This window comes from Sphaerisporangium album, assembly GCF_003323745.1.
Classification (GTDB): domain Bacteria; phylum Actinomycetota; class Actinomycetes; order Streptosporangiales; family Streptosporangiaceae; genus Sphaerisporangium; species Sphaerisporangium album.
In genome coordinates this window covers 1-113794 of the sequence record NZ_QOIL01000027.1, presented here as the reverse complement: position 1 = coordinate 113794, position 113794 = coordinate 1, and the positions used below count along the sequence as shown (strand labels likewise).

The window sequence follows — 113794 nt, the reverse complement described above, 5'->3', positions numbered from 1 at the left end:
CGGGGAAACGCCCAACAATTGCCGTGCACGCACGGCGGCGACCGACCGCCGTGTGCGGGCGCGGAGACACGATGACGGCGGCGAACATCGATCCACCCCTCACGACACGATCGCGGCGGCGGCCCGAACTGGACGCGATCCGCGCGCTGGTGGTCGTCGGGCTCGTGTTCTTCCACTCGGCGCTGGTGTTCGACACCCGCGACGACTACTACGTGAAGAACCCCGAGACGACCGACGCCACCATGATCGCCGCGGGCTTCGGCGTGGTCTGGGCGATGCCGATGCTGTTCCTCATCGCCGGCCTCGGCTCGTGGTACTCGCTGCGCCGCCGGGGCGCGGGCGGCTTCGCCGTGGAGCGGCTGCTGCGCCTCGGCGTGCCGCTGGTCTTCGCGACGCTCGCGCTCCTGCCCTTTCCCCAGTGGATCCGGCTGCGCGCCGACCCCGCCTACCACGAGTCCTACCCGCGGTTCCTGCCCCGGTTCTTCGACGTCCACCTCGACCTGACGGAGTTCCCGTTCATCGTGCGGGGCCGGTACTTCGAGTCCGGGCACCTGTGGTTCGTGGTGATGCTGCTCGCGTACGCGCTGCTCCTCGCGCTGGTGGTCGCCCGGCTGCCTCGCGAGCGCGGCCGCCGGATCCGCGAGCTCCTGGCCACGGCCGTGCGGCCGCGCGGGGCCGTGCTGCTCCTGCCCGCCGTCCCGGTCGCGCTGATCACGGCGCTCGCCGGCATGGAGGAGCCGTTCGCCGGCTGGAGCCGCTGGGCCTACCTGCTGTTCTTCCTGTACGGGTTCGTGCTGGCCTCCGACGACCGGTTCCGCGCGGTGATGCGCCGCGACGCGATTCCGGCGGTCGTGTGCGCCGTGATCCTTCTGGCGATCGGCATGCCCGGTTTCCTGGTCGCGGGCGACGCGCCGGGCGCGAACCCCTTCACGGACATGACCGCGCTCGCGATCGGCGTCCGCACGCTCTACGGCGCGGCGGGGTGGTGCTGCCTGGTCGCGATCCTCGGCGTCCTCGACCGCCGCCGCTCGGCCCGGACCCCCGTACCGGATCCCACCCCGGTCTCCTCCGCGGCCTTCATGTCCGGGACCGCCGCCGAACCCGTGCCGGCAGCCGTACCGGAGCCCGCGCCGGCCCGGCGGGGCGGCCTGGGGAAGCGGGTGTACGCCTACCTGGCCGCCGCCGTGCTGCCGCTGTACGTCCTCCACCAGCCGATCGTCGTCGGGGTCGCCTCCTGGGTGGTCCGCTGGAACGCCCCGATGCCGGTCAAGTACCTCGCGATCGTCGCGATCTCCCTCACGCTGACCGTCGCCGCGTACGACCTGCTGGTGCGCCGGACGGCTCCGACCCGGTTCCTGTTCGGCATGCGCGGGCCGGTCAGCGGGCGGCGGGCTGCTGCGGGGTGACGTGCGCGTTGTGCAGGGCGTCGGCGGTGGCGATCTTGTGGGCGCAGGCGACGCGTTCGATCTCGGCGGCGTCGGCGCCCATCGCGATCAGGTCCAGCATCTGATCGTGCTCGGCCACCGACCGGCGCGCCCGGCCCGGGACGTAGGTGAACGTCGAGCGCCGCATGTGGTCCAGCCGGGCCCACTGCGACTCCAGCAGCACGCACAGGTGCTCGTCCGGGCAGTGCTCGTAGATCGAGAAGTGGAACTTGCGGTTGAGCGCGGTGAAGGAAGCCGGGTCGAACTCCTCCAGCGCCTCGGCCATGCGCTGGTTGATCTCGCGCGAGGCCTCAAGGTGCCGGGGCTTCATCAGCGGCGCGGAGATCGCCGTCGCGTAGCCCTCCAGGCGGGCGAGGATGTTGAGCGCGTGCTCGACCTGCGTGGAGTCGAACGCGGCCACGCGGGCGCCGATGTTGCGCACGACCTCGACCAGGCCATCGGACTGGAGCCTGCGCACGGCCTCGCGCAACGGGATCGTGCTGACGCCGGTCTCGCGGGCGAGCTGGTCCATCACGAGCCGGTAGCCGGGCCCGTAGGTGCCGTCGAGGATGCGTGATCGCAGCAGCTCGTAGCTCAGCTCCGCCTTCGACTCCTTCGCGGCCGCTGGCTTCTTACCGGCTCTCACAGGCGTCCCCTCACTGGCCGACACGTGGTGTCCACGCCGGTGACCACGCCCCTGACGATCACTCACCCAGGACCCTCACGGATAGTGCTGCGGAACCCGGCTCCGGCGAGCGCCTGGAAATGGTCGCCGGGGACGCCGATCAGCTCTCCTCCGACCACATTGACGATACGCTCGATCCCCCGTGTCATCACGTCGTCTTGTCCTCGGCCGCGAGGGCGGTCAGCACGGCATCGACGTCTACACCGAGGCGCACATCATCCACGTGGCCACCGAGGACCTGCCCATCCCCCGCTTCGGCACCGCCTGACGGGGCCGGGCGCGAAGCGGGGTCGGTGGCGGGCGCGCGGGCGCGGGCCAGGAAGGCGGTCAGGCGGGGAAGGAGGCCGCCCCGCCCGGCTCGGCGACGAAGACCACGCCGGAGCCGGTGAGGGTCACCGTGGGGTCGGCGGCGGGGACGAAGACCGACTCGCCCGCACCCACCGGCAGGTCGTCCACCCGCACCTCGCCCTCCACGCACAGCAGGATGCGCGGCAGCCCGCCGTCCAGGCGCCGCTCGCCGTCCACCGCGACGCGACGCAGGCGGAACTCGGGCGACGGGGTGTCGAACGCGCCGTCCGTGCCCGCCTCCACCGCCAGCGGGCTCGCGTCCGGGCGGGTGATGCGCAGCAGCTCCTGGACGTCGATCGGCTTGGACGTCAGGCCGGCGCGCACGACGTTGTCGGAGCTGCCCATGATCTCGACGCCGAAGCCCTTGACGTAGCAGTGCAGCACCCCGGCGCCGAGGAACAGCGCCTGCCCGGGGACGAGCTCGTGCCGCCTCAGCAGCAGGGGCGCGACGCAGGCGGGGTCGCCGGGGTAGCAGCGGGCGAGCCGCACGATCAACGCGTAGTCGGGGTGGTGGACGGCCGAGGCGGCCCAGACGACCTGCTCGGCGATGTCGCGCCCGTCGAGCAGAGCCTCCAGGGCCTGGAGCGGGGAGCCCCCCGCGAGCAGCGCGACGACGTCCTTGAGCGCGGAGACGCCGAGCCGCTCGACGAGCATCGCCGCCTGGTCGGCCGGGCGGAAGCCGGCGAGCGCGGTGAACGGGGTCAGCGCGCACACCAGCTCGGGCTTGGGCCAGGGGTCGCCGTAGACGCCCCGGGCGTGCCCGTCCACGGCCTGCTCGGCGGACGGGTGGACCTGCAGGGACAGCGGGCGGGCGACCGCGATGAGCTTCAGCAGGAAGGGCAGGCGGGCGCCGTGCCGCTCCAGCGTCGCCGCGCCGAGCCCGGCGGCGGGGTCGTCGGCGATCAGGTCGGCGAGCGACCGTCCGTCCCCGGTGAGCATGGAGGGGCCCGCCGGGTGGGCGCCGAGCCACATTTCGGCCTCGGGGCCGGGAGACGGCGCGGGCCGGCCGGTGAGCTCGGCGATGTCCGTGCGCGACCCCCAGGCATAGTCCTTCAGGGGGTTGGTGAGCAGGTGCAACGTGGGCTCCTCGATCGGATACGGCCGGGGTCATGACCCGGAGTCCGAGGGGGACGGGTGAACATAACCGGATTTACTATGACAAAAGATCACAAACGACACGCCGAGAAAGAACCATGACGCCCCGCGATGGACATCGCGCTAGCGCCCCGCGGCGGACCCGGCGGCGAGGCCGGCGCGGTCGGGGATCGTCCGGGGAAGGCCGCGGAGCCAGCCCTCCAGGTCGGCGGGCCACCAGCGGCCCGCCGCCAGGCCGCCGAGCGTGTGGGTGACGGCGGCCGCCGAGGCCGGGGAGGGGACGACCCGGGCCGGCGCGGCGCCCGCGAGCACGCCGAGCCACCAGTGACGCCGGGTCTCGGGCAGGTCGTCGGGGTCGAGGACGACGTAGTAGTCCGGCAGGATGAGCCGCTCCGCGCGCAGGGCCGCCAGGGTCGACTCGATCGCGACCTCCAGGGCGCCGGCCGGGGCCGCCTCGTCGAAGAACGCCGTCCACGCCTCGCCGACCTCGGCCAGCGGGTCGGCGTCGTGCACGACGTACGTCGCCGACGCGCGCACCACCACGTCGGTGATCTCGGCGGGCGTCCGCTCGCCGCGCCGCACCGCGCGCACGTTGTGCAGACCGTCCAGGCCGGCGACCGTCTCGGCCGCCCGCTCCCCCGCCACCACGACCACCGTGCTCCTGAGCCGCCGCATACAGGCGAGTCTAGAGACCCTCGCCGCACCCCGGCCACGCCCCCTGACGGCTCCCCCTCCGTTCCGGTGGCGTGGGCACAGGTCAGGCCGGGGAGGAACAAGTCGAATCGGGCCGGCACGAGATCTCAGGCCATCAGGGGCAGGGACGCCGGGTCGACCGGGTGGCGGAGGGGCTCGCCGGCGAGCGCCCGGAAGACCTCGTCCAGGGCCTGCGACCCCATCCTGACCAGCTCGTTTCCCAGAGACCCCGCAATGTGCGGGGTCAGGACGACGTTCGGAAGGTCCCACAGCGGCGAGTCCGGCGGCGTGATCTCCGGCTCGGTGACGTCCAGCACGGCCGAGACGCGGCCGGTGACCAGCTCCGCGACCAGCGCGTCCTGGTCCACCAGCGACCCGCGCGCCGTGTTGATCAGCGTGGCGCCGTCGCGCATCGACGCCAGGTGCCGCGCGGTCACCATGCCGCGCGTCGCCTCGGTGGCGGGCGCGTGCAGCGACACGATGTCGCACGCGGCGAACAGCTCGTCCAGGCCCGCCTTGCGCACGCCGAGCGCCGCGGCCCCGGCCTCGTCCAGGTACGGGTCGCTGACCAGCACCTCCAGGTCGAACGGCCGCAGCAGTTCGACGACCCGCCGTCCGATCCTGGACGCGCCCACCAGGCCGACCGTCCGGCCGTGGTTGCCGATGCCGGGGTACTCGCCGATCAGGTCGATCGGCCCCCGGCGGGCGCGGTACTCGCGGACCAGCGCGGGCACGGCCTTGCCGGCGAGCAGGATCATCGCCACGGTGTACTCGGCGACCGGGACGGCGTTCGCCTCGACCGCCGAGCTCACCGGCACGCCCCGCGCGAACACCGCCGGGCCGACGTGGTGTTTCACGGTGCCGGCCGCGTGGACGACGGCGCGCAGGCGCGGCGCGCGGGCGAGCACGTCCGCGTCGATCAGGGGGCTGCCCCAGCCGGTCAGCAGGACGACGGCGCCGGCCAGCCGCTCGGCCGCCTCGGCGGAGGCGAACTCGGTGAGCGGCGGCCCCCAGTCGTCGCCGGCGAGCGCCCGCAGCCGGTCGGCCCGCTCCCCCTGGAACAGCCTGCCGGCCAGCCCGGGCGCCATGGCCAGGACCACCGTCCCCCCGGCCGGGGCGTCACCATGGGGTGGGACACCGCGATCGGCCGACACGCCCCGATCCGCCGGGTTCACCGGGACGCCCAGAGGAGGCCGCGCTCGGTGAGCGTGCGTACGGCCGGGTCGCACAGGTCGGCCATGCGATGGCCGATCGCCGAGAAGAACACCTTCCCGGCGCCCCACCTGCGGGTCCACACCACGGGCATCTGGACGGGTCCGCCTCCGTGGCCGCCGTGCTCGGGCGTGATCGTGGTGGTGGCGAGCACGGTGTTCAGGGGGTCGGTGAGCATCCAGTACTGCTCGCTCATCACGTCGAAGTCCGCGAGGCCCGCCACGATGGGGTGGTCGCCCTGCTCCGGCGCGATCGTGACCCGGTAGCGGAGGAAGTCCGGAGGGTGGAACAGGAACAGACCGCCGACCATCCGCAGGTAGTCGGGACTGTCCCCGAACGTGGCCACGACGCCGCCGTGCCACCCGGCGAAGCCCGTGCCGGCGTGGACGGCGCTCACCAGGCCCGCGCACTGCCCGGCGGTCAGCGTCCCCATGGACCAGCACTGGACGACCAGGTCGGTCGCGGCCAGCAGGTCGCGGTCGAGGTAGACGTCCAGGTCGTCGCTGACGGTCACGTCGAACCCGGCGGCGTCGAGCCGGGGCCGGAAGAGCTCGGTGGCCTCGACGGGCACGTGCCCCTCCCAACCTCCCCGCACGATGAGCGCCCGGCGCACGCGCCCACCGCCGGGCGCGCGCACCACCCGGTCCTGCGTTCGCGCCGCCACAGGCAGGTCCTGCCGGCGTTCGGTCAGGGGCGGGTCTTGGGGACGCTCCGTCACAGGCCGGTCCCCCACGGATCGCCCTGTACCGGCCCGCCCGATCTGAGCCCGGCCCGCCCCCGGCTCTCGTGACCGCCGCCCGGCGGCCGTGCTCCGTCGAAGGACGACCGATTACCGGCGGGGCGAGGACTCATGCGAACTCCGGGACTCGTCGGGACGCGCCGCCACGGACGGCGCTTTGATCACGACTTAAGTTAAGGTCGCAAGAACGCTGAGGTCAATGACCTTATCCGCCAGGCGGACGCGCGCGTATCCGTGACGTTCAGCCGACTCCCGGAACGCCCCCCGCCGCCAGTACCTGGACCACCGGGAGGGTCGCCGCGCCCAGTGCCGCCGCTTCGGGTCCCAGCTCGCCCAGCTCGATGCGTACATTCCCGTACATGTACGGAAGCGCGTGCGCGCGTACGGTCTCCCGCACGTCCCCGAGGATCGCCGGGCCCATGGTCGCGCCCGCCCATCCCGACAGCACCACGCGGTCGGGGCTGAGCAGGTTGATGAGGTTGGCGATGCCGATGCCGAGATAGCGGGCCGCGCGGTCCAGCGCCCGTGCCGCGGCCGACCCGGGCACTTCGGCGCGGGCGACCAGCTCCTCCAGCCGGGCCTCGGCGCCCTCGTGCCGGAACGGCATGGCGTCGGGAAGCGCGAGGTAGTCCGCCAGGACGGCCTCGGCCCCGACGTACGCCTCCAGGCAGCCGTTCGACCCGCACCGGCACCGCCGGCCGTCCACGGTGACGACGGTGTGACCCCACTCGCTCGCCGTGCTGGTGGTGCCGCCGATGTCGCGGAACGACTCCGACGCCGTGGCGACGGCGGCCCCCACCCCGACGCCGAGCAGCGCGACGACCACCCGCCCGGCCCCGCGGCCCGCGCCCCGCCACATCTCGGCCTGCCCGAGCGTGCGGGCGCAGTTGTCGAGCAGGACGGGAACGGGGATGTCGCGCCGCAGCATGTCGCCCAGCGGCACCGCCGACCAGCCCAGGGTGGGCGCGTGGACGAGCTCGCCACCACCCGCCTGGACGGCCCCCGGCACGCCCACCCCGACGCCGAGCAGCGCGTCCAGGCCGACGCCCGCCTTGCCCGCGACCTCGTTGACCCCGGCGACCACCAGGCGCGCGACCGCCCCCGGGTCGAGCCGCGTGCCGGCCACCGGGTACGTCGCGGTGGCGAGGGTGACGAGCGTGTAGTCGAACAGGCCGATCTCGATGTGCGTCTCGCCGATGTCGACCCCGACGACGTGGCCGTACTCGCTGCGGACCTGGATCAGCGTGCGCGGCCGCCCGCCGTCCGAGTCGACCGAGCCCGCCTCGCCCACGACGCCGTCGTTGATCAGGTCGGCGACGACGTTGCTCACGGTCGCGGAGCTGAGCCCGGACATCTGCGTGAGATCCTGCCGGCTGGTCGGACCTTGGAGGTAGAGCCGGGAGAGCAACACGGAACGGTTGTGGCGCCGCAGGTCGCGTGTCGTCTGCTGTACCGCGCGTTTCACGTTTCGGATTCTGCCAGATCACCAGTAGTGACGAGCCGCGGGATGATCTTCAGCCGACCAGGCCCGACCAGGCCAAAGTGTACGACCGGGCCGAGAGGTCGGAGGGGTCTGAGGGGTGACCGGGGTGGAAGGGGCCTGACCGCCGCAAGGAGTCCGGGGCTCGGTTCGAAGGGTCGGAGGGGTCGGACGGGGTGAGAGGCTCGGATCGGTTCCAGGGTTCGCGGCCCGAGTGGCCCGACCGGTCGCGGCGTACGCCGGTGCCGGTGGCGCGTGCGGGCGCGAAGCCCGTGCCAGGTGCATCCGTGGCCGGGGAGCGCCCGAATGCCCCATCGTGAGAGACGCCACCGGAGACACACGCCGCCTGCCGGGTGACGGCCCGCGGGTCGCGACGGGCGTTCGCGCGCCCGCGGCGTTCACCGTCGCCGGGACGGCGCTGCTGCTCGCGATGGTGGTCGTCCAGGTGATGTCCGGCCTTGATCCGAAACCCGTGCGGCTCACGAGCGTGGTCGTCCTGCTGCTGGCGGCGAGCGTCGTGGCCTTCACCTCGGCCGCCCACGGGCCGCGCCGGGCGGGGGCGGCGTTCGGGGCGGCGGTGGCGGCCGGGTACGCGGCGGAATGGGTCGGCATCCGCACAGGGGTGCCGTTCGGGACCTACCGGTACACCGACCTGCTGTGGCCCCGGCCCGGCGGGGTGCCGGTCGTCGTGGCGGTCGCGTGGGGCGGCATGGGGCTGGCGGCGCACGCGGTCGCGTCGATGGCCACCCGTACGCAGCGACGGGGCGCGTCCACGCCGCGGCGTGGACGGCTCGCCCGCCTCGCCGTGGGCGCGCTGGCGCTGACGGCGTGGGACCTGTTCCTCGACCCGCAGATGATCCGCCTCGGCCTGTGGACCTGGGCGGAGGAGGGCCCGTACCGCGGCGTGCCGCTGAGCGACTTCGCCGGATGGCTCGTGGTATCTCTGCTGGTCATGGCCTTGATCGACCCCGTGCTCACCGGGACGTCGACGGGCGCCGCCGCCGTCTACACGGTGATGGCGTTCATGGAGACCCTGGCCTTCGCCGCGGTGTTCGTCCCCCCCGACCCCCTGGTGGCCGCCACCGGAGGGACGGCCATGGGGTTGTTCGCCGCGCTGGCATGGACCCGCCGAATTCGAGGGCGGAAGTGGGAACGGAGGTGGCCGTGGCGGAGGTGATCGTGGTCGGTGGCGGGGTGGGCGGGATGGTGGCCGCCCTGCTCCTGGCGCGGGACGGGCATCAGGTCAGGCTGCATGAGAAGCTGCCCCGGCTCGGCGGGAAGCTCGCCGAGCACCGCCGCGACGGCTTCACCTTCTCCCTCGGCCCCTCCCTGCTGACCCTCCCGTCGATCTTCGAGGTCCTCGGCGTCAAGCTGGACCTCGTCGAGCCGAGCGAGCTGTGCCGGTACCGCTTCCCCGACGGGACGGTCCTGTCCGCCCGCCGCGACCCCGCGCGCATGGCCGCCGAGGTGGACCGGCTGGCACCGGGCGAGGGCCGGGCCTGGCTCGCCTTCCACCAGTGGGCGCGCGGCTGCTGGGAGGCGTCACAACGGACGTTCTTCACCGGCCCGCTCACCCGCCCGCCGTCCGGAGCCGCGCTCTCCGACCTGCTGGCCGTCGCCCCAGGCCGCACGCTGGACGGGCTCGCGCGCCGCTTCTTCCGCGACCCGCGCCTGCACCGGTACGTCGGCCGGTACGCCACCTACGCCGGCTCCAGCCCCTACCGGGCCCCCGCGGCACTGGGCTGTGTACCGGCGATCGAGCACGACCACGGCGGCTGGTACGTGCCCGGCGGCCTGCCGAGGCTCGCCGACGCGCTGGCCGGCCAGCTGGCGAGCGCGGGCGTGGAGGTCGCCGTCGGCAGCGAGGTCACCGCCGTCCTGGCGGACTCCGGACGCGTGCGCGGCGTCCGGCCGGCCGGCTCCGGACGCGTGCGCGGGGTCCGACTGGCGGACGGCGAGACCGTGTGCGCCGACGTCGTGGTCGTCAACGCCGACGCGGCCGAACTCTACGGGCGGCTGCTGCCCGACCGCCGCCGCCTTCGCCGCATCTCCAGGCTCGGCCTCTCGTCGTCGGTGTTCCTGCTGCTCGCCGGGGTCGAGGGGACGACGGAGGGGCTGCCCCACCATTCGATCGTCTTCTCCGGCGACTACGGCCGGGAGTTCGCCGACATCTTCGACCGCCGCAGGCCGCCCGAGGACCCGACCGTCTACATCGGCTGCTCCTCGGTGGACGACCCCTCGCAGGCGCCGCCGGGCGCCGAGAACCAGGTCCTGCTGGTGAACGTCCCGGCGCGGGATCCGGGCCGGTGGCCGATGTCCCCCGAGGCGTACCGCGACCTCGTCCTGGAGCGCCTCGCCGCCCGGGGTCACGACCTGGCGGGCCGGCTGAGGTTCGTCGAGATGTTCACCCCCGCCGACCTGCGGGACCGCTACGGCGCGTGGGGCGGGGCCGTCTACGGCACCCCGTACCGTGGCGCGCTGGCCCCGTTCCTGCGCCCCGGCAACCGGGGGCCGCGCCGGGGCCTGTACCTGGTGGGCGGCTCGGCCCATCCGGGAGGCGGCCTGCCGCTGGTCGCGATGGGCGGCCACATCGTCGCCTCCCTCGTGAAGGAGGACTTTCCCCGATGACCCCGCGTCGCCGGTGGATCGGCCGGTCTGTCACCGCCGCGCAGGCCGTCGCGGCCGTGGTCGCCGGCGCGCGTCTCGCGCGTGGCCGTGACCGGCGTCCCCCGCTCCAGCCCCCTGCACCACCCACGGGCGCCCGGCCCGCGATCGGCGAGCGGCGGACGATCTCCGTCGTCGTGCCCGCGCGGGACGAGGAGAAGCGGCTCGGCCCCTGCCTGAGGGCCGTGCTCGCCGACCCGGACGTCACCGAGGTGATCGTCGTGGACGACGAGTCGGCGGACGGGACGGCGCGGCTGGCGTCCGAGCTGGGGGCGAAGGTCGTCGCGGGCGCGCCGCCGCCCCCCGGGTGGGTGGGCAAGCAGTGGGCGCTCCACCAGGGGCTGGCCGCGGCGACCGGCCGGATCGTGGTCACGCTGGACGCCGACGCGCGGCCCCGCCCCGGCCTGTTCGGCGCGCTGTCCGCCGCCCTGGACGGCTGTGACCTTCTCACCGTCGGCCCGAGGTTCGCCTGCGACGGCCCGGCCGAGCAGGCCCTGCACGCGTCCTTCCTGGCCACGCTGGTGTACCGGTTCGGGCCGATCGGCGCGGCCACTCCCCCGCCGCAGCACCGCGTCGTCGCCAACGGGCAGTGCATGGCGTTTCGCCGCGAGGCGATGCGCGCCGCCGACGGTTTCACGCTGGTCCGGGGCCACATGACCGACGACGTGGCGCTGGCGCGCGCGCTGGCCGGGCGCGGCTGGGCGGTGCGGTTCCTGGACGCGGGCGGACTGCTGGAGGTCGACATGCACGACTCCGCCGCCGGGGTGTGGCGGGAGTGGGGCCGGTCGCTGCCGCTGCGCGACGTGACCGATCCGGCGCCGCTGGCGGGCGACCTGGCCGTGGTCTGGCTGACCACCGCGCTGCCCGTCCTGCGCCTGGCGGCGGGCCGGCCGACCCGCCTCGACCTGGCGCTCCTCGGGGTGCGGTTCCTGCTCACCGGGGCGCTGCGCGGCAGCTACACCCGCCCCGGGCCGGGCCTCGCGCTGTCCCCGCTGCTGGACCCGCTGACGGCGGCGCGGCTGACGTACGGGGCGCTGCGTCCGGTCCGCACCTGGCGGGGACGCACGTACCCACGGGCCGTGGACGCCGGGCGCACATCCTCGCAGGTCACGGACGTCGGGCACGCTTCCTCGCAGGTCACCGATGACGGGCGCACGTCCTCGCGGGTCATCAGGGGCGGACAGCCATATCCGCAGCTCAAGGACGGCGGGCGGCCCGCGCCGCCTGGCCGAAACGCAGCCCGATGAGGCACATCAACGCGCCCGTGGCCGCCACGTGCCCGATCGGCGCGAAGAACAGTTGCAGGACCGGGACGCCGAACACCCCGGCCCGCGCACCGACCGCGAACGAACGCGCCGCCAAGGCGGTCACGGCCAGCACGCCCAGCGCGAGCAGGAACGCGGGCGGGCAGATCACCGCGATTCCGCCCGCGAACGTGAGGATCGACCGGCCGCCGCGGAAGCCGGCGAACACCGGCCAGGCGTGGCCGATCATCGCGGCGGCCGTGGCCGCGTACACCGGCACGACGCTCGCCCCCGCCACGACGCCGAGCCCCGTGGTGTGGACGCCGCTCGCGACCAGGGCGGCCAGCGCCGCGAACGTCCCCTTCAGCGCGTCCCCGGCGAACACGGGCACGGCGGCACGGCGTCCGAGCCGCTCCTTGACGTTCCAGAACCCCGGGTTGCGGTCGCCCACCTCACGCGGGTCGACGCCGTGCGCGCGGCCGACCAGCACCGCGACCGGCACCGAGCCGAGCAGGTAGCCGCCGATGAGCGCGACGAGCAGGGGAACCATGGCTTCATTTCACCTCATCAGGTATCCGGACATCGGTGCCACGCGGTACATGGGGCTGGACCGGCCGGTGCTGCGCGCGACCGGCGGGCTGCTGTTCTGGCGCCTGCTCGGCACGGGCCGGGGCACGTCGATGAGCCTCGGCGCCGACCCGCGCCGATGGGCGCTGCTGGCGGTGTGGCGGGACGAGCCCGCGCTGGAGGCGTTCCTGGAGCACTCGCCGATCGCCGCCCGCTGGCGGGAGCGGGCGAGCGAGTACTGGCACGTACGCCTGACCCCGGTGACCTCGCGCGGCCACTGGGGCGGCGTCGCCCCGTTCGTCCCGTCCATCCCGCCGAGCCCGCCGATTCGGCCCGCCTCGTCCCTCCCGCTCGGTCTGCTCTCCGCACGCGAGCCGGACCTCCCGACGGACGCTCTCCCGCGGCCGGCCGCCAAGGGGCCTTCGACACCGGACGGACCTGTCGCGGTGCTCACCAGGGCCTCGGTCCGGGCCCTGCGCCTCGTGGCCTTCTACCGGTCGATCGCGGCGGTCGACCGCGAGCTTCGCGAGAGCGACGGCTGCCTGGCGTCCCTGGGGATCGGCGAGTGGCCGCTGGTCCGCCAGGCCACGTTCTCGCTGTGGCGCGACGCGACCGCGGCCGGCTCGTTCGCCTACCGCGGTGTCCACCACCGCCAGGTCATCAGCCGCGTGCGCGCCGAGAACTGGTACGCCGAAGAGCTGTTCGCCCGCTTCATCCCCTATGCCAGCACCGGCACCTGGGACGGCCGCGACCCACTCCGCTGACCGCGCACGTCCGGCGGCGACGGGGGTCACGACACGACCTCGCCGACGAAACGGCCCTCGACGCGGGGCACGACCCCCGTCGATGTCCGTCCACGAACGCTCCGGGTGACCCACCGTACGGCGGGACGGTGAGACGGCGACACGACTCAGGGCGTCTCGACGGTGACGCGCCGCTCGGCCCTGGCCGCCGCCGAGGCGATCGGCAGGTGGCGGGCGAAGATGGCCAGCCTGCGGCGGCGCGGCACCCGCGCGCGCATGGCCAGCACGTCGTAGTCCGCGGCCTCGATCTCGTCGAGGATCCCGCCGTACAGCTCGTAGGCGGCGCGGATGCAGGGCCGGGACGAGGGGACGAGCAGGTCGATGCCCGGCAGCGCCCGCCGGTAGTGCTCGCGCGCCCGTCCGGCCTCGAAGGCCAGCAGCTCGCGCACGGCCGGACCGGCCCGCCCGCGCCCGAGGTCGGACACCTCCACGCCGAACTTCTCCAGGTCCCGCGTCGGCAGGTAGACGCGGCCGCGCGCCAGGTCCTCCGCGACGTCCCGCAGGAAGTTGGTGAGCTGGAACGCCAGCCCGAGCTGGCGGGCGGGTTCGCGCGCGTCGCCGGCCGCCCCGGGTACGGCCTCCAGAACCGGCAGCATCATGGTGCCGATGACGGCGGCCGAGCCCTCCATGTAGCCGAGCAGGTCCTCGTAGGTCGCGTAGCGGGTGACGGTGAGGTCGGCGCGCATCGAGCGCAGGAACGCGTCGATGTCGCCGCGGTCTACGCCGAAGGAGCGGACGGTGTGCGCGAAGGCGGGCAGCACCGGGTCCTCCACCGGCTCGCCGCCGAGCGCCGCCGCCACCCGCCGGGCGAGGGCGTCCAGTGCGGCCTCCCGGTCGCCTGTCATGCCGAAGGAGTCCACGATCTCATCGGCATACCGGGCGAATCCATACAGAGCATGCACGTGCAGGCGCTTCCAGGAGGGCAGCAGCAGGGTCGCGAGGTAGTACGAACGGCCGTGGCGGGCGTTCAGCCTGCGGCAACGCTCGTAGCAGGCGGTCAGCGTCATCGGAGGCTCTCCAGGATCCGCTCGGCGGTCAGCCGGCCGGAGATCAGAACGGGGGGCACGCCCACACCCGGCGCGGTGAACATGCCGGCGAAGTGCAGCCCGGGGACGCGACGGGCGGCGGCCGCCGGCCGGAACCACGCCGTCTGCGTGAAGCGGTGGTCGAGCGCGAAGGGAGTGCCGGCCGAGTGGCCGCGCCGCTTCCAGGCGGGCGGGTCCAGCGTCAGCCTCGGCGCGGCCGACAGGTCGCCGTAGCCGAGATCGGCGAGCCGGGCCAGCAGGCGTTCCTCCAGGCGGGGCGTGAGCCGGTCCCAGTCGTGGCCGCCGAGCAGGTTGGCGGTCGGCTCCAGGGCCGACAGCGTGGCGTGGCCCTCGGGCGCGGCGCCGTCGTCCCCCTCGGGGTAGGTGACCAGCAGGCTCGGGTCGGGCTGCGGCCGTCCGGCGGCCAGGGCCTCGAAGGTGGAGTTCCACTGCTCGCCGAAGTGCAGGGTGTGGTGCGCCTGGGCGGGCAGGCGGCGGTCGAGCCCGAAGTGCAGCACCAGGCAGGACGGCGCGTGGCGGGGACGGCGCAGCCTCCAGTCCCCCGAGCCGGGCGGCAGCAGACCGGCGTGCGCCGCGGGAAGGTCGCAGGCGACGACGACGGACGCGGCGGCCAGACGCTCGCCGGTGCCGAGGCGCACGGCGGCGACTCCGGCCGTGTCGGTCTCGACCTCGACCGCGCGCACGCCGTAGCGGATCACGGCGCCCGCCTTCTCGGCGACGGCCGCCAGCGCGCGCGGGATGGCGTGCATGCCGCCCTCGCGGGGGAAGTACACGCCTCCGACGGTGTCCATGTGGGCGATCACGGCGTAGATGCCGAGCGCGCGGCGCGGCGGCATGCCCAGGTACAACGCCTGGAAGGTATGGGCCCTGATGAGCCTTTCGTCGGTGAGATGCCGCCTGACCAGGGCGTCCAGGCTGCGGAAGCCGCCGAGCGCCGCCAGCCGGGCCAGCGGGTACGGCCTGAGCAGGCTGCGGAGGCGGGTCATATCGGCGTCGATGAACGACGGCCACTCGATCGCGAACATCTCGCCCAGCAGCCGCCGGAACCGTACGTACCGCGCGGCCTCGGCGGGGCCACAGACCCTGCGCACCTCCTCGGCCATCGCCTCCTCCCCGGGGCGTACGTCCAGGCGGGAGCCGTCGTGGTAGGTCAGGCGGTAGTACGGGTCGAGCCGGCGCAGCGGCAGCCGGTCGTCGAGGTCCTCGCCCGCCACGCCGAAGAGGCCGGCGAGCACGCCGGGCATCGTGAGCACCGACGGCCCGGTGTCGAAGCGGTACGGGCCGAGCCGCGCGCTGCCGCAGCAGCCTCCCGGACCGTCCTCGGCCTCGACCACCGTCACGTCGCGCCCGGCCGCGGCGAGCCGTACGGCGGCCGCCAGGCCCGCGAGCCCCGCACCGATCACCACGACCGCGCCCCGCGTCGCCATTCCCATCGGCCAGCTCCTTCGATCACTGCCCGGACCTTCGCAGCGGCGCGGCGTCCGGATGCACCGGCGCGCGGATTGCCGCTCACGTCCGCTGTCGGCGACATGCCGGCAACCACCGACGCCCGTGCGTCCGAAGGAAGAAGCAGGGGGATGGCTCAGACCGGGCCTTCGCCGCATCGACCACGGCGCGCCGAGATGGGACACGAGATGGACGGCCAGTACCGCGAGCGGGCGTACGAGCGGATCTGGGAGCACGCGAGGCCGCGCGTCGCCGTGTCGAGCTGCCTGCTGGGCGAGCCGGTCCGCTTCAACGGCGGCCACAGCCGCGACCGATTCCTCACCGACCTACTGTCCGAGTTCGTGGACTGGGTACTGATTTGCCCAGAAATGGAAATCGGCCTCGGCGCCCCCAGGGAAACCCTTCACCTGGAGAGATCCTCAACGGGCGAGCACCGCCCAGGCGAACCAGCGGACGAATCCGAGCCGCGCCTGGTGACGCGCCGGACCCGCAGGGATCTCACCGAGCCCATGCGGGCGCTGGCCGCCGAGCGCGCCGCCGCCCTCGACGTGGACGGGTACGTCTTCAAGGCCAAGAGCCCCACGTGCGGCATCCACGGCGTCCCGGTGCACGACGGCGAGACGTCCGTCGCCGGACGAGGCCCCGGCCTGTTCGCCGGCCGGGTGATGAAGGCCCACCCGCTGCTGCCGGCCGAGGACGAGGGACGGCTGCGCGACGCCGTCCTCCGCGAGGCGTTCGTCGAGCGGATCTTCGCGCACGCCCGGCTCCGGGCGTTCCTCGCGTCCGGCTGGCGGCCTCGCGACCTGGTGGTGTTCCACAGCCGCCACAAGACGCAGCTGCTCGCCCACGACCCCGCCGCCTACAGGACCCTCGGCCACGTCGTGGCGACGGCGGGCACGTCCCCCCGCGACGACCTCGCCGCCGTCTACGACCGGGCCTTCCGCGCGGCTCTGACCGTCCGCGCGACCATCGGCCGCAACGTCAACGTCCTTCAGCACTGCCTGGGCATGATCAGCGACCGCCTCGACGCGGTCCGCCGCGCCGACCTGACCGAAGTGATCGACGCCTACCGGGCCCACCTGGTCCCCCTCAGCGTCCCCCTGACCCTGCTCAGCCACCACGCCAAGGGCGAACACGCCACCTACCTCCGTGACCAAACCCACTTCCACCCGTACCCGTCCCCCCTGGCCCTCCGCAACCACGTCCCCGCCTGAACCCGTCGCCACGCCGGAAACGGTCCTCACCTCCGCCTCTTGGGTGCGTCCTGGCGCGGTGCGTCACGGGCGGCTGCCTGCTCCGGTGGTGAGCTCGTGGAGGCGGCCCCTCAGGCCGGATTCGGGTTCCAGGGGCGGGGTGTCCATTCCGGCGCCGCCGGTCATGCCGGCCAGCATTTCTCGTAGGGCGTCCAGGGCGGTGCGGCGTGGTCGCCAGCCGAGTTCGGCGCGGGCGCGTGTGGTGTCCATCAACGGGATCCGCAGGGCCATCTCCACGAGGCCGGGTGAGGCGGGGACGAGGTGGAGGTGCCAGCCCGCCGCGACGGCGCCCCGGGCCAGCCACGGAGGGACGGGGACGAGGCGGGCGGACAGGAGCCTCGCCAGGGCCGCCGGGTCGACGACCGGGTCGGCGGCGAGGTTGAACGCGCCCGACACCGGGCGGGTGACGGCGAGGCGGTAGGCCTCGCCCGCGTCGTCGGAGTGCAGGGCCTGGATGCGCAGGCCGGGGATGTCGGGGACGAACGGCACCCGGCCGGGGCGTACCAGCCGCTGCGGGACGAACGGCCCGGCGAACAGGCGGCGCTGCTGGGTGGCCGCCTCGCGTTTGAAGATGAAGCCCGGACGCATGCGGACGACGCGGATGCCCGGGTGGTCGCGCTCGTAGATGTCGAGCACCCGTTCCAGGTAGGCCTTCTCGCGGGCGTAGGCGGCGCGCGGCCACCCGTGGGTCGGCCAGCTCTCGTCCACCGGGTGGTCCTTGGGGCCCGGCGAGTAGGCGCCGACCGAGGACGCGTGCACCAGCGTGGAGACCCCCGCCTCGGCGGCGGCGTGGAAGACCCGCATGCCGCCGAGCACGTTGGACCGCCAGGTCACCACGGGGTCGTGCGTCGGCTGGAACAGCCACGCGAGGTTCACCACGGCGTCCGCGCCGGAGAAGATCTCGGTGAGGTCGCCGGTGGCGATGTCGGCGGCTCGCCATTCGGTCTTCCCCGGCCGCCACCGGGGCATCCGCCGGGCCACCCCGACGATGGAGGTGATGCTCGGATCCTCCTCCAGGGCGGTTACCACGCTGGTTCCGACGTTTCCGGTCGCACCAACCACAATCACCCGCATAACCGGCTGCTCCCCGTTCACCCACGCCGTAAACAGACCTGCCCGGCGGGCGGGGTGATTGCGAACCGCTCCCAAGCCTGTTCTTGACCTCGGGCCTCGAACGCTTCGCTCACCCGATCATGCGGGCGTAGGGGTCAGGCTCTTCCGCGGCCTGAGAGCAGGTCGCGGACGCGGTCCACCAGGCCGGTGCCCGGGGCCAGGAGTTTGTTGGCCGGGGGGCTGTCCGGGGCGGCGGGGTGAGGCCGGGTGGGGCCGATCTTCTTGATGGCCAGGATCTTCCTGCCAATGCTGACCAGCTCTTCCGCCTCGACATACCGCACCAGCTCCGGGAACAGCGAATGCTCCTCCTCGCGCACGTGCTGCCGTACGGTGGCGATCAACCGGTCGAGCAGGTGGTCGAAGACCGGGTCCGCGGGATCCGCGCCTTCCAGGTCCTTCATCAGCCGCTCGGCCTCGGCGTGCTCGGACACCTCGCGGTCGGCCAGGGCGTCCCCTCCCGGGAGACGCTTGCGCGCGGCCGGGTACAGGTACGCCTCCTCGGCGACCGAGTGCCTGACCAGCTCGGTGATCACCTTCTCGGTCAGCTCTTTGCGGCGGTCGTCCTGTCCGGAGCCCCGCAGCATCTCCAACTCGGCGAACAGCCCCTCCACCTCGCGGTGATCGGTGGTCAGGACGGTGATGACGTCGCCGCTGTGCTCCATCGGAATTCTCGTCTCCTTCGCGCTAGACCCCCGGCGCCCGGCGCGGGCCGTGGGCCGGGCCTCGATCGGCGGCCCCGGTCCGCGTGGGTGCGCTCGCGCGTACCCCCGTTACGCTGCGAGAAACCTCACGGCGGCGACCGCGCGGGGAGCCGGCCGGGCCGACCTCGGCCGTCGCCGGGCCGGCCGTCCGACCAGACGCGGCCGGAGGCCGGCCAGGCGAGCCGGCGGAAGGAGGCCTGTCACGCCGAGCCGGCAGGGGGCCGGCTAGGAAGGCGATCCGGTGATGACGCCGCCGTAGCCCGCCTCGATGATCATCTGGGCGATGGGGACGTAGTCCTCCTCGTTCGGCAGGGCGGTGGTGCCGAGGCCGTCGACGTACCGGTTGAACATGCAGAACGCGGCGGCGATGAGCACCGTGTCGTGGATCTCCAGGTCACTGGCGCCCGCCTGGTGCGCGGCGGCGATGGCCTCGGCCGTGACGGCCCGCCCGCCCTCGCGTACCTGGGCGGCCACCGCGAGCAGGGCGCGCATCTTCGGCGACACGTCGGCGACGTGGGGGTTCACGCAGGCCTGGGCGACCTGCTCCTGTCCGCCGGGAAGCTGCTCGGCCGCCATCGCCCCGTGGATCGAGCCACAGAATTCGCAGTCGTTGAGCCGTGACACGTAGGCGGCGATCAGCTCGCGCTCGCCGCGGGACAGCGTGTTGTCGGCGCGCAGGAGTACGTCGACGAGGGCGTTGAGGGGTTTGGCCGTCTCGGGCCGGTACAGCATGGGCCCCACGATGCCGGGGGCGTCGTTTCCAAGCGAAATATGCGGCATGATCCGATTTAATGGGACGGGACGGCGCCGTCACCAGATCTCTCCCGGGCTCAAAGGGTCGCCTAGGGGGCACGGAAAACGCTTCCCACCGGCGGCGACGCCCTCGGGCACCGCCGCCGGGCGGGCGCGTCATACGAACGCGTAGCACTCGACCTCGGCGCGGCGCTCGGTGAGGCCCGCCTTCACCAGGTAGGCCACGCAGCGGCGCTCCCGCTTGTTCAGCTTGAGCGTGCCGCAGACGGTGATGCCGGAGTACGTCCGGCAGTCGAGATTCTCGTTGTACGCCCCGATGCGGTAGTTCGTCCGCACCGCCAGGCGGCACTGCCGGCGCGCCTTGCGGGTGTCGGCGTAGCGGCACTGGTTGTAGAGGATCTTGTACTGCGCCGCGCTCACGGTCGTCTCGGCCGCCCGCCTCTTGCCCACCGCCGGAGGAGGTGTCTCTCCACCCCCGCCTCCGCCCCCGGTCACGACGGACGTGACCGGGCCGGGTGCGGCGGCGACGGACGCCGACACGGCGCCCTGGGTCGCGACGGGAGCCGAGGCGGTGAAGACGAGCAGCGCGGTCACGGCGAGTATGCGGTTCATGTGTGCTCTCCCCTGTGCCAACGATCACGCGCCGCGTTCGCGGCCGGGCTACCGGCGGGGGACAACGTGTCGATACCCGGACGTGCCGGAAAAAACGCATACGAGACCCGCCGTCACCTGCGCGGATCCGGAGCCGACACGGCCGCCAGCACCGTCTCGGCGATGAGCCGGTGCCCCTCGGCGCCGGGATGGTCGCCGTCGGCGGCCAGTAGCCCGGTGTCGTCGCGCGTCCCTTCCTCCCCCTTGAACGCCGTGTGGAGGTCCGCGAACAGCGCGCCGGACGCGGCGGCCGAGGCGGCGAGCGCCGCGTTCACGGCCACGGTGAGCCGGTCGCTGCCCGCGACGTACTTCGGGCCCCGGGCGCGCCCGGCGGCGCCGTCCAGGAAGACGTTCCAGTAGCCGGTCACGACGACACGCCCGCCGGGCCCCCGCAGGGCGTGGATCCTGCTCAGAAGGGCGTCCATGTTGGCCCGCAGCCGCTCCAGCGCCGTCCCGTAGCAGGCGAGGTCCGCGCCGCACGCGTCGTCCTCGACGCCCTCCTCCTCGAAGTCGTTCGCCCCGATCGTGATGACGGTCAGATCGGCCCCCGCCACGCCCGCCCGCACGGCGTCGTCGTCCAGCATGTCCAGCAGGCCCTGGGTGGTCAGGCCCGCGGCGGCCAGGTTCGGCCCGGCGACCGGCGTGCCCTGGCGGGCCGACAGGCTCTCGGCGACGAGGGAGACGTAGGAGACGCACTCGCACGCCGACCCGGCGGGCACCGAGTCGCCGAGGCCGAGGACCGACTCCACCGCCCGACGCCCCTCACCCACCGCCGGACCCGCGGCCCCCGGGGAACCCGTACCTCCCGGCGAGCCCGCGACCAGTGGCGAGCCCGCGCGCCATGGCGCCGCGAGCGCCGTGTGCGTGCCCGGCACGCCCGACGCGGAGGCGACGTCCAGCGCCACCGCGGACGTCGCGGCCGTGGCGAGGATCGTCACGGCCGTCCCGAACCGGCGGGACCGGAACCTCTGATGCGCATACCCCGAGAACATGCTGAGAGAAGCTACTCCTGTCGACGGCCGCCGTTCGCGCTTTGCGTGCGATTCGCCACGTCGCGCCGGCATCGGCGAACGACGGGCGAAGAATCCGGCGGAAGGTTGCTGTGAAGGTCAGCCCGCCTGGCCGAGCAGGCGGGCGAGGACTGCGGCGTGGCTGATCCGCACGTCCCTCGTGGCGGTGAGGAGGGTCAGGGGCGGCTCATGGAGCAGTTCGCGCAGCCACTCCAGGGCGGGACGATGGCGTGGGTCCTCCAGTTCGGCGAGGTAGCGGCGCTCGAACTCCGGGAACCTGTCCGGAACGTGGCCGTACCAGGCCCGCAGCTCGTCGGACGGCGCGATGTCCTTGAGCCACAGGCCCACGTCCGCGGCTTCCTTGCTCAGGCCCCTCGGCCAGAGACGGTCCACCAGGACGCGCGTCCCGTCCTCCGGGGAGGGGTCGTCGTACACACGGCGCACTCGTACAGGCGAGGGCATCTCCTCCCCGTCCGACGCGGGCGCCCAGTCGTGGTCACCGGCGGGACGCCGCTCCGATGGCTGAGGTGAGTATGCCCGACTATGTGGGCTTTCATCCCATCCTGAGTCGTTCACGTGCCACGGACATGAGGCGTTCGGGGATCACCCACGCCCCGGGAATCACCCCGTCGAGGCGGGGCCGCGCCATCGGGGCGGGGTCAGGCCGTCGGGGCGGCCGCGGCCGCGTCCAGGGCGTTGTCGAGGCGGCCGTCGAAGGCGGCGAGCAGGAGGCGCGCCTCGTCGGCGTCGAGGCCGCGGGCGATCATTACTACGGCCGTCTTCACCTCGTGCCCGGCGGCGGCAAGGGCGCGGCGGGCCTCGGCGACGTCCGCGCCGCTGATGTCGGCGACGATGCGCGCCGCCCGGTCGACGAGCTTGGCGTTGCTCGCGGACACCTCGATCATGTAGTTCCCGAACGTGCGGCCGCACTTGATCATCGAGATCGTCGAGATCATGTTCAGGACGAGCTTCTGCGCCGTCCCGGCCTTGAGCCGGGTCGACCCGGTGACCACCTCGGGGCCGACGATGACCTCGATCGCGTGGTCGGCGGCCTCCGACAGCGGCACCCCGCCGTTGCAGGACAGCCCGACGGTGAGCGCGCCGAGCCGTCGGGCCTGCGCCACGGCGGCCACGACGAACGGCGCCCGCCCGCTCGCGGAGATGCCGACCACCGAGTCCAGGGGCCCCACCCGCTGCTCGCGGATCGAGGCGGCGCCCGCCTCGGCGTCGTCCTCGGCGCCCTCCACGGACCGGGTCAGCGCGCCCTCGCCCCCCGCGATGATGCCGCGCACGACCTCGGGGTCGGTGCCGAACGTGGGCGGGCACTCCGAGGCGTCCAGCACCGCGAGCCGCCCGGAGGTGCCCGCGCCGACGTACAGCAGTCGGCCGCCGTCACGCATGCGGGCGGCGATGTCCTCGATCGCGGCCGAGATCGCCGGGACGGCGCGGGCCACGGCCCCCGGGACGGTGGAGTCGGCGGCGTTCATCAGCCGGGCGATCTCCTCCGTGGGCAGCCGGTCGATCCGGCGGTAGCGCGGATCGCTCTGCTCGGTCGTGGCCAGAACTGCTGGCGGTCGGGTCATAAGTCCTCATGCCGAAATATCCCGAAATCGGGGGTCGCGAGGGGCTGTGCTTGTGGCCGCGCCTCCGGCGCGGCGGTCCGGGGCGCCTGAGAGCCGGTGTTCTTCCGCCGCGCCCCGAACAGGTCAGGGGATGGACCGGTTGTAGAGCCAGAATGCGCGCTCCACCCACGCCCCGGCGGTCTTGGCGTAGAAGGCCAGCGGTCCCACCCAGCCGATCTGGGCGGTGCGCTGCCCGGCCGCCGTCATCTCGCGCAGGCACCGCCGCAGCAGCACGCTGCCGACCCCGAGCCCGCGCGCGGACTCGGCCGTCCCCATCGGGCCGAACCACAGGGGGCGGGCGCCCCACGCCGCGAAACCGAGGATCTCCCCGCCCCGGACGGCGTAGTGGCAGCCGGTCGCGTGCTCGGCCTCCCACGCCCACGCGTCGTTCCAGTTCTCGCGGGCGAACGCGACCACCTCGTCCCGCCCGCCGGGGGGCGCCGCGCGCACGGTCGCCCCCGCCGCCGCGAGCCGGGCGAGGTCGTCCTCCTCCGAGGGCCCCCAGGCATAGCCGGTCCGGGCGGCGGGCGGCCCGGCGGACGCGTCCCGGGCGCCGTATTCGGCCAGATCGACGGTCATGTTCCAGGCGACGCGGTACCGCTCGTACCCCAGGCTCTCGGCCAGCAGGATCGCGGGCGTGTAGCGGACGTCGATGCCCGGCCAGGCGTAGCACGGCGGGTTGGCGGCGAGCCGCGCCTCCCGCACCCCGTGCTCGCGCAGCCAGCCCTCGGCCGCGACGACCAGGGCCCGGCCGAGGCCCCGGCACCGGGCCGGGGGACGCACGGCGAGCAGGTCCACGTGGCCGACGCCGGGGATGGACGAGGTGGACGCGAACACCACCCCTTCGAGGCCGGAGGTGACCAGCGCCGTCCACGCGCGGCCCTCGGGCGGGGCGGCCAGCCGGGCGACGAGCTGCGGCGCCTCCTCGGCGTCCAGCGCCAGCGCCTCCCGCGCCAGCTCGCCGATGGCCGGCATCTCGCCGGGGGCGGCGACCCGGATGCCGGTCACGCCGCCTCCGGGCGAACGGGACTCCTCATGCGGCCTCCTCGGGGATCACGCTCCGCCGCACCGGGTGGAAGCAGGCGTGCTCGTGCGGCGCCGCGCCCGGCGCCTCCGGCAAGGGGGCGAGCCCGCCGATCGGCGGCTCCTCGACCCGCATCAGCTCGGGCAGCTCGGCCGTGCACCGCTCGGTGCGGAACGGGCATCTGCGCGCGAACAGGCAGCCCGAGTCCGCGTGGCGCTCGTCCAGGGCCTCGGTCGGCACCACGCGCTCCCGCCCGGGACGCTCCAGCCCGTGCAGGACCGGGATCGCCGACAGCAGCGACTGCGTGTACGGGTGGACGGGACCCGAGATGACCGATTCGGTGAGCCCCCGCTCGACCACCTGCCCCCGGTACAGGACGTACAGCTCGCCCTCGTCGCCGATGTACCGCGCGGTGGCGATGTCGTGGGTGATGAACAGCACACTCACCCCGAGCCGCTCGCGCAGGTCCTTGAGCAGGGCGAGGACGCTGAGGCGCATCGACACGTCGATCATGGAGACCGACTCGTCGGCCACCAGCATCTCCGGGTCCACGGTCAGCGCGCGGGCGATGACCACGCGCTGGCGCATGCCGCCGGAGAGCTGGTGGGGGTAGCGGCCGAGCACGTACCCGGGGTCGATGCCGACCAGGGACAGCAGCTCCTCGGCGCGGTCGTCCACCCAGGACGACGGGCGCCCGGTGCGGCGGGCGCGCAGGGCGAGCGGCGCCTCCAGGGTCTGGTGGATCGTGCGGGTCGGGTTGAGCGCGGAGTACGGGTCCTGGTGGATGAGCTGGATCTTGCGGAACTCCGCCTCCCGCCGCTTGGGCCGCAGCGAGGACATCGGCGTGCCGTCGATGACGATCTCGCCGGACTCGTAGGTCTCCAGGCCGGCGATGATGCGCCCGAGCGTGGTCTTCCCGCAGCCGGACTCGCCGATGAACGAGACCGCGCCGCCCTTCGGGATGCTGAAGTCGACCCCGCGAAGCGCCCGCACGTCGCGGCCGCCGAGCACGTTGCCGCGCTGCCTGTAGGTCTTGGTGATTCCGGTGCCGCTGATCACGCGTGCTCCCCCCGTCCGGCGGCGGACGCGTACGGCTCCCGGGCGTGGCAGGCGACGGTCCGCTCCTCGCGTCGCACCGGCAGGGGCGCGGACGTCTCGCAGACCTCCATGCGCAGCGGGCAGCGCTCCCGGAACACGCACCCCTGCGTGGGCAGCGTGCCGAGCGTGGGCGGCCGTCCAGGCAGGGCGCGGGCCTCGGCCGGGTCGCCGGACAGCCGCGGGATGGCCCTGATCAGGCCCTGGGTGTACGGGTGGCTGGGCGCGCCGAGGACGTCCATGGTGGGCCCGTGCTCGACGACCCGCCCGCCGTACATCACGGCGAGCCGGTCGGTGACCTCGGCCGCCACGCCGATGTCGTGGGTCACCATCAGCGTGGTGAGCCCGCGCTCCTTGTGCACCTCGCGGACGATGCGCAGGATCGTGGCCTGCGTGATCATGTCCAGCGCGGTGGTGGGCTCGTCCAGGATCGCGAGCCGGGCGTTGAGCACGAGGGCGAGCATGATGCCGACCCGCTGCCGCATCCCGCCCGACAGCTCGTGCTGGTGGGAGTCCAGGACGCGGGCGCCGTCCAGGCCCATGCGCTCCAGCAGCGCCCGCGCGTCCCGGACCAGCGCGGCCAGGTCGTCCACGCCGTGCGAGCGGCCGAGGTCGAGCAGTTGCTTGCCGACCGTCTTGAGCGGGTTGAGGGAGTTCTGCGCGGCCTGGAAGACGTACCCGAGGTGACGCCCGCGCGCGCCGCGCAGCTCGTCCCCCTTGAGCTTGAGCACGTCGCCGAGGCCGTCGACCTCCACGCTGCCGCCGGCGATGCGGCCGGGTGGCTGGACGGCGTTGAGCAGCGACAGCGCCAGCGTCGACTTGCCCGAGCCGGACTCGCCGACGATGCCGGTGATCGTGCCCGGGTCGATCGTGAGGGAGACGCCGCCGAGGGCGGGCAGCTCACCGAGCGGGGTCTTGTAGACGACGGTGAGGTCGCGCACGCGGACGCCCGGCGGCGGCCCCGCGTCGGGACGCGGGGCGCCGCCTGGGACGGCGCCGCCCGAGACGGTCCCGGCGGGGCGGGAGCGCCTCAGGAGCCGTGGCGCGTTCATGGTCACCGGGTTACTCCTCACGCAGCCGTGGGTTGAAGATCTCGTCCATCGCGTCGACCACGAGCACGATGCCGAGGGTCAGCAGCAGGATGGCCAGCAGCGGCGCCAGCAGGTACGGAAGCGCCGCCGCGCTGGTCAGGGCGCCGCCGCCGAAGACGGCGAGGTTCAGCATCACGCCCCAGTTGTTGGAGTCGAAGGGCAGGACGCCGAGGAAGAACAGGCCGACCTGCGCGTAGATCGCGCCGGTCACCGCGATGAGCATGTTCATCGCGATGTACGGCGCCATGCCCGGCAGCAGCTCGCGCACGATGATGTGCCGGGTGGGCAGGCCGAGCCCCCGGGCCGCCTCGATGAAGCCGCGCTCGCGCAGCGACAGCGTCTGCGAGCGGACGGCCCGCGCGATGCCGCCCCAGCCGAGCAGGCCGAGGACCAGGCCCATCTCCAGCGGGCCCTCGAACTTCCAGACCGTCGAGAGCACCAGCAGCAGCGGAAGGCCGGGGATGGTGAGCTGAAGGTCCGTGATCCGCATGAGCACGGTGTCCCAGCGTCCCCGGTGGAACCCGGCGAGCAGCCCGAGCGCCGTGCCGACCGCTACCGTGATGATCGCGGTGGCCAGGCCGGTGAGGATGACGTACCGGGCTCCCGTCACGACCAGCGCGAGGACGTCGGTGCCCTCGAAGTCGGTGCCGAAGGGGTGGGCCAGGCTGGGCGCGGCGTAGAGGGCGTTGTCGTCGCGCGGGAGGTGGGCGGGGTACAGCATCGGCCCGAACACGGCCATCAGCGCGAACAGGGCGATGATGGCCACCCCGGCGATGCGGCTCGGCTTGCGGCGCAGCACGCGGCCCACGCCCCGCCAGAAGTTGCGGCGCAGGGTGGCGCGGGCGCCGCCCTGGCCTCCGGGGAGCATCGCGGTGACGGTCATGCCGCGCCTCCCGTCCGCACACGGGGGTCGATCACGGCGTACAGCAGGTCGGCCGCGATGTTGGCGACGATCACCGCGACCGTGGTCACCAGGAAGGTGCCGCCCATGAGCGCGTAGTCGCGGGCGCCGATGCTGTTGACGAGCAGCAGCCCGAGCCCGGGGTAGTTGAAGATCCGTTCGATGAAGATCGCGCCGCCGAAGAGCATGCCCAGCGACAGCGCGAGGATCGTGAACAGCGGCAGGATCGCGTTGCGGGCGATGTACCGGAACAGCACCCACCGCGACAGCCCGCGCAGCTCGGCGGCGAGGATGAAGTCGTCGCCGAGCACGGTCGCCACGCTGGACTTCATCGCCAGCACCCAGCCGCCGTAGCTGGCCAGGGCGTACGTCAGCACGGGCAGCGTGGCGTGCTGGATCAGCGAGGCCAGGTAGGGCCCGTTGAGCCCCGGCGTGAACTCGACGTCCACCGGGCCGCCCGCGGGGAGGATCGGCCACAACGTCGTGAAGATCGCGAGGACGAGCAGGCCGAGGACGTACTGCGGCACGCCGTGCAGCAGCGAGCCGGAGATCGCCAGCGCGTCGCCCAGCTTGCCCGAGCGCTTGATGCCCGCGTAGACGCCGAGCGTCACCCCGAGCAGGAAGCTCAGCAGCGTGCCGCCGAGGACGGGCAGGATCGTCCACGAGGCGGCGTGGGCGATCAGCGTGGTGACCTCGGTGCCGGGCGTGCTGAGCGACTGGCCGAGGTCGAGGTGCAGCAGCGCCTTCAGGTAGTCGACGTACTGCTGCCACAGCGAGCCCGTGGGCAGGAAGCCGTACAGGGCGGCGGTCGCGCGCTGCGCCTGGTCCGGGGACATGCCCCGCTCGATCAGCGCCTCGTACTGGCCGAGGACCGGATTGCCGGGGATGTTGCGGATGATCACGAAGCTGATCGTGGTGACCACCCAGATCATGGCGAGCCCGCGCACCAGATGGCCCGCGAGGCGCCGCCGGACCGCGCGGCCCGCGGCCCTCCTGCCCGCCGGGTCGGGGGCGATCGGCGCGTCGGCCGTGCCCACGTCGTCGGCCGAGCCTGTATGGCCCGTTCTGCCCCCCCGGCCTGCCGGGGAGGCGTCACGCGTCGCGAAAAGCTTCATAGGCTACTTCTTCTCGATCATCCCGAGCTGCATCCACACGCCCGCGGGAAGCCGCAGCGCCTCACTGCCGGCCGGAGGCCAGCCGGTGTAGCGGGTCGTGTTGACGAACTGGGTGTTGACGTAGTCGTAGAGCTGGATCACCGGGAGCTGCTGGTTCGTCAGCCCCGCGAGCGTGCCGACGATGCGCTTCTGCTCCTCCGGCGTGGCCAGGTTGAGGCGGTTGGTCAGCTCGCCGGGGTTCACCCCGCCGACGACCTCGGGGCCGCCCATCCAGTTGCCGTCCTTGCCGGGCGGCGAGTGGCGCAGCCGCCCCGCGAGCAACGACCAGCCGTTGGCCGAGCCGTAGAGGCGCTGGTAGATGTTGTACGGCGACGGGCCGAGCGCCATCAGCCAGAAGCCGATGTCGAGCTTGCCCGACGCGAGCTCGTCCAGGTAGAGCGTGTAGTCGGCCGAGGTGGTCACGGTCGCGTCGATGCCGTGGTCGTTGAGCTGGCTCGCGATCGACTTGGCCGCCGCCACCCAGTCGGAGAACTCGGCGGGCACGGTGAGGCGCACCTTCCAGGGCTTGCCGTCCGGCATCGCCCACAGGCCGTTCCTCTTGACCATGCCGGCCGCCTTCAGCTCCTTCGTGGCCTTGGCCGGGTCGACCTTGTACGGGTTCAGCTTCGCGAGCCCGTCGCCGAGCCACGCCTTGGCCGCGCTGGCGTGGATGCCGGTGGTGGTGACGGCCGGCGTGCCCGCCTCGGGCGAGGCGACCCTGGTGAGCTGGCCGCGGTCGATCAGGTAGGCCAGCGCGCGGCGGACGTGCACGTTGTCGTACGGCTTGTGCGCCTGGTTGAACGCCAGCGACGCCGCCACCGGGGAGTACCCCTTGCGGATCTCGTTGCCCTTGGTGGCCTTGATGCGGGCCATGACGGCGGCCGGCACCGCCGTGAACGGCGCGTTGTCGAGCTTGCCGGAGACCAGGTAGTTCCAGATCTGCTCGTTGCCGGTGTAGTTGAGCACCTTGACCTTGTCCGGCACGATCTTGGCGGCGTCGTAGAAGTAGGGGTTCTTCTTCAGCAGCGCGGCGCCGGGGTTGATCCGCTCCAGCACGAACGGGCCCGCCGAGACGTCCGCGGGCGGCGAGAAGCCGATGACCTTCTGCGCCAGGCCGGTGATCACGGCCTTGGCCTTGTCGGCGGCCGGGCCGGTGCCCTGGGCGGTCTTGAGCGTGGTCCAGAAGCCGGCGGGCAGCAGCGAGCCGTAGACGTGGGCGGGGACGACGACCGTCGACAGGACGTTCCTGAGGAACGCGTTGCTGCGGTTGGACCCCTGGGTGATCTTGACGGTCTTGGCGTCGACCACCGTGATGTCGGCCGCGGCCCCGGCCGCGCCGGAGTTGACGGTGTACGCGCTGCCGCCCTGCGTGTAGGCGAGGCCGATGGACGTGCGGACGTCCTCGCTGGTCACGGGCTTGCCGTCCGACCAGCGGGCCTGCGGGCGCAGGTGGATGACGACCTCGCCCTGACCGGGCGTGACCGACCAGCTCCCGGCCAGGCCGGGGTAGAAGAGGTCAGGGTTCATCAGGTCGTTCTTGGGCCAGCCCAGCGACATCGCGTCGTAGCCCATGAACGTGCTGCCCTGCGGGTTGAAGGGGTTGATCGGCGCGCTGGCGTCGATCTGCTTCGAACCGTCGATCGTGGTGTATATGCCTCCAGCCCCGCTGGAGGAGGTGTTCCCCGTGGTGCCGCAGGCGGTGGCTGTGGCGACCACCGCCAGGGCGGCGATCGCTGTGAGTCGCTTCATCAAAAGTGCTCCAGGTCCCCGATTGCCAGGACCATACGGGCGCCAGGACAGGGTGGTCAATTTTTTCGTTCACACAGCTTAGCATGAAGCTATCTTTTATCTAGCCCTCTACCTGCGACGATGTGCCCAACCGGCGGGCGGTGGCGGCCATGACGGGGCTCGGAGGGGGCCGCGCGTGAGATCGGCCACACCGGCGGCGCGGGGGCTCGGAAGGCGGCCCCATCGCGCGAAGGACCGCGCACGCGAAGGGGCGGCGCGCACCTGACCCGCGCACGCGAAGGGCCGGGTGGACGCTTACCCGTGCGCGCGAAAGGACCCCGGCCGGAGACCGGGGTCCTTCGAGATTCGCAGGTGCGGCGGGGCGGAGGCCCGAGCCGTCAGACCGCCCGTCCGAGGCCGCCGACCGCGCCCGCCTCGCCCGACCTGACCAGCGAGAGAGGCACGTCCGGACGCCAGTCCTGAAGCTCCACGACGCCGGGCTCGACCAGTTCCAGGCCGTCGAAGAAGGCGCGCACCTGCTCGACCGAACGGGACTTCGTCCCCGGCACGGTCGTGCGGCTGAACACCTGGTGGCCCTGGCGCTCCTGCTCGTCGCTCAGGGGCCGGAGCGAGCCGTGCGAAATCACCAAGTGGCCGCCGGGACCGAGGGCGTCCTTCATGGCGGTGACGACGCGCGCGGCCTCGTCGTCGTCCGGGACGAAGTGCAGCACGCCGACCAGCAGGATCGCCACCGGCCGGCTGAAGTCCAGGTGGGAGCGGATCTGCTTGTGGCCGAGCAGGGCCTCGGGGTCGCGCATGTCGGAGTCCACGGCGATCACGCGCTCGTTCTCGGCCAGCAGCGCGCGGGCGTGCGACAGGACGATGGGGTCGTTGTCGACGTAGGCGATCCGGGACTCGGGGGCGAGCTCCTGGGCGACCTGGTGGACGTTGCGCTGCGTCGGGAGCCCGGCGCCGACGTCCAGGAACTGGCGGATGCCCTGGCGGCTCAGGTAGGTCACCGCGCGGACCAGGAACTCGCGGTTCTCGCGGGCGATGTCGCGGATGTTCGGCAGGATCTCGATGATCTTCTCGGCCGCCTCGCGGTCGGACGCGAAGTTGTCCTTGCCACCGAGGTAGTAGTCGTACATCCTCGCGACGCTCGGCGTGAACGGATCGACTCCCGCTGGTGCCTTCGGCTCGTTCACGCCACTCCTCGCCCGGTACTTGGTACATCAAGGATCTTAGGGGATTCGGCGGTGGATGCGGATTTCTACGCCAATCCCGGGATATGTGGCGACCAATGCACGAGACCCGACAGACCGCCCAAGCCCGTAATTCCAGAGAAACGCGAACCGGGCGGCCGACACGCGCCAGGACGCCGCGAAGCCCATGCCGTCGGCCACACGGTCGCGAGAGAACCCGGAGAAAGGAGAAGGGCCGCCCCGGGAACATCCCGGAACGGCCCTCGTCGCAGAACTCAGCCGCCGAGGAGCTCGCGCACCCGGTCGGCGCCGGCCGCCAGCAGCAGCGTCGGCAGGCGCGGCCCGGTGTCCCGCCCCACGAGCAGCGTGTAGAGCAGCGCGAAGAACTCGCGCTGCGCGACCTTCAGCTCGGGCGTCGGCTTGGCGTCGGGGGTGAGCCCGGCCTGGACCTTCGGCACGCCGTACACCAGCTCGGTCAGCCCGTCCAGCGACCAGTGGTCGTCGAGCCCGTCCAGCAGCAGGCGCAGCGACTCGCGCTCGCGGTCGCCCAGGGACGCCAGCAGCGCGGCGTCCGGCTCCTCGCGCACGCGGGTGCGCTGCTCGGCCGGGACCTGCGTGGTGACCCAGCGCTCGGCGCGGTCGAGCCGGGGCCGGGTCTCGTCCAGGGACGTGATCGGGTGCTCCGGGTCGAGGTCGCGCAGGATGCGCAGCGTCTGCTCGGCGTGGCCGGTGGTGATATCCACGATCGAGGCCAGCGTGCGGTAGGGCAGCGGCCTCGGCGTGGTGGGCAGCGGACCCGCGGCGGTGGCGGCCGCCCGGCCGTACGCGGCCACGTCGGCCGGCAGGGCCGTGCCCTCGTGAACCTTGCGCCGCAGCGTGTCCCACTCGTCGTAGGTGCGCTGGATCTCCTGGTCGAAGGCGATCTTGAACGACTGGTTCGGCCTGCGCCGCGCGTACAGCCAGCGCAGCAGCGGCGCCTCCATGATGCCCAGCGCGTCGGCCGGGGTCGGCACGGCGCCCTTGGAGCTGCTCATCTTGGCCATGCCGCTGATGCCGACGAACGCGTACATCGGCCCGATCGGCTGCTCGGCGCCGAAGATCTCCTTGACGATGTGCCCGCCGACGACGAAGGACGACCCCGGCGAGCTGTGGTCGACGCCGGACGGCTCGAACACCACGCCCTCGTACGCCCAGCGCATCGGCCAGTCGACCTTCCACACCAGCTTGCCCCGGTCGAACTCCGAGAGCCGGACGGTCTCGGAGTGGCCGCAGACGCAGGTGTAGGACAGCTCGGTGGTCTCGTCGTCGTAGGCGGTGACCGTGGTCATGTCGCGGTCGCACACCGAGCAGTACGGCTTGTACGGGAAGTAGCCCGCCGCGGCCGTCCCGTCGTCCTCGCTCGCCGCGCCCGAGCCCTCGGCCGCCGCCTCGGCGGCGGCGGCCTCCGCCTCGTCCAGCCCCTGCTGCGGGGCCTTCTTGGCCGCCTTGCCCTTGGTGCGGTAGCGGTCGAGGATCTCGTCGATGCGCGCCCGCTCGCGCATGGCGAGCAAGATCTGCGAGCGGTAGGCGCCGGAGGTGTACTTGGCGGTCTGGCTGATGCCGTGGTACTCGACGCCGAGCTCGGCCAGCGCGGCGATCATCGGCGCCTTGAAGTGCTCGGCCCAGTTCGGGTACTCGCTGCCGGGCGGGGCGGGCACGGAGCTCAGCGGCTTGCCGATGTGCTCCGACCACGACGAGTCGACGCCCGCGGGCACCTTGCGGAACCGGTCGAAATCATCGAAGGAGATGATGTGGACGACCTCGTGGCCCCGGCGGCGGATCTCGTCGGCGACCAGGTGAGGCGTCATGACCTCACGCAGGTTGCCCAGGTGGATCGGGCCCGAAGGGCTGAGCCCCGACGCGCAGACGATCGGTTTGCCGGGAGCGCGGCGCTCCGCCTCGGCAATGACCTCGTCCGCGAATCGTGAGACCCAGTCGGCCTCAGCGCTCATAGCCACGATGGGCACATCCTTCCTAGAAAGCCTGACGCCTCCATTGTCCCGGACCGCCGCAGTGGACCGTGCACCCCGCGCCGGGCGCGCCGCCGTCCCCGCCATACCGAACGCGGCGAGCGCCGGATTTCTGTCGGACCGTCCTGGCAAGATCATGCCGCAGGGCCGAAACCGTCGAAGGGATCGCGCGATGGCCGACGCGACGGCAGCCGACTACGCCTGGTTCGAAGAGAAGTACGGCGACAGCTTATGGGCGTCCGGTTTCTGCCTGACGTTCGTCCGCGACCTGTCCCCCGAGGAGGCGTTCCGCCGCGTCGGCGTGGCGGGCCGGCCGGCGGACGACCCCGGCAAGACGTCCGACGCCCGGCCGATCGCCGCGTACGCCGCGATCGGCGGCGCCGTCCTGCTGGAGGACGAGGGTCGCGCGGGCACGCTGACCGAGGTCACCCGGCGTCTCTCGGCGGGCACGGTGACGGCGGCCGTGTGCCACGACGCCGAGGACGGGCCGCAGTTCCTCTTCGCCGCCGACGGCCACCTCGTCACAGGCTTCGAGCCGGGCGCCCCGGACGGCCGCTGGGGCGCGTCCCCCGACCGGCTCCTCCCCCAGATGCGCGCCCTGGACCTGCCCACCGATCACGACGACGCCGGCGAACCGGCCGAGGGCGTTGCCGACCACCATGCCGACCACCATGCCCACCACTATGCCGACGACATGGCCCCGGATACGGACGAGGACACGGCGGCCGACGCCCTCCTCGCCGCGATGGCCCTCGCCGAGCGCGTCACGGGCGTGCGCCTGACCTGGCGCCACCTCGCGCGGCCCGCCCTCGTGGGCTCGGCCGCGCACCTCTACTGAGCGACTACCGAGCGACGCCCCCGGCCACGGAACGTGGCCACCGAGCCACGGTCAAAGCCCCGTCAGACCTCTCCCCTCACCGTCAGGGCGTCTCGGAGCATCCGCCGGGGCGTCTCGGAGCACCCGTCAGGGCGTCTCGGCGATCTCGATCAGCTCGATGCCGGAGAAGGCCGCGGCCAGGACCTCGTTCCACGAACGTCCCGAGGCGGCGAGCAGGTCGGTGATCAGCAGCGGCGCGTGCCGGGCGACCTCCGCCCCGTCCAGGGTGAACCCCTCGGGCCCGGACTGGTGCAGGCCGAGCGCCCCGGCCACCAGGATCACCACGACATCGGCCTCGACGCCGGGGAACCACTCCGCCGCCGACCGCACGCAGTGCCCGACCAGGCCTCGCACGTCGTCCGCGGTCAGCCCGTCGGGGTGCAGCTCCTCGAGCAGGGACCGCACCACCGCGCCCAGCACGTTGCCGACCTGCTCGGAGTCGAGCGCGGCGAGCCGCGTCGCCTCGGTCTGGAACGCCTCGGCGTCACGGGACCGAGCGGCCCGCACCGCGCCGGTCGCCGCCTCGGCGATGGCCCGCGCGGGCTTGGGCAGGTGACGCCAGGTAACGCTCATGGCCTCGTTCTCCGGGTGGGGCGACGGGACGACGGACGCCAGCATGCCACGCCCGCGCCACCGCCACCCCCGGGGCGAAGCCGCGCCCGTCGGACCGGTGCGGCGCCCGGCCCACGCCGCCACCCACGGGGAACGCCTAGGCACCCGTACGCGTTGGTAATGTTCGTAGGCGCGGCGGTGTTCCGCGGCCGGTGATCGTCACGACGCGGGAGGGCTCAGCATGACGTCACAATCGGCCCAGACCACACCCCAGCTCGACCGGCCCCCGACCCGGGGCACCCGGGTCAGGGGAACCCGGCAGGCTGAGGCGCTGGTGTCGGTGCTGGGCAAGCTGTCCGGGTTCCACAGCGCGCAGGAGATCCACGCCGAGCTGCGCCGCCAGGGCGAGCAGGTCGGCCTGACCACCGTCTACCGGCACCTCCAGGTGCTCAGCGAGAACGAGATGGTCGACGCGATCCGCGACGAGAGCGGCGAGACGCTGTACCGCCGCTGCGCGACCGGCCGCCACCACCACCACGTGACCTGCCGCTCGTGCGGGCGCAGCGTCGAGGTCGAGGGCAAGGCCGTCGAGCGCTGGGCCGACCGCGTCGCGGCCGAGGCGGGGTTCGTCGAGGTCGACCACACGGTCGAGATCTTCGGCATCTGCCCCGAGTGCGCCCCCGCCCGCTGACCCTTACTCCCGCTCCCCCCGAATTGTCGTACCCGATGCCTAGGCTGCTCGGTGCCGGACAAGGGAGGTAGTCGTGGATCTCGATCTCGAGAATGCGGTGGTCAGGTTGTGCGCCGAGGGGATGCGCGCGGAGGCCGAGGGCAGGCCCGAGGACGCGAGGCGGCTGTTCGACCAGGCGTGGGCCGAGCGGTCCGACGACTTCGACGCCTGCGTCGCGGCCCACTACGTCGCCCGCCAGCAGGACTCCGCGGAGGAGGTCCTGCTGTGGAACGCCGTGTCGCTGCACCACGCCCACGCGGCCGGCGACGACCGCGTCACCGAGTTCTACCCGTCGTTGTACCTGAACATGGGGGCGTCGCACGAGCTTCTCGGCGACCCCTCCGAAGCCGAACGCTACTTCCGCCTGGCCGCCGACCACGCGGCCGCCTTGCCCGCCGGCCCGTACGGCGACATGCTCCGCCAGGGCATCACCGAGGGCCTGAACCGCGTGACCCCCTGACGGGCCGCCGGGTCACCGTCCCCCGGGGGCCGGGTCGTCGTTCGCCGTGCCGGGGGCGGGGACCGGGGCGTTTTCGGCCACGAAGGGGAGGCCTTCTCCACTAGCGTGATCCCTCCCGCCTTCGTGGAGGTCGAGAATGCCCGCTACGCGACGCGCCACCCTGGCCGCCGCCGCGCCCCTGATCGCCCTGGCCGCCCTGGCCCCCGCGGCGTCCGCCGCCGAGGACGGCGAGATCACGGTCGCCGCCTGCCCGCCGGGCACCATGGAACCCGCCGAGCTGGACGAGGACTGCGGGGGCGAGGCGCTCGGCGCGATGTTCACCGGGCTCGTCGAATACCTGCCCGGCGGGCCCGCCACCCGGTACGCCGTGGCGTCCTCGATCACCACCAGGGACAACAAGGTCTTCACCGTACGGCTGAAGAAGGGCTGGCGCTTCCACGACGGCACCGAGGTGAAGGCCCGCAACTTCGTCAGGGCCTGGAGCCACGGCGCCCGCGCGAGCGCGAACGGCTCCTACTACTTCGACCACATCGCCGGGTTCGGCAAGCCCACGCGCACGGGGGTGCTCTCCGGGCTGAAGGTGGTGGACGATCACACGTTCACGATCACGCTGAACGAGCCGTTCGGGGGGTTCGTCCCCATGCTCGGACGCCTGGCGTTCGCGCCCCTGCCCGATTCGTTCTTCGCGAGCCCCGCCGAGTACCACAAGGCCCCGGTGGGCAACGGGCCGTACCGCTTCGTCTCACGCACCGACCAGGACGTCACCGTCGAGCGGTACGACGACTACAGCGGCACCGCCCTGCCCGCGGCCACCCGGATCGTCTACCGGACCTACTCCGACTGGGACGCCGCGTACAAGGCGCTGCGGGACGGGCAGGTCGACTTCGCGCCAAACCTCCCGCGCACGACGGGGCTCGGCGGGCGCGTGGTGAACACGCCGTCGGGCGGCATCCACGTCCTGAACTTCCCCATGAAACAGCCCAGGATCTCGGGGAACGCCGACTTCCGCCGGGCCGTCTCCATGGCCATCCCACGCGAGGCCGTCGGCGAGGAGTTCGGCGCGAGCCGCGTTCCCGCCGACTCCTTCGTACCGCCGCCCACCCCGGGCGCGCGGCGGGGGACCTGCGGAGAGGCCTGCGCCTACGACCCGGCCGGGGCACGCGCCGCCCTCGCCAAGGCCCGCGCCGCCGGGTTCACCCCGCCCAGGACCTTCACCATCTACTACAACGCGGACGCGCGGAACACGCGGTGGGCCAGGCTCGCCGCCACCGCCGCCACCAAGGCGCTGGGCGGCCAGGTCAAGGTGGTGGCCAAGGGCGTGCCGACCTTCGCCGACCTGCTGAGCCGGGCGACGCGGGGCAGGCTCGCGGGCGCGTACCGCTGGGCGTGGCTCCTGGACACCCCTCACATGTCCGACGTCCTGGCGACCTACCGCACCGGGAACTCCAGCAACTTCACCGGCTACAGCGACAAGGGCTTCGACGCCCTGCTCGCCGCCGCCGACCGCACCCCGTCCCCGGCCAGGGCCGCGACCCTCTACCGCCGCGCCGAGAAGATCCTCGCCCGCGACCTGCCGGCCATCCCCCTCTTCTTCTACCGCAACGTGGCCGGCCACTCGGACAGGCTCTCCAACGTCCACACGACCCTCTTCGGATCGCTGGACGTGAGGTCCGTAGAACTCTGACGCCCCCGCCGTCTCGGAGCGGACGCTACAGGCTGACCCGCACCCGGTAGCGTTCGAGCCAGGCGTTGAACTGCAGGAAGCCCTCCAGCGCGGCGCGGACGTCGTGGCGGCTCACCGAGTCCTGCGGCAGGTCCAGCAGGGCGCGCACCTTGGCGACGTCCACCAGCGGCTCCGCCGCGACATGCCCCGACAGGACGCGGGCGGCCCGCTCGCGCAGCGCCTTCTCGTACGCGGGGTCCTGCGTCGAGGGGTACGGGCTCTTGCGCCGTTCCAGCACCGACCTGGGCAGCAGGTCGGTGACCGCCGCGCGCAGGAGGCTCTTCTCACGCCCGTCGAAGGTCTTCAGCGCCCACGGCGCGTTGAAGACGTACTCCACGAGCCGGTGGTCGCAGAACGGGACGCGGACCTCCAGTCCGACGGCCATGCTCATGCGGTCCTTGCGGTCCAGCAGGATCTGCACGAACCGGGTGAGGTGCAGGTAGCTGATCTCGCGCATGCGCGCCTCCAGCCCGGTCTCCCCGGGCAGACGCGGCACCTCGTCCAGCGCCTGGCGGTAGCGGGCCGCGCGGTAGCCGGGGATGTCGAGCTTGCGGGCGAGGTCCTCGTTCAGCACCTCCTCCAGGGCGGTGAACCGCTGCCCGCCCTGCGCGGCCAGCCAGGGGAAGGTGCCGGAGTTGACGGCCTCGGGGTCGTGGAACCACTTGTACCCGCCGAACACCTCGTCGGCCGACTCTCCGGACAGCGCGACCGTCGAGTGGGCGCGGATGGCCTTGAACAGCAGGTACAACGAGGTGTCCATGTCGCCGATGCCGGTGGGCATGTCGCGGGCCCGCAGGACGGCGGAGCGCACGACGGGGTCCATGAGGTCGCCGGAGTCCAGGACGATGTCGGTGTGCTCGACGCCGAGGCTCTTCAGGTGGCGGACCAGGTCGTGGACGTACGGGGTGTCGGGGGTGTCGCGCATCTCGTCGGGGCTGAAGTGCTCGGTGTAGCCGACGAAGTCGACCGAGAACGAGCGCAGCTTGCCCTGTCCGTGCTCGTGCAGGGCCCGGGCGGCGAGGGCGGTGACCGCGCTGGAGTCCAGGCCGCCGGACAGCAGCGTGCACAGCGGCACGTCCGAGATCAGCTGGCGTTCGACGATGTCGTCGAGCAGTCCTCGGACGGTGCGGACGGTCGCGTGCACGTCGTCGGTGTGCTCGTGCGATTCGAGCTGCCAGTAGCGCTCCTTGGCGACGCCGTGGCGGTTCACGACGACGACGGAGCCGGGGCGCACCTCGTACATGCCCTGGTAGATCGCGCATTCCGGGGTCTTGACGAAGGAGAGCAGCTCGCGCAGGCCCTCGGCGTCGACGACGGGCCGGCAGAGCGGGTTCGCCAGGATGGCCTTGGGCTCGGAGCCGAACAGCACGCCGTCCGGGGTCGGGTAGTAGTACAGGGGTTTGATGCCCAGGCGGTCGCGGACGAGCAGGAGTTCCTCGGTGCGGGCGTCCCAGATGCCGAAGGCGTACATGCCGTTGAGGCGGGTGGGGAAGCCGATGCCCCACTCCAGGTAGGCGCGGAGGACGACCTCGGTGTCGCTGCGGGTGCGGAATCGATGGCCCTTCGCGGCCAGCTCGGCGCGTAGTTCGAGGAAGTTGTAGACCTCGCCGCTGTAGGTGAGGACGGCCTGGACCTCCTCGTCCTCCTCGGCGGTCATCGGCTGGCGGCCGCCCTCGAGGTCGATGATCGCCAGGCGGCGGTGGCCCACGGCGCCGTGGGGGGAGATCCACATGCCCTCGTCGTCGGGCCCCCGGCACGCCATTTGCTCGGTCATGTCGTGAAGCGTGTTCCTCGACTCCCGGAGATCCCTGCCGTAGTCGACCCATCCGGTGATTCCGCACATCTCGACGACCCCACGTCCCGTCGGAAGAAAAGCGTCTTACCAGGTCAAACAGCCACGAAGGACACAGATATGCCCGCATACACGCCAAGAGCATCCCCTGCGAAGCCCTCGGCTCGTTGAACTCCTCTCCGGCCTGAAGGCCGGAGATTCTCCCGTCGCGTCGCGCTTAAGCGGCGCGCGGGGGTTGACGCTTCACAGACCGGGCAGCCCCGAGGTCTCCACGTCCTGACACCACAGTTCCTGCGGCGTTGCGAATGTTGATCGCGGCGTTGGTGTCGGCGTGGCCGGTCCATCCGCACGCGGGGCTGGCGCACGAGAACCGGGTGCCGTCACGCGAGGCCGCGTCGCGGTGCCCGCACCGATGGCAGGTCTGCGAGGTGCCCGGGGCGGGGACCTTCACCACCAGCCCGCCGCGATCACGGGTCTTGTACTCCAGAAAGGTGACCGTGCGGCCCCACGCCTCGCCGGTGATGGCGCGGTTCAGCCCCGCCTTCTGCATCACGTTGCGGCCGGGATGTTCGATCGTGCCCTTGGCAGAGCGAACCATGTTCGTGATCTTCAGATCCTCCACCACGACCACGCTGAAGGTGCCGGCGAGTTCGGTGGTGGTCTGGTGCTGCCAGTCGACGGCTCGGCGCTTGGCTTTCGCACGGAGCCTGGCCATCTGGTCATAGGTGCGGATCAGCCGATGAGAGGTCCGCTGCCCGGGGGTACGGGCAGCGCGCCGGCGGGCGGATTTCTTCTCCAGGCGGCGCAGGTGCTCGCGCTCACCGCCGGTGAGCCAGGGGCCGTGCTCACGCATGGTCTGGTCCGACAACGCCAAGGCGACGGTGATCCCCCGGTCGATCCCCACGGCTGGACCGGGATGGGGGCCGGTGACCGGAGCGGCCATGGTCTGGGTCCGGAACACGATCTGCCAGCCGAAGGCGTTTTTGACCAGCCGAGCTCCGGTGATCCGTCCGGCCGGGCCGCCCCTGGTGACGCCGGGCAGGTGTCTGGTCCACCGGAACCGCACCCGCCCGGCCTTGGGCAGGCTGACCGCACCCCACCGCCGGTTGACCCGCTTGATCTGCAGGTCGCGGGCCTGGGGCACATCGACTGCCGCCCGGGATCGCAACCGGGCCTTGAACGCCGGGCGCTTGGCGGGGTGATCGGGGTCGAAGTGGTTCACCCACGCCTGCCGGTAGGTCTTCAACACCGCCTGAGCCGCCTGGGCGGGCAGTTGGCCCATCCAGTCGATCTCGCGACGGGCCGCTCGGATCGCCTCGTCGCACTGTTTCAGCGTCGCGAACCGGCCCTGCCGGAAGGTGAAGTACTCGTGCAGCAGGTTCCACAGCGTGCGGGCGGTGTGCGCTTGTGCGTCCAGCACCGCCGCCTGGGCCGCGCTCAACTCCAGGCGGGCCACATGCGCCCGGGTCTGCTTCATCTGCTCCACACGCTGACCGTACCGTTTGGTTTATGTCACCGAGATGGGAACCGAACCGTGATGTGCGCACGGGAAGGCATGTCGTTCACGACCTTCATGCCCATTTGGTGTTCGTCACCAAGTACCGGCGTGGGGCCTTCACCGACCCGATGCTGGTCCGTTGCGAACAGATCATGCGGGAGGTCTGTGCCGACTTCGAGGTCGAACTTCGCGAGTTCAACGGCGAGGACGACCACGTCCACCTGCTGGTCCACTATCCGCCCAAGGTGGCCTTGTCCAAGTTGGTCAACTCGCTGAAGGGGGTCTCGGCTCGGATGCTGCGCAAGGAGTTCGGCGGCCACGTCCGCAAGTACCTGCAGGACGACCACTTCTGGTCCGGCTCCTATTTCGCCGGGTCGGTCGGCGGGGCCCCGCTGACCGTGCTCAAGCAGTACATCGAGCAGCAGAAACGACCGCTCTGATCGAGATGGACGCCGGTTCGCCTGGCGGCGAATCGGCTGTTCCTGCCCCGCTACGCGGGACAGTCCGCTTCACCCCCGGCCTGAAGGCCGGAGCACTACGGACGAACCCGGTAGGGACGGGCGGGCGGGGGCACCGTCAGCGGTCGATGACCGCCGGGTGCTGGGGGTCGTCGACCCGGACGACCACGTCGGCGAGATCCCTCGGCGCGGCCTCGTCCTCGTACCGGGCGTAGGCCGGCAGGGTCCAGCGCTGGTCCTCGGGCGTGCGCCGGGCCAGCGCGCCCGGCGAGAGCCACAGGTGCACGGTGAGGTCGAACGCCAGCCAGCGGCCGAGCATGAGCGCGCCGTCCATGATCAGCACCCCGCCCGGCGGGACGGTGACGTACGGGGCGCGCGTGGCGCGGTCGATCACGCTGTCCCACAGCGTGGGGATGACCTTGCCCGAGCCGCCCGGCTCCAGCGGGTCGAGGACCTCGCGGGCCAGCGCGCCGACGTCGAGCCAGTCGTCGTAGAAGGCGTCGGGCTCGGTACGGCCGAACTCGAAGCGCAGCGAGGCCGGGCGCAGGAAGTCGGACGCGGAGACGCGCATGACCTCGCGCCCGCGCACGCGCAGCGGGTCGATGAGCGCGTCCGCGAGGTCCCCCGGACGCGCCGGCGGCGCGCCGTCCAGGGCGACCCGCACCCGGGCAGGGGCGGGCGTCGCGGCGATGCGGTCGGCGAGCTCCTCGACCAGCGCGGCGGGCGAGATGGGGCGTACGTGCACATCCCCATCCTCGCCGATCATCCGGCCGCTCCCCGCCGCCGTCAGGCCCGCCGCGACGAGATCACCAGGACCCGGCGCAAGGCCGTGAAAGATCGCCCGACCCGAACTCCAAGGCCCATAATGCGAAACTTTCACGACATTTCACGAAACTATCACCGTGCACAAACCCGCCGCGCGCCTCTCACCTGCGGCGGAACCCTGGCCCTCGCCCCCGCCCCCGTCCCTCGCCCGCCGCGCCGATTCACACCGGAAGGGCGGCGACCTAGAGTTCATGACGCGTGAGCGCTTTCGCATGACGGCTCCTGCCCCACGGCGGCGACCGGTTACCTCAGCAGGCCCCCGGTGACTCATTGACGTGCTAGGCGTCCGTGCTCGGAAACGTGCCGGACGCGGTGCCGCCATGCGTCCCCGCGTCCCCGGGGTCCTGCGTCGTGACCCCCGAAAGGTGTTCCATGAGAAAGCGACGAAAGATCGGCTTCACGGGCGCGGCGACCCTGCTCGCCACCCTGCTCCTCGTCGTGCTGCTGCCCGGCCAGGCGTCGGCGCACGGCGCCATGATGATCCCCGGCAGCCGTACCTATCTGTGCTGGAAGGACGGCCTCACCCAGTCGGGCTCGATCCAGCCCAACAACCCGGCCTGCGCGGCGGCGGTCGCGCAGAGCGGCCCGAACTCCCTCTACAACTGGTTCGCCGTCCTGCGCTCGGACGGCGGCGGCCGGATGAGCGGTTTCATCCCGGACGGGAAACTGTGCAGCGGCGGCGCGGTCGTGTACGACTTCAGCGGCTTCGACCTCGCCCGCAACGACTGGCCGGTGACCCACCTGACCGCCGGGCGTAACATCCAGTTCCGGTACAACAAGTGGGCGGCGCACCCGGGCTCGTGGCGCACCTACATCACCAAGGACAGCTGGAGCCCGACCCGCCCGCTGGCCTGGAGCGACCTGGAGAGCACCCCGTTCTACACCGCCCAGGACCCGCCGAGCGTCGGATCGCCCGGCAGCGCGGACTCCTACTACTACTGGAACGCGACCCTGCCCTCCGGCAAGAGCGGCCGGCACATCATCTACTCGGTGTGGCAGCGCTCCGACAGCCAGGAGACCTTCTACAACTGCTCGGACGTCGTCTTCGACGGCGGCAACGGCGAGGTGACGGGGGTCGGCCCCGGCGGCGGCGGCCCCAGCCCGACGCCCACACCCACGCCCACCCCGACGCCGACCGTGACCCCCACGCCGACGCCGACCCCCACCAGCGGCCCCGGCGGGTGCTCGGCGACGTTCAAGGCGACCAGCACCTGGTCGGGCGGCTACCAGGCCGAGGTGACGGTCAAGAACAACGGCACGTCGGCCCTCAACGGCTGGACGACCGCCTGGACGCTGCCCTCCGGCACCACGATCAACAGCCTGTGGAACGGCGTCCATACCGTGAGCGGCAGCGGTATCACCGTCAAGAACGCCGACTACAACCGGACCATCGCGGGCGGCGGCACGACGACCTTCGGGTACGTGGCCTCCGGAACCCCCGGAACGCCCACCCTCACCTGCACCAGCCCCTGACAGCACGCTGAGACGGCGCCGCCCGCGCGGGCGGCGCCGTCGTCGCGGCCGGACGCGCGGGCCGCCCGCCGAGGGTGAACAACCGGTTAATGCCCATCCGGACCACGCGCGCCGCGCCTGCGCGTCGTGTTGGCTTCTTCCCATGAGCCCCGCCAACGCCGCGCGCGCCTCAAGATCCTGGCCCGACGCCGACGTCGTGGGAACGGCGGTCGGCAGACCCGTCACCGTGTACAAATCGGTCGACACCTCCGCCGGGGGCGAGCTGGCGCACGAGGGGAACCGCGTCCCCGACATCGTGGCGCTCGACGCGCGCACTCTGGTCGTCGGCTGGCGCGCGGGCGTCCGCGACGACCGCGACCCCTCCCCGACCGACCAGGGCTCCATCCTGTTCGCGCGCTCCACGGACGGCGGCGCGACCTGGACGTCCGGCACGCTGGCCGCGGCGACGTCCACGCACCGCTATCACTTCGTGATCTTCCTGAACGACGCCGGGACGCTGTACGCGCTCCTCGGCCGCATCACCGTCGCCACCGACCGCGACGCGCAGGGAGAGGTCGACGGCTTCCCGGTGGCGATGGTCGCCAAGCGCAGCACCGACGCCGGCCGGACGTGGGCGGACTTCCCCATCACGGTCCAGGTGCCGGGAAACCGGCGGGGCGTCGTGGTGGCGGGCAAGCCTCTGAAGCACGAAGGGGTGTGGCTGCTGCCGTTCTGGCGCGAATCGGGCGGCGCGACCCGCGCGGGCGTGCTGCGCTCCACGGACCTGGTGACCTGGACGCCGGGAGGGCTGGCGGCGAACCCGCCGGACATCGGCATCGAGGAGCCCCAGCTCGTCGAGTCGCACGACGAGCCGGGCACGCTGATCATGATGGCGCGCACCCTCGACAAGCGGGGCGGCACGTCGCCCGCGCAGCGGGACGCGTACTACCGCACCCACGCGGTCCACGCGGCCACGTGCACGAGCAGGGACGGCGGCCTGACCTGGTCCCCCATGGTGCTGGACCCGAACATCCCGAACTACTACGTCAAGGGGTTCCTCACCCGGGACGCCGACGGCCGCTACCTGACGATCTACAACACCCTCGCCGGCCCGTTCACCGGCTCGGGCGCGAGCAAGCCGGACCAGTACCGCGAGGTCCTGTGCTACAAGATCAAGCGCCCGGCCGCCCCGTGGGGCCCCGGCCGGCTCTTCGCCGACGGCGCCCGGCTGACCACCGGCGCCGCCCGCGGCTGGGACGTGTACGCGAGTGCCGACGAGTACGCCCCGGGCCGCTTCTTCGTGGTGTGGGAGCACAACCAGACGGACATCAGGGTCGCGCCGCTCGACATCAGCACGTCGTTCACCGGCGTCGGCGGCGGCTTCGGCGACCTGTCGGCGTGGACGGTGGCCACGGGCGGCGGCACGGCCGGGCTCGACGGCTCGGGCCGCCTCCACCTGGCCAACGCCGAGCCCGGGGCCACGACCGGCTTCTCGGGCGTGACCCAGATGTACGGCCCGGCGAGCGGGTTCGTCGCGTCGATCCGGGGACGCGTCGTCTCGCACTCGCGGCTGAACCCCGCCACGGGCGCGGGGGCGGGGCTCGCGCTGAAGGTCGCCACGGGGGCCAGGCGGCTGATGCTCGCCCTCCAGGCCGACGGGGTGTACTCGTTCGTCCAGGGCACGACCGGGTGGAGCCGCGTGCACGCCGTCCAGGTGGACACCTTGGCGCCCCACCTGTGGCAGGTCGCGGTCGGCGCGGGTGGCGACGCCGTCCTGTACCTCGACGGCGCCGAGACCGCGGCGCGGTGGGTCGTGGCCGACTCCCGGGAGACGCCCCGCGTGTCGGTGTGGTGCTCGGGCACGGCGTCCGCGCCGTCGGAGGCGCTGGTGGACGCGGTGGAGGTCGTGGACGACGTCGCGAGCAGCGCCTGGGACGCGTTCGGCGACTGGACGCTGGACGGGGCGGGGGGCTCGGCCGAGGTGGCGGACGGCATGCTGCGCCTGCGCAGCACCGGGCGGAGGTCCTCCAGCGCGTCCATCGGGCTCGACGTCGCCGACGGCTGCGACTTCACCCTGGAGTTCCGCGGCCGGGTGGACGACGACAGCGCGCTGAACCCCGCGAGCGGGGAGGGCGTCAGCCTGGGCGCCAAGGTCGCCAACGGCCACCGGCGCCTCATGCTGACGATCCAGAAGGGCGGGGTCTGGACCATGCGCAAGGGGTCGGACGTGTGGGAGAGGGTCCACGCCACGAACACGGCCGCCGCGCCGTCCACCTGGAGGGTCACGGTCGGGTCCTCGGGCGTGGCCCGGCTCTACCGCGACGGCGCGGACACCGGCGCCACGTGGGTGGTGCAGGACAGCCGCGAGAGCCCGCAGGTGACGCACTGGGTCACGGGGACGGCGGGCGGCAACGCGGCGCGGGCCCGCGTCGAGTGGACGCGGGTCACCGCGACCCCGCCCGGCGCCTGAGCCGGGAACCCGGCGGGCCGGCACCTTGTGGGTGGCCCGGCCCGTCCGGGTCGGCCAAGGCCTCAGCGGCAGGAAGGGTCCGCGTCGAGGTCGTGGGTCAGCCGGATGGTGATGAACTCGTTGTCGTCCGCCTTGCCCGGGGTACGGCCGCTGGAGAACGGGAAGTTGTTGTCGTTCAGCAGGCCGAGGGTGCGGTCGTCGAGGATCACGATGTCCTCGATCGTCTGGAACGGGAAGCGGAAGGTCGGGCCGAAGCCGCCGAGGCCGCGCGGGTTGGCCAGGTCGAGAAGGTCGGCGACCTGCGTCTTGTCGGCCTTGCCGTCCTTGTCGCGGTCGCGGAGGTCGATCTGGAAGACCTTCTTGAACTTGGCGGTGTCGCCCTGCCCGTTGTCCCGCTCGATGACGAGGAAGCGGTTGCGGTCGACCGAGATGAGGTCACCGATGGCGTTGGCCGGGTCCTCCAGCTGGTACGTCCAGCGCTTGCCGGTGTAGGCGCGCTTGCGGACGTCGAACTCGTTGATGCGCAGCGCGCCCGCGGGGTCGCCCGCGACGGTGCCCTCCAGCATCGGGTACAGGGTGCGGCCGTCGCCGGAGCGCGCCATGCCCTCGAAGCCCTTGCTGCCGCCCAGGTTCGGCTGGCCGCCGTTCAGGTCCGGGTTCTCCGGGGCCTTGACGCCGGGCAGCGGGATCGGCGCCTCCAGCAGCACGCCCTTGGACGAGAAGTGCAGCAGGAACGGGCCGAACTCGTCGCCGATCCAGTACGTGCCGTCGTCGGCGCCGACGATCGACTCGACGTCGAAGTCGGAGCCGGTGAGCTTGCGGTCCGCGCGGGTGAGCGGGAAGGGGACCCGGCCGTTGGGGTCGGTCAGGTTGACGCCGCCGACCGCGCGGACCTTGCCGCTGCGGAAGTCCGGCGCGAGGCGCTGGATGCGCAGCAGGAAGTCGCCGCTGTTGGCCTTGTTGCCGTAGCCGTTGTCGGACAGCACGTCGTAGGTGCCGTCCTTGCGGCGCAGCACGCCGCTGAAGCCCTGGACGGGCTGGCCGGGGAAGGGCGGGGTGATGCCGTTGACCGGGGTGGTGCCGATCTTGGCGCCCGAGGGCTCGCTGCCGGGCACGTAGGTCTCGGCGGGGAGGAAGGCGAAGCCGGTCAGCGTCGCCCGGCCGAACGCGTCGCCGCCGTGCCCGCCGCGGCCGTCGTTCCCGTGGTCGGCGAAGGCCGGAGCGGACATGCTCAGCGCCAGTACGACGGCGCCCAGCCCGATCATGGTTTTTCTCATGGCCGACACGCTAGAGACGCCTGGTGAAGGTGAGCACAACGGCGGATGACCCCGGGGTGCCGCGTCGCGATCGGAAAACCGCATTGCCGGAAAGACCGGACATGAGGGACTTCTCCGCCGCGATCTCCCAAATCCATAGCGTGACCAGCACTTTTGCCAAACAGCCAATGTACGTGACACGACCCTTCGACTACTATTCGTAATCAACTGCATGCTATAAGTAGTGGAGCGATGCGTTGACGGAGCGACGATCTGCGATGACGGCGGTTCTCCGCGCTTTGCCGGCCGTGGGCACCGCCCTGCTGCTCGTCCTCGGCATCGCCCCCTTCAGCGACGGCCCCTCGCCGGCCCCCCGGTCCGCGCCGGCCGTACTCGCCGCACAGGCCCAGGAGGCGGCTCCCGCGCCGCCTCCCGCGCCCGTTCCCGAGGACACCGACCACGACGGGTGCCCGAAACCCTGGGAACAGCCCCGCGCGGCGAGCTGCTTCAAGCCTCCCCCGCCGCCGTCACGTAACGGCGGACCCCCACCGCAGAGATCGAGGTCCGTCGAGGAGACGGCGCATCTGGCGGGGACGTCCGGAGCGGGCGCCTCCGCCCTGCGGTGGGCGCGGCCGACAGGGCCGCGGCTGCCTGTCTTCCGCTGCTGATCAGAGGGATCTCCCGCGCCGTGACGCGGGGGTCGGACACGCCCGGAGCGGTCCGATCGGTCTTCCATGCCCGTCCGATCATCAGCACGAAGGAGTCCTCTTCCATGCAGTCGTTGATCGACCATGCCCGCACGTTCCATCAGAAGGTCAGCGGAGGGCGAGAACAGGCGGCGCCCCTCAAAGAGGGCATCTCGCCGCAGGCGATGTTCATCACCTGCTCCGACGCCCAGGTCATCCCGTCCCTGATCACCGGGGCACGGCCCGGCGAGCTGTTCGAGCTGCGCACGGCGGGGAACATCATCCCGCCCTACCGGCTCGGCCGGCTCACGGCCGAGGCCGCCACCATCGAGTACGCCGTCAACATCCTCGGCGTGCAGGACCTGATCGTCTGCGGTCACACCCGCTGCGGCGCCGTCGAGGGCAGGGTCCGCTCATGGACGCTGCGCTCGGCGCCCACCACCCGCTGGTGGCTGCTGCAGACGCACCGGTGGCGCGAGGCGCCCGTCGGCGAGAGCGAGGAGCCCGGCCGGGCCCACCTCATCGCGCAGCTCGACAAGCTCCGCCGCTACCCGCGGGTGGCGCGGCGCATCGCGAGCGGCCGCCTGCGCCTGCACGGCTGGTTCTACGAGGTGGACACCGGCGTCGTGTCCAACTACCGCCGTGACAGGGGACTCTTCACGCCCCTGTAAGGCGTCCCGCCGGGACGGGCCGTGCCGCGCCGTGGGAGGCGGCGTGGCACGGCCTTCCCGTCCCGAGGTCGACAAGCGGCGCGCCGATTCCTACACTCCAATGTATGAAGGATCGTTCAACTGTAGTAGTGATGGACCCCGACGGCTGCGCCACGCCCGTGGTCGACGCCGAGCGCGTGTCGTCCGTCCGCCGGTCCCTGCCCTCCGAGGAGACGGTGCAGGACCTGGCCCAGGTGTTCGGTCTGCTCGCCGACCCCGGCCGGCTGCGCATGATGGCCGCCTTGCTGGAGGGCGGCGAGATGTGCGTGTGCGACCTCGCCGCGGCCACGGGCCAGAGCATGTCCGGCGCCTCGCACGCCCTGCGGCTGCTGCGCATGCGCCGGGTCGTCAAGGTGCGCAGGTCGGGGCGCATGGCGTACTACCAGCTCGCCGACTCCCACGTGCGCATGCTGTTCGACCTGGCGATCACCCACGCGCGGCATACCGAGAGGGAGTCCGGCGATGGGTGACAGGGCCGCCCGCCGTCGCGCGGGAGAACCCGGCGAAGAGCAGGGCCACGATCAGGGCCACGGGCAGAGTCATGGGCAGGGCCATGGGCACGGGCACGGCCACGGGCACGGGTTCGGCGCCGGCACCGACCGGCGCCACCTGAGCGGCGCGCTCGCGCTCATCGTCGCCTTCATGGTCGTCGAGGTGGCCATCGGCTTCGTCTCGGGCTCGCTGGCGCTGATCACCGACGCAGGCCACATGCTGACCGACGCGATCTCCATCGTGTTCGCGCTGGTCGCGATGCGCATCGCCCAGCGTCCCCCGCAGGGCGGGTTCACCTACGGGCTCAAGCGCGCCGAGATCGTGTCGGCGCAGATCAACGGCATCACGCTGCTGCTGCTGAGCGCGTTCTTCGTGTACGAGGGCATCGTCAGGCTGGTCACGCCGCCGCACGTCGAGGGCGCGTACGTCGTCTTCACCGGGCTGGCGGGCATCGCCGTCAACGTGGGCGCGACGCTGCTGCTCAGCCGGGCCAACCGCTCCAGCCTCAACGTCGAGGGCGCCTTCCAGCACATCCTCAACGACCTGTACGCGTTCATCGCCACCACCGTCGCGGGCGTGGTCATCTGGACGACCGGCTGGGCGCGGGCCGACGCCGTCGCCGCCCTCGTGGTCGCCGCGCTGATGCTGAAGGCGGGCTGGGGGCTGGTCCGCGAGTCCGGGCGGGTCTTCATGGAGGCCGCCCCCGCGGGAATGAACCCGGCCGAGATCGGCAGGAAGGCGGCGGCGCTGGAGCACGTCGTGGAGGTCCACGACCTGCACATCTGGGAGGTCACCTCCGGCTACGCCGCGCTGTCGGCGCACATCCTGGTCGAGCCGGGGGCCGACTGCCACGGCGTGCGGGTCGCCGCCGAGCGGCTCGTCCACGACCAGTACGGCATCGGGCACACCACGCTCCAGGTGGACCACGCGACGCCCGAGTTGCTCACCATCGGCCGCGACCGCGCCCACTGCGCCGACCCCCACGGCCCGACGCATCACGGCGGCGTGACCGCTCCACCGGACGGCACCTGACGCTCCGCCTGACTACCAGCGGAAATAGTCGGTTTAGCTGACCTGTCACGTTGTCAATTTTCTCCTCTCACGGTGAAATAGTGGACATTCTCCATTAATTCCCGTCAAGCTTATGCGGGTCCAATGCGGCATACCCGGCGAGGGAAGGCGGACCATGGCAGACGCACGCCAAGCGTTAGAAGCGGATGAACCCTCCTTCTATCTCACGCACAGCGTTTTCAGCGACCCCGGCGATCTGTCCAGGCTGGACGGCATCCCGAGCGCGCCCGGCGAACTCGCGCGACTCGTCCGCGACCTGCTCGTCCACCGGGAAGAAGGCCCGCTGTTCGGCTTCACGCTGCCGGAACATCGCAAGAACGAGGCCGAGACCCGCTACGTCTCCGCGATCCTGCGCATCATCACCGAAATGGACGAAAGGCCGCTGACGGTGGCCCGCGCGCCCGGTAAGAGGTTCGCCGGAACGTGCCGCGACTTCGCGCTCGTCCTCTGCTCCCTGCTGCGCAGCACCGGCACGCCCGCGCGCATCCGCTGCGGCTTCGCGACCTACTTCGTCCCCGGGCGCAACGAGGACCACTGGGTCGCCGAGTACTGGGACCGCGACAAGGGCTGGACGCTGGTCGACGCCCAGCTCCCCACGCCGCGCGTCATGGACACGTTCAAGATCTCTTTCGACCCGGTGGACGTGCCCCGGGACCGCTTCCTCGTCGCGGGCGACGCCTGGCGCGCCTGCCGCCACGAGGGGGCCGACCCCGCGACGTTCGGCGTGTCCTTTCTCAACCTGAGCGGCCTGGACTTCGTGCAGGGCAACGTCGTGCGCGACCTGGCGGCGCTCAACAAGGTCGAGGTGCTGCCCTGGGACGGCTGGAACCTGTCCGAGCGGGTGCACCTCGACGAGACCGACGCCCGGCTGCTCGACGCCGTGGCCGAGGCCGAGAGCCGCGGCGGCCCGTTCTCGCGCCTGCGGCACCTGTTCCTCGCCAACCCGGGCCTGCGCACGCCGCGGACGATCACGTCCTACACCACGTACTCGGGCGTCCGGACGGTCGACATCGGTGTGTGAGCCGGTGCCACCTCACCCGCGCAGGCGCGCGTTCCAGGGATGGTCGTCGCCGTAGACCAGGGTGATGGACTCGGCCAGCCAGCCGCGCCGGGCGGCGTCGAGCAGCGGCAGGGCCTCGGCGAAGTCCTGCTCGTCCTTGGCCCGGGGCCGCTTGGCCTTGTAGAAGAGCTGCACCTCGGGAGACAGGTACGGGACGCCGTCCGGCGAGGTCCGCCCGACGGCGTCGATGGGCAGGCGCACCCGTGAGTCCCGCCGCGAGATCCAGTCGCGGCCGTCGGACTCGTCCAGCATTACCTGGATCCGCCATGGATCGTCCGGCCCCGGGCGGCACCAGATGTCGTGGACGGTTCCCGGCAGGATCTCCCCCGCCGCCCAGGGGCGCAGGACGCCCGGCGGCGGGCTGGCCGCCCACCACTCCCAGCCGGGCAGGGCCTGCTGGGCGGCGAGCTGGTCACGCCGGAGCAGCAGCACGTCGATGTCCGCGTGGTCACGGAACGCGCGTCCCACCGCCAGCTCGACGGCGTAACCCCCGGCGATCCACCACGGCGTCCGCAGGGCCGAGAACAGCGCGGCCGTCTCCGAAAGCGACGCGGGTTCCCAGGGACCCCACGGCGTCTCCCTCCGCATCATGCGGCCCATCTTCGCGTGTGAGTCATGGTCATGTTCACCGCTTACGGAATCCGGCGTAATCCCCTCGAACCACCTCGAATCCCCCTGGTGAACCCGCGATTCCGCTGCGAGGTACGGCCAAGATCAGCGCGGGGTCGTGAGGATCAGTGATCGACGCCCGGCGGATCGGACGGGCAGGCCGGGTCGGACGCCGCGCCCTCCGCCTGCGCGATGGCCCACGCCGCGTTGACCAGGCCGATGTGGCTGAACGCCTGCGGGAAGTTGCCGAGCAGCTCGCGCGTGCGCGGGCAGACCTCCTCCGCCAGCAGCCCGACGTCGTTGGCGAACGCCGCCGCGCGGGCGAACGTCGCGCGCGCCTCGGGCAGCCATCCGGCCAGCGCCTGGGCCTGCGCGAGCCAGAACGTGCACATCAGGAACGGCCCCTCCTCGCCCGGGAGCCCGTCGGCGGCCCGGTAGCGGTACACCAGGCCGTCCTCGTCCACCAGGCGCTCGGCGATGGCGGCGACGGTGGCCAGCATCCGGGGGTCGTCCGGGGGCAGGAAGCCGACGATGGGCATCATCAGCGCCGACGCGTCCAGCACCGACGACCCGAACGCCTGCGTGTACGCGCCCGCGCTCTCGTCCCAGCCCTCCCGCAGGATCGCCGCGCGGATCTCCTCCCGGGCCTCCCGCCAGGGGCCGGCGTGATCCCCGGCGTCCAGGTCGGGGCCCAGCGCCAGGGCCCGGTCCACGGCCACCCAGCACATCAGCTTGGAGTACAGGTAGTGCCGGGGCTCGCCCCTGATCTCCCAGATGCCGTGGTCCGGCTCCCGCCACTGGGCCGCCGCCGCGTCCGCCAGGGCCACCAGGAACGCGCGGTTCTCGCGGTCCAGCGGCCCGATCTGGTCCGCCAGACGGTGGACGGCGGCCAGCAGCTCGCCGTAGACGTCGATCTGCGTCTGCAGCCACGCGCCGTTGCCCACGCGGACCGGCCTGCTGCCGCGCCATCCGCGCAGATGGGGCAGCTCGCGTTCGGACAGGTCGTGCTCGCAGCCGACGCCGAACACGATCTGCAGCGCCCGCTCCGGCTCGTAGCTCGCCGCGGCGGTGGTCATGAACGTGAGGAACTCCCCCGCCTCGTCCGGGCAGGCCGCGACCCACAGGGCGTCCATCGTGAAGCTCGCGTCGCGGATCCACGAGTAGCGGTAGTCCCAGTTGCGCTCGCCCCCGGGCGTCTCCGGCAGCGACGTCGTGGCCGCGGCGACGATCGCCCCCGTCGGCTGGTAGCTCAGCGCCTGGAGCACCCGGCCCGAGGCGCTCACCAGGTCTCGGTACGGGCCGTCGTAGCGCTGGTGGGCGTCCGACCAGCGCCGCCACGCCTCGGTGGTCGTGTCGATCGCGGCCGCGATCCGCCCCTGGCCCCAGACGGCGGGCGGCTCGGCGTCCGCGCCGGCCCAGTGCAGCGCGAACAGCAGCCGGGCGCCCTCCCGCATCGGGACGGTCGCCGCCGCCTCCTGGCCCACCACGGAGAGCTCGACCGGCGACGACAGCGTGAGCCGGTCCGGGCCGCCCCGGGCGCGCATGCCGCCCGGCACCGCGCACAGCAGCGGCACCACGAGCCCGTACTCGGGCCTCGGCGCGTAGCGGACCTCGACGTCCACCGAGCCGCGCACACAGGCCGCCGACCGGGCCAGCACGTGCGGCGCGCCCGCGCCGAGCCGGTGCACGTCCCGGTCGTCCCCGGCCACCAGCGCGTCCGTCAGCAGCAGCGTGCCGGACCCGGTCTCGAACGTCGTCTCCAGCACCATGGTCGCGTCCACGTACCGGCGCGAGACCTCGCACGCCCCCGCCGGGCGGATCGACCAGCGCCCGGCCCGGTCGTCCAGCAGCGCCCCGAACACCGACGGGCTGTCGAAGCGCGGCAGGCACAGCCAGTCGACCGACCCGTCCCGCGCCACCAGGGCGGCCGAATGGCGGTCCGACAGCAGCGCGTAGTCGGCGATCGGGGTGGTGGTCGTCATCGTGCCTCCGACAGCGTTCCTTCCCCGGATCCCACCCCCTCCACCTGCCCCCGGGCCCGTGAGCCGTGGTTTCAGGCGGGGTGGACCCGCCCCGGGGCGGGTCGCCTCAGGCGGGGTCGGGGCCGGCCTCGATGTCGCCCTCCACCTTGAGGTAGACCTCCTGGAGGTCGCGCAGGATGTCCGGATCGGGGTGTTCCCACATGTTCCGCGACGCCGCCTCCAGCAGCCGCTCGGCGATGCCGTGCAGGGCCCAGGGGTTGGACTCGGCGAGGAACGCCTGGTTCTCCGGGTCCAGCACGTACGTCGCCGCGAGCTTGTCGTACATCCAGTCCGCGACCACGCCGGTCGTCGCGTCGTACCCGAACAGGTAGTCCACCGTGGCCGCGAGCTCGAACGCCCCCTTGTACCCGTGCCGCCGCATCGCCGCCACCCAGCGCGGATTGACCACCCGGGCGCGGAACACCCGGGCCGTCTCCTCCGACAGGGTGCGGGTGCGGACGGCGTCCGGACGGGTGCTGTCGCCGACGTACGCGGCGGGCGCGCGGCCGGTCAGCGCGCGGACGGTGGCGATCATGCCGCCGTGGTACTGGAAGTAGTCGTCGGAGTCGGCGATGTCGTGCTCGCGGGTGTCGACGTTCTTGGCCGCCACCGCGATGCGCCGGTACGCCGCCTCCATGTCCCCGCGCGCCGGCACGCCGTCCATGTCCCTGCCGTACGCGAACCCGCCCCACACGGCGTACACCTCGGCGAGGTCGGCGTCGTCGCGCCAGTTGCGGCTGTCGATCAGCGGCAGCAGCCCCGCGCCGTACGCGCCCGGGCGCGAGCCGAAGATGCGGGTGGTGGCCCGCCGCTCGTTCCCGTGGGCCTCCTGGTCGGCGAGGACGTGCGCGCGGACGTGGTTCAGCTCGTCCGGCTCGTCCAGGGCGGCGACCAGCCGGACGGCGTCGTCCAGCATCGCCACCACGTGCGGGAACGCGTCGCGGAAGAACCCGCTGATCCGGACGGTGACGTCCACGCGCGGGCGGCCCAGCTCGCCCGCCGGGATCGGTTCGAGGCCGGTCACCCGCCGCGACGCCTCGTCCCACACCGGGCGGACGCCCAGCAGGGCCAGCACCTCGGCCACGTCGTCGCCCGCGGTGCGCATGGCGCTGGTGCCCCAGATCGACAGGCCGACCGAGCGGGGCCACTCGCCGGTGTCGGCGCGGTAGCGGGCGAGCAGCGAGTCGGCCATGGCCTGCCCGGTCTCCCAGGCGAGGCGGCTCGGCACCGCCTTCGGGTCCACCGAGTAGAAGTTACGCCCGGTGGGCAGCACGTTGATCAGCCCGCGCAGCGGTGACCCACTGGGCCCCGCCGGCACGTAGCCGCCGTCCAGCGCGTGCAGCACCGCCGCGATCTCGTCGGTCGTCCGAGCCAGCCGCGGCACGATCTCGGTGGCCGCGAACTCCAGGACCCGCACCACCTGCCCCACGTCCGGGACCGCCGACGTGTCGCCGAGGACGGCCGCGCACACCTCGGCCGCCGCGCCCGGGTCCCAGTCGCGCTCCTCCATGCCCGCGACCAGCGCCTCCGCCAGCGCCTCGGCCTCGTCGGTGCCGGCGCGGCCGGCGGTGCCGTCCTCGGCCAGGCCGAGCGCCTCCCGCAGGCCGGGCAGCGCGGCGTTGCCCGCCCACATCTGCCGGGCGCGCACCATGGCGAGCACGAGGTCCACCCGGACGCGGCCCCGCGGCGCCTCGCCCAGCACGTGCAGCCCGTCGCGGATCTGCACGTCCTTCACCTCGCACAGCCAGCCGTCGACGTGCAGCAGGAAGTCGTCGAACTCCGCGTCGTGCGGACGGCCGGCCACCCCGAGGTCGTGGTCCAGGCGCGCGGCCTGGATCAGCGTCCAGATCTGGGCGCGGATCGCGGGCAGCTTCGCCGGGTCCATCGCCGCGATCGACGCGTGCTCGTCCAGGAGCTGCTCCAGCCGCGCCATGTCGCCGTAGCTGTCGGCGCGAGCCATGGGCGGCACGAGGTGGTCCACCAGGGTGGCGTGCGCGCGCCGCTTGGCCTGGGTGCCCTCGCCGGGGTCGTTGACCAGGAACGGGTAGACGAGCGGCAGGTCGCCGAGCGCCGCGTCCGTGCCGCAGGACGCCGACATCCCCGCCGACTTGCCCGGCAGCCACTCCAGATTGCCGTGCTTGCCGACGTGCACCACGGCGTGCGCGCCGAAGCCGTCCCGAAGCCAGCGGTACGCGGCCAGGTAGTGATGGCTCGGCGGCAGGTCGGGGTCGTGGTAGATCGCGATCGGGTTCTCGCCGAACCCGCGCGGCGGCTGCACCATGACGACGAGGTTCCCGGCGCGCAGCGCGGCCAGCACGATCTCGCCGTCCGGGTCGCGGGAGCGGTCGACGAACAGCTCGCCGGGCGGCGGCCCCCAGTGGCGTTCCATTCCCTCCCGCAGGTCCTCGGGGAGGGTGACGTACCACTCGCGGTAGCGGGCGGCGGAGACGCGGACCGGGTTGCCCTCCAGTTGCTCCTCGGTCAGCCAGTCCTGGTCCTGGCCGCCGGCGGCGATGAGCGCGTGGATCAGCGCGTCGCCGTCCTGGCCGGCCACGCCCGGGAGCTCCTCCCGCGTACCGATGTCGTACCCGCGGTCGCGCATCGCCGCCAGCAGGCGCACCACGCTCGCGGGCGTGTCGAGGCCCACGGCGTTGCCGATGCGGGCGTGCTTGGTCGGGTACGCCGACAGCATCACCGCGATCCGCCGGTCGGCGGGCGGCACGTGCCGCAGCGCCCCGTGCCGGACGGCGATGCCCGCGACCCGCGCCGCGCGCTCGGGGTCGGCCACGTAGACGGGCAGCCCGTCGGCGTCGACCTCCTTGAAGGAGAAGGGGACGGTGATGATGCGCCCGTCGAACTCCGGGATCGCCACCTGCGAGGCCGCGTCCAGCGGCGACAGGCCGTCGTCGCTGGACGCCCAGGTCTCGCGGTCGCCGGTCAGGCACAGGCCCTGCAGGATCGGCACGTCCAGCCGCGCCAGCGCGCCCACGTCCCACGCCTCGTCGTCGCCGCCGGCCGACGCGGTGGCGGGACGGGTGCCGCCCGCCGCCAGCACCGTGACGACCAGCGCGTCCACCTGGCCGAGCACGTCCAGCAGTCCGGGCTCGGCCGTGCGCAGCGACGCGCAGTACACCGGCAGCGCCCGGCCGCCCGCGTCCTCGATCGCGCCGCACAACACCCGGACGAACCGGGTGTTCCCCGCGACGTGGTGCGCCCGGTAGTACAACACCCCGACGACCGGCCGCGGCTGCCCGCCCGCCGCCGGAGCGATCTCGGGGCGGTCCAGGACGCCCCAGTTCGGGGCCGGCGCGGGAGGCGCGAAGCCGTGGCCGGTCAGCAGGACCGTGTCGGAGAGGAAGCGGTGCAGCTCGGCCAGGTTCTCCGGGCCTCCGTGCGCGAGGTACGCGTGCGCCTCGGCGCACACCCCGCCCGGGACGGTGGACAGCTCCATCAGCTCGGCATCGGGAGCCTGCTCACCGCCGAGCACGACGACCGGGAGCGGGCCCGCCAGCACGGCGTCCAGGCCTTCCTCCCAGACCCGCCGCCCACCGAGAAGCCGGACGACGACGAGCCCGGCGTCCTCCAGCAGGGCGGGAACGTCGGCGGCGGCCAGCCTGGCCGGGTTGCCCAGCCGGTACGGCAGGCCGCTCGCGCGTGCGCTGAGCAGGTCGGTGTCGGAGGTCGACAGCAGCAGAACAGGGAGATCGCGCACGGCACGTCCTCACTCGGGGTCCGCGCCCCGGGTAGTAGGTCCACACGGCCTGGAGTCTCCTGGCTCCCGGATCGACGCTCACCCCGGCCTTCCCGCCCGTTGCCGGGCCGTGGCCTGCGGTGGGGTTGACTCCCCGGTGACAGTGGCGGGACCGCGCCGGACTCACACCGGCTTCCTCCTTTGTGCCGTCGCCCCTATCAGATCACGCCGCCCGGCGGATTGCGACCCCGCCCACCTCGCCACAACCCGCTACCCGATCCGGCGACGAGGCCGCCGCCTCTCTTCGCTGGCCCCAGAGATCCGGCACCGCGTCGGGGAGTAGAGGCGCGTGCCGGCGCCGAGTTATGGCGGGCGACGTCGGACGGCGCCACGGCGCGGGGGATTTGACCATGAAGTCGGGTTACGATCCTCGACGTGGCCGGTGCGGAGTTCGGGGAGCGAGCGCGGGCGGACGCCTGCCCCGGGGCGTTGCAGACGCATCCGGCGGCGGACGGGGCCGTGGCCCGCGTCCGGGTGCCTGGAGGGCTGCTCACCGGGGACCAGCTCGGGGAGCTCGGCGCGGCCTGCGCGGCTCTCGGCTCGGGGGTCGTGGAGCTGACGTCGCGGGCGAACGTGCAGGTACGCGGGCTGGACGGGCCGGGCGCCGGGCGGTTCGCCGAGAAGATGGCCGCCATCGGGCTACTGCCGTCGGCCACGCACGAGAGGGTGCGGAACATCCTCGCGTCGCCCATGGCCGGGTTGGACGGACGCGGGCTCGTCGAGGTCGCGCGGCTGGTCCGTGAGCTGGACGAATCGCTCACGTCGCGTCCGGCCCTCGCGGAGTTGCCCGGCCGGTTCCTGTTCGCACTGGACGACGGGCGCGGCGACGTCGCCCGTCTGGCCGCCGACGTCGCCTACCTTCCCGCCGCACCGCGCACGCCTCCCGTGACCCCGCTCGCGACGGCGGGGCCCGAACCCATGGGAGCACCCGCGTCGGCGGGCTCGGAGCCCGTCGAAGGGGCGTTGCTCCTGGCGGGGCGGGACACGGGGCTGCGCGCCGGCCCGGCCGAGGTCGTCCCCCTCATGATCGCGGCGGCCGAGGCGTTCCTGGCCGAACGCGCCGCCCAGGGCTCGGCCGCGTGGCGGGTCGCGGAGCTGACCGACGGCCCCGCGAAGATCGTGGCCCGCATGCCCGCCGCCGGATCGGGAGCCGTCCGCATCGGCGCGCTCGGATCGGAAGGCACCCGCGCACCGGCACCACCGCCCTTCCACGACCAGGCCGGACGACCGCCGTCCGCTGAAGGCGGAAACCCGCTCGTCCCGGATCGGACGACACCCTCCTTGGGCCCGGTCGCGCAGACCGATGGACGGGTGGCGCTCGTGGTCATGCCGCCGCTCGGACGGCTGACGGCCGCGCAGGCGTCCGAGCTCGCCGAAGCGGCGCGGGCGGGCGCGGGCGAGGTACGGCTGACGCCCTGGCGGACCGTGATCGTCCCGGGCATGGCACGGGACACCGCCGAATCGTGGCTGGCCAGGCTGGGCGAGGCCGGTCTGGTCACCGACCCGGCCTCCCCGTGGACCGGGGTCACTTCCTGCACGGGACGTCCGGGCTGCGCCAAGTCCCTGTCCGACGTCCAGTCGGACGCCACCCACGCGACCATGGGCGCCGTCCCTTGCCCCGGCGGCGACCTCTCACGCGAGCGGCCGCGGCTGCCGGTGCACTGGGTGGGGTGTGAACGCGCGTGCGGACGTCCGAGCGGGCCGGCCGTGCTGGTGGTCGCGACGGGGGACGGCTACCGTGTCGAGTCCGGAGAGGCGGGCGCGCGCCACCTGGACATCGAGGAGACCGCGGTCGCCGTCGCCACGGCCAGGGCCGCGAACGATGCCCACTGAGCCTGCCGAGCCGTCCGCCGGGCGGCGCGTCGAGCCGTTCGCCGGACCGCACGACCGGCCGTCCGCCGGACCGCGTGACCGGCCGTCCGTCGGACCGCGTGACCGACCGTTCGTCGCGTCACCTGCTGGGACGTTCGCCGCGACGCACGTGTGTTCATCCCGCGCGGCCCACGATGGTTCCCGCGCGGTCGATGACGATGACGTCGACCGCGACGGGGGCGCCCCGCAGCACGTCGAGGGACTTCGCGCGGGCGGCGCCAGCGACCAGGTCGCCGAGCGGGAGGCCGGCTTCCTGGCAGATGGTCAGCGCCTGCAGGGCCGTGTTCGCGTGCAGGACGCGTCCGGCGAGGGCTTCGTCCCCGCCCGCGTCCCGCGCCATCGTGGCGAGCGCCTCGGTGCTGACCTGCGAGCGGCCCGAGTGCAGGTCGAGGTGCCCGTCGGCGAGCTTGGACAGCTTTCCGATGCCGCCGGCGACCGTCAGCCGGGGCACGGGGTGCCGGCGCAGGTACTTCAGGACGGCGCCGGCGAAGTCGCCCATGTCGAGCAGCGCGTCCTCCGGCAGGCCGTACAGCTCGGCCGCGACCCTCTCCGACGTGCTGCCCGTGCAGGCGGCGACGTGCCGGTGACCGGCGGCGCGGGCGACGTCGATGCCGCGCCGGATGCTGTCGATCCACGCCGAGCAGGAGTACGGCACGACGATGCCGGTCGTGCCGAGGATGGACAGGCCGCCCAGGATGCCGAGCCGTGGGTTCCAGGTACGCCGCGCGAGCTCCTCCCCGTTCTCGACCGAGATCTCTACGATCACGTCCGGGCCATGTCCGCCCACAATTGGGCCGCGTCCGTGCACGACAGGGCCGTCACCGTCCACCAGCGGGCCGCGTCCGTCCACGACCGAACCGTCTCCGTGCACGACCGGGCCAGGTCCGTACACGACCGGGCCAGGTCCGTCACCGGCGACCCGGGCGAGGTGGTCGCGCATCATCTGCCGGGGAACCGGGTTGATGGCCGGCTCCCCCACGTCCAGGGGCAACCCGGGCTTGGTCACCGTGCCCACGCCGGGCCCGGCGCGGAACGTCACCCCCGTCCCCGGCGCTCCGTGCCGTACGGTCGCGGTGATCAGCGCGCCGTGGGTGACGTCCGGGTCGTCGCCCGCGTCCTTGACCACTCCGGCCCGCGCCCACGCCTCGCCCGGCGGCCCTTCCACCAGCTCCTCGACGGCGAGCGCGAACGCCGGGCGCTGTCCCCTGGGCAGAAGGATCTCCACCGGGTCGGGGAAGGAGCCGGTGAGCAGCGCGGTGTAGGCGGCCGTGGTCGCCGCCGTGGCGCACGCGCCGGTCGTCCACCCGTACCGCAGCCCTGTGGTCATACGCCAAGGATGTACCACGCGAAGGGAATCGGCAGGTGAGGGGCGGGGTCCTGATACTCGGCGGCACCGGGGAGGCACGGCGGCTCGCGGCCGGGCTGGCGCGCGACCCGGGCGTCCGCGTGGTGTCGTCGCTGGCGGGACGGGTGACCGACCCCCGCCTTCCCGAGGGCGAGGTACGGGTCGGAGGGTTCGGCGGCCCGGACCGGATGGCGGCGTGGCTGCGCGAGCACGAGATCCACGCGGTGATCGACGCGACCCACCCCTTCGCCGAGCGCATCACCGCCTCCGCCGTCCGAGCCACGGCGACGGCCGGGGTCCCGCTGCTGGTGCTCCGGCGCCCCGGGTGGCGGCAGGACGCCGGGGACGACTGGCACTGGGTGTCGTCCCTGGACGAGGCCGCCGCCTCGCTCCCCGCCCTCGGCCGCAGGGTCTTCCTCACGACGGGCCGCCAGGGGCTCGCCGCGTTCGCCGGCGCGGACGACCTGTGGTTCCTGATCCGCACGGTCGACCCGCCGGAACCACCGCTGCCCGCCCGCCACCACCTCCTGCTCGCCCGGGGCCCGTACACGGTGGACGGCGAGCGGGCGCTCATGCGCGAGCACCGCGTCGACGTGCTGGTCACCAAGGACAGCGGCGGGACGATGACGAGGGCGAAGCTCACGGCCGCGCGCGCCCTCGCCCTGCCGGTGGTGGTCGTGCGCCGCCCACCCCTCCCTGAGGCCGCCGCCTTGGAGACCGTGGACACCGTGGAGGCGGCGCTGACCTGGCTGCGTGCCGTGCCGGGAACGCCCTGAACCACCGCAGAATGCGCCGGCCGCGGACCCGCCCCGCGGCAGGGACTAGCCGGCGAGCAGGCGGCTGTCAACGACCAGGCCGCGCGGCCGTGGGTCTCAGGCCGGGTAGCGGCGGGGGGTGTAGACGGTGGAATGACCGTTTCTCGTGGTGTGGCGGGTGGTGGAGGAGCCGATCAGGAGCAGGCAGCGCATGTCGATCTCCGCCGCGTCCAGCTTGTCCAGGGTCGTGACGCGGACGGACTCGGACGGGCCGCCGACGTCCCGTCCGATGACGACGGGCGTGTCCGGCGCGCGGTGCTCCAGGAGCAGGTCGCGCGCCGCCTCGACCTGCCATCTGCGTGCGCGCGACGCCGGGTTGTAGATCGCGAGCACCAGATCGGCCCGCGCGGCGGCCGAGACACGGGCGGCGATGACGTCCCACGACTTCAGCCGGTCGGACAGGGAGATCACGCAGTAGTCGTGGCCGAGCGGCGCGCCGGCCCGCGCCGCGACCGCCTGCGCCGCCGTCACCCCCGGCAGCACGCGCACCGGCACCTGCGCGAACCGCTCCTCGGACGCGACCTCCAGCAACGCGCTCGCCATCGCGAACACGCCCGGGTCGCCCGAGGACACGACGGCCACCCGAGCGCCCGCGAGGGCCAGCTCCAGCGCGTGCGCCGCCCGCTCGGCCTCGACCCGGTTGTCGGACGCGTGCCGCCGCTGCCGCGGATTCGGCGGCACCCTGTCCAGGTAGGGGCCATAACCGACAAGCTCGTCCGCACTCGCCAGCGCGTCCTGTGCCTCAGGCGTCAGCCAGTACCGTCCCCCCGGCCCCAGGCCGACCACGACGACCTCTCCCCGGCCCAGACCGGCCCCACCGGCCGCCGTCAGCGGACCCGTCTCATGACCGGGCCGGACCTCCCCTCCCCCCGCGTCGACGCCGTCCCCCGCACCGGGCACGGGGACGGCCGCCTGCGCGCCCGCTCGACCGGGATCCGTGTTCTGGCTCGGAGTGTGCGCGGAGACGGGCGCCACCCCCGAGACGGGCGCCGCCCCGGAGACGATGGCAACGTCCTCTCCCTGGCCCGCGTCGGCGCCTTGACGCGTACCGGGTGCGCCGACGCGTCGCGGCGTTCCGGCGCGGCTGGGGACGACGGCGACCGAGAAGTAGGGGACCTCGCTCGGGTCCACGTCGGCGAAGCGGGCGATCCGCTGCCGGTCGGTGGTGGCCCGCTCGACGTACCAGGCCTCGTCCAGGCGGCCCGCGCTCTCCAGCGCGTCGCGTACGGCGGGGAACGTGCGGCCCAGCTTGAGCACCGCCGCCGAGTCGGCCACCGCCAGCCGCGCCGCCAGCGTCTCCGGCGCCAGCGTGCCCGGCAGGACGGTGAGGGTCTCCTCGCGCTCCACCAGCGGGCGGCCGAGCACCGCCGACGCCGCGCTCACCGACGTGACCCCGGGCACGACCTCCGCCGGGTAGCGGTGCGCCAGCCGCTTGTGGATGTGCATGTACGAGCCGTAGAACAGCGGATCGCCCTCGCACAGGACGACCACGTCCCGCCCGGCGTCCAGGTGCGCGGCCAGGCGGCGGGCGCAGGACTCGTAGAACTCGTCGATCGCGCCCTGGTACCCGCCCGGATGGTCGGTGGTCTCGGTCGTGACGGGGTAGATGAGCGGCTCCTCGATCTGCCCCTCGCGCAGGTAGGACGCCGCGACCGTCCGGGCGATGCTGCGCCCGTGCCGCGCGCTGTGGTAGGCGATCACGTCCGCCTCACCGATCAGCCGCGCCGCCTTCACGGTCACCAGCTCAGGATCCCCCGGCCCAAGCCCGACCCCCCGCAGCCACCCACTCCCAGGACCCTCGCGCTCACGCCTCACCTCAGCGTGCCCGACGGAAAGCGGCGCGCCGGAACCCACTTCCCCACCACCAAAGCCCACCGCTCCACGCACGCCGTCCTCACCGCCCCCGCCGGAGGCCGACAGATCTGCCCCGGCCTCGCCGGCCACACCATCGCGCCGACAGGAGGCCGGCTCACCAGGTTCTTCGGTACCTAGGCGGTCTTGTTCGAGGGGTGTGGGGGTGACGGAGGGCCTCATCGAAACTCCTTGAAGGCTGGAGACCCCGGGCTTTAGCCGTGGGGAGGAAGTCAATCTTTCTCGCTCGCGATGGCGTTGACGGCCGCCGCCGCCAGCGCGCTTCCGCCCCGGCGGCCGTGCACCACCAGGTACGGCAGGCCGTCGCCGTTGCCGGCCAGGGCCTGCTTGGACTCGGCCGCGCCGATGAAGCCCACGGGCACGCCGAGCACGGCGGCGGGCCGTCCCGCGCCTTCCCTCACCAGCTCCAGCAGGCGGAACAGCGCCGTGGGGGCGTTGCCGACGGCGACGACGGAGCCGTCCAGGCGGTCGCGCCACAGCTCCAGCGCGGCGGCGCTGCGGGTGGTGCCGAGCCGGCGCGCCAGGTCCGGCACCCGGGGGTCGCCCAACGTGCACAGCACCTCGTTGGCGGCGGGCAGGCGGGCCCGGGTCACGCCGGAGGCGACCATCGTGGCGTCGCACAGGATGGGCGCGCCGGCCAGCAGCGCGGCCCGCGCGACGGCGACCACCCCCGGGGACCAGGCGAGATCCGCGACGAGGTCGACCATGCCGCAGGCGTGGATCATCCGTACGGCCACCCGGGCGAGATCGTCCGGCAGGCCGGCGAGGTCGGCCTCGGCGCGGATGGTCGCGAACGAACGCCGGTAGATCTCCGCGCCGTCCCGGACGTACTCGCCCACGGCCCGCCCCTCGCCGCTCATGCGGCCTCCCTTCGCCTGCTGCCTCGCCCGGCCGACTCGGCACGACGCCGCCGGTACGCCCCGGACTCGCGGAGGCGCGTCTTCGTCACGACGGCTCCTCGGATGGCAGGTCGCGGGCGCGGGCGGCGGAGTACAGGTGGCTGTCGGTGAACTCCGACGCCGTGAGCACGCCGCCAACGATGATCACCGCCGTGCGCCGCACCCCCGCGTCCTTCACCTGGGCGGCGATGCCGGCCAGCGTGCCGCGCAGGATCACCTCGTCGTCGCGGCTCGCGCGGGCGACGACGGCCACCGGGCAGTCCGCGCCGTAGTCCGGCGTCAGCTCCTCCACCACGGCGTCGATGCGCTGGACCGCGAGGTGCAGGACCATCGTCGAGCGGCTCCGCCCGAGCGTGCGCAGGTCCTCGCCGGGCGGCATCGGGGTGGCGCGGGCCGAGACGCGGGTGAGCACGACCGTCTGGCCCACCCCGGGCACGGTCAGCTCACGGCCCAGCGAGGCGGCCGCCGCCGCGAACGCGGGCACGCCCGGCGTCACGTCGTACGGCACCCCGGCGGCGTCCAGCCTGCGCATCTGCTCGGCCATCGCGCTGTAGATCGAGGGGTCGCCGGAGTGCAGGCGCGCCACGTCGAGGCCCTGCGCATGGGCGGCGAGCATCTCGGCGACGATCTCGTCCAGGTTCAGCGCGGCGGTGTCCACCAGCCTCGCCCCCTCGGGCGCGTGGCCGAGCAGTTCCTTCGGCACGAGCGACCCCGCGTACAGGCACACCGGCGAGGCGGCGATCAGGTCGCGCCCGCGCACGGTGATGAGATCGGCCGCTCCGGGCCCCGCCCCGATGAAGTGCACCGTCACGCTGACTTCTCCTTGTTCTCACACGTTTTCCACTGCCCCGGCGGGGATCTGCGAGCCCGCCGTCCACAACCAGCTCCCGCCTGCGGCCGACGGCCCTTCACCTGTCCGCGCACGGGCCTGGCCCAAGGTCCGGCGCCGCGTCGGCGAGCAGGGACTGCGGCTTCGGCGCCCCTGTGCGGCGAGGAGGCGGTCATGGGCGTACCGCCGTCCAGATGGTGACCGGCATCGCGGGGTGCCAGGCGGTGAAGCCGCCGACGGGGCCGGCGCGGTGGACCGACAGGCGCAGCAGGTCGCCGCCGTGCCGGGCGTGCCAGGCGGCGAGGACGGCCTCGGACTCGACGGTCACCGCGTTGACCACCAGCCGCCCGCCGCCGCCCAGCACGTCCCAGCACGTCTCGAGGACGCCCGGCACGGTGGCGCCGCCGCCGACGAACACCGCGTCGGGCGCCTCCAGCCCCGCGAGGGCCTCGGGGGCCGCGCCGGTCACGACCCGCAGGGTGGGCACGCCGAGCGCGTCCGCGTTCCGTGCGATCCGCGTGGCGCGGTCGGCGCGGGCCTCCACGGCGACGGCGCGGCACGCGGGATGGACCCGCATCCACTCGATGGCGACGCTGCCCGCGCCCGCGCCCACGTCCCAGAGCACCTGGCCCGGCAGCGGGGCGAGACAGGAGAGCGTCACCGCGCGCACCTCGCGCTTGGTGAGCTGCCCGTCGTGCTCGAAGGCCTCGTCGGGCAGGCCCGGAACGCCCGGGAGCGCAGTCACGCCCGGGTCGGCGCGGCACTCGAGGGCCACGACGTTGAGCGGGTCCACGACGGCGTCCCACTTCGCGGCGGTCCCGGTGACCAGGCGCTCGGCCGGGCCGCCGAGCCGTTCGAGTACGGTCATCGCGCTCGCGCCGTAACCCCGGGAGGCGAGGAGCCGGGCGACCCGCGCCGGGGAGTCCGCGCCCGCGCTGAGGACCAGCACGCGGGCCGCCGGGTGCAGCACCCGGTTCACCAGCTCGACCGGACGCCCGACCAGGCTCACCACCCGCGTGTCCTCGACGGGCCAGCCCATGCGGGCGCAGGCCAGCGACACCGACGACGGGTGCGGCAGCACGCGCACACGCTCGGGGCCGAGCATCCGCGCCAGCGTGGTCCCGACCCCGTGCAGCATGGGATCGCCGCTGGCCAGCACGCACACGGCCCGGTCCTCGCGCTCGGCCAGCAGGCCGCGGACGGCAGGGAGCATCGGGGAGGGCCAGACGACCCGCTCGGCCCCGGTCTCCGGTAGCAGCGCGAGCTGCCGGGCGCTCCCCATGAGCACCTCGCACGCCTGGATCTCCCGCCGCGCCGGATCCGGCAACCCGTCCCAGCCGTCCGCGCCGATGCCGACCACGACCACCGGGCCGCTCATGCCGGACCACTCTCCGCGGAAGGACCGTCGCCCACTGCGGGGGTATTCTCCCCCGCCGGGCCGGTGACCCCTTCAGGGCCGTTCCGGCCAGCCGAGCCCCTGCCCACCGCCAGGCCGTTCTCCGCTCCCAAGCCGCCGCCCACTCCCGAACCGCCGCCCACTCCCAAGCCGCTGCCCGCTCCCGAACCGCCGCCCGCTCCCGAGCCACCGCCCGCCGCCAGGCCGTTCTCCGCTCCCGAGCCGGTTCCCGAGCCGGTACCCGCTGCCGAGCCCGTGCCCGCCGCCGGGACGTACCGCGCGGCGCTCTTCACCAGCCGCGTCGCCAGGTAGGGGCTGCCCGCCCAGTGCAGGTGCAGGTAGGACGCGGCCAGGCGCGGCCCGCCGAACCCGTCCGCGCCGCCGCGCCAGCGGTAGAGCGGCACGTCGCCGGACGGCGGGGTGACGCGCGTGCGGTGGAACTCGTGCCCGTGGTAGCGCTCGCCCTCGCGGGTCAGCACCGAGTCGCGTACGGAGACGGCGTCGCGGTAGCCGAGCGTCAGCCTGCCTGTCATGGCGGCGGTCGCGTCGATGACGCCGCACATGGGGCGCCCGTCCAGCTCACGGCAGAGGTAGAGCAGGCCCGCGCACTCGGCGGCGATAGGCCCGCCGAACGCGGCCACCGCGCGGCGCAGCGGCTCGTTGGCCGACAGCTCGCCCGCGTACACCTCGGGGAAGCCTCCGGGCAGGACTAGCGCGCCGGTTCCCTCGGGAAGGCGCTCGTCGGTCAGCGGGTCGAAGACGGCGACGGTCGCGCCCGCGGCGGCGATCAGCTCCGCCTGCTCGGCGTACCCGAACGTGAACGCCTTCCCCCCGGCCACCGCGACCACGACCTCGCGCACCGACCCGCCACCGGCCACAACCTCGCATACTGGCTCACCACCAGCCACGACCTCGCGCACCGGCCCGCCACCGGCCAGGACCTCGCGCCGCGGCTCGCCGCCACGGCCCACGCGGGCGTCGCGTCGCCCGTCGCGCACGGCCGTCTCGGGGTCCCAGGCGGGGCCGGGCAGTCCGGGCGCGCTTTCGGCGAGACGGACTAGCCCTTCCAGGTCGCAGGTGCCCGCGACCAGCTCGCCGACCTCGGCGACCGCGCGCACGGCCTCGGCGCTGCGCTCGGCCGGGGGCACGAGGCCCAGATGGCGCGACGGCGTCGCGGCGATGTCGGTGCGCGGGATGGCGCCGAACACCGTGATGCCCGTCTCGGCCAGCGCGTCCAGGCAGATCTCCGCGTGACGCGGCGAGCCGACGTTGTTGAGAATCACCCCGCCGATCCGGACGCCGGTGTCGTACGCCATGAAGCCGTGGACCAGCGCGGCGACGGACCGCGCCTGCCCGGCGACGTCCACCACCAGGACGACCGGCGCGTTCAGCAGCTTGGCGACGTGCGCGGTGGAGGCGAAGTCGCCGCCGGGGAGACGGCCCGCGCCGCCGAAGCCACGACCGCCCGCGATGCCCGGGCCGCCGCCGTCCGCGGTGCCGGTGGACGCGCCGGCGGCGCCCGTGGGGAAGGACGCGCCGTCGAACAGGCCCATCACGCCCTCGACGACGGCGATGCCCGCCCCCGCCGCGCCGTGCAGGAACAGGGGGACGACGAGCTCCTCGCCAACCAGCCAGGGGTCGAGATTGCGTCCGGGACGGCCGGAGGCGAGCGCGTGGTAGCCGGGGTCGATGTAGTCGGGGCCGACCTTGTGCGGCGAGACCGCCATGCCCTTGGCGGTGAGCGCCGCCATCAGCCCGGTGGCCACCGTCGTCTTGCCCGCCCCCGACGACGGCGCGGCGATCACCAGGCGCGGGCCGGCCGGGGTCACCATTCGATGCCCTTCTGGCCCTTCTGGCCGGTGTCCATCGGGTGCCGGACCTTGGCCATCTCGGTGACCAGGTCGGCGGTCTCCAGCAGCCGCGGGTGGGCGTCCCTGCCGGTGATGACGACGTGCTGCGTGCCGGGCCGTCCCGCCAGGGCGGCGACCACGTCATCGACGTCGATCCACCCCCATTTGATGGGGTAAGTGAACTCATCCAGCACGTACAGCCGGTACGTCTCCGCCGCCAGGTCCCGCTTGATCTGCTCCCAGCCCTCGCGCGCGTCGGCGGCGTGGTCGTCCTCGGTGCCCGCCTTCTTGATCCAGGACCAGCCCTCGCCCATCTTGTGCCAGGCCACGGTGCCGCCCGCCCCGGACTCGCCGAGGACGGTGAGCGCCCGCTCCTCCCCCACGCGCCACTTGGCGGACTTGACGAACTGGAACACGCCGATCGGCCAGCCCTGGTTCCAGGCGCGCAGCGCCAGCCCGAACGCCGCCGTGGATTTGCCCTTGCCCGGCCCGGTGTGGACGAACACGAGCGGCCGGTTGCGCCGCTGCCGCGTGGTCAGGCCGTCCTCCGGCACCTCGGCCGGTTTCCCCTGAGGCATGTCAGGCCGCCTTCCTGTGTTCGCGGACGAGATCGCGCAGCCCGCCCGCCGCCAGCCGTTCGAGCCGGACGGCCTCGCCGCCCAGCAGCACGGCGAGCCCCGTGGCCAGGCCGAGCCGTACCGGGCCGCTCTCGCAGTCCACCACCACCGCGGCGACACCCCTGAGCAGCGACGCGGCCCGCCGCACGTCGGCGGCCGTCCCGGAGGTGGCCCGCCCGTCGGTGACGACGACCAGCAGCGGCCTGCGCGCCGGGTCGCGGAGCCTCTCGACGCGCACGACCTCGGCGGCCCGGCGCAGCCCCGCGGCGAGCGGGGTACGGCCGCCCGTGGGCAGTTCGCGCAGGCGGGCGGCTCCGGCCTCGACCGACGAGGTCGGCGGCAGCACCAGCTCGGCGCCGGAACCGCGGAACGTCACCAGCCCCACCTTGTCGCGGCGCTGGTAGGCGTCCAGCAGCAGGCTCAGCACGGCGCCCTTGACCGCGCCCATGCGCCGGCGTGCGGCCATCGAGCCGCTGGCGTCGACGACGAACAGCACGAGGTTGCCCTCGCGTCCCTCGCGCACGGCCTCGCGCAGGTCGCCGCGCCGCACGACCAGCCCCGGGCCGGTCCGGCCGCGCTCGCGCTGGTACGGCGCGGCGGCGCGCAGGGTGGCCGTGAGGTGCGGCGACAGGAGGCGTCCGCCGGGGACGCGCGAGCCGGAGACGCGGCCGTACGACGTCCTGGCCCGCGAGCGGCGCCCGGGGGCGCCCGTGCCGAGGCCGGGGACGGTCAGCGCGCGCACGCGGTAGGTACCGCCGGGCTGGGCCACCGGTCGCGTCCGGGTACCGGCCGATTCGCCCGCCGGGGCGTCGTGGGCCTGAGCGCCGTGGCCGTTCGCGGACGGCGGCTCGGGAGCCCCGCCGCTCCCGCCGGGGCCGGGCGGCGGGCCCGGGTCGGGGTCGTCGTCCGGCCCGGGTACGGGGTCCTGCCCGGACGCGGGGCCAGGGTCCGTGCCAGAACCGCCTTCCGAGAACGGCCCGTCCAGACCGGGCTCGTCCGCACGCGGCTCGTCCGGACGCCCCGGCTCCTCCGGACCCGCCTCCCCGGCTACCGGATCATCCAGCTCGGCGTCATCGAGCAGGGCGTCGAGCTCGGACTCGTCCAGGCCGGGCGCGTCGAACGGGTCGCGCCGGCGGCGGTGCGGCAGGGCGAGGCGGGCGGCCTGGCGGATGTCCTCGGCGGTGACCCGCGTCCCGCCGCGCCAGGCGGCGTGGGCGACGGCGGCGTGGGCGGTGATGAGGTCGGCGCGCATGCCGTCCACGTCGAACGCCGCGCAGATCGTGGAGATCCGCGTGAGCGCGGCGTCGGAGAGGGTGACCTCGCACAGCCGGTCGCGGGCGGCGGCGATCCGGGCGGCGAGGTCGTCCTCCGCGTCCGCCCACCGGGCCGCGAACGCCTCGGCGTCGTCCTCGAACGCCAGCCTGCGGCGCACGACCTGCGCCCGCTCCTCCGGGTCGCGGGACGCGGTGACCTCGACGGTCAGGCCGAAGCGGTCGAGCAACTGGGGCCGCAGCTCGCCCTCCTCGGGGTTCATGGTGCCGACCAGCATGAACCGGGCGGCGTGCCGGACGGACACGGCGTCGCGCTCGACGTAGCACGTGCCGAGCGCGGCGGCGTCGAGCAGCAGGTCCACGAGGTGGTCGTGCAGCAGGTTCACCTCGTCCACGTACAGGACGCCCCGGTGCGCGGCGGCGAGCAGGCCCGGCTCGAACGCCTTGACCCCCTCGGTGAGCGCGCGCTCCAGGTCGAGCGAGCCGACCAGGCGGTCCTCGGACGCGCCGACGGGCAGCTCGGCCAGCCGCGCGGGACGTACGGCGGCCGGGGGGCCGTCGCCGTGCGGGCCGTCGGGGCACGCGGGGTCGGGGGCGGCCGGGTCGCAGGAGAAGCGGCACCCGGCCACGACCGCGACCGGCGGCAGCAGGGCCGCCAGCGCGCGGACGATCGTGGACTTGGCGGTCCCCTTCTCGCCGCGGATCAGCACGCCGCCGGTGCGCGGCGAGATCGCGTTGAGGACGAGCGCCAGCTTGAGGGTGTCGAGCCCCACCACCGCGGTGAAGGGGTAGTGGTGGCGTACGGCCGCCGGGGGCCGGTCCAGCATGTCGAGGATGTCCTTCCCAGCGGCGCGTCGCCGCAGGTGGCCGGGGCGGGTGGCGGGTGGCCCCGCCCCTGCCGGGAGTGAGGGTCAGGCGGCGGGTAGGAGCGCGCGGCGCGGCGTGAGGACGCGCTCGGCGAGGACGCCGAAGACGAGCCCGATGCCGCTCCACATGATCGCCTGCATGCCGAGCGAGGCGATCCGGAAGCGCCACAGTAAGGACGCGGGGAAGTCCGGCGCGACCTCGTCCACCGTGGGCATGAGCACGTACACGACGGCCACGGCCACGACGTAGGCGAGGGCGGCGAACAGCGTGGCGTTCCAGGTGCCGTGGCGGGGGGCCAGTTGCCGGGCGAGGTAGACGGCGGCGACCGCGAGGAGCACCGAGATCACCAGGATGGCCAGGTAGAGGACCGTCCGGCGGGAGATCGTGGCGGGGTCGCCCACGGCCGGGGGGTTGGCGGGATATTTCATGAAAGGTACGAGTTCGACGGTGACGAACGCGCCCAGCGCCAGCAGCGCCGCCGTGGCCCGGGCCCCGAACGAGCCCAGCCGTCCGTAGGCGAACGCGAACACGAGCGCGAAGACGCCGCCCACCGCGACGCCGAACACGCCGAGCCCCGTGGCGAGGCCCACCGTGGACTGCACGTCACGGCTGACGGAACCTTCGTCCGCGTGCTCGTGCCCTGACTCCGGCGCCGCCGCGCCCGGCACGGCGGGGGCGTGCGCCGCGTGGCCGCCCCCGCGTTCTTCGACGGCGATCGCCGCCGACACCTGGGGCTCACCGAAGACCCAGGCGAACACCAGGGCGAGGGCAGCGGCGGCCAGGCCCGCGAGCATGCCGCGGACCAGGAGGTTTCTCACCATTCCGGCTCTGACCCCGCCTCAGTGGCAGGGGAAGCCGAGAAGGTGACGCGCGTCGTGCACGAACTCGTGCACGGTGTCGCCGGAGATCAGGGAGGTCGCCCCCTGCTCCGCACCGACGAAGTAGATGAGGGCGAGGGCGAGGACACCGGCGAAGATCGTCCACGGCAGCAGTTCCCTGACGGGAATGCGGACGGGAACAGGCCGGGACTGGGGAACGGCGGCGTTGGCCATGGATGTGCCTCCTCGGGATCACGCGTCCCATAGGGAATGGCGCGACGACGGAGGGTCTGACTCCCGGTCCCCGAAGGGGCCGGTCACAGTGGCGCGGCCGTACCAGAGTTTCGCTGGCTTCCCCACACCGTCAGCAATGTCGCTTGGACGCTACGGTGTGAACCGTTGGCGCGTCAACTGGCGTCAGGGGAGACAATCGCGTCCACCCGCGCCACGGAGGGATACGCATGACGGCGAGGATTGTCCTAATTTGCCACGCTTCCACCGACGCCCTCCGCCGAGCCGCCTTCCCCCTGGACGAAGCCCTCAACGACCAGGGCCTACGCCAACTCGCCACCGCCACCCCCCTTTTCGCCCCCGCCACCCCCTTGCCCACAGCCCCCGACCCCCTGTTCGCCACCGCCCCTCTCCCGTCGGCCACACCCCCGGCGGACGACGCCCCGGAAAGGCCCGGCGAGCACGCGGCCTCCACTGACGCGCGAAACGACCCCGCTCCCCGCGACACGCGAGATGGCACCACCCCCGGAAATGTCGGGAAAGTCCTGTGCGGCCCCTCTCGGCGCTGCCTGCAGACGGCCTCGGGACTCGGCCTGGCCGCCGAGCCCGTCGAGGCGCTGCGAGACTGGGACGCCGGCCGCTGGGCGGGCCGCACGCTGGCAGAGGTCCAGGCCGAGCGCCCCGAGGACGTCCTCACCTGGCTCACCGACCCCGCGTCCGCTCCGCACGGCGGCGAGTCGACGCTCGCCGTCGTCCACCGCGTCGCCACCTGGCTCGCGACGCTTCACGACGCCGGGCGGACGACGGCGATCACCCACCCGGCCGTGATCAGAGCCGCCGTGACCCACGTCCTTGCGGCCCCACCCCAGGCGTTCTGGAAGATCGACGTCCCCCCGCTCGCCCAGGTGACCCTGACCTCCGACAACCACCGCTGGCACCTGCGCCTGACCACGACGTAACACCCACGAAGGTGAACGCCACGTACGGTGAGGCGCCCCGGCGCGGTTCTCGGGTGCCGGGTCTCCGAAACGGTCGTCAGGTGTCGAAGTCGACGGTCACCTTCTCCGAGGTCGCGGTCGACTGGCAGGTGAGGACGTAACCGGCCGCCACCTCGGACGGTTCGAGGGCGAAGTTGCGGCGCATCCTCACCTCGCCCTCGACGACCCGGGCGCGGCAGGTGCCGCACACGCCGCCCTTGCAGGCGAACGGGAGGTCGGGGCGTACGCGCTGGGCGCCCTCCAGGACGGTGACGTCGCGGGGAAGGGCGGTGGTGGTGGCGCGGCCGTCGAGGATGACCGTGACCTCGGCGGTGGCCTCCTCGGTTCCCTCCACCGGGCGGACGGGGGCGGGAGGTGGCTCGTCCACGTAGAAGAGCTCGTGGTGGATGCGCTCCGCCGGCACGCCGAGGCCGTTCAGGACGCGCCGCGCGCCGACCACCATCTCGTACGGCCCGCACAGCCACCAGTGCCCGACGCCGGGGACGGCGATCAGCGCGGGGATCAGGACGCCGAGCTTGTCCGCGTCCAGACGACCGGTGAACAGCTCGGGCTCCCGGGGCTCGCGGGAGAGCACGTGGACCAGCTCGACCCGGGCGGGCGCGGAGTCCTTGAGGTCGGCGAGCTCCTCGGCGAACATGACGGTCCGCGTGGTGCGGTTGCCGTAGAACAGCGTCGCCCGCGAGCCCGGCACGGCCAGCGCGGACGAGGCGATGGACAGGACGGGCGTGATGCCCGACCCGGCGGCGATGAACACGTGGTGGGCCGGCCGGGCCAGGTCGGCGGTGAACCCGCCGCTCGGTGGCTGGACGGCCACCTGGTCCCCCGGCCTCAGGTGGCGCACCAGCCAGGTGGAGAAAAGGCCGCTGGGGATCTCGCGGACTCCGATGCGCAGCGGCCCGCCCGCCGGGGAGCAGATCGAGTACGACCGCCGCTCGTCGCGCCCGTCGACCATGGCGCGCAGCGTGAGGGACTGGCCGGGCTCGAAGGCGAAGTCGTCGGCGAGTTCGGCGGGCACGTCGAAGGTGATCGCGGCGGCGTCCTCGCACAGCCGGTCGACCCGCGCGACGCGCAGCGCCACGAACCCGGCCCGCCGCCGCGCCCGGTCCAGCACCGCCGCCCGCGCCGTCCCCTGCGTCGTCGCGGCCCCACCGGTTTCCTCGCGCATCTCACAGCTCCTTGACGTGCTCGAACGGTTCCCGGCACGCGTCGCAGCGCCAGAGCGCCTTGCAGGCGGTGGAGCCGAAGCGTGAGAGTTCCTCGGTGTCGTGAGCCCCGCAGTTGGGACAGGTCACCCGCCTGCGCGGCGGCCCGAGCGTCACCGGCACCGGTCCGCCGGCGCGTTCCCGGACGGGACCGGGCGGCGCGATGCCCGCCTCGGCGAGCTTGCGCCTGCCGCTCTCGCCGATCCAGTCGGTGGTCCACGCGGGCGACAGCAGCGTGCGGATCTGGACGTCGGCGTACCCGGCGGCGCGCAGGGCGGCGTACAGGTCCGCCCGGATCACCTCCATCGCCGGGCACCCGCTGTAGGTGGGGGTGATGGTGACGACCACGGCGCCGTCCTCGTCCTCCGTGACCTCGCGGAGGATTCCCAGGTCGGCGAGGGTGAGCATGGGCAGCTCCGGGTCGGCCACGGTCTCGGCGACCTCGCGCGCGCTCACCACGCCGCCTCCCCGTGTGGTGCGGGATCCGTCAGCACCGGGGTGATCTCGTAGGTGGTCACCACGTCGCCTCCGGATGGGTGCGGGCGATGTCCTGCAGTTCGGACAGGAGGGTGGACAGCGCCTCGGTGTGCGTCCCCGCGCGGCCGAGGGGCTCGGCCGGTCCCGTGCCGGGCGGGCGGGTGAGGGTCGCGGCGGTCAGGACCTGGTCGAGTACGGCGTCGAACTCCGCGCGGACGGTGGCCGGGTCGGCGGCGACGCCCGCGACGACGAGGCGGGACTCCACCTCGTGCGGGACGAACAACTCCGGCACGAACGGCCACACGGCCGCGAACCCCTCGCGCATCCGCTCCCGGGAGTACGCCGTGCCGTCGCCGAGCCGGACCACCCACCCGGCGGCGTAGTCGCGGTGGTAGGTCAGCTCCTTCACGCCCTTGACGGCGACGGCGGCGAGGACGGGGTCGCGCGAGCCGGTCAGGTGGCCGAGCAGCGCGAGCCGCCAGGTGGAGAAGACGAGCAGCCGGGCCATGGCGTGCCCGAAGTCGCCGTTCACGGCCTCGGCCAGCCGGACGTTGCGGAAGTCTCCCGCGTCCCGCAGGAACGCCAGCGCGTCCTCGTCCCGCCCCGACCCGTCGGCGGTGCCCGCGCGGGACAGCAGCAGCCGCGCCTGGCCGAGCAGGTCGAGCGCGATGTTGGCCAGGGCGACCTCCTCCTCCAGCTCGGGCGCGCGGGTGCACCACTCCTGGAGGCGGTGGGACATGACGAGGGCGTCGTCGCCGAGCATCAGGCAGTAGGCGGCGAGGTCGGCGGCGTCCACGCCGTCGGGCACGCGGGTGTCCACCCCGGCCAGCGGGTCGGCGAAGCCCGTCCCGTACGCCCAGCGGGGGTCGTCGCCTTCGTTGAGCGCCTCGTAGGCGTTGCCCGGGGAGGCGTCCGCGACCTCGCCCGCCGGGAGGTCCGTGTCGGCGGCCGGCGGCGTCGCGTGTGGGTCGAAGGTGGTCATGACGCCTCACACCTCACATATGGGGAACGTCATCGGGAATCGTGTAGAAGGTCGGGTGCCGGTAGACCTTGTCGCCGCTCGGCGCGAAGAACGGGTCCTTCTCGTCGGGGCTGGTGGCGGCGATGTGCTCGGACCGGACGACCCAGATGCTCACGCCCTCGTTCCTGCGCGTGTAGAGATCGCGGGCGTGGCGCAGCGCGGTCTCGTCGTCGGCGGCGTGCAGCGAGCCGACGTGCACGTGGTTGAGCCCCCGCTTGCTGCGCACGAACACTTCGTACAACGGCCAGTCGCTCATACGACCACCTCCTGACGGCTCACGGCGGACGCCTTGCGCGCGTGCGCGGCGGCGGCCTCGCGGACCCAGGCGCCGTCCTCGTGCGCGGCGCGCCGGACGGCCATCCGCTCGGCGTTGCACGGCCCGTTGCCGCTGATCACCCGCTGGAGCTCCGACCAGTCGATCGCGCCGAAGTCGTGGTGCCCCCGCTCGGGGTTCCAGCGCAGCTCGGGGTCGGGCAGCGTGACGCCGAGCGCCTCGGCCTGCGGGACGGTCATGTCCACGAACCGCTGCCGCAGCTCGTCGTTCGTGTGCCGCTTGATCTTCCAGGCCATCGACCTGGCGGTGTTGGGCGAGGCGTCGTCGGGCGGGCCGAACATCATGAGGGACGGCCACCACCAGCGGTCGACGGCGTCCCGCACCATGGCGCGCTGGGCCTCGGTGCCCCGCTTCATCATCGTCATCAGCAGTTCGTAGCCCTGCCGCTGATGGAACGACTCCTCCTTGCAGATGCGGATCATCGCCCGCGCGTACGGCCCGTACGAGCTGCGGCAGAGCGGCACCTGGTTGCAGATGGCCGCGCCGTCGACCAGCCACCCGATCACGCCGACGTCGGCGTACGTGAGCGTGGGGTAGTTGAAGATCGAGGAGTACTTCTGCCGCCCCTCGATGAGCATCTCGGTGAGCTCGGTGCGGTCGGCGCCCAGCGTCTCGGCGGCGCAGTACAGGTAGAGCCCGTGCCCGGCCTCGTCCTGCACCTTGGCGAGCAGGATCGCCTTGCGGCGCAGGGACGGCGCCCGGGTGATCCACGCCCCTTCGGGCTGCATCCCGATGATCTCGGAATGGGCGTGCTGCGCGATCTGCCGGATCATGGTCTTGCGGTAGCCGTCCGGCATCCAGTCGCGCGGCTCCACGCGCTGGTCCCGCTCGATCGTACGGTCGAAGTGCTCCTGGAGGTCAGCCATACCCGCCCCTATTACCGAACATTCGGTCAGTTATTAGTCTCGCTCAGCCCCGGCCCCGGCGCAACTCACGGGGCCGCAGCGCCGCCCGGACGCCGAGGCCCGCGAGCCGTGGCCGTCAGCGTTCGCGCCTGGCCACCAGCGTCAGCACGTCGTACTTGGCCACCGACGACCCGTCCTGCTTGGTCACGTCGGCGTCCCAGCGGACCTCCCCGTACTCGGCCCCCTCGCGCGGGTCGACGCCCTTGGCGGTCAGCGTGACCGTCAGCTCGTCGCCGGGGTAGACGGGAGTGAGGAAGCGCAGGTTCTCCAGGCCGTAGTTGGCCAGCACCGGCCCGGGGTCGGGGTCGACGAACAGGCCCGCCGCCAGCGACACGATCAGGTACCCGTGGGCCACCCGGCCGTCGAAGAACGGGTTCGCCCTGGCGGCCTCCTCGTCCATGTGCGCGTAGAACGTGTCCCCGGTGAACTCGGCGAAGTGCTCGATGTCCTCCAGGTCCACCCGGCGCGGCCCCGCGACGACGGTGTCGCCGATCCGCAGGTCCTCCAGGTGCTTGCGGAACGGATGGACCTCGGTCTCGGTGCGCGCGGCGCCGGCGACCCAGCGGCCGGTGATCGCCGACAGCATGTCCGGGCTCCCCTGGACGGCCGTGCGGTTCATGTGGTGCAGGATGCCCCGCACACCGCCCATCTCCTCGCCGCCGCCCGCCCGGCCGGGCCCGCCGTGCACGAGCATCGGCAGCGGCGACCCGTGCCCGGTCGACTCCTTGGCGGCCTCGGCGTCGAGCACGAGCAGCCGGCCGTGCCAGGGAGCGGTACCCAGCACGACCTGGCGGGCGAACGCGGCGTCCCCGGTGACGACGGACCCGGCGAGGCTGCCCTGGCCCCGCGCGGCCAGCTCGATCACCTGCTCGGCCGAGGTGTACGGCATGAGCGTGCTGACCGGCCCGAACGCCTCGACCTCGTGCGGCTCGGCCCGGTCGGCCTCGTCCACGCGCAGCAGCACCGGCGAGATGAACGCGCCGCGCTCGGCGTCGGCGCCCACGACGTCCACGTGGTCGGGATCCCCGAAGACCGGCGAGCCCGCCGCCGTCAGGGCCTTCAGCGCGCGGCGGACCTCCTCGCGCTGGCCGAGGCTCGCGAGCGCCCCCATGCCCACGGCCGGGTCGGCCGGGTTTCCGACCGTGATCGCGGCGAGCCGGGCGGCCGTGGCCTCGGCGACGTCGCCGAGCAGCGCTCGGGGGACGAACGCCCGGCGGATCGCCGTGCACTTCTGCCCGGCCTTGACCGTCATCTCGGTCACGAGCTGCTCGACGAACAGGTCGAACTCCCGGTCGCCCGGCGTGACGTCCGGGCCGAGGATCGAGCAGTTCAGCGAGTCGGCCTCGGCGTTGAACCGCACCGAGCGGGCCGCGACGACCGGGTGGGTGCGCAGCTTCTGGGCCGTGGAGGCCGAGCCGGTGAAGGCCACCAGATCCTGCTCGGTGAGGTGCTCGAACAGGTCGCCCGCGCTGCCGCAGACGAGTTGCAGCGAGCCCTCGGGAAGCAGGCCCGACTCGACGATCATCTCGACCAGGCGCGCGGTGACGTACGCCGTCTGGCCCGCCGGCTTGACCAGCGAGGGCATGCCGGCGATGAAGGCGGGCGCGAGCTTCTCCAGCGGCCCCCAGACGGGGAAGTTGAAGGCGTTGATCTGCACGGCGACCCCGCGCAGCGGCGTGCACAGGTGCCGGGCGGCGAACGACCCGCCCTTGCCGATCTGCTCGGCGGGGCCGTCGAGGTAGACGGTGTCGTTCGGCATCTCGCGGCGGCCCTTGCTGGAGTACGAGAACAGCACGCCGATGCCGCCGTCCACGTCGAACCGCGAGTCGCCGCGGGTCGCGCCGGTGCGCAGGGACAGCGCGTACAGCTCCTCGCGGCGTTCGCGCAGGTAGGAGGCGAGCGCCTTCAGCAGGGCGGCACGCTGGTGGAAGGTCATCTCGCGGATGGCGGGGCCGCCGACGCGGCGGCCGTACTGCAGCGCGGCGCCGAAGTCGACCCCGGCGGAGGAGATCCTGACGACCTCCTCCCCGGTGACGGCGTCGTGCAGCGGCGCCCCCTCATCGTCCGGAACATGCCAGGAACCGGTGACGTAGCTGCTGAGCGTGGCCATCACAGACCTCCCCGTCGAGGACTCATTTACTGACCGTACGTTCGGATGGTAACGCCTCTCGCGCGCGGGGCGCCTCCGGCGTGGCACGGAACATTCCGGCTCCTACCCCACCCCCGCGCCCGGCGACACCTGGCCTCGCGAAACCCCCGTTCCGGACGGCGCTTTATCGGACGATACGGACGTTCCCGGACGGACGTCCCGGGGTCGGCGGTCCGTGGCGACGATATGATCGTGATCCGGGGTGGACGTGCCGGTTCCCCTCGGACCGAGGAGGTCGTCGGCACACCGGGGCAGAGCCGCGCCGCATGGTGGACCATCGGGAGAGCGAGACCTCTCAGAACCATGGGAAAGGCAGGCGTTCACCCGCGATGGCCACCGCCCGCGTCACCCCGCCCGCCCGCCGGGGCCGCCCCGGCTACGACCTGGAATCACTGCTCGCGGTCGCGGTCAAGGTGTTCAACGAGCGCGGCTACGAGGCCACCAGCATGGAGGACCTGGCCCGCAGGCTCGGCATCACCAAGTCGGCGATCTACCACCACGTCTCGGGTAAGGACGAGCTGCTGCGCCTGGCCGTCGATCGTGCCCTGGACGGCCTATCCGAGGTCGCGGACGAGACGGCCGCCGTCGAGGGCCGCGCGATCGACCGGCTGGAGCACCTGGTGCGCCGCAGCGTGCACGTGCTGGTCGACCGGCTGCCGTTCGTCACGCTGCTGCTGCGGGTGCGGGGCAACACCAAGGTGGAGCGCCAGGCCCTGGCCCGCCGCCGCGAGTTCGACCACCTGGCGGGCGAGCTGGTGCGCCAGGCGGAGGCCGAGGGGGACGTCCGGCCGGACGTCGACCCCGCCGTGGTCAGCCGGCTGCTGTTCGGGCTGGTCAACTCGGTGGCCGAGTGGTACCGGCCACGCGGCGGCATGGGCGCCGAGGCTCTGGCGGAGGCCGTCTGCAAGATCGCGTTCGACGGCCTGCGCCGGGGGCCCTCGCACGACGCCCCGGCGGCGGGGCCGTCCGCTCCCGAATCTCCTGCTTCTCCTACGCCGTCCGCTACGTCGTCGACGGAATGACCGACCCCTGGTAGGTGTCCTCGATGAACTTCTTCACCTCGGGACCGGCCAGCAGTTCGGCGAGCTTCTTGATCCGCGGGTCGTTCTCCTGGCCCTTCACGGTCACCAGACCGTTGGCGTACGGGTTGCCTTCGGCCTTCTCCAGCACCAGCGCGTCGCTCGCCGGCTTGAGCCCGGCCTCCAGCGCGTAGTTGCCGTTGATGACGGCCGCGTCGACGTCCTCGAGCGAGCGCGGCAGCTGCGCGGCCTCCAGGGGCTTGAACTGCAGGTTCTTGGGGTTCTCCGCGACATCGCGCTCGGTGGCGGCGGTGCCCGCGCCCGGCTTCAGCTTGATCAGGCCGTTGTCCTCCAGCAGCTTGAGCCCGCGCCCGAGGTTGGTGGCGTCGTTGGGCAGGGACACCGTGGCGCCGCTCGCCAGCTCGGCCGCGCTCTTGATCTTCTTCGAGTACAGGCCGAGCGGCTCCAGGTGCACGGCCTGGACGAAGACCATCTCCTTGCCGCCCTTGGACTTCTGGAAGTCGTCCAGGTAGGGGCGGTGCTGGAAGTAGTTGGCGTCGAGCTGGCCCTCCTGGAGCTGGGTGTTCGGCTGCACGTAGTCGGTGAACTCGACGATCTCCAGCTTCAGCCCTGCGGCGGGCGCCAGCTTCTCGCTCACGAACTTCAGGATCTCCGCGTGCGGAACCGGGCTCACGCCGACCTTGAGCGGCGCGCTCTGCGCCGTACTCGACCCCGGGCTCGCGGCGGCGGTACCCGAACCGTCGTCCCCGCCACACCCGGCGAGCGCCAGCGCCAGCACGGCGGCGGCCACGACACCCATCACCCTACGCATGGTCACGTCTCCTCATCTCATTCATATGTTCACCTGTTCACATATCCGGCTTGGCGGTTCACGGGCCCGTACGGCCGCCCGTCACCTGTGGGAGAGCCGGCGCGCCACCAGGTCGCCCAGGCTCTGGACGAGCTGCACGACCACCACCAGCAGCACGACGGTGATGATCATCACGGTCGTGTCGAAGCGCTGGTAGCCGTACCGGATCGCGAGGTCGCCGAGGCCGCCGCCGCCGATCGCGCCGGCCATCGCCGAGTACCCGATCAGCGCGACCACCGTGACCGTGAGGCCCGCGACCAGCCCCGGCAGCGCCTCGGGCAGCAGCACCCTCGCCACCACCCGGACGCGGCTCGCGCCCATCGCCTGCGCGGCCTCGACCACCGCGCGCTCGACCCCGCGCAGCGCCGTCTCGACAAGCCGGGCGTAGAAGGGGACCGCGCCGAGGGTCAGGGGGACGATCGCGGCCACCGTCCCGATCGTCGTCCCGGTGACCAGGCGGGTGAACGGCAGGATCGCGACCATCAGCACGATGAACGGCAGCGACCGCCCGACGTTGACGACGCCGCCGAGCACCGCCTTGACGGCGGGGGCGGGGACGAGGCCGCCACGGTCGGTGGCGACCAGCAGCACACCGAGGGGCAGTCCGAGCAGCAACGTGAGCAGCGCCGACCAGAACACCATCTGCGCCGTCTCGCCGGTGGCCTGCAGCAGCGCGGGAAGCAGATCGTCGGCGCTCACCGGGCCTCCTCCGCGACGGTCTCGGCCCCGGTCTCGGGCTCGGGTTGTCGGGCGTCCACCGGCTCCGGCCCGTGTTCCCTGACCAGGCCGCGTTCGCGCAGGTAGTCGAGGGCCTCGGCCCTTTTCCCGCCGTCGATGCGGATGCGCAGGCGCCCCGACGGCACGCCGCCGACGTCCTCCAGCGACCCGCCAAGGATGTCCACGTCCACGTCGAACCGGCGGACGAGGCTGGACATGACCGGTTCGCCGGCCTGCCCGGCGAAGGTGACCGTGACGCTCCCGGGCGGCGCGGGCTCGGGCAGCGGGAAGATCTCGCGGGTCAGCAGCGACCCGGGGGTGGCGATGAGGTCGGCGACCCGTCCCGCCTCGGCCACCTTGCCCTCGCGCATGATGGCCACCGAGTCGCAGACGGCCTTGATGACGTGCATCTCGTGGGTGATGAGCAGGATCGTCAGGCCGAGCTCGGCGTTGAGCCGCTTGAGCAGGGCGAGGATCGACTGCGTGGTGCCGGGGTCGAGCGCGCTGGTCGCCTCGTCCGACAGGAGCACCTTGGGATGGGCGGCGAGGGCGCGGGCGATGCCGACGCGCTGCTTCTGGCCGCCGGAGAGCTGTGCGGGGTAGGAGGACGCCTTGCCGTCGAGGCCGACCACGTCGAGCAGTTCGGCCACGCGGGTGGCGCGCTCGCGGCGGGGCACGCCCGCGACCTCCAGCGGGAAGGCGACGTTTCCGGCCACCGTGCGCGAGGAGAGCAGGGCGAAGTGCTGGTGGATCATGCCGATCCGCTGCCGGGCGCGCCGCAGCGCGGCGAGGTCGAGGGAGGTGAGCTCCTGGCCGGCGACGGTGACCGTGCCGCTGGTGGGGCGCTCCAGGAGGTTCACGCAGCGGAGCAGGGTGCTCTTGCCGGCGCCGCTCTGGCCGAGCACGCCGAAGATCTCTCCCTCGCGCACGTCGAGGTCGACGCCGTCGAGCGCCACGACGCCGGTCTCGTAGACCTTTCGCAGGCGGGAAACATGTATCACAGGTAGGTTATATCCGAAATAGGAGGGGGACACGAACGGCGACCCCCCGCGAGACCGCTTCGCGTCGCGGCGAAGGGCGCGCCGCACCCCGGGGACGCGGGCATGGAACAGGTAAAGAGCCGGTCATCCGGCACGCCAAGCTCCGGCCACCCCACGCGCTCCTAAAATTCACGATCACGGGTGTGATGTGGACCACTCATCTGGATCACGGGCACTAGGGTCTTTCCGTACGGAAGCCTAATACGGCGATCGTTACTGTGAAACCGGCACGGCTCTCCGTACGAAGCTAGGACGAAAGCCTCTCGTGGAGCCCCTTGAGAGCATTGCCGCCACCCACCAAGGTGAACAAAAGTGCGGGGGGCGGCTTGCTTCGAGAGGTTTTCACGAAAGGAAGCTTTCGGTAGATGCTACTTTACTGACAGTAGCCGCAGAGCAGGTGCAGACCCGGGGGGAGTCACCTTGCGCCTCCGAGCGGCCCGGACACGGTGTCCCATTTCTGTCCCAGGAGGACTGGTGGCGCGTGCAGCGAGGGCAGAAGCGCCGATAGCGGACGAAACACGTCGTCCGCGCCAGAGCGGTATGACCCATCGTGGGGGTCTCGCCGCCTTGGTACTCGACGAAAACGGTTGTGTCACGCAATGGAGTGGCGGCGCGGTGCGGCTTTTCGGCCGCTCTGCGGAAAAGGCCATAGGTCACGACATTTGTGACCTCCTGTTGCTGGGCGACCGCCACAAAACGATCAGACACGCGCTCGACGAGGTCGCGTCCGGGACATGCTGGAGCGGCGTCCTGTCCGCCGAATGCGGCGACGGACGCGTCCACGAGGTCGCGTTCGACCTGGAGCCCCTGACCACTCCCGGCCCCTGGGGCACGGTGATGGTCACCGCCATGGACACACGCCTGCCGCGCCTCACCCGCGCCGACTTCGAGGCCGGCGAGCGCCTGGCCCTCCTCAACGAGGTCAGCACCCGCATCGGCGCCACCCTCGACACCCGCCAGGCCGCCGAGCAGTTCATGGACGTCGCCGTGCCGCGCCTGGCCGACACCGCCAGCGTCTCGGTCATCGAGGGCCTGCTCCGGGACGAGGGCTACCCCGACCACGCGACCGACGGCTCGGTCCGCGTCCGGCGGCTGGCCTTCCGGGTCGACGCCCGCTACCACACCACCGACCGCGACTGGAAGAAGGCCTTCCCCGACAACGAGATCGTCGTGTACGACTCCGGGCACCCGACCACCCGCTGCATGGAGACCGGCACCCCCATCTCGTACGGCTCGGCGGCTCTCGGCAGCGACGAGGTCGGCAGGATCGGCGGCGTGCTCGGCGACTCCGCCGCGGACGTCCTCCACGGTTCCTCCTACCTGACCGCGCCGCTCACCGCCCGGGGCACCGTCCTCGGGTTCATCACGCTCACCCGCAACCGCGAGCGCGCCCCCTTCGACCTCCACGACGAGACCCTCGCCGCCGACCTCGCGGCGCGCGCCGCCATCTGCATCGACAACGCGAGGCTCTACTCGCGGGAACACCGCACCACGCACGCGTTCCAGCAGAACCTCGCGCCGAGCATCCTCACCGTCCCGCCCGGGCTGGAGCTCGCCCACCGCTACCTGCCCGCGAGCGCGATGACGGTCGGCGGCGACTGGTACGACGTGTTCCCCCTCTCCCAGAACCGCATCGGCCTGGTGATCGGCGACGCGATGGGCCACGGCGCCGTCGCCGCCGGCGGCATGGGCCAGCTGCGCGCGGCCGTCCGCGCCCTCACCGGCTTCGAACTGACCCCGGACGAGGTGCTGCGCCGGCTCGACCACATGGCCGACGACATGCACTCCATCCAGTGTGCGACCTGCCTGTACGCGATCATCGACCTCGACACCCACACCTGTTCCATCTCGCGTGCCGGGCACCCGCCGCCCATCCTCGTGGACCCCGACGGCACCGCGCGCGTGCTCGACCTGCCCTCCGGGCTGGCCCTCGGCCTCGGCGACCCGGCGTTCGCCGGCGCCTTCACCACCACGCGCTTCGCCATGCCCCCGGGCGCCACGCTGGCCTTCTACACCGACGGCCTGGTCGAAAGCCGCGAGCAGGACATCGACACCGGCATCGCCAACCTCACGGCCGCCCTCGGCAAGCCGCACGACACCCTCGACCTGACCTGCGCCACCATCATCGAAGCCCTCCCCCGCCAATACGACGACGTGGCCCTCCTCCTCACCCGCATCCCGGCCGAGGGAGGGTGATCATAGGGGTCTCCGTGTGGCTTCTCCCCTTGGTAGCCGGTCGAGCATTCCACCCGAACGTTCACGCGGACGGTAGCAGCATCACGTCATAGGTCGGTGCGTCGCCGACACCGTGCATCCGGCCGAGGATCCGGTAGCCCCAGCGCAGATAGGCGGAGTAGGCGGGCTCGTTGCCGACGATGCAGTGGAGGGCGGTCCACCGTTCCGTCCGCCGCGCCACTGCCTCGTCGTGGAGCCGCCGCCCGAAACCCTGCCTGGTCTGATCTGGTAACACCATCAGCTCCCGCAGCCAATAGACCTGCCCGGCTTCCGCCGCCTCCAGAACCTCAGGTGGCCGGGCGTCACCAAGCGCGGTCCACCACGGCCAATCGGTGGGCATGGTGAGACCGTAGGCATAGCCAACGAAGCGTCCATCCGCGTGCCCGGTGACCACCTCGAATCCGTCGATCTTCATCGCGTCGCGCAGTCGCACGGCGAACGTGTCCGCCGAGAAGTTCGGATTGCCCGCGTACGGTGGCGCACCCCAGACCACGGCGAACATCTCCACCATCTGACCGAAGAAAGCATCAGCCGCAGACCTGTCGCAGTACTGGATCCGTAGCTCCGCCATGACCGCTCCTCTTCCTCTTCCATCCGATCAGGCGATGTTCGCGATCAACCGCTCGGTGACCTCTCTCACCTGCCCACTCGCTCGATAAGGCGTCAAACCATCGCGGACCTCGGCGAGCCGCCTCTTCGCGCGCGTGGAACTCAGACCGCTTTCCACCAGATCAAGCGACCCTGCCACGGCCTCCACCGCGCGGTCGATGTCATCGGCCTTCACCGCGGCGTGTGCCAGGTTGCCCAGCGCCATGACGCGATTGCGGCTGTATTCCAGCGGCTGCGACTCGGCCGCTTCCGCGAGCAGTCGCACGGCATGCGCGTACTGCCCCAGAGTGAGCCGCCCTGCCCCTTCGAGCGTCTTCATCTCTGCCGGGTTCAGGAAAGCCGCCCAATGAGGGTCCCGATCGGTCACGTCTAGATCGAACGCCGTCCACGCCCGCCTGATCGCTCGTTGGAACGCGGGCTCGTCCCCCAGTACTGCGAACGCCTGCGCCTCACGAACGGCCAGCAGTGCGATCACCCGAGGAGGGGCGGCCCACTCATCGGCACAAACCTGGGCGAGCCGAGCGAACTTCAGTGCTTCCCGTCCCTTGTCCAGATGAACCGACTGAAGCGCCATATTGGACAGGACCCGGGTAGCCAAGGGGTTGTCGTTCACCGACAGCGCGGCACTGAGTCCGTCGGCATAGTGCATACGAGCGGAGCCCTGCTGATCGGCGTCGTAGCAGAACCACCCCAGGCTGATGGTGAACTGTCCGGCGATACCGCGCAGGTCCCGAGCGATCCCGTCAGGATAGGTATCCCGTTCCAGAAGCTGGCCGATCCACATCAGGTGAGCCCGCGCCGTGGCCACCAACTGATCTCCGCCGTAGCGCTGGTCGATCGCGTCCAGATTAAGCGCCGACTGGCGCAGTAATTCGAGTTCCTGCCGACCCGGCCCGGCACTCTCCTGATCAGGGGTAACGGTCGTCAGCCACGGCAGACCCGGCTGCGCCGCAGCCATCAACCCGAGCGCCGCTCCCGTGGTCAGAACGGTTCTACGTCTCATAGGAAGCAGATTCCCACTTCCGGTCGCGTCCCGGTCACCGGACATTTCAAGCGGAGCCCTGTCCTCTGGCTGATGAGGGGCGAACCCGAGCGCGGCTGTCGACTGCCCGAAGAATCGTTCCAGCAGCAGCCTGTGATCTTTATGTGGCCACCTGCTGGACATGCTCTCCCATCGCCGGTACTGCCGGACGCTGATGGAGGTGCGCCTGGGAAGCTCCCCTGCCGCGTGCAGGCGCTCGGCTAGATCGGTGAGTTCGTGCGCGACCGCCTCCTGCGTGAGGCGCTTGAGTCGCCGCGCCTGCCTGAGGCGATCATTTCCACCCTCACGCGCGCTCTCTTGATTGTGGCTCACAGACCCACCGTAACGGCGCCTTTCGTGACGGGGGGAAACTTCGACTCTCTTGGCTTACCGCAATGGCGACCTTTCGGGCGCGGCTCGGTGAATGTCCTCGGAAATGTCCTATGGGATGTCCCCTGAACCCGTCGACTTCCGAGAGAGAAATGGCCGATGACATGACCTGGGAAATCCACCGGACGGGTGGTCTTCTGGACTCGCGTCGCCCGATCTATGGCCGTGGCCAGCGCGAAGGCCCTCGACGCCCCGTCCAGACAGAGCCCGTCCAAACGTCACGTTCGCCGACGGGCTCTCCGATCGCAACAGGAGTACGGCCCATGCTCGACTCATCGAAAAGCCAACGCCCTTCGGGACGCGTACCCGGGCGGCATCGGCGGGGAAAGCCGCCAGAAAAGGTGTACCCCCAGCAGTACGACCTGGCCGAGCGGGAATTGGCCGAGGAGCTCAACGCGGCCGAGCCCGCCTGGCTCGTCTACTACCGCATGCACGGCCGCCGCTTCTGCGCGATCGCGTGTCGCGACGGGGTCGCCGACCCGGTGCTTGAAGCCACCGACGTGAGCGAACTGCGCGCTCTGATGCGCGACGCGGAGCTCGTCCGCGCGCCCGCCGTCCCCCCGCAGGGACGCCGGGGATGGTGATCTGGGATCCCACGCAGACCGACGGCGTTTCGGCCGCCAAGGCCCGAGCCCACCGCCGGATCCTCGACGAACTGGCCGCCGCGCTCCCCGGGACGAGGTGCCGCCGCGTGGACCGCTTCCGCCTGACCCTCAGAGGTCTCACCTCCCGGTTGACGGGAACGGTGATCCTGGCACCGCACCTCGACGTATACGCCGATCGGCAGTGGCTGGGCACGGTCTACGTCGCCAACCGCCGCGAGCCTCGCTTCACCATCATCCGGCGCGACGGCGTATTACTCTCCGCGACCTTCCCAGCCACCGTCCAGCACCTCATGACACAAGCGGCACAATCCCGCTCCGGCCCCGGAGAGGGGAACCGGTAGCGGAAGGTACCGTATGGGCGCGTCCGCGATCCGTGAGCGCGTCCCCTCAAGTCGGACGGACAAAGTCCAGGTCGGTGAGTGCCGGGAGGCTGGACGCCCCCCGGCCCGCGGACGGCGCGTCGCCTAGTAGTAGACGCGGGGGCTGGTGAAGTCACCGTGAGCGGAACCGCTACAGGTGGTGACGTGGACGATGTTGACGGCGGAACCGTTCTTCCACGGCATCGAGTTGATGTTCCCCGAGATGGGGCCGAACCGGCCCGTGCGGTCGATCCGGTACCTGGCAGACCAATACGTGCCGTGGGTCGTCGTACGGACTTCCATCTGGGCCCAGCAACGGCTGGTGTCCGGGGTGGCGTTCATGTAGAAGTCGGCGACCACACTGACACCGCTGACCGAGATGCACGAACTGATGGGGTACGCGCCGGTGCAGCCGCCTCCGCTCGCGGCGTCGGCGGGCTGCGCGGCCAGCAGGGCAGTGAAGATCAACGGGAGTACGGCCGCGCGTCGCGCGATTTTCTTCAGCATGTGCCTTCCTTCCTTCGAGCCGGTGTGCCTTGTGGACACCGGCGGAGAACTCGTGGTGGATCCGGGTGCCGTCTCGCATGCTGTGGCCCACGTCACCGCGACGCGAACCGTGACCAGCGGTCGGTCCGGCGGTCGGTCCGAGGGTCGCCCCGCACACCTCGCCGCCGGCTCGTCGCCGTTGCGGGCGCGATCGCGATGACCCACGCCGCACACGTCGGCGCTGCCCCCGCGGCGAGCGCCGTCTTGGTGTGCGGAACTTCGTCTGGCCTCCAATCGGACCGGTGAGGTACATCCAGGGAACCGTGCGCGGCGGCACGGCGGCAGGCGCGCGACCGGCGGTACACCGGCGGTTTAGGCTGCAAGCGGTGCTTGATCGGTCGATGTGGTCCTGCGGAAGGGAATTGATGTTCGGCGGCGTGCTGCGCGACTTCCGGGTTCGGGCACTGCTCACACAGGAGGAACTCGCCGCGTTGTCCGGCATGAGCGAGCGGCAGATCCGCGAGCTGGAGTCAGGCCGCGTCGCGGCGCCCCGGGCCAGCACGGTGCGGCTGCTCGCCGACACGCTGAACCTGTCCCCGGACGACCGGGTCGCCTTCCAGCGCGCCGCCCAGCCCGGCTCCGCACACCCACCGACCTCCGCCCAGCCCGACGCCGCCCCCTCGGCCCCCGCGCAACCGAACGCCGTCCCTTCGCCCCCGGTCCAAGCCGACGCCGCCCCTTCGCGATCCGCGCAGCCGGTCGCTGTGCCCCCGGCCGCGCCCGCGCAGTTACCCGCCGACGTCGGCGGATTCACCGGTCGCGCCGAGGCGCTGAACGCGCTCGACGCGGCCACGGCGGCGGTGGTGACCGTCTCCGGCCCGGCCGGCGTCGGCAAGACCTCGCTCGCGGTGCACTGGTCCCGCCTGGCCGCGCCGAACTTCCCCGACGGCCAGCTCTACGTGGACCTGCGCGGCTTCTCACCGCACGCCGCGATCGACCCGGCAGAGGTGGTCCGCGGATTCCTGGACGCCCTCGGCGTGCCGCTCGACCGCATCCCGTCCGGCTTCACGGCGCAGGTAGCCCTCTACCGCAGCAGCTCCGCCGGCCGCCGGCTGCTGGTCGTCCTGGACAACGCCCGCGACGCCGACCAGGTCCGGCCGCTGCTGCCGTCCGGCCCGGCAGCCCGCACGGTGGTCACCAGCCGCCGCCGGCTCACCGCCCTGATCGCGGAGACCGGTGCCACCGCCCTGACACTGGACGTCCCCGGCATCGACGAGGCCGTCGAACTCCTCGCCCACCGCCTCGGCCCCGGCGCGCGCCCGGAGGCCGCGGACGGTGACGCCGTGGCCGCCATCGCGACCGCGTGCGGACGGCTCCCGTTGGCGTTGGCGCTGGTCGGCGCGCGGGCACGGCTCACCGGCTTCCGGCCCGCGGCGATCGCCGCGGAGCTGCGCCACCCGGGCGGGCGGATCGCGGCCCTGGAGATCGACGCGGTGTTCTCGTGGTCCTACGACGCGCTGAGCGCGGACGCCGCACGGCTGTTCCGGCTGCTCGGGCTCGCGTCGGGCGCAGACATCGCGGTGGCGGCCGTCGCCGCGCTGGCCGGCCGGGCCCTGCCCGAGGTCCGCCGGACGCTGGCCGAACTGACCGACGCCAGCCTGGTCGTCGAGCACGCGCCCGGCCGCTACCGGACGCACGACCTGCTGCACGTCTACGCCGCCGAGCGCGCCCGCGCCGAGGAGCCCGAGGCCGCGCGGCAGGCGGCGCTGACCCGGCTGCTCGACCACTACACGCACACCGCGTACCACGCCGATCTGGTGCTGAACCCGGTGCGCGCGCCCATCCCGATGCCCCTCCGCGCGCCCGCGGACGGGGCCGAGCCGAAACACGTGGTCGATGTCCAGGCGGCCCTGGAATGGCTGGAGACCGAGCAGGCGGTGCTGCTCACCGCGCTGCGGCAGGCCGAAGAAGAAGGCATGCACCGGCACGCGTGGCAGCTGAGCTGGGCGCTGGACACGTTCCTGAACGACCGGCGGCGCTGGCAGGACGAGGGGGCGGCGTGGGCGGTGGCGCTGCGCGCGGCGACCGCCTTGACCGACCGGCCCGCCGCGGCGCACGCGCACCGCTTCCTCGGCGCGGTGAACGGACGGCTCCAGCGGTTCGACGACGCGCACACGCACATGCGCGAGGCGCTGGAGGTGAGCATCTCCGCCGGAGACCGGGCGGGCGAGGGCGAGAACCGCTTCGTGCTGTCCTATGTGCACTGGCTGCAGGGCGACGGCGAGCCCGCCCTCGTCCAGGCCGAGCAGGCGTTGGCGATCTTCACGGAGATCGACGACGCGCTGTGGGCCGGCAAGGCCGCCCTCGCGGTGGGCTGGTACCACGCCGAGCTGGGCGCCTACGAGAAGGCGCTGCCGTTCCAGCGGCGAGCCCTGGAGCTCCAGCAACGGGCGGGCGACCGGGCCAACGAGGTGGTCACCTGGGACACGCTCGGCATGCTGCACCAGCGGCTGGGCGACCTGGAGGGCGCGCTCCATCATTACGAGCAGGGCCTTCGGGTCGCCGGCACCATGGAGAGCCCCCAGTTACGGGCGCAGGTTCTCGGGCACCTCGGCGACGTGAGCGAGGCCATCGGTGACCCGCTGACGGCCCGCGAGCGCTGGCTGGAGGCGTACGAGATCTTCCGCGACCTCGGCCACCCCCAGGCCGCCGACCTGCGCCGCAAACTCCGGTCTCCGGATTCGCCGTGACGTGAACGCCTGCCGGCACCTGCGTTCCTGCCCGTCCGGCTGGGGCGGGGGCTAGGGGATCAGGGCGGACACCTTCTTCGGGACGACCATGCGCCAGGACTCGACGACCAGCTCGCGCATCTCGGCCTCGTCGATCGCCGACAGGCGGACGCGCACCCAGTTGAAGCGCTCGTCGGACGGACGGGGCATGACGAACTTGCCCGGCTCCAGGGCGACCAGGGCGGCTCGCTCCTCTTTCGGATACCCGAAGCCCATCAGCGTCTCGTCCGGGGAGATGGACACATAGACGATCTTGCCCACCCGGAACTTCACGTGGTCGTGGATGAGGTGCTCGGTGGTACGCGGAAGCGCGAGCGCGACCCCGCGGATCTGGTCGACGGTGATCATAAGGCGGCGTCCTTCATCTGGACCACGACGATGACGTTGCCCAGCGGGTCGCGGAAGTGCAGGGAACGGCTGTCCTGATCGTCCCGCGCCCGAGCGCGGTGAACGGCGCGGGCGGCGCCCGCCGGCGCGGCTGCGGGAGAGATGCCGGAGGTTGTCACAGGGGCGTACGTTAACCGCCCCCACCGACAATTCCGCGCCGCGCGAGCCACGCGTCCGCCGACGTCCCGGTACAGCACACGCCCACTCCCTGAACTTCCCTATCACGGCCCTGGGTGAGTAGTGGCGGCGTCACCGACGCGGGGCCGTCACACCTTCAGGGACTCGCCTTTCATCCACTCTCCCAAGCGGTGGCGGTCGACCAGCAGCACCCGGCTCTCCGACTCCCGGGCCGCCGGGCCGGTGAAGACGCTCGACGTGACCAGGACCGCGCGGTGACCGTCGTAGACGCTGCCGTTGACGGCGCCGATGAGGTTGCGGACACGGTCGGCGCCGACGCGCGCGGCCTGGCGCTTGCACTGCACGGCGATCGGGCGGCCGTCCGCCGCACGCGCCACGACGTCGACGCCGCCGTCATGGCTGCGGCCGACCCTGCGCACGTCGCGGAACCCGTCGCGGCGCAGCAGGTCGGCGACCAGGTTCTCGAAGTCGGTCCCGCTCATCGCGTCGACGAGCTCCCAGCGGGCGCGGTCCCGGATGCGTTCCTCCAGGATCGCGGCCTTGCGCTTCTCGGCCTCCCTGACGACACCCCACGTGGCGATCACCAGGCCCAGCACCGCGAGGGCGAGCAGGACGACGACGTGATGGGCGACGACCAGGCGTACGACGGCGACCAGCGACCACAGCACGGCGGCCACCCCGGCGAGGGCACCGACGATCTTGGCGGTGTTGATCGCCGCGCGCTGTACGGGCGAGCGGGCAGAGGGCGGGACATCGGGGGTGTTCATGCCAGAGCTCCGTTCGTCGCTGAAGGGGAGAACCGCCCCCGGGTCGCCGAGGGCGGCAGGGCAGAGGAAGCCTGGGCGTTGCCCACGAAGCGAAGCGGCCGGGCCGGGCGCCGCTTCGAGGAACGTCATATGACGCAGAATGCTAGACCGCCGCACCGACATTTTCCGCCGGGAATCCAGAAAGACGCCGGCACGGTCGATGAACGGCCGGATCCGGACGTGCGCCATTCATTCAAATCGCCGGGACGAAACCGGCGGCGCGGAGGACCGGGCGACCTCGCCGCTGCGATCCCGGGCGACCCGGCTACAGCGACCATGCCTCTGAACTGCCCATACATCTTGCCGGCAGCGTGCTCCCCACGTCGCCCGCGTGAATACCGAGCACATTGAGGCCGATGTTTCCGTTCTTGCCGCGGTGACCGACCGGCGGCGGCCTGTCGATATATCCAGATGTTCGCGAGCCGAATCTGAACGCGACCCACTACCGAACCAGGGGAAAGGCGGGGAGGATATTTTCGTCGCGCGGTGCGATGACTCAGGAGAGGACCGTCTTGATGCACGAGTTGATCGCCACAGGCGCCGGTGACGCCTATCACGTCCGCGAGGACTGCTGGGGGCTTCACGCGGGCCGGTCCGGCGGGGAGGCGCAGGGCTACGACCTGCACGGGTTCCTGAAGTTCGGGACCGCCGAGCAGGCCCGAGCGGCGGGCTACCGCCCATGCGGCGTCTGCGCCGTCGGGTCGGTTCGCTGATCGTCCGTCGTCCGTGAGCGAAATCCAGGGCGGGAGAGGACGGAGGACGGCTCGGCGGATATTCGGTACAGGTCGGCGGCGGGGGCTGGTTCGATTGGAGGATGGACTTCTCTCGCCTTCTTGGCTGTCTGCACGACGACTTCGCGTTGCTGAGGGACGCCGTCGCGGCGGCCGACCCGTCCGCCCGGGTGCCGTCCTGTCCCGACTGGAGCGCCGCCGATCTTGCCCACCACGTCGCCAAGGTCTACCTGCACAAGGCCGAAAGCATCCGGCTCGGAGCCTTCCCCGAGGAATGGCCCCCGGGAGTCCTCGACGACGACCCCGTGACCACCTTGGACGAGACCCACGCCGTGCTGATCGGGCAGTTCTCGGCGCACTCCCCCGAGGATCGCGCGGCCACGTGGCACGAACCCGACCAGACGGTGGGCTTCTGGATCCGCCGCATGGCCCAGGAGACGTTGATCCACCGCGTCGACGCCGAGCTGACGGCCGGGCGCCCGGTTTCCCCGATCCCCGGCGATCTCGCGCTCGACGGCATCGACGAGGTCCTCAAGCTCTTCCTCGGTTACGGGAGCACCCACTGGCTGGACGATTTCGGCACCCTGCTGGACGATCCGGACGAGCGGCCGGTCTCGGTCTCCACGAGCCACCACGCGTGGACGTTGAGGGCGGTCCGTGGCGAGGGCGTGCTCCCGTGGCGGATCCACGTGGAGGACGCGAAGACCGGGTTCGACGGGGACGCGCTGGTCAGCGGGGACGCCGTCCCGCTGCTGCTCTGGCTGTGGAACCGCGGGGACGACTCCTCGGTCCGCCTCTCCGGCGACCCGGCCCTCCTGAAGCAGTTCCACGCCCTGCGCACCGCCGCCACACAGTGACCACCACATACTGACCATTACAGGGTGAGGCTCCGGACGGCCGACGGACAGGCCGTGCGCCGGCCTTTCCGGCCCGTGGCCGGTCTTCGGGCGGCGCGTCCGAAATCCCAGCAGGCGCGGCCAAGATCCCGATAATCGTGCGCCACCCCGAGTCGTCCTGTAATGATCAATGCCGACCACACTCTGGCGCCGGCTGATCCATGGCATCCGCGGGCCGTACGAGCGAGTGTGCCCGCCCCGCGCAGGTGGCGGGCTCGGGTACCGATTTTGTCGGTGGCGGGGTTCAGACTCTTCGTGTGGCCATCTCGATGTCGAGGTGCCGGTGGGTCTCAGGGTCTCAGGGAGGTTCAGATGGCGCGACGGCGGACGGCCCGGCGCGTGGGGCGGCGCTCCGGCGGCGACGGCGTCATGTGGGCGCTGGTGGTGCTGGTGGTGGCGGTCCCGCTGATGAACGCGATGGTGGGGTTCGTGCGCGCGTCGGCGGGGTGGCTTCTGGTGTCCACCCTCGTCGCGGCGGTGGTGGCCGTCGGCGTCGCGCTGCTCCTCGCCCGCCGGGCGCGCCGGCGGCGTGACCACTTCCTCCAGGCCAACGCCCGCCTGGAGACGATCGACCAGATGAACGGCGAGCAGTTCGAGCATCTGGTGGCCGCCCTGCTCCGGCGGGACGGCTTCCGCAAGGTCCGCGTGACGGGCCGCGCGGGGGACGGTGGGGTCGACGTGGTGGGCGTCGCTCCGGACGGGCGGGTGTTCGCCGTGCAGTGCAAACGCTGGTCGTCGAACGTCGGCTCGCCGCATGTGCGCAACCTGCTCGGCGCCCTGGCGCACGCCTATTCCGGGCACACCGGCCTGCTCGTCACCTCCAGCGGCTACACCTCGGCCGCCTTACGCGAGGGTCAGGGCGCGGGGTTGGCCATGCTCGACCGCCGTGATCTCGCCGAGTGGGCGCTGGGCATTCCGCTGCCCGACCTTCTGTCCCCGCCGGCCTCTGAGCGCATGAGCGCGTAGCCGCCGCGCCACACGAGCGGGCGAGCGTTGCCGTGGTCGTGACATATAGGCATTTTGCATGAATGAAGCGGTTCACGGTTTGCACGCAAACGGTCATTGGCCAACAAGTTCGGGCGATCTGCCACTGTTTACATGAACGTTTACAAATCTCTAGAAAAGCGCCATCCGGCGGGAGCATACTAGCCTGGCAAAGAACCGATCAGTCGTCAGTGGGGAACGCGTCGCACGAGAAGGAGTAACGCGATGGACCCCGCTCTGGCAGGTCTCGCAGGCACAGCAGGAGCCGCGCTCGTCCAGGCGATGACGAGAGACACCTGGGACATCGCCAAGGCCCGGCTGGCCACGATATTCAGCCGTCACCGCCACGACGGCGACCAGGACATCACCGGGCAACTGGAGATCACCGAAGAGCGTCTGCGGACGACGCCCGGCTCGCTCGAACCGGCCGTCGCCGAAGAGCGGCAGCGCTGGGCGGCGATCCTGACCGACTTCCTGGGCCGGCATGGCGAGGCGGCCCCCGAGCTGCGGGAGTTCGTCCGTGAGGTACGGCAGCTCGCGGCCCGCGACAGCTTCACCGTGGTCCAGCGGATCACCGCCCGCCGCGACGCCTACACCGCCGGCCGAGACCAGCACATCACCTCGCACCCCCACCAGCGCCCCGACCCGCATGCGATCCGCCGGGTGGACCGGCGGGCGGATGGGCACGGGGAGTCGGGGGCGCGCGATGAAGGTTGACCGCAGGCGGGCGCGGGCACGGGAGCGGACGGAGCAGCGGGTGGTGGCGCGGCGGGACGCGTTCACGGCGGCGCGGGATCTTTCGGTGAACCTCACACGGGACGTTTCGGTGAACCTCACCCGCGATCTCTCGGTGAACCTCATGCCGGAGCGGTCCCTCTCCGTGGCGGAGCGCCCGGCCGGGATGGAGGGCGGCTACCGGCGGGAGAGGCCCGTCTTCATCCAGTACGTCAACCCGGAGATCCTCGCCTGCTACGGGAAGGACGTCGTCGCGGACGACGCGGCCCCCGTGCTGGAGCAGGCGCTGACCGCGACGCGCCTGGCCGTTCTGCTCACCGATTCGTACCTTCTCTTCCCATCGTCCTACATCTTCGAGGTGCCGTGGTTCGGCGTTCTCCTCGCGCATATGGAACCGCTCGTCCGCCAGGGCCTCATGCGCCATACGTCGCCCACCCCGGAGTTGACCGCGTATCGCGACAGAAAAGCGCGCGAGTTCCGCCAGGACGCGCGAAATCCGTACGCCTCCACGCGGCCGATCCACGTTCACCCGGATCTCCGCTGGCACCCCAGATTCGGTGACCCGATCGCCCCCGTAATCGCCGAACAGTGGAAAAAGGAACTCGGCCCCGGCGGCGAGCTGACCGGGCTCGCGCACACGGTGGCGCGGGCCTGGGACCGCCCGTACGAGCGGGTGGCCCACATCATGGCCGCCTCCCCCAAGCGGCTGGAAGGCCAGGCGTTCGTCAGGCGGTTCGTCGAGCGCACGCTGCCCGCGCCGGTCCCGAGCCAGGCGCGCAACCGCCTCGCGCAGTTCCTGTCGGCGGCCTATCTGCGCTGTTACCTGCACGACCTGGACACGGCGATCCTCACCGACCTTCCCCTCGGTCCGCTGTCCTGCGGGCTCCACGGCTCCGCGAACGGCACGCGAGGACGGCTGCTCTCGTACCGCCGTCTCGACCTCGCGCTGCGCTGGATGCGGGTGGACGGGTTCGTGCACCACAAGGCCTCCTGGAAGGAACTGGTCCGCCTGAGATCCCGGCCGGAGTTCGGCGTCATCGCGTCGATGCTGTACGGGAGCGGCTCGGCGGACGCGTTCAGGCTCGCGGTCGTCCGCGCCGGCGGCTCACGGCGCTTCAGCCCCGCGCAGACCTGCGGGGACGCGCTGTCCAACGTGGCGGCGGTGGCGGACCACCTGGCACGGACCGCCTGCTGACCCTCACGCCCCTCACCTTCGGCAGTCCGGACGAGTACCGGCATGCCCAGAAAGCCCAGATGGCCCGACGAGTCCGGGCACGCCCGACAAGGGACATATTGGAGGACCAAGTGATCGTCGACGCCGGCGACAGCACCGCCGAGCTGATCGAGGCCGGGACCGGCGCGTCCCGGCTGTACGTGGTGCACAACCGGGCGCTCGAACGGCTGCTGTTCGACCGGAACCTCGTCGGCGCGGGCTTCCGCCGCGCCTGCCTGGAATCGAGCCGCCGTTTCATCGCCCACCTCGGCGACGAGTACGAGCCCGACCGCACGGCCGAGCTGATGATCCTCAGCAAGGGCCTGCTCTACCAGCTCGGCGACGCCGTCGTCCAGCAGAGCGGCCACAACCTGCCGGTGAACCTCATCGCCACCTCCCGCGTGGCGGTGTCCCCCGCCTCGGCCCGCGTCGAGGTGTCCTACGCGCAGATCGAGGCGCCCGCCGACACCCTGCTCGTCGGGGACACCGTCGCCTCCGGCGCCACGATCGTCGCCGCCGTCGGCCGCTACCTGGAGGCGCACCCGCTCCAGCGCCTGTACGTCCTGTCGTACGCCGGCGCCCTGCGCGGCGCGGAGCGGATCGCCGCCTTCTGCGCCAGGCGCGGGATCCGGGCGACGTTCCTGTACGGCCTGGCGGCCTTCGGGCTCGGGCTGAACGGATTCGACCTGTCCTTCCTGCACCCGGACACCGTCACCAGGAAGGCGTACGCCGACCGGGCGGCCCGGCAGTTCTCCGGGAAGGCCGTCTCGGCGGTCGGGTGGGACTTCGGCGCACAGGCGATGTCGCCGCGCAAGTACCGGCATCTGTGCTGGGTGGAGGCGGAGGTGTGGGGCCTGCACGGCAGCGACTGCCTGGCGGTGGCGGAGGAGCCGGAGAACTGGGCCGAGCTCTCCCACGAGCGCGCCGCGTACGCCGACGCCCTGGGCCCCGACTGGCGGCGTCTCCCCCACCGCCCCGGCCCCGCCTGACGACCGGTCGTGCTCGCGCGCGGCGGGACGCGGACCGCCGGCGAGGACGACGGCGGCCGACCGGCCGGCGATCAAACAGGCGGACTTCGGCGAACGCGAGGGCCGTCAGGTCCCGGGCGGCGTCCGGGACCGCCCCTCGCCGGCTCCCGGGTCGGCCGGGCGCGCGGGAACCGCCTCGTCGTCGTCCAACTTGCGGACCTCACTGTGGAAGATCCGCAGAGAGCGCCCGATCGACCGGGCCGCCTCCGGCAGGCGATTGGCGCCGAACAGGAGCATGAACACCGCCGCGACGATCAGCCAGTGCCATACGGAGAGCTCCCCCATCGCGATTGCCTCCCCGTTGCCGACAATGCCTTTCTCCCTATAACCGCAGCTTACGGCGTGCCTCGGCCGCCCTGGGTCTCGCACTGCCCGCAGGTCCGCCCTCATAAGGAAGGGAGCGGTTCCAAGGGGTTCGCACCGGACGCACGATTGCTGCGTGATGACCGGCTGGCCACAATGGTCTGAGGTGAGGAGGCACAAGATGGCCGAGGAAAGCCATTCGGAGACGTTCACCACCGAGGAGTACGCCTACCTGCGGTTCGTCAGGTTCGGCAGCCTCCCGGAGCGTGTCCTGCCCAGCGAGATGGTCGAGGAGGTCGAGACCGACCGGCCGCACGAGATCCCGGAGCTGCCGCTGGACGTCCGCCCGTGGTCCGCGCAGCGCATCTGAACGTCCGCCCATGACACCCGGGACCCGAGGAGGAGGCGGGCGCCATCACGCCGAGGACAGGCACGCGCTAGATCGGGGTCGCCTCCAGCCAGCGGGCCAGCAGGTCGCGGTCGCCGAAGACCTCGAACCGATCGCCGGCGGGCGCCAGACGGCCGTAGGCGAGCAGCAGCAGATCGCCCGCGGCCCCGCGCACGGCGACGTCGCCCCTGCCGTGCCCATGCGTCCAGGTGAACCCCTCCGGGCCCAGGGTGACCATCCACTCACCGTCCTCGGCGTCGGTGGCGTGGAAGTGGAGGGTGCGCCCGGCGTCGTCCAGCGCGGCCAGCCGCTCGGCCACGCCCGGGGAGCCGGCCAGGTTGGCGAGCAGCTCGTCCACCCCGTCCGCCGCCACGTCCGCGTCGAAGCGCGGCTCGCCGCCGAGGGCGATCTCGGCGTCGGCCCGGTGGACGGCCACCTCGTGCAGCATGCGCCGCGCCCAGAACCGGGCGTTCCCCCCGGGGGCCCAGGTCCACACCGCGTCGCCGGGTTCGGCGGCGCGCAGCGTGGCCGCGAGCGTCCGCGCCCCGTCCGCCAGCCAGTCCGGGTAGCCGTCCACGTCGCCGGGGAGCGTGACGGGCACCTCCCGGGGGCTGATCCTCTGCTGGACGCGCTCGCGCACGATGTGCTCGGCCCACCGCTGGATCAGGCCGACGTGTTTGACCAGCTTGGCGATGGTCCAGCCCGGGCAGGTGGGCACCGGCGCGTCCGGCCCCGCCTTCCGTGCCGCCTCGGCGAGCCGGTCGGTCTCCGCCTCGACGGCCGCCCGGTACCGCTCGTACGTCTCACGACCCTGGCTGTCCGTGTTCATGACTCCAGAGCGTAACCCCGGCGATCGGCCGCGGACCAGCGGGGCGCTCCCGCGCGAGGCCCAGGGCGAGTCCGATGCCCGCAAAACATTGACGGCGCAAGCGCCTCCGGGTAGGTTTCCAGCTAATTAAAAGGAAAGCTTCCTAAAAGTAAGGGCTTCAGTCCGAGGTAGGAAGGTCGCTCCATGCCGCGATCACCGCCGACTTCCCCTCCAGCTCCCCCAGTCGCCTCGGTAACACCCGGCGACAGGCCGACGCTGCGCCCCCCTTCGGTGGCGCGCCGGCACCGCGTTTACGTCCAGCTCGACCCCCCATTTCACTCCGCCTGATGGACGTGGAGCACCATATGAGACTCAAGTTCGTGAAAGTCATGATCGCGGCGGGGGCGATGGTCCTGCCGCTCGGCACGGCAGTGGCCCTCGGCCCCAGCGCGTCCGCCACGGCGACCGTGTCCAGCAAAGTCGCGATGGCGGCGGCCTGGGCTCCGAACACGGCCTACACCGCGGGCACCATCGTCACGTACAACGGCGTGGACTACCGGTGCGTCCAGAGCCACACCTCGCTCGTGGGCTGGGAGCCGCCGAACGTGCCCGCGCTGTGGACCCCCGTGGGCGGTGGCGGCGGCGACACCACCGCGCCGAGCGTTCCCGGCAACCTGCGCTCCACGGCGACGACCTCCTCCAGCGTCTCGCTGGCGTGGAACGCCTCCACCGACAACGTGGGCGTCACCGGCTACAACGTCTACCGCGGCACCACCCTGGTCACGACCGCGACCGGCACCAGCTACACCGACGGCGGCCTCACGGCGAACACCGCGTACTCCTACACCGTGCGCGCCCGCGACGCGGCCGGCAACCTCTCGGCCGTCAGCAACACGCTGAACGTCACCACCCAGCCCGGCGGAGGCGGCGGCGACACCACCGCGCCGAGCGTGCCCGGCAACCTGCGCTCCACGGGGACGACCTCCTCCAGCGTCTCGCTGGCCTGGAACGCCTCCACCGACAACGTGGGCGTCACCGGCTACAACGTCTACCGCGGCACCACCCTGGTCACCACGGCGAGCGGCACGAGCTACACCGACGCCGGCCTGTCGGCGAGCACGGCGTACTCCTACACGGTGCGGGCGCGCGACGCGGCCGGCAACCTCTCGGGCGTCAGCAACACGCTCAACGTGACCACCCAGCCCGGCGGGGGCGGCGGTGGCGGCAACAAGCTGCTCGGCTACTTCGCCCAGTGGGGCGTCTACCAGCGCGCCTACCACGTCAAGAACATCGACACGAGCGGCTCGGCCGCCAAGCTCGGCTACATCAACTACGCCTTCGGCAACGTGACCAACGGCCAGTGCACCATCGGCGACAGCTACGCCGACTACGACCGCGCCTACAGCGCGGCCGAGAGCGTGGACGGCGTGGCCGACACCTGGGACGCCGGCGCCCTGCGCGGCAGCTTCAACCAGCTCCGCAAGCTCAAGGCCAAGTACCCGAACATCAAGGTCCTCTGGTCGTTCGGCGGCTGGACCTGGTCGGGCGGCTTCGGCCAGGCGGCGGCCAACCCGACCGCCTTCGCGAACTCCTGCTACAACCTGGTCGAGGACCCGCGCTGGGCGGACGTCTTCGACGGCATCGACATCGACTGGGAGTACCCGAACGCCTGCGGCCTCACCTGTGACACCAGCGGGGCGGCCTCGTTCAAGAACCTGATGCAGGCGCTGCGCAACCGCTTCGGCGCGAACTACCTGGTCACCGCCGCGATCACGGCCGACGGCTCCAACGGCGGAAAGATCGACGCGGCCGACTACGGCGGCGCGGCACAATACCTCAACTGGTACAACGTGATGACCTACGACTACTTCGGCGCCTGGGCGGCGCAGGGCCCGACCGCGCCGCACTCGCCCCTCACCCCCTACTCCGGCATCCCGCAGCAGGGCTTCTCGTCCGACGAGGCGATCCAGAAGCTGAAGTCCAAGGGCGTCCCGGCCAGCAAGCTGCTGCTCGGCATCGGCTTCTACGGCCGCGGCTGGACCGGCGTGAGCCAGGCCGCCCCCGGCGGCACCGCGACCGGCGCGGCCCCCGGCACCTACGAGGCGGGCATCGAGGACTACAAGGTCCTCAAGACCCGCTGCCCGTCCAACGGCACCATCGCCGGCACCGCGTACGCCTTCTGCGGTAACCAGTGGTGGAGCTACGACACCCCGGCCACGATCGCCGGAAAGATGGGCTACGCCAAGAACCAGGGTCTCGGCGGCTCCTTCTTCTGGGAGCTGAGCGGCGACACCACCAACGGCGAGCTGATCACCGCGATGAAGAACGGCCTGGGCTAGCCCCGGGCTCGGAGGGGAGCCGCGCGCGGGGCGCGGCTCCCTTTCGCGTTCCCGTAGTCGCCCGGCGGCAGCGGCCGAGGGCGAACCGAGCCCTGCTCGGCCCGGCGGGGCGCGACAATCGAGGGACGGGGCGTGCACAATCTTCCCCGGACCTCGAACCGAAGGCGGACCAAGACCGTGACGATCTCCATTCATCAGCGGATCGCCGAGGAACTCGGCGTGCGTGAGCGGCAGGTGCGGGCGGCCGTCGAGCTGCTCGACGGCGGCGCGACCGTGCCGTTCATCGCCCGCTACCGCAAGGAAGCGACCGAGATGCTCGACGACGCGCAGTTGCGCACGCTCGAGGAGCGGTTGCGCTACCTGCGGGAGCTGGAGGAGCGGCGCGCGGCGATCCTGGAGTCGATCCGTTCCCAGGGCAAGCTGGACGACGCGCTCGAAGCGCAGATCATGGCGGCCGACTCCAAGGCCCGGCTTGAGGACATCTACCTGCCCTTCAAGCCCAAGCGCCGCACCAAGGCGCAGATCGCCCGCGAGGCGGGGCTGGAGCCGCTGGCCGACCTGCTCCTGTCCGACCCGTCCAACGACCCGCAGCGGACGGCCGCGCAGTACGTCGACGCCGACAAGGGCGTGGCCGACGCCGCCGCGGCGCTGGAGGGCGCGCGGGCCATCCTGATCGAGCGCTTCGCCGAGGACGCCGACCTGATCGGGCCGCTGCGCGAGCAGATGTGGACGCGCGGACGCCTCGTGGCGAAGGTCAGGGAGGACAAGCAGGAGGCCGGGGCCAAGTTCTCCGACTACTTCGACTTCGCCGAGCCCTTCACCAAGCTTCCCTCGCACCGCGTGCTCGCGATGTTCCGGGGCGAGAAGGAGGAGGTGCTCACCCTCACCCTGGAGCCCGAGGAGGCTCCCGCCGAGGACGGTCCGAGCTCCTACGAGGTGCGCATCGCCCGCCACTTCGGCGTCGCCGACCGCGGGCGGCCGGCCGACCGCTGGCTGCTGGACACCGTGCGCTGGGCGTGGCGCACGCGGGTGCTCGTCCACCTGGGCATCGACCTGCGCATGCGCCTGTGGCAGGCGGCCGAGGACGAGGCCGTGCGCGTGTTCGCCGCCAACCTGCGTGACCTCCTGCTGGCCGCGCCCGCGGGCACCCGTCCGACCATGGGCCTGGACCCGGGCCTGCGCACGGGCGTGAAGGTCGCGGTCGTGGACGCCACCGGCAAGGTGGTCGCCACCGAGACGATCTACCCGCACGAGCCGAGGCGGCGCTGGGACGAGTCGATCGCGACGCTGGCCCGGCTGGCCGGGGAGCACGGCGTCGAGCTGATCGCCATCGGCAACGGCACCGCGTCCCGCGAGACCGACAAGCTCGCGGGCGATCTCATCAAGCGCCACCCCGAGCTCAAGCTCACCAAGATCGTGGTGTCGGAGGCCGGGGCCTCGGTCTACTCCGCCTCGCCGTACGCCTCGCAGGAGCTGCCCGGCCTGGACGTGTCGCTGCGCGGCGCGGTGTCGATCGCGCGCCGCCTCCAGGACCCGCTGGCCGAGCTGGTCAAGATCGACCCCAAGTCGATCGGCGTCGGCCAGTACCAGCACGACCTCGCCGAGACCAAGCTGTCGCGCTCGCTGGACGCGGTGGTCGAGGACTGCGTGAACGCGGTCGGCGTGGACGTGAACACGGCCTCGGCTCCGCTGCTGACCCGCGTGTCCGGCATCGGCTCGGGCCTGGCCGAGAACATCGTGCTGCACCGCGACACCAACGGCCCGTTCCGTTCGCGGCGCGCGCTGAAGGACGTCGCCCGGCTCGGGCCGAAGGCGTTCGAGCAGTGCGCGGGCTTCCTGCGCATCCCGGGCGGGGACGACCCGCTGGACGCCTCCAGCGTGCACCCCGAGTCCTACCCCGTGGTGCGGCGCATCCTCGACGCGACCAGCGGCGACCTCAAGACGCTGATCGGCAACACCGCAGTGCTGCGCACGCTCGAACCCGCCCGGTTCGCCGACGACACCTTCGGCCTGCCGACGGTCACCGACATCCTCAAGGAGCTGGAGAAGCCGGGACGCGACCCGCGGCCCGCCTTCAAGGCGGCGACGTTCAAGGAGGGCGTCGAAAAGCTCTCCGACCTGTCGCCGGGCATGCTGCTGGAGGGCGTGGTCACCAACGTCGCCGCGTTCGGGGCGTTCGTGGACATCGGCGTGCACCAGGACGGGCTCGTGCACGTGTCGGCCATGTCCAGAAATTTCGTGAAAGACCCTCGCGAGGTGGTCAAGCCCGGCGACATCGTCCGCGTGAAGGTGCTCGACGTCGACATCCCGCGCAAGCGCATCTCGCTCACGCTGCGCCTCGACGACGAGACCCCGGCCCGCTCCGGCGGCGGCCAAGGCGCGCAGGACGGCTCCGGCGGCCGCGACCGCAACCGCAGCGGTGGCGGCGGTGGCGGTGGCGGCAAGAAGCCCGACCGCCGCGGCGGCGGCCAGCCGCGACAGGACCGCGCCCCCGCCCCCGGCGGCGCCCTCGCCGAAGCCCTCCGCAAGGCCGGCCTCGACAAGGGCCTCAAGTAACCACATCCCGCGCACCACGCGGTACGCCTGGAGATCAGCGACCGACAGGCTCCACGGAAACCGATTCTGCCCGCGCATATTCGCGTCTCATCGGGTACATGGCGGAAACGCCGATCGCGTGAGCCGGGCGGCACGTCGAACGAGCCGCCCGGCCATGCCGCATGAATGCGCGAACCATACGAAGTGAATGCGCGCGGGCGAAATCATCTCTTTCAGCAGACATGGTCACCGGAAGGCCCTTCACCTCTCGGGCCATGCACAGCCAGAAGGAGACACCCAGATGAGTCGACGCAGGATCGCCGTCGTCGCAGGCGGTCTACTGGCCGCCGCTGCCCTGCTCCCGGTCTCCGGGGCGTACGCTGCCTATGCCCAGATCTCCGGGAAGGTGACCGGCTGGACCCACGACAGCCACACGAAGATCAGCGTCAGGAACGAGCACAACGACAACGACGTTTACGGCAACTACTTCCGCACCAGCAGCGAGAACCAGTTGAACATCAACAACACGCATTCCGCCGGGACCGTGGTGACCAGCGCCGCCGGCTCGAGCATCACGCGTATCCGCGTGGGCGTCAGCAGGACCGGACCGGACGAGCTCAGCGCCTGGTCTTATAACTAGACCGACCGGCCGATATGAAAAGGTCCGGCTGGAGGGCACCTCTTCGGGTGTCCGCAAAACCCGCTCGCATATCTCTGGGAGAAAACATCTTGGTCGCGGAAGACCCTGGGGCCTTACGGATCGAGGGACTACGGCACTCGGCAGGCGGGCGACTGGTCCTGGACGGGGTCGACCTGACCGTTCCCCGCGGGGAGTCGGTGGCCGTCACCGGGCCGAGCGGGAGTGGCAAGACCACCTTGCTCATGAGCGTCCTCGGTCTTGTCAAGCCGGACCAGGGTGCCGTCTGGGTGGCCGGGCGGGACATCACCCGCATGCGCGGACGCGCCCTCGCGGCACATCGCCGGGCCAATCTCGGCGTGGTGTTCCAGTTCGGAGAGCTACTGCCGGAGCTGTCGCCGGTCGAGAACGTCGCCCTGGCCGCGCTGCTGGCCGGCCAGGACCACAAGCGTGCCTATGCCTCCGCCGAGGATCTTCTCCGTGGCCTGGGCGTGCCCGCCGACGAGACGCCGACCGGCATGTTGTCAGGCGGCGAACGCCAGCGGACCGCCGTGGCGCGAGCGTTGATCACCGAGCCGGCCGTGCTGCTGGCCGACGAGCCGACCGGCTCGCTCGACCGCGCCGCCCGCGACTCGGTGGCCGACCTGCTGTTCTCGCTGCCGGCGCGGCACGGCTGCGTCCTGGTGGTGGTGACGCACGATCCGGCCGTGGCCGATCGCGCCGACCGCACGCTGCGGCTGGACATGGGACATCTGGCGGAGGCCCTCGCATGACCCGCGCCCGGCCGGCTTCCGGGCGCCGGGAGAGCCGGTTGTGGGTCCAGCTCCTGCGTATGGGCCGATCCGCGCGTGAGCGTTCGCCGGGAAACAGGCTTCGCTTCTTCTCGCTGATCCTCGCGGCCGCCATGGCGACCCTGACGGCGACGGCCCTCCTCGCGGTGACCGCGGTCTACCACGGCCGCGACGAACGGAACGCGCACCGCAACCCGCGCTACACCGAGGGACACGAAGCCGTCGCGATGCTGTTGTTGCAGGGCGACGCCGTCGGAGACCTCACCCACGAGGTGTCGATGCTCGTGCCCCTCGACGCCTCCGCCCCTCCTCCGCCTGGCATCCCCCGCTGGCCGGAACCCGGGGAGGCCTTCCTGTCCCCGGAGTTGCTCCGGCTCGGCGCCGGCGAGCAGATCAAGGAACGCTACGGGCGGTACGCCGGCCTCATCGCCCCGGAAGGGCTGGGCTCGGTGAACGAACGCTACGCCTACGTCCGACCGCCAGGCGTCGATCCCCCGCGAGGCAACCGCTGGACCAAGATCACCGGATTCGGCACCGGCCGGCCGGGAGCGCTCGGCGAGGTCCTCGACGTGGCGCCGCTCTCGCAGTTCCTGATGGTGCTGCTCGTCGTGGCGGGAGGCCCCGCGGCGGTCCTGGTCGTGGTGGCCGCCCGGTGCGGTTCGGCCGGCCGGGACCGGCGCAACGCGTTGCTGACCGCCCTCGGCGGTGGTTGGAGACATCGGGCGATGTTCACGGTGGGCGAGGCGGTGATGCCCGTCGCGGTGGGCACGGCCGCCGGAGTCCTGCCGCTCGCGGCTCTCATGATCGGGGACACCAGGCTGCCGATCACCGGATACCTCGTGGGGGCCGAGGACATGCGCTCGGCGGCCTGGGCGATCCCTCTGGCGGCCGTGGCCTCCTTCACGCTGGTCCTTGGCGCCGTTCTCGCGCTCCACCGGGCGGATCGCAGTGGCAGAGCCACCCGCCCCAGGGTCTTCGCCCGTCCGATCCCCCGATGGCGCCTCGTCGTGTGCGGGCTGGGGCTGCTCCTCGTGGCGGCCAGTCCTTACTGGACGGGCCTGACCAGATTCTTCCTGTACATGGCGGGGTCGGTGCTGCTGTGGGCCACGGTGCCCTCGGTGGCCGCCGTCGTCATCCGCCGCCTCGGCGCCGGGCTCGCCAGGCTCGGACGGCTACGGGGGTGGGCCGCCGCGCTCATCGCGGGCCGATGGATCACCGCCCGCCCCGGCGTGGTGGTGCGGCTGTCGGTCGCCATCGTCATCGGCCTGGGGTTGATCACGCAGGTCCAGGTGTGGACGAGTTGGCTGGGTTCCATGGGCATGGACGCCAGGATCGCCCAGGCCCGTCTCGGGGACAGTGTGCTCTTCGTGAGGGCGGCGACCCTGACCGAGCAGAATGTGCGGTGGTTCACCGCCGCTCTCCCGTCCGGGTATGAGGTCGTGGCCCTCGATCCGTCGCGGCCGCCTGCGTCACGGCCGGAGGCGGAAGGCCTGCCGCCCGAGGCGCTGCCCCAGGAGCTACGGGCACCGTGCCCGGTGCTGCGGCGACTGGGGCTGACCTGCTCCACGTCATCCACGCCCATGTCCGGGACGACCGGTGACGTCCGGCTGGACGAACTGGAACGGTGGGCGGGCAACGGAAAGCCGCTGCGGGTCCGTTCCGGCCCTGTCGCCACTACAGGCGAGCGTCCGGAGCGGCTGGTGGTCCTGGCCGATTCGGGAGACCGAGGACAGGGCGCGGTGAAGAGGGCCGCGTACGCGACCCTGGAACGCCCGCACGTCGAACGTCCGGGCCAGGGGTGGCTGATGGGCGCGAACAACACCGCCTCGTACGGCGACTGGACGGTCCTGTTCGCCACAGCGGGCCTGGCCATCCTGCTGCTGGCCGTCATGATCAGCTCGGCCGCCGAGTTCCTGATCTTCGGTGCCGAGCTCGCGCCGCTGGCCGTTCAGACCGACCGCCGCGGCGTGTTCGTCCTGCTCGGGCTGTGGAACCTGTCCATGCCCCTCGTACTCGTCACGGTCGTCGGCGCGCTGGTGGCCGTCTGGCAGGGACAGTTCTTCATCTCCCTGACCCAGAGCGGGTCGTTCTCCTGGCCGATCCTGCTCTCCACCGCGACGAGTGCCGGGTCCTTCGCGGTTCTCACCGGGCTGCTCGGGGGCCTCAGCGCCTCTCGTACGGCGATGCGCTGGCGGCCGCGCGCCGACTGAGCCTCACCGATCGCCCGGACACGACCGGAAAGGAGCAGCGGGGTGCCCGAGAGGGACCACGTGGCCGCGCACGAACGGATCGCGGCGCTGGAAGGCGTGCGCGCCCTCGCGATCACCGCCGTGTTCGTCTACCACCTGGGAGCGCCGTGGTTGCCCGGCGGGTTCCTCGGGGTGGACGTCTTCTTCGTCCTCTCCGGGTTCCTCATCACCCGGCTACTGCTCAGGGAGTCGAGCGGCACGGGTCGCGTCGATCTCGCGGGGTTCTGGCTCCGCCGCGCCCGGCGGCTGCTGCCCGCCGTGCTCGCGCTGCTCGCGGTGATCGCCGTCTACGCCGCCACCCGGCCCGCGGACCAGAAGTTGCCGCTGCGCCAGGACCTCGTGTCATCGCTGTTCTACGTGGCCAACTGGCAGTTCGTCGCGGAGGGACGCTCGTATTTCAGCGAGTTCCAGGCGCCGTCCCCCCTACGGCATCTCTGGTCGCTGGCGATCGAGGAACAGTTCTATCTGGTGTTCCCGGTTCTCGTGGTGGCGGCCCTCGCCGTGATCCGGCGCTTCCGGCGCCGGGGAAGGCTCTTGGTGGCCGTCACGGTGATCATCGCCTTCGCGGGCTCGGTGGCGTCCCTGGGCTTCCTGTACGAGGAGTCCGACCCGTCCCGCGCTTACTACAGCACGCACACCCGCCTGCATGAGCTCCTCTCCGGCGTCGGGCTCGCGGTGCTCATACCGGTCCTCGCGAAGCGGGGCGCGGCGCTCGCCCGTCCGCTCGCCTATGGCGGTCTCGCGGCCCTGGTCGTGCTGTTCGCGCTGGTCGACGACCGAGGGCCGGTCTACTACCACGGCGGATCCCTCGCGGTCTCCGTCGCCTCGGCCGCCTTGGTCGGCGGCCTGGCGCTGAGGCCGGATTCGGGCGTGGTCGCACGCCTCATGTCCAGCCGCCCCGCCGTGGCGGCGGGCACCACCTCCTACAGCTTGTACCTGTGGCACTGGCCGGTGATCGCCATCCTCACGCCGGAGAGCATCGGCGTTTCGGGCCCGTTCCTGGTCGGCGTCCACGTGGCCGTCTCGGTCGTCCTCAGCGTCCTTTCGTACAAGTTCGTCGAGACGCCGGTCCGGCGCGGTTCGATCAAGGGGTTCCGGCTCGGTGCCGCGCGCGTGTTCCCGATCGCGGGGGCGGCCCTCATCGCTCTTTCGGCCGCGGCGTTCTCCGGCACCTCGGACGCGAAGCCCGAACCCGACTACGTCAGGCAGAGCGAGGGCCTCATCGTCCCCCGAGGGGCGGATCCGCGCCGCCCGGTGATCGGCCTGGTCGGTGACTCGATCGCGGCGAGCCTCCAGCGAGCGCTGGCGGAGGAGGCCCGCGCGTACGGCCACACCCTGGTCTCCGCGGCGCGGCCCGGCTGCGGCATCGGGTCGTCCTTGTTGCTCGACGAGACCGGGCACCCGTTCGCCCGCGCGGCGACCTGCGCCGAGCGCACTCCGCGGCTCCAGGACGAACTGGTCCGCCGGTATCACCCCCGGGTGGTGCTGTGGCACAGCGCCCGGGACCGGACCGACGCACGGGTGGACGGCCGCATTCTCAAGGCTGGTTCGGCGGAGTGGACACGGCACCGGTACGCCGACTGGGACGCCGCTCTGGGACGGCTGGTCCGGGAGGGGGCGCGCGTGATGCTCCTGCTTCCCGCGTGGAGCGCCAGCGGATCCGGCGGTTCGTCCTGTGGTGGGGAGTTCAACCTCGACCCCGCGGGGTGCGGGCGGGCCTTCGTGACGACCGAACACCTGCGGCGCCTTTATACGGACTGGGCCCAAAAGAATTCGAATTATGTCACTGTAATGGACCTTGGGCGTCAGGTGTGCCCATCCGGGCCCCCGTGTCCCGATAAGGTGGGTAATATATCAATACGTGATGACGACGTGCATTTCAGCAGCTCAGGAGCACACCTGGTCGCTCCTCACATCGTCCGCGCCGCACTGACGGCCCTTGACCGGGCGAAAGGCTCGCCTCGATGACGCAGTAAGCCGCCTTCGGCTACTCCCACATGATAATGTAATAAGGAGCAATCAGCCGAAACCCACCCATATCCATGTTTGGTGTTACTGTGCTCATTAAGTGGGACACATACCGGTCTGGCGGCGATGGGTGACATCCCTTTCCGGGAAGCGGGCGCCAGGGGCCGGCGGTTACGCCGCCGGTTGAGCCGGATGGTCGCGGACCTCGACCTGCCGAAGCCGTTCGACGTGGGCGAATTCTGCGAGCGGCTCTCCGAGAAGCGAGGCCGGCGCATCGTGCTGGTGCCCAAGGACCTGCCGCCGCACAGCCCGTGCGGCCTGTGCGTCTCCACTCACGACACCGACTACGTCTTCTACCAGGCCGCGACGAGCGGACCACACCGATTGCAGATAATCCTCCACGAAATCGGTCACCTCCTGTGCGGCCACGGCACGGAAACCGTCATGGACGAGGCGACCTCGCGCGCCCTGGTGCCCGACCTCGATCCCGAAATGGTACGGCGCATGCTGGCTCGGACGTACTACGCGAAAGAGGAAGAGGCCGAGGCGGAGACGATCGCGACCCTCATCTTCACCGAGATCGGAGACTACGCGCACGATCGCACGTGGACGGTTCCCGATGACGCCACCGACGTGGTGAAACGGATCATCAAGTCCCTCGACGGAGGCGACGAGGCCATATGAGCAGCCTGAACGACGTGCTCTACCCGCTGGCCGCCATCGTGGTGGCGGCGGCGTTCCTCTGGCAGGTGACACGCGTGATCACCTCACAGCGCGATCCGGGCGCGATCGCGATGTGCGTGTCGTTCGGATGCCTCGCGGCCGTGTTCACGGTGTCGGTGCCCGTCGTCTGGGTCGGCGTGGACCGGCTTCTCGGAGTGGCCCAGATCGCCGGCCTGCTGGCGCAGAGCCTGGTCATCCTCTTCACGGCCGCGCAGCAGGCCATGCTCGTCCTGTGGTCCAATCCTCCGGCCCGTGCTTGGCGCACGATGCGGAGACGCCTGGCCGGCGTGGGGGTGGTGCTGCTGATCATGGCGGCCCTGTTCGCCGTCACCCCACGGGGCGGCGACCACAGCAGGGACTTCGCCGTTCACTTCGCGGGAATCCCCACGTACGCGGTGTATCTGATCTTCTACCTGACGGCGTTCACGGTGACGAAGATCGACGTCATCCGCATGGCCCTGCGCTACGCCCCGCTGTCGGGAAAGGTGTGGCTGCGCCGGGGACTGAGGCTCATGGCGGTGGGCTCGGCGCTCGGACTGGTGTACTCGGCCGTCAGGGCCGCCGACGTCATCGGCCCCCTCCTGGGCGCCGACCCACGACGCTGGGAGTTCCTCGCGCAGGTGAGCACCAGCATGGGCGCGATCATCGAGGTTCTCGGCCTGACGCTCGTCCCGCGAGGAGGACCCCAGCTCTCTCTGGCCCATGACTGGTGGCGTCAACGACGCCAGTACCGGCGGCTGCGTCCCTTGTGGTTCTCTCTCTACCAGGCGAGCCCTGACATCGCGCTCGAAGCTCCGCCTTCACCGCTGGCGGAGAGGTTCATCCTGCGCGACATCCGCTACCTGCTGACCCGCCGGGTGATCGAGATTCGCGACGGCGCCCTGACCCTGCGCGGCTACCGCGATCCGCGCGTCGAGGCCGCGGCACTCGCCCGGGCGAGCGAACTCGGCCTGAAAGGGGAGGACCTCTCCGCGGCGGTGGAGGCGGCCGCACTCGCCGCCGCGCTGCGGGCGAGAGATTCGGACGGCGAGCCCGTCCCATCCGGCCAGGGAACGGCGGACGCGGGAAAGGACACCGACATGTCGCTGGAAATAGCCTGGCTCGTCAAGGTCGCCCGCGCGTTCGCGGGCGACCCGGTCGTGGCCCAGGCGCGGGCCGGCGAGCTCATGGAACGTCTGCCGGAGACGGGGAACAAGGCCCGATGAGCGAGCAGGCCGAGGTGATCGGCACGTTCTCACTGACCAACGATCCGCGATTCATGGCCGATCCGTACCCCGCCTACGCCCTGTGGTCGCAGGCGGGCCCGGTGCTGCGGACAACGACCCCGGACGGCGCGGCGGTGTGGCTGGTGACGCGCCACGCCGACGTGCGGGCGGCGCTGAACGACCCTCGTCTCTCCCTGAACAGGGCGAGCGCCCGCGGCGGATACACGGGATTCGCCCTTCCACCGGTTCTGGACGCCAACCTGCTCAACATGGACCCTCCCGACCACACGCGCGTCCGCCGTCTGGTGGCCAAGGCGTTCACCGCGCGGCGCGTCGAGGCGCTGCGGCCCCGGATCCAGGCGTTCGCCGACGGCCTGCTGGACGTCGTCGCTTCCGGGAACGAGGCCGACCTCATGGCGGCTCTCGCCGTGCCCCTGCCGCTCCTGGTGATCGGCGAGCTCTTCGGAGTACCGGCCGCGGGCCTGGAGGACTTCCGGCGCTGGACGACGACGCTCGTCGCCCCCGACCCCGGGCAGCCGGAGCAGGCGAAGGTCGCCGTCGCGAACATGGCCCGCTTTCTCCAGGACCTGGTCGCGAGCAAGCGCGCGGCGCCCGGCGACGACCTGCTGTCCGCCATGATCGCGGCGCGGGACGAGGACGACCGGCTCGGCGAGGAGGAGCTGGTCTCCCTCGCCTTCCTGATCCTCTGGGCGGGATACGAGGCCACGGTGCATCTCATCGGCAACGGCATGCTCATGCTGCTCCGCGAGCCGGAACATCTCGCGGCCCTGCGCGGCGACCCGGAGCTGCTGCCGCCCTTCGTCGAGGAGGTGTCCCGCTTCATGACCCCCACGCCGTACGCGATCCGGCGTTTCCCTCTGCAGGACGTGGAGATCGGCGGCACGGTGATCCCGGCGGGCCAGACCGTCCTGCTCTCCCTCGCCTGCGCCAACCGCGACCCGGCCGTCCACCGCGATCCCGGCGCCTTCACCCCCGCACGGGAAGGCGACGGGCACCTGGCGTTCGGGCGCGGCATCCACCACTGTCTCGGGGCTCCGCTCGCCCGCGCGGAGGCACAGATCGCGATCGGCGCTCTCGTACGCCGGTTCCCTGATCTGGCGCTCGCCGCACCCGTCGACGAGCTCTCATGGCAGGCGTCGTTCCGAAGTCACGGACTCCTGCGGCTGCCCGTCACCTTCTGATTCCTCGCGACGCCTGTTGTCCGGGAGGGTCACTCATTCGGGGGGGGAGGGGTCGTCTGGGGAGGAGATGCCTTCCACCAAGCGAAGGTGGTCGATCATCGCGGACAGGGCGTCGAGACCTCCGGTGGAGAGACCCGACACCCGCAGGGCGACCCGCTGTACGTTGAGGTCCCGCATCGCGGTCATCAATTTCAGCTGACGGTCGACTCGCACGGTCACCGCGTCGTCGACGAAGTAGGTCGTCGGCACGCCGAAGAAGTCCGCCAGCGCTTCGAGGTGCTTCAGCGTGGGATTGTCACGCTTGCCTCTGCGCAATTGCCAGATATAGGTGTGGGACATCGTCACCCCGTGGGCGGATCGCGCGATGCCCTGCTCAACCTCTTTATAGGTGTACTCGCGCGACTCGGCAGGTCGGACGGTCTCAAAGAGATAGTCGAGTTTGTCGGCTAGTGCTGTGACCGGAAACGATCACCGGGTTGGGTCTTGGTCAGGCGGCGGGTGACAGGGGTCGGCCGCCCCAGCGGATGCGTTTCTCGCTGCGGATGCGGGCGCGTTCTCGGCGCTGAGCGGCCA

Annotated in this window: 103 protein-coding genes and 2 riboswitches; of the genes, 43 read left to right on the top strand and 60 right to left on the bottom strand. The window is 72.4% G+C overall.

Annotated features, from left to right (window positions below):
• The first annotated feature begins 71 nt into the window (after window positions 1–71).
• Complete coding sequence (locus DQ384_RS35090) at window positions 72–1406, top strand: acyltransferase family protein (protein WP_114033177.1); 1335 nt, start codon at window positions 72–74, stop codon at window positions 1404–1406.
• Here DQ384_RS35090 and DQ384_RS35085 read toward each other — a convergent pair.
• On the bottom strand, window positions 1378–2070 hold the full coding sequence (locus DQ384_RS35085; RefSeq protein ID WP_114033176.1) for a GntR family transcriptional regulator: 693 nt from the start codon (window positions 2068–2070) through the stop codon (window positions 1378–1380). The two genes, DQ384_RS35090 and DQ384_RS35085, sit on opposite strands and share 29 nt — an antisense overlap.
• Before the next feature lie 181 nt (window positions 2071–2251).
• Here DQ384_RS35085 and DQ384_RS43855 point away from each other — a divergent pair, with 181 nt between their 5' ends.
• Window positions 2252–2377, top strand: coding sequence for a hypothetical protein (locus tag DQ384_RS43855; protein ID WP_281274163.1), 126 nt, complete (start codon window positions 2252–2254; stop codon window positions 2375–2377).
• A gap of 59 nt (window positions 2378–2436) precedes the next feature.
• Here the strand turns inward: DQ384_RS43855 and manA are convergent, their stop codons facing one another.
• From manA to DQ384_RS35060, 5 genes are all read right to left on the bottom strand, one after another.
• Complete coding sequence (manA, locus tag DQ384_RS35080) at window positions 2437–3534, bottom strand: mannose-6-phosphate isomerase, class I (RefSeq protein WP_114033175.1); 1098 nt, start codon at window positions 3532–3534, stop codon at window positions 2437–2439.
• 141 nt (window positions 3535–3675) lie between these two features.
• Window positions 3676–4227, bottom strand: coding sequence for a hypothetical protein (locus tag DQ384_RS35075; RefSeq protein ID WP_114033174.1), 552 nt, complete (start codon window positions 4225–4227; stop codon window positions 3676–3678).
• Window positions 4228–4352: 125 nt separating this feature from the next.
• Window positions 4353–5399 (bottom strand): hydroxyacid dehydrogenase, encoded by a 1047-nt coding sequence (locus tag DQ384_RS35070; RefSeq protein ID WP_245967008.1) that lies wholly within the window; start codon window positions 5397–5399, stop codon window positions 4353–4355.
• A gap of 17 nt (window positions 5400–5416) precedes the next feature.
• On the bottom strand, window positions 5417–6121 hold the full coding sequence (locus DQ384_RS35065) for a ThuA domain-containing protein (protein ID WP_245967007.1): 705 nt from the start codon (window positions 6119–6121) through the stop codon (window positions 5417–5419).
• 316 nt (window positions 6122–6437) lie between these two features.
• Window positions 6438–7661 (bottom strand): ROK family transcriptional regulator, encoded by a 1224-nt coding sequence (locus DQ384_RS35060; protein ID WP_114033173.1) that lies wholly within the window; start codon window positions 7659–7661, stop codon window positions 6438–6440.
• A 331-nt stretch (window positions 7662–7992) separates the two neighbouring features.
• Between DQ384_RS35060 and DQ384_RS35055 the strand changes: the two genes are divergently transcribed.
• From DQ384_RS35055 to DQ384_RS35045, 3 genes are read left to right on the top strand one after another with little or no spacing between them, the layout of a single operon-like run.
• Window positions 7993–8853 carry a carotenoid biosynthesis protein gene (locus tag DQ384_RS35055; RefSeq protein WP_245967006.1) on the top strand — a complete coding sequence of 287 codons (861 nt, stop codon included), beginning with the start codon at window positions 7993–7995 and terminating at the stop codon, window positions 8851–8853.
• Window positions 8841–10304: a phytoene desaturase family protein gene (locus DQ384_RS35050; RefSeq protein WP_245967005.1), complete on the top strand. Its 1464-nt coding sequence runs from the start codon at window positions 8841–8843 to the stop codon at window positions 10302–10304. Before DQ384_RS35055 ends, DQ384_RS35050 begins: the two co-directional genes overlap by 13 nt.
• Entirely contained in the window at window positions 10301–11587 is a 1287-nt protein-coding gene (locus tag DQ384_RS35045) for a glycosyltransferase family 2 protein (RefSeq protein WP_114033172.1), read from the top strand. Before DQ384_RS35050 ends, DQ384_RS35045 begins: the two co-directional genes overlap by 4 nt.
• On the opposite strand, the gene DQ384_RS35040 is transcribed toward DQ384_RS35045, so the two are convergent.
• Window positions 11538–12134, bottom strand: coding sequence for a glycerol-3-phosphate acyltransferase (locus tag DQ384_RS35040; protein ID WP_114033171.1), 597 nt, complete (start codon window positions 12132–12134; stop codon window positions 11538–11540). The genes DQ384_RS35045 and DQ384_RS35040 overlap by 50 nt on opposite strands.
• Between DQ384_RS35040 and DQ384_RS35035 the strand changes: the two genes are divergently transcribed.
• Entirely contained in the window at window positions 12133–12915 is a 783-nt protein-coding gene (locus DQ384_RS35035; RefSeq protein ID WP_114033170.1) for a spheroidene monooxygenase, read from the top strand. The genes DQ384_RS35040 and DQ384_RS35035 overlap by 2 nt on opposite strands.
• A gap of 146 nt (window positions 12916–13061) precedes the next feature.
• Here the strand turns inward: DQ384_RS35035 and DQ384_RS35030 are convergent, their stop codons facing one another.
• Both DQ384_RS35030 and crtI read right to left on the bottom strand, forming a co-directional pair.
• Window positions 13062–13961 carry a phytoene/squalene synthase family protein gene (locus DQ384_RS35030; RefSeq protein ID WP_114033169.1) on the bottom strand — a complete coding sequence of 300 codons (900 nt, stop codon included), beginning with the start codon at window positions 13959–13961 and terminating at the stop codon, window positions 13062–13064.
• A complete protein-coding gene (gene crtI / locus DQ384_RS35025; RefSeq protein WP_245967004.1) occupies window positions 13958–15433 on the bottom strand; it encodes a phytoene desaturase family protein in 1476 nt (491 codons plus the stop codon). The genes DQ384_RS35030 and crtI overlap by 4 nt, the downstream gene beginning before the upstream one ends.
• 201 nt (window positions 15434–15634) lie before the next feature.
• Between crtI and DQ384_RS35020 the strand changes: the two genes are divergently transcribed.
• Window positions 15635–16660, top strand: coding sequence for a YbgA family protein (locus tag DQ384_RS35020; protein WP_114033167.1), 1026 nt, complete (start codon window positions 15635–15637; stop codon window positions 16658–16660).
• 63 nt (window positions 16661–16723) lie between these two features.
• Here DQ384_RS35020 and DQ384_RS35015 read toward each other — a convergent pair whose 3' ends face one another.
• The 15 genes from DQ384_RS35015 to lysS all read right to left on the bottom strand — a co-directional run bounded on the left by DQ384_RS35015 (window position 16724) and on the right by lysS (window position 32735).
• Window positions 16724–17773 carry an NAD-dependent epimerase/dehydratase family protein gene (locus tag DQ384_RS35015; protein ID WP_114033166.1) on the bottom strand — a complete coding sequence of 350 codons (1050 nt, stop codon included), beginning with the start codon at window positions 17771–17773 and terminating at the stop codon, window positions 16724–16726.
• Between the two features lie 134 nt (window positions 17774–17907).
• Window positions 17908–18474 (bottom strand): hemerythrin domain-containing protein, encoded by a 567-nt coding sequence (locus DQ384_RS35010; protein WP_114033165.1) that lies wholly within the window; start codon window positions 18472–18474, stop codon window positions 17908–17910.
• Window positions 18475–18738: 264 nt separating this feature from the next.
• A complete protein-coding gene (locus DQ384_RS35005) occupies window positions 18739–19245 on the bottom strand; it encodes a carboxymuconolactone decarboxylase family protein (protein WP_245967001.1) in 507 nt (168 codons plus the stop codon).
• 177 nt (window positions 19246–19422) lie between these two features.
• The gene (locus DQ384_RS43400; RefSeq protein WP_245967000.1) at window positions 19423–19878 is read right to left on the bottom strand and encodes a hypothetical protein; all 456 of its coding nucleotides are present in this window, start codon (window positions 19876–19878) and stop codon (window positions 19423–19425) included.
• Window positions 19879–19991: 113 nt separating this feature from the next.
• The gene (locus DQ384_RS34995; protein WP_181871583.1) at window positions 19992–20909 is read right to left on the bottom strand and encodes an SGNH/GDSL hydrolase family protein; all 918 of its coding nucleotides are present in this window, start codon (window positions 20907–20909) and stop codon (window positions 19992–19994) included.
• 117 nt (window positions 20910–21026) lie between these two features.
• Window positions 21027–21371, bottom strand: a complete 345-nt coding sequence (locus tag DQ384_RS34990) for a DUF488 domain-containing protein (RefSeq protein ID WP_245966999.1) — start codon at window positions 21369–21371, stop codon at window positions 21027–21029.
• Between the two features lie 215 nt (window positions 21372–21586).
• Window positions 21587–22510: an N-acetylmuramic acid 6-phosphate etherase gene (gene murQ / locus DQ384_RS34985; protein ID WP_114033161.1), complete on the bottom strand. Its 924-nt coding sequence runs from the start codon at window positions 22508–22510 to the stop codon at window positions 21587–21589.
• Between the two features lie 123 nt (window positions 22511–22633).
• Window positions 22634–23557: a GNAT family N-acetyltransferase gene (locus DQ384_RS34980; protein ID WP_245966998.1), complete on the bottom strand. Its 924-nt coding sequence runs from the start codon at window positions 23555–23557 to the stop codon at window positions 22634–22636.
• Between the two features lie 25 nt (window positions 23558–23582).
• Window positions 23583–24632: an ABC transporter ATP-binding protein gene (locus DQ384_RS34975; protein WP_114033160.1), complete on the bottom strand. Its 1050-nt coding sequence runs from the start codon at window positions 24630–24632 to the stop codon at window positions 23583–23585.
• The gene (locus DQ384_RS34970) at window positions 24629–25720 is read right to left on the bottom strand and encodes an ABC transporter ATP-binding protein (protein WP_114033211.1); all 1092 of its coding nucleotides are present in this window, start codon (window positions 25718–25720) and stop codon (window positions 24629–24631) included. The genes DQ384_RS34975 and DQ384_RS34970 overlap by 4 nt, the downstream gene beginning before the upstream one ends.
• Window positions 25721–25730: 10 nt before the next feature.
• Window positions 25731–26642, bottom strand: coding sequence for an ABC transporter permease (locus DQ384_RS34965; protein ID WP_245966997.1), 912 nt, complete (start codon window positions 26640–26642; stop codon window positions 25731–25733).
• Entirely contained in the window at window positions 26639–27775 is a 1137-nt protein-coding gene (locus DQ384_RS34960) for an ABC transporter permease (protein WP_114033159.1), read from the bottom strand. Before DQ384_RS34960 ends, DQ384_RS34965 begins: the two co-directional genes overlap by 4 nt.
• A gap of 3 nt (window positions 27776–27778) precedes the next feature.
• Window positions 27779–29563, bottom strand: a complete 1785-nt coding sequence (locus tag DQ384_RS34955; protein ID WP_114033158.1) for an ABC transporter substrate-binding protein — start codon at window positions 29561–29563, stop codon at window positions 27779–27781.
• 377 nt (window positions 29564–29940) lie between these two features.
• Window positions 29941–30747, bottom strand: coding sequence for an SAM-dependent methyltransferase (locus DQ384_RS34950; RefSeq protein WP_245966996.1), 807 nt, complete (start codon window positions 30745–30747; stop codon window positions 29941–29943).
• A 272-nt stretch (window positions 30748–31019) separates the two neighbouring features.
• The gene (gene lysS / locus DQ384_RS34945) at window positions 31020–32735 is read right to left on the bottom strand and encodes a lysine--tRNA ligase (protein WP_114033157.1); all 1716 of its coding nucleotides are present in this window, start codon (window positions 32733–32735) and stop codon (window positions 31020–31022) included.
• A gap of 190 nt (window positions 32736–32925) precedes the next feature.
• Here lysS and DQ384_RS34940 point away from each other — a divergent pair, with 190 nt between their 5' ends.
• A complete protein-coding gene (locus DQ384_RS34940) occupies window positions 32926–33591 on the top strand; it encodes a DUF6461 domain-containing protein (RefSeq protein ID WP_114033156.1) in 666 nt (221 codons plus the stop codon).
• A gap of 126 nt (window positions 33592–33717) precedes the next feature.
• Here the strand turns inward: DQ384_RS34940 and DQ384_RS34935 are convergent, their stop codons facing one another.
• Window positions 33718–34203 carry a hypothetical protein gene (locus DQ384_RS34935; protein ID WP_114033208.1) on the bottom strand — a complete coding sequence of 162 codons (486 nt, stop codon included), beginning with the start codon at window positions 34201–34203 and terminating at the stop codon, window positions 33718–33720.
• Between the two features lie 220 nt (window positions 34204–34423).
• On the opposite strand from DQ384_RS34935, the gene DQ384_RS34930 reads away from it, so the two are divergent.
• From DQ384_RS34930 to DQ384_RS34920, 3 genes are all read left to right on the top strand, one after another.
• Window positions 34424–34873 (top strand): Fur family transcriptional regulator, encoded by a 450-nt coding sequence (locus tag DQ384_RS34930; RefSeq protein ID WP_114033155.1) that lies wholly within the window; start codon window positions 34424–34426, stop codon window positions 34871–34873.
• A gap of 73 nt (window positions 34874–34946) precedes the next feature.
• Window positions 34947–35372, top strand: coding sequence for a hypothetical protein (locus DQ384_RS34925; RefSeq protein WP_220183295.1), 426 nt, complete (start codon window positions 34947–34949; stop codon window positions 35370–35372).
• A 136-nt stretch (window positions 35373–35508) separates the two neighbouring features.
• Window positions 35509–37056, top strand: a complete 1548-nt coding sequence (locus tag DQ384_RS34920) for an ABC transporter substrate-binding protein (protein WP_114033154.1) — start codon at window positions 35509–35511, stop codon at window positions 37054–37056.
• Between the two features lie 25 nt (window positions 37057–37081).
• On the opposite strand, the gene asnB is transcribed toward DQ384_RS34920, so the two are convergent.
• The gene (gene asnB / locus DQ384_RS34915) at window positions 37082–38938 is read right to left on the bottom strand and encodes an asparagine synthase (glutamine-hydrolyzing) (RefSeq protein ID WP_114033153.1); all 1857 of its coding nucleotides are present in this window, start codon (window positions 38936–38938) and stop codon (window positions 37082–37084) included.
• 166 nt (window positions 38939–39104) lie between these two features.
• Entirely contained in the window at window positions 39105–40364 is a 1260-nt protein-coding gene (locus DQ384_RS34910) for an RNA-guided endonuclease InsQ/TnpB family protein (protein WP_114033206.1), read from the bottom strand.
• A 32-nt stretch (window positions 40365–40396) separates the two neighbouring features.
• On the opposite strand from DQ384_RS34910, the gene tnpA reads away from it, so the two are divergent.
• Complete coding sequence (gene tnpA, locus DQ384_RS34905) at window positions 40397–40825, top strand: IS200/IS605 family transposase (protein WP_114033152.1); 429 nt, start codon at window positions 40397–40399, stop codon at window positions 40823–40825.
• A gap of 136 nt (window positions 40826–40961) precedes the next feature.
• Here tnpA and DQ384_RS34900 read toward each other — a convergent pair whose 3' ends face one another.
• A complete protein-coding gene (locus DQ384_RS34900) occupies window positions 40962–41609 on the bottom strand; it encodes a nucleoside/nucleotide kinase family protein (RefSeq protein WP_245966995.1) in 648 nt (215 codons plus the stop codon).
• A 431-nt stretch (window positions 41610–42040) separates the two neighbouring features.
• On the opposite strand from DQ384_RS34900, the gene DQ384_RS34895 reads away from it, so the two are divergent.
• Window positions 42041–43141, top strand: coding sequence for a lytic polysaccharide monooxygenase auxiliary activity family 9 protein (locus DQ384_RS34895; RefSeq protein WP_114033151.1), 1101 nt, complete (start codon window positions 42041–42043; stop codon window positions 43139–43141).
• Window positions 43142–43283: 142 nt separating this feature from the next.
• A complete protein-coding gene (locus DQ384_RS34890; protein ID WP_114033150.1) occupies window positions 43284–45590 on the top strand; it encodes a sialidase family protein in 2307 nt (768 codons plus the stop codon).
• Between the two features lie 62 nt (window positions 45591–45652).
• Here the strand turns inward: DQ384_RS34890 and DQ384_RS34885 are convergent, their stop codons facing one another.
• Entirely contained in the window at window positions 45653–46867 is a 1215-nt protein-coding gene (locus tag DQ384_RS34885; RefSeq protein ID WP_114033149.1) for an esterase-like activity of phytase family protein, read from the bottom strand.
• Window positions 46868–47124: 257 nt separating this feature from the next.
• Here DQ384_RS34885 and DQ384_RS40630 point away from each other — a divergent pair, with 257 nt between their 5' ends.
• The 5 genes from DQ384_RS40630 (at window position 47125) to DQ384_RS34865 (ending at window position 50826) form a co-directional block, all read left to right on the top strand.
• Window positions 47125–47514: a hypothetical protein gene (locus tag DQ384_RS40630; RefSeq protein WP_147268996.1), complete on the top strand. Its 390-nt coding sequence runs from the start codon at window positions 47125–47127 to the stop codon at window positions 47512–47514.
• 104 nt (window positions 47515–47618) lie between these two features.
• Window positions 47619–48203: a carbonic anhydrase gene (locus DQ384_RS34880; protein ID WP_114033204.1), complete on the top strand. Its 585-nt coding sequence runs from the start codon at window positions 47619–47621 to the stop codon at window positions 48201–48203.
• A gap of 104 nt (window positions 48204–48307) precedes the next feature.
• Window positions 48308–48712 carry an ArsR/SmtB family transcription factor gene (locus DQ384_RS34875; protein ID WP_245966994.1) on the top strand — a complete coding sequence of 135 codons (405 nt, stop codon included), beginning with the start codon at window positions 48308–48310 and terminating at the stop codon, window positions 48710–48712.
• Complete coding sequence (locus DQ384_RS34870; RefSeq protein WP_114033147.1) at window positions 48705–49766, top strand: cation diffusion facilitator family transporter; 1062 nt, start codon at window positions 48705–48707, stop codon at window positions 49764–49766. The genes DQ384_RS34875 and DQ384_RS34870 overlap by 8 nt, the downstream gene beginning before the upstream one ends.
• A gap of 154 nt (window positions 49767–49920) precedes the next feature.
• Complete coding sequence (locus DQ384_RS34865) at window positions 49921–50826, top strand: transglutaminase-like domain-containing protein (protein ID WP_114033146.1); 906 nt, start codon at window positions 49921–49923, stop codon at window positions 50824–50826.
• Window positions 50827–50838: 12 nt separating this feature from the next.
• Here DQ384_RS34865 and DQ384_RS34860 read toward each other — a convergent pair whose 3' ends face one another.
• From DQ384_RS34860 to cobN, 3 genes are all read right to left on the bottom strand, one after another.
• Window positions 50839–51456, bottom strand: a complete 618-nt coding sequence (locus tag DQ384_RS34860; RefSeq protein WP_181871582.1) for a nucleotidyltransferase domain-containing protein — start codon at window positions 51454–51456, stop codon at window positions 50839–50841.
• Between the two features lie 143 nt (window positions 51457–51599).
• A complete protein-coding gene (locus DQ384_RS34855) occupies window positions 51600–53456 on the bottom strand; it encodes a glycoside hydrolase family 15 protein (protein ID WP_114033145.1) in 1857 nt (618 codons plus the stop codon).
• Window positions 53457–53562: 106 nt separating this feature from the next.
• The gene (gene cobN, locus DQ384_RS34850; RefSeq protein WP_114033144.1) at window positions 53563–57207 is read right to left on the bottom strand and encodes a cobaltochelatase subunit CobN; all 3645 of its coding nucleotides are present in this window, start codon (window positions 57205–57207) and stop codon (window positions 53563–53565) included.
• Window positions 57208–57240: 33 nt separating this feature from the next.
• Window positions 57241–57430, bottom strand: a riboswitch (cobalamin riboswitch).
• Between the two features lie 191 nt (window positions 57431–57621).
• Here cobN and cobG point away from each other — a divergent pair.
• The gene (cobG, locus tag DQ384_RS34845) at window positions 57622–59079 is read left to right on the top strand and encodes a precorrin-3B synthase (RefSeq protein WP_114033143.1); all 1458 of its coding nucleotides are present in this window, start codon (window positions 57622–57624) and stop codon (window positions 59077–59079) included.
• A gap of 154 nt (window positions 59080–59233) precedes the next feature.
• Here the strand turns inward: cobG and DQ384_RS34840 are convergent, their stop codons facing one another.
• Complete coding sequence (locus DQ384_RS34840) at window positions 59234–60445, bottom strand: cobalt-precorrin-5B (C(1))-methyltransferase (protein WP_114033142.1); 1212 nt, start codon at window positions 60443–60445, stop codon at window positions 59234–59236.
• Window positions 60446–60480: 35 nt separating this feature from the next.
• Between DQ384_RS34840 and DQ384_RS34835 the strand changes: the two genes are divergently transcribed.
• Window positions 60481–61239: a cobalt-precorrin-6A reductase gene (locus DQ384_RS34835; RefSeq protein ID WP_220183294.1), complete on the top strand. Its 759-nt coding sequence runs from the start codon at window positions 60481–60483 to the stop codon at window positions 61237–61239.
• A 96-nt stretch (window positions 61240–61335) separates the two neighbouring features.
• Here DQ384_RS34835 and cobJ read toward each other — a convergent pair whose 3' ends face one another.
• The 9 genes from cobJ to DQ384_RS34790 all read right to left on the bottom strand — a co-directional run bounded on the left by cobJ (window position 61336) and on the right by DQ384_RS34790 (window position 71931).
• The gene (gene cobJ / locus DQ384_RS34830) at window positions 61336–63018 is read right to left on the bottom strand and encodes a precorrin-3B C(17)-methyltransferase (RefSeq protein WP_245966993.1); all 1683 of its coding nucleotides are present in this window, start codon (window positions 63016–63018) and stop codon (window positions 61336–61338) included.
• 344 nt (window positions 63019–63362) lie between these two features.
• Complete coding sequence (locus DQ384_RS34825) at window positions 63363–64010, bottom strand: precorrin-8X methylmutase (RefSeq protein WP_114033141.1); 648 nt, start codon at window positions 64008–64010, stop codon at window positions 63363–63365.
• An 85-nt stretch (window positions 64011–64095) separates the two neighbouring features.
• On the bottom strand, window positions 64096–64860 hold the full coding sequence (cobM, locus tag DQ384_RS34820) for a precorrin-4 C(11)-methyltransferase (RefSeq protein WP_114033140.1): 765 nt from the start codon (window positions 64858–64860) through the stop codon (window positions 64096–64098).
• Window positions 64861–65050: 190 nt separating this feature from the next.
• Window positions 65051–66256 (bottom strand): precorrin-6y C5,15-methyltransferase (decarboxylating) subunit CbiE, encoded by a 1206-nt coding sequence (gene cbiE, locus DQ384_RS34815; protein WP_114033139.1) that lies wholly within the window; start codon window positions 66254–66256, stop codon window positions 65051–65053.
• A complete protein-coding gene (locus DQ384_RS34810; RefSeq protein WP_181871581.1) occupies window positions 66253–68106 on the bottom strand; it encodes a cobyrinic acid a,c-diamide synthase CobB in 1854 nt (617 codons plus the stop codon). The genes cbiE and DQ384_RS34810 overlap by 4 nt, the downstream gene beginning before the upstream one ends.
• Window positions 68100–68702 (bottom strand): cob(I)yrinic acid a,c-diamide adenosyltransferase, encoded by a 603-nt coding sequence (cobO, locus tag DQ384_RS34805; protein WP_114033138.1) that lies wholly within the window; start codon window positions 68700–68702, stop codon window positions 68100–68102. Before cobO ends, DQ384_RS34810 begins: the two co-directional genes overlap by 7 nt.
• Before the next feature lies 1 nt (window position 68703).
• The gene (locus tag DQ384_RS34800; RefSeq protein ID WP_114033137.1) at window positions 68704–70839 is read right to left on the bottom strand and encodes a magnesium chelatase subunit D family protein; all 2136 of its coding nucleotides are present in this window, start codon (window positions 70837–70839) and stop codon (window positions 68704–68706) included.
• 84 nt (window positions 70840–70923) lie between these two features.
• Window positions 70924–71700, bottom strand: a complete 777-nt coding sequence (locus DQ384_RS34795) for a CbtA family protein (RefSeq protein WP_114033136.1) — start codon at window positions 71698–71700, stop codon at window positions 70924–70926.
• 18 nt (window positions 71701–71718) lie between these two features.
• Window positions 71719–71931 (bottom strand): CbtB domain-containing protein, encoded by a 213-nt coding sequence (locus DQ384_RS34790; protein WP_114033135.1) that lies wholly within the window; start codon window positions 71929–71931, stop codon window positions 71719–71721.
• A 32-nt stretch (window positions 71932–71963) separates the two neighbouring features.
• Window positions 71964–72113: riboswitch (cobalamin riboswitch) on the bottom strand.
• Window positions 72114–72158: 45 nt separating this feature from the next.
• On the opposite strand from DQ384_RS34790, the gene DQ384_RS34785 reads away from it, so the two are divergent.
• Window positions 72159–72887, top strand: a complete 729-nt coding sequence (locus tag DQ384_RS34785) for a histidine phosphatase family protein (RefSeq protein ID WP_114033134.1) — start codon at window positions 72159–72161, stop codon at window positions 72885–72887.
• A gap of 76 nt (window positions 72888–72963) precedes the next feature.
• Here DQ384_RS34785 and paaE read toward each other — a convergent pair whose 3' ends face one another.
• The 6 genes from paaE to paaZ form a co-directional block, all read right to left on the bottom strand.
• Window positions 72964–74091, bottom strand: a complete 1128-nt coding sequence (gene paaE / locus DQ384_RS34780; RefSeq protein WP_114033133.1) for a 1,2-phenylacetyl-CoA epoxidase subunit PaaE — start codon at window positions 74089–74091, stop codon at window positions 72964–72966.
• Window position 74092: 1 nt separating this feature from the next.
• The gene (gene paaD / locus DQ384_RS34775; RefSeq protein WP_281274162.1) at window positions 74093–74584 is read right to left on the bottom strand and encodes a 1,2-phenylacetyl-CoA epoxidase subunit PaaD; all 492 of its coding nucleotides are present in this window, start codon (window positions 74582–74584) and stop codon (window positions 74093–74095) included.
• Window positions 74585–74642: 58 nt separating this feature from the next.
• On the bottom strand, window positions 74643–75587 hold the full coding sequence (gene paaC / locus DQ384_RS34770; RefSeq protein WP_114033131.1) for a 1,2-phenylacetyl-CoA epoxidase subunit PaaC: 945 nt from the start codon (window positions 75585–75587) through the stop codon (window positions 74643–74645).
• A 13-nt stretch (window positions 75588–75600) separates the two neighbouring features.
• A complete protein-coding gene (gene paaB, locus DQ384_RS34765; RefSeq protein WP_114033130.1) occupies window positions 75601–75882 on the bottom strand; it encodes a 1,2-phenylacetyl-CoA epoxidase subunit PaaB in 282 nt (93 codons plus the stop codon).
• On the bottom strand, window positions 75879–76826 hold the full coding sequence (gene paaA, locus DQ384_RS34760; protein WP_114033129.1) for a 1,2-phenylacetyl-CoA epoxidase subunit PaaA: 948 nt from the start codon (window positions 76824–76826) through the stop codon (window positions 75879–75881). The genes paaB and paaA overlap by 4 nt, the downstream gene beginning before the upstream one ends.
• A 115-nt stretch (window positions 76827–76941) precedes the next feature.
• Window positions 76942–78978, bottom strand: coding sequence for a phenylacetic acid degradation bifunctional protein PaaZ (gene paaZ, locus DQ384_RS34755; RefSeq protein ID WP_220183293.1), 2037 nt, complete (start codon window positions 78976–78978; stop codon window positions 76942–76944).
• A 365-nt stretch (window positions 78979–79343) separates the two neighbouring features.
• Between paaZ and DQ384_RS34750 the strand changes: the two genes are divergently transcribed.
• Entirely contained in the window at window positions 79344–80036 is a 693-nt protein-coding gene (locus DQ384_RS34750; RefSeq protein WP_114033127.1) for a TetR/AcrR family transcriptional regulator, read from the top strand.
• On the opposite strand, the gene DQ384_RS34745 is transcribed toward DQ384_RS34750, so the two are convergent.
• The 3 genes from DQ384_RS34745 to DQ384_RS34735 all read right to left on the bottom strand — a co-directional run bounded on the left by DQ384_RS34745 (window position 80017) and on the right by DQ384_RS34735 (window position 82622).
• The gene (locus DQ384_RS34745) at window positions 80017–80865 is read right to left on the bottom strand and encodes a MetQ/NlpA family ABC transporter substrate-binding protein (RefSeq protein WP_114033200.1); all 849 of its coding nucleotides are present in this window, start codon (window positions 80863–80865) and stop codon (window positions 80017–80019) included. The two genes, DQ384_RS34750 and DQ384_RS34745, sit on opposite strands and share 20 nt — an antisense overlap.
• A gap of 81 nt (window positions 80866–80946) precedes the next feature.
• Window positions 80947–81603, bottom strand: a complete 657-nt coding sequence (locus DQ384_RS34740) for a methionine ABC transporter permease (protein WP_114033126.1) — start codon at window positions 81601–81603, stop codon at window positions 80947–80949.
• On the bottom strand, window positions 81600–82622 hold the full coding sequence (locus DQ384_RS34735) for a methionine ABC transporter ATP-binding protein (RefSeq protein ID WP_114033125.1): 1023 nt from the start codon (window positions 82620–82622) through the stop codon (window positions 81600–81602). The genes DQ384_RS34740 and DQ384_RS34735 overlap by 4 nt, the downstream gene beginning before the upstream one ends.
• A gap of 579 nt (window positions 82623–83201) precedes the next feature.
• Between DQ384_RS34735 and DQ384_RS34730 the strand changes: the two genes are divergently transcribed.
• The gene (locus DQ384_RS34730) at window positions 83202–84857 is read left to right on the top strand and encodes a SpoIIE family protein phosphatase (protein WP_114033124.1); all 1656 of its coding nucleotides are present in this window, start codon (window positions 83202–83204) and stop codon (window positions 84855–84857) included.
• A gap of 61 nt (window positions 84858–84918) precedes the next feature.
• Here DQ384_RS34730 and DQ384_RS34725 read toward each other — a convergent pair whose 3' ends face one another.
• Both DQ384_RS34725 and DQ384_RS34720 read right to left on the bottom strand, forming a co-directional pair.
• A complete protein-coding gene (locus DQ384_RS34725) occupies window positions 84919–85467 on the bottom strand; it encodes a GNAT family N-acetyltransferase (RefSeq protein WP_114033123.1) in 549 nt (182 codons plus the stop codon).
• A 27-nt stretch (window positions 85468–85494) separates the two neighbouring features.
• The gene (locus tag DQ384_RS34720; RefSeq protein WP_114033122.1) at window positions 85495–86859 is read right to left on the bottom strand and encodes an NsdA family TPR-like regulatory protein; all 1365 of its coding nucleotides are present in this window, start codon (window positions 86857–86859) and stop codon (window positions 85495–85497) included.
• A gap of 398 nt (window positions 86860–87257) precedes the next feature.
• Between DQ384_RS34720 and DQ384_RS34715 the strand changes: the two genes are divergently transcribed.
• Window positions 87258–87500: a hypothetical protein gene (locus DQ384_RS34715; protein WP_114033121.1), complete on the top strand. Its 243-nt coding sequence runs from the start codon at window positions 87258–87260 to the stop codon at window positions 87498–87500.
• The gene (locus tag DQ384_RS34710) at window positions 87494–87862 is read left to right on the top strand and encodes a hypothetical protein (protein ID WP_114033120.1); all 369 of its coding nucleotides are present in this window, start codon (window positions 87494–87496) and stop codon (window positions 87860–87862) included. The genes DQ384_RS34715 and DQ384_RS34710 overlap by 7 nt, the downstream gene beginning before the upstream one ends.
• Before the next feature lie 123 nt (window positions 87863–87985).
• Here the strand turns inward: DQ384_RS34710 and DQ384_RS34705 are convergent, their stop codons facing one another.
• A complete protein-coding gene (locus tag DQ384_RS34705) occupies window positions 87986–88387 on the bottom strand; it encodes a hypothetical protein (protein ID WP_114033119.1) in 402 nt (133 codons plus the stop codon).
• 365 nt (window positions 88388–88752) lie between these two features.
• On the opposite strand from DQ384_RS34705, the gene DQ384_RS34700 reads away from it, so the two are divergent.
• The gene (locus DQ384_RS34700) at window positions 88753–91116 is read left to right on the top strand and encodes an ATP-binding protein (RefSeq protein WP_147268995.1); all 2364 of its coding nucleotides are present in this window, start codon (window positions 88753–88755) and stop codon (window positions 91114–91116) included.
• Window positions 91117–91167: 51 nt separating this feature from the next.
• Here the strand turns inward: DQ384_RS34700 and DQ384_RS34695 are convergent, their stop codons facing one another.
• From DQ384_RS34695 to DQ384_RS34690, 3 genes are all read right to left on the bottom strand, one after another.
• Window positions 91168–91503, bottom strand: a complete 336-nt coding sequence (locus DQ384_RS34695) for an MmcQ/YjbR family DNA-binding protein (RefSeq protein ID WP_114033117.1) — start codon at window positions 91501–91503, stop codon at window positions 91168–91170.
• The gene (locus DQ384_RS41740) at window positions 91500–91661 is read right to left on the bottom strand and encodes a hypothetical protein (RefSeq protein ID WP_181871579.1); all 162 of its coding nucleotides are present in this window, start codon (window positions 91659–91661) and stop codon (window positions 91500–91502) included. Before DQ384_RS41740 ends, DQ384_RS34695 begins: the two co-directional genes overlap by 4 nt.
• Window positions 91662–91808: 147 nt before the next feature.
• Window positions 91809–92447 carry a restriction endonuclease gene (locus DQ384_RS34690; protein ID WP_181871578.1) on the bottom strand — a complete coding sequence of 213 codons (639 nt, stop codon included), beginning with the start codon at window positions 92445–92447 and terminating at the stop codon, window positions 91809–91811.
• A 554-nt stretch (window positions 92448–93001) separates the two neighbouring features.
• Here DQ384_RS34690 and DQ384_RS34685 point away from each other — a divergent pair.
• The 6 genes from DQ384_RS34685 to DQ384_RS34660 all read left to right on the top strand — a co-directional run bounded on the left by DQ384_RS34685 (window position 93002) and on the right by DQ384_RS34660 (window position 98034).
• The gene (locus DQ384_RS34685; protein ID WP_147268994.1) at window positions 93002–93199 is read left to right on the top strand and encodes a hypothetical protein; all 198 of its coding nucleotides are present in this window, start codon (window positions 93002–93004) and stop codon (window positions 93197–93199) included.
• Window positions 93200–93300: 101 nt separating this feature from the next.
• The gene (locus tag DQ384_RS34680; protein WP_114033114.1) at window positions 93301–94074 is read left to right on the top strand and encodes a maleylpyruvate isomerase family mycothiol-dependent enzyme; all 774 of its coding nucleotides are present in this window, start codon (window positions 93301–93303) and stop codon (window positions 94072–94074) included.
• Window positions 94075–94425: 351 nt separating this feature from the next.
• Entirely contained in the window at window positions 94426–95079 is a 654-nt protein-coding gene (locus DQ384_RS34675) for a restriction endonuclease (RefSeq protein WP_181871577.1), read from the top strand.
• A 243-nt stretch (window positions 95080–95322) separates the two neighbouring features.
• Window positions 95323–95814 carry a hypothetical protein gene (locus DQ384_RS34670; RefSeq protein WP_147268993.1) on the top strand — a complete coding sequence of 164 codons (492 nt, stop codon included), beginning with the start codon at window positions 95323–95325 and terminating at the stop codon, window positions 95812–95814.
• The gene (locus DQ384_RS34665; protein WP_147268992.1) at window positions 95804–97027 is read left to right on the top strand and encodes a hypothetical protein; all 1224 of its coding nucleotides are present in this window, start codon (window positions 95804–95806) and stop codon (window positions 97025–97027) included. The genes DQ384_RS34670 and DQ384_RS34665 overlap by 11 nt, the downstream gene beginning before the upstream one ends.
• A gap of 110 nt (window positions 97028–97137) precedes the next feature.
• Window positions 97138–98034: a hypothetical protein gene (locus DQ384_RS34660; RefSeq protein WP_114033110.1), complete on the top strand. Its 897-nt coding sequence runs from the start codon at window positions 97138–97140 to the stop codon at window positions 98032–98034.
• Between the two features lie 105 nt (window positions 98035–98139).
• On the opposite strand, the gene tatA is transcribed toward DQ384_RS34660, so the two are convergent.
• Entirely contained in the window at window positions 98140–98358 is a 219-nt protein-coding gene (gene tatA, locus DQ384_RS34655; RefSeq protein ID WP_114033109.1) for a Sec-independent protein translocase subunit TatA, read from the bottom strand.
• A 199-nt stretch (window positions 98359–98557) separates the two neighbouring features.
• Here tatA and DQ384_RS34650 point away from each other — a divergent pair, with 199 nt between their 5' ends.
• Window positions 98558–98746 carry a hypothetical protein gene (locus tag DQ384_RS34650; protein WP_114033108.1) on the top strand — a complete coding sequence of 63 codons (189 nt, stop codon included), beginning with the start codon at window positions 98558–98560 and terminating at the stop codon, window positions 98744–98746.
• A 67-nt stretch (window positions 98747–98813) separates the two neighbouring features.
• On the opposite strand, the gene DQ384_RS34645 is transcribed toward DQ384_RS34650, so the two are convergent.
• Window positions 98814–99593 carry a maleylpyruvate isomerase family mycothiol-dependent enzyme gene (locus DQ384_RS34645; RefSeq protein ID WP_114033107.1) on the bottom strand — a complete coding sequence of 260 codons (780 nt, stop codon included), beginning with the start codon at window positions 99591–99593 and terminating at the stop codon, window positions 98814–98816.
• A gap of 344 nt (window positions 99594–99937) precedes the next feature.
• Here DQ384_RS34645 and DQ384_RS34640 point away from each other — a divergent pair, with 344 nt between their 5' ends.
• The 9 genes from DQ384_RS34640 (at window position 99938) to DQ384_RS34600 (ending at window position 113221) form a co-directional block, all read left to right on the top strand.
• Window positions 99938–101911 (top strand): glycosyl hydrolase family 18 protein, encoded by a 1974-nt coding sequence (locus DQ384_RS34640; RefSeq protein ID WP_114033106.1) that lies wholly within the window; start codon window positions 99938–99940, stop codon window positions 101909–101911.
• A 177-nt stretch (window positions 101912–102088) separates the two neighbouring features.
• Window positions 102089–104467, top strand: coding sequence for a Tex family protein (locus DQ384_RS34635; protein WP_114033105.1), 2379 nt, complete (start codon window positions 102089–102091; stop codon window positions 104465–104467).
• 280 nt (window positions 104468–104747) lie between these two features.
• A complete protein-coding gene (locus tag DQ384_RS34630; protein WP_114033104.1) occupies window positions 104748–105086 on the top strand; it encodes a hypothetical protein in 339 nt (112 codons plus the stop codon).
• A gap of 89 nt (window positions 105087–105175) precedes the next feature.
• Window positions 105176–105856, top strand: a complete 681-nt coding sequence (locus tag DQ384_RS34625) for an ABC transporter ATP-binding protein (RefSeq protein WP_245966992.1) — start codon at window positions 105176–105178, stop codon at window positions 105854–105856.
• Window positions 105853–108084: a permease gene (locus DQ384_RS34620; RefSeq protein ID WP_147268991.1), complete on the top strand. Its 2232-nt coding sequence runs from the start codon at window positions 105853–105855 to the stop codon at window positions 108082–108084. Before DQ384_RS34625 ends, DQ384_RS34620 begins: the two co-directional genes overlap by 4 nt.
• 42 nt (window positions 108085–108126) lie before the next feature.
• Window positions 108127–110091 carry an acyltransferase family protein gene (locus DQ384_RS34615; protein ID WP_181871576.1) on the top strand — a complete coding sequence of 655 codons (1965 nt, stop codon included), beginning with the start codon at window positions 108127–108129 and terminating at the stop codon, window positions 110089–110091.
• 192 nt (window positions 110092–110283) lie between these two features.
• Entirely contained in the window at window positions 110284–110775 is a 492-nt protein-coding gene (locus tag DQ384_RS34610; protein WP_114033100.1) for a hypothetical protein, read from the top strand.
• Window positions 110772–112019 carry an MAB_1171c family putative transporter gene (locus DQ384_RS34605; RefSeq protein ID WP_114033099.1) on the top strand — a complete coding sequence of 416 codons (1248 nt, stop codon included), beginning with the start codon at window positions 110772–110774 and terminating at the stop codon, window positions 112017–112019. Before DQ384_RS34610 ends, DQ384_RS34605 begins: the two co-directional genes overlap by 4 nt.
• The gene (locus tag DQ384_RS34600) at window positions 112016–113221 is read left to right on the top strand and encodes a cytochrome P450 family protein (protein ID WP_220183292.1); all 1206 of its coding nucleotides are present in this window, start codon (window positions 112016–112018) and stop codon (window positions 113219–113221) included. The genes DQ384_RS34605 and DQ384_RS34600 overlap by 4 nt, the downstream gene beginning before the upstream one ends.
• Before the next feature lie 33 nt (window positions 113222–113254).
• On the opposite strand, the gene DQ384_RS34595 is transcribed toward DQ384_RS34600, so the two are convergent.
• On the bottom strand, window positions 113255–113560 hold the full coding sequence (locus DQ384_RS34595; RefSeq protein ID WP_181871575.1) for a helix-turn-helix domain-containing protein: 306 nt from the start codon (window positions 113558–113560) through the stop codon (window positions 113255–113257).
• Window positions 113561–113794: the final 234 nt, after the last annotated feature.

Bases quoted from the DNA above. Each gene is read 5' to 3' on its own strand.
- DQ384_RS35090 (WP_114033177.1), top strand. From the start codon at position 72: ATGACGGCGGCGAACATCGATCCACCCCTCACGACACGATCGCGGCGG.
- DQ384_RS35075 (WP_114033174.1), bottom strand. From the start codon at position 4,227: ATGCGGCGGCTCAGGAGCACGGTGGTCGTGGTGGCGGGGGAGCGGGCG.
- DQ384_RS35045 (WP_114033172.1), top strand. From the start codon at position 10,301: ATGACCCCGCGTCGCCGGTGGATCGGCCGGTCTGTCACCGCCGCGCAG.
- DQ384_RS35035 (WP_114033170.1), top strand. From the start codon at position 12,133: ATGGCTTCATTTCACCTCATCAGGTATCCGGACATCGGTGCCACGCGG.
- DQ384_RS35040 (WP_114033171.1), bottom strand. From the start codon at position 12,134: ATGGTTCCCCTGCTCGTCGCGCTCATCGGCGGCTACCTGCTCGGCTCG.
- DQ384_RS35030 (WP_114033169.1), bottom strand. From the start codon at position 13,961: ATGACGCTGACCGCCTGCTACGAGCGTTGCCGCAGGCTGAACGCCCGC.
- crtI (WP_245967004.1), bottom strand. From the start codon at position 15,433: ATGGGAATGGCGACGCGGGGCGCGGTCGTGGTGATCGGTGCGGGGCTC.
- DQ384_RS35020 (WP_114033167.1), top strand. From the start codon at position 15,635: ATGGACGGCCAGTACCGCGAGCGGGCGTACGAGCGGATCTGGGAGCAC.
- DQ384_RS35015 (WP_114033166.1), bottom strand. From the start codon at position 17,773: ATGCGGGTGATTGTGGTTGGTGCGACCGGAAACGTCGGAACCAGCGTG.
- DQ384_RS35010 (WP_114033165.1), bottom strand. From the start codon at position 18,474: ATGGAGCACAGCGGCGACGTCATCACCGTCCTGACCACCGATCACCGC.
- DQ384_RS35005 (WP_245967001.1), bottom strand. From the start codon at position 19,245: ATGCTGTACCGGCCCGAGACGGCCAAACCCCTCAACGCCCTCGTCGAC.
- DQ384_RS43400 (WP_245967000.1), bottom strand. From the start codon at position 19,878: ATGAACCGCATACTCGCCGTGACCGCGCTGCTCGTCTTCACCGCCTCG.
- DQ384_RS34995 (WP_181871583.1), bottom strand. From the start codon at position 20,909: ATGTTCTCGGGGTATGCGCATCAGAGGTTCCGGTCCCGCCGGTTCGGG.
- murQ (WP_114033161.1), bottom strand. From the start codon at position 22,510: ATGACCCGACCGCCAGCAGTTCTGGCCACGACCGAGCAGAGCGATCCG.
- DQ384_RS34970 (WP_114033211.1), bottom strand. From the start codon at position 25,720: ATGAACGCGCCACGGCTCCTGAGGCGCTCCCGCCCCGCCGGGACCGTC.
- DQ384_RS34965 (WP_245966997.1), bottom strand. From the start codon at position 26,642: ATGACCGTCACCGCGATGCTCCCCGGAGGCCAGGGCGGCGCCCGCGCC.
- DQ384_RS34960 (WP_114033159.1), bottom strand. From the start codon at position 27,775: ATGAAGCTTTTCGCGACGCGTGACGCCTCCCCGGCAGGCCGGGGGGGC.
- DQ384_RS34955 (WP_114033158.1), bottom strand. From the start codon at position 29,563: ATGAAGCGACTCACAGCGATCGCCGCCCTGGCGGTGGTCGCCACAGCC.
- lysS (WP_114033157.1), bottom strand. From the start codon at position 32,735: ATGAGCGCTGAGGCCGACTGGGTCTCACGATTCGCGGACGAGGTCATT.
- DQ384_RS34940 (WP_114033156.1), top strand. From the start codon at position 32,926: ATGGCCGACGCGACGGCAGCCGACTACGCCTGGTTCGAAGAGAAGTAC.
- DQ384_RS34935 (WP_114033208.1), bottom strand. From the start codon at position 34,203: ATGAGCGTTACCTGGCGTCACCTGCCCAAGCCCGCGCGGGCCATCGCC.
- DQ384_RS34930 (WP_114033155.1), top strand. From the start codon at position 34,424: ATGACGTCACAATCGGCCCAGACCACACCCCAGCTCGACCGGCCCCCG.
- DQ384_RS34920 (WP_114033154.1), top strand. From the start codon at position 35,509: ATGCCCGCTACGCGACGCGCCACCCTGGCCGCCGCCGCGCCCCTGATC.
- asnB (WP_114033153.1), bottom strand. From the start codon at position 38,938: ATGTGCGGAATCACCGGATGGGTCGACTACGGCAGGGATCTCCGGGAG.
- DQ384_RS34910 (WP_114033206.1), bottom strand. From the start codon at position 40,364: ATGAAGCAGACCCGGGCGCATGTGGCCCGCCTGGAGTTGAGCGCGGCC.
- tnpA (WP_114033152.1), top strand. From the start codon at position 40,397: ATGTCACCGAGATGGGAACCGAACCGTGATGTGCGCACGGGAAGGCAT.
- DQ384_RS34900 (WP_245966995.1), bottom strand. From the start codon at position 41,609: ATGATCGGCGAGGATGGGGATGTGCACGTACGCCCCATCTCGCCCGCC.
- DQ384_RS34895 (WP_114033151.1), top strand. From the start codon at position 42,041: ATGAGAAAGCGACGAAAGATCGGCTTCACGGGCGCGGCGACCCTGCTC.
- DQ384_RS34890 (WP_114033150.1), top strand. From the start codon at position 43,284: ATGAGCCCCGCCAACGCCGCGCGCGCCTCAAGATCCTGGCCCGACGCC.
- DQ384_RS34885 (WP_114033149.1), bottom strand. From the start codon at position 46,867: ATGAGAAAAACCATGATCGGGCTGGGCGCCGTCGTACTGGCGCTGAGC.
- DQ384_RS40630 (WP_147268996.1), top strand. From the start codon at position 47,125: ATGACGGCGGTTCTCCGCGCTTTGCCGGCCGTGGGCACCGCCCTGCTG.
- DQ384_RS34880 (WP_114033204.1), top strand. From the start codon at position 47,619: ATGCAGTCGTTGATCGACCATGCCCGCACGTTCCATCAGAAGGTCAGC.
- DQ384_RS34875 (WP_245966994.1), top strand. From the start codon at position 48,308: ATGAAGGATCGTTCAACTGTAGTAGTGATGGACCCCGACGGCTGCGCC.
- DQ384_RS34870 (WP_114033147.1), top strand. From the start codon at position 48,705: ATGGGTGACAGGGCCGCCCGCCGTCGCGCGGGAGAACCCGGCGAAGAG.
- DQ384_RS34865 (WP_114033146.1), top strand. From the start codon at position 49,921: ATGGCAGACGCACGCCAAGCGTTAGAAGCGGATGAACCCTCCTTCTAT.
- DQ384_RS34860 (WP_181871582.1), bottom strand. From the start codon at position 51,456: ATGATGCGGAGGGAGACGCCGTGGGGTCCCTGGGAACCCGCGTCGCTT.
- DQ384_RS34855 (WP_114033145.1), bottom strand. From the start codon at position 53,456: ATGACGACCACCACCCCGATCGCCGACTACGCGCTGCTGTCGGACCGC.
- DQ384_RS34840 (WP_114033142.1), bottom strand. From the start codon at position 60,445: ATGACCACAGGGCTGCGGTACGGGTGGACGACCGGCGCGTGCGCCACG.
- DQ384_RS34825 (WP_114033141.1), bottom strand. From the start codon at position 64,010: ATGAGCGGCGAGGGGCGGGCCGTGGGCGAGTACGTCCGGGACGGCGCG.
- cbiE (WP_114033139.1), bottom strand. From the start codon at position 66,256: ATGAGCGGCCCGGTGGTCGTGGTCGGCATCGGCGCGGACGGCTGGGAC.
- DQ384_RS34810 (WP_181871581.1), bottom strand. From the start codon at position 68,106: ATGGTGACCCCGGCCGGCCCGCGCCTGGTGATCGCCGCGCCGTCGTCG.
- cobO (WP_114033138.1), bottom strand. From the start codon at position 68,702: ATGCCTCAGGGGAAACCGGCCGAGGTGCCGGAGGACGGCCTGACCACG.
- DQ384_RS34800 (WP_114033137.1), bottom strand. From the start codon at position 70,839: ATGCTGGACCGGCCCCCGGCGGCCGTACGCCACCACTACCCCTTCACC.
- DQ384_RS34795 (WP_114033136.1), bottom strand. From the start codon at position 71,700: ATGGTGAGAAACCTCCTGGTCCGCGGCATGCTCGCGGGCCTGGCCGCC.
- DQ384_RS34790 (WP_114033135.1), bottom strand. From the start codon at position 71,931: ATGGCCAACGCCGCCGTTCCCCAGTCCCGGCCTGTTCCCGTCCGCATT.
- DQ384_RS34785 (WP_114033134.1), top strand. From the start codon at position 72,159: ATGACGGCGAGGATTGTCCTAATTTGCCACGCTTCCACCGACGCCCTC.
- paaE (WP_114033133.1), bottom strand. From the start codon at position 74,091: ATGCGCGAGGAAACCGGTGGGGCCGCGACGACGCAGGGGACGGCGCGG.
- paaC (WP_114033131.1), bottom strand. From the start codon at position 75,587: ATGACCACCTTCGACCCACACGCGACGCCGCCGGCCGCCGACACGGAC.
- paaB (WP_114033130.1), bottom strand. From the start codon at position 75,882: ATGAGCGACTGGCCGTTGTACGAAGTGTTCGTGCGCAGCAAGCGGGGG.
- paaA (WP_114033129.1), bottom strand. From the start codon at position 76,826: ATGGCTGACCTCCAGGAGCACTTCGACCGTACGATCGAGCGGGACCAG.
- DQ384_RS34750 (WP_114033127.1), top strand. From the start codon at position 79,344: ATGGCCACCGCCCGCGTCACCCCGCCCGCCCGCCGGGGCCGCCCCGGC.
- DQ384_RS34745 (WP_114033200.1), bottom strand. From the start codon at position 80,865: ATGCGTAGGGTGATGGGTGTCGTGGCCGCCGCCGTGCTGGCGCTGGCG.
- DQ384_RS34730 (WP_114033124.1), top strand. From the start codon at position 83,202: ATGACCCATCGTGGGGGTCTCGCCGCCTTGGTACTCGACGAAAACGGT.
- DQ384_RS34725 (WP_114033123.1), bottom strand. From the start codon at position 85,467: ATGGCGGAGCTACGGATCCAGTACTGCGACAGGTCTGCGGCTGATGCT.
- DQ384_RS34710 (WP_114033120.1), top strand. From the start codon at position 87,494: ATGGTGATCTGGGATCCCACGCAGACCGACGGCGTTTCGGCCGCCAAG.
- DQ384_RS34705 (WP_114033119.1), bottom strand. From the start codon at position 88,387: ATGCTGAAGAAAATCGCGCGACGCGCGGCCGTACTCCCGTTGATCTTC.
- DQ384_RS34695 (WP_114033117.1), bottom strand. From the start codon at position 91,503: ATGATCACCGTCGACCAGATCCGCGGGGTCGCGCTCGCGCTTCCGCGT.
- DQ384_RS34690 (WP_181871578.1), bottom strand. From the start codon at position 92,447: ATGAACACCCCCGATGTCCCGCCCTCTGCCCGCTCGCCCGTACAGCGC.
- DQ384_RS34685 (WP_147268994.1), top strand. From the start codon at position 93,002: ATGCACGAGTTGATCGCCACAGGCGCCGGTGACGCCTATCACGTCCGC.
- DQ384_RS34680 (WP_114033114.1), top strand. From the start codon at position 93,301: ATGGACTTCTCTCGCCTTCTTGGCTGTCTGCACGACGACTTCGCGTTG.
- DQ384_RS34675 (WP_181871577.1), top strand. From the start codon at position 94,426: ATGGCGCGACGGCGGACGGCCCGGCGCGTGGGGCGGCGCTCCGGCGGC.
- DQ384_RS34670 (WP_147268993.1), top strand. From the start codon at position 95,323: ATGGACCCCGCTCTGGCAGGTCTCGCAGGCACAGCAGGAGCCGCGCTC.
- DQ384_RS34665 (WP_147268992.1), top strand. From the start codon at position 95,804: ATGAAGGTTGACCGCAGGCGGGCGCGGGCACGGGAGCGGACGGAGCAG.
- tatA (WP_114033109.1), bottom strand. From the start codon at position 98,358: ATGGGGGAGCTCTCCGTATGGCACTGGCTGATCGTCGCGGCGGTGTTC.
- DQ384_RS34650 (WP_114033108.1), top strand. From the start codon at position 98,558: ATGGCCGAGGAAAGCCATTCGGAGACGTTCACCACCGAGGAGTACGCC.
- DQ384_RS34645 (WP_114033107.1), bottom strand. From the start codon at position 99,593: ATGAACACGGACAGCCAGGGTCGTGAGACGTACGAGCGGTACCGGGCG.
- DQ384_RS34640 (WP_114033106.1), top strand. From the start codon at position 99,938: ATGAGACTCAAGTTCGTGAAAGTCATGATCGCGGCGGGGGCGATGGTC.
- DQ384_RS34630 (WP_114033104.1), top strand. From the start codon at position 104,748: ATGAGTCGACGCAGGATCGCCGTCGTCGCAGGCGGTCTACTGGCCGCC.
- DQ384_RS34620 (WP_147268991.1), top strand. From the start codon at position 105,853: ATGACCCGCGCCCGGCCGGCTTCCGGGCGCCGGGAGAGCCGGTTGTGG.
- DQ384_RS34610 (WP_114033100.1), top strand. From the start codon at position 110,284: ATGGTCGCGGACCTCGACCTGCCGAAGCCGTTCGACGTGGGCGAATTC.
- DQ384_RS34605 (WP_114033099.1), top strand. From the start codon at position 110,772: ATGAGCAGCCTGAACGACGTGCTCTACCCGCTGGCCGCCATCGTGGTG.
- DQ384_RS34600 (WP_220183292.1), top strand. From the start codon at position 112,016: ATGAGCGAGCAGGCCGAGGTGATCGGCACGTTCTCACTGACCAACGAT.
- DQ384_RS34595 (WP_181871575.1), bottom strand. From the start codon at position 113,560: ATGTCCCACACCTATATCTGGCAATTGCGCAGAGGCAAGCGTGACAAT.